Here is a 114,549-nt window from a genome sequence, read left to right on the forward strand (position 1 = left end):
CGGCGCTGGTCGAGACGATCGGCGGTGTGCCGCACGCCGTGTTCGAATCCGGCGCGATTCTCGTCTATCTCGCCGAGAAGACCGGCAAGTTCCTGCCGGCATCCGGCCCGGCGCGCTACGACACTCTGTCCTGGACCTTCTTCCAGGTGGGCGGGATCGGCCCGATGCTCGGCCAGTGGCATCACTTCGACGCTGCGGCGCCGGAGAAGATCCCCTATGCCATCGAGCGCTACCGGAAGGAATCGTTGCGGCTTCTCGGCGTCCTCGACGACCGGCTGAAGGGGCGCGATTTCCTCGCCGGCGACTATTCCATCGCCGACATCATCCATTTCGGCTGGGTGCGCGCCGGCCTCTCCGGCCTGAAGAACGACAGCGCGGCAGAGCTTACGTCGCTTGCCGCCTGGGTCGAGCGGGTGGGGTCGCGCCCCGCCGCCAAACGCGCTATCGAGAAGCTCGACCAAGCCAAGCGTGCCAAGACGGGCTGATGCGTTTTCTCTTCCTCGGTGACATGGTCGGCCGCTCCGGCCGAAATGCGGTGTTTTCCGCCCTCCCCGGCCTCGTTGCCGACTACCGCCTCGACTTCGTCGTGGTGAACGGAGAAAACTCCGCGGGCGGCTTCGGCATCACCGAGGACATTTTTCGGGAAACGCTTAGCTCGGGCGCCGATGTGGTGACCACCGGCAACCACGTGTGGGACCAGCGCGAGGCGCTGGAATTCTCGACCCGGCAGGAGCGCTTCCTGCGGCCGCTGAACTATCCGAAGGGGGCCCCCGGCAACGGCAGCGGCCTGTTCGAGGCGAAGAACGGCGCCCGGGTTCTGGTCGCCAACATCATGGGCCGGGTGTTCATGTCGCCGGATCTCGACGACCCCTTCGCCTGCGCCGACAATCTCGTCTCCGCCTGCCCGCTCGGCGAGCAGGCGGATGCCATCATCCTCGACTTCCACGCCGAGGCGACCAGCGAGAAGCAGTCGATGGGGCATTTCCTCGACGGCCGAGCCAGCGTCGTCGTCGGCACCCATACCCATGTCCCGACCGCCGACGACCAGATCCTCGTCGGTGGCACGGCCTATCAGTCCGACGCCGGCATGTGCGGCGACTACGACTCCTCCCTCGGCATGGAGAAGGAGGAGCCGCTGAACCGCTTCGTCACTAAGGTGCCGCGCGGCCGCTTCGAGGCAGCCCAGGGACCGGCAACCATTGCCGGGCTCGCCGTCGAGATCTCCGACCGCACCGGACTTGCCGAAAAGGTCTCGGCGGTGCGCATCGGCGCGAGGCTGAAGGAGCAGCGACCGGATTTCTGGTGAGGCGGCTCTTTCATTTCGTTCCGCGCCGACACATCTGATGGCGGCCCGTTCCGCCTGACGACGGGCATCCGAGACGTTTCCGTCAGGCGCATGATCCCTTCAAGGCCGCAGCCTTTCGGGATCGTGCCGACGCATTCGACCACCTCGCGCCCGTGGAGCCCCGATGGCCGACATGTTCGCCTTCCTCGCCGATCCTTCCGCCTATGTGGCGCTGATCACCCTCGTGGTGATGGAGATCGTCCTCGGCATCGACAATCTCGTCTTCATCTCGATCCTGTCGAACAAGCTGCCCGAGAACCGCCGGGCGACGGCGCGGCGGATCGGCATCGGCCTCGCTCTGATCCTGAGGCTCGGCCTGCTCTCCACCGTCGCCTTCATCGTCCAGCTGACCGAGCCGCTGTTCGAGTTCTTCGGCCACGGCTATTCCTGGCGGGATCTCATCCTGATCGCCGGCGGCCTGTTCCTGGTCTGGAAGGCGACCAAGGAGATCCACCACTCGGTCGATCCGGAAGACCATAAGGATTCTATCGTCTCCAAGGCGGCGACGGTGACCATGGGGGCAGTGATCGTCCAGATCCTCATTCTCGACCTGGTCTTCTCGATCGACTCGATCATCACCGCCGTCGGCATGACCAACGAGGTCGGCATCATGGTGATCGCCGTCGTCGTCGCGGTGGTGCTGATGCTGGTCGCCTCCGGTCCGTTGTCGCGCTTCATCGAGGCCAACCCGACCATCGTCATGCTGGCGCTCGGCTTCCTGTTGATGATCGGCATGACGCTGATCGCCGACGGCCTCGGCTTCCACGTGCCGAAAGGCTACATCTACGCCGCCATGGCCTTCTCGGCCCTGGTCGAGGGGCTCAACATCCTCGCCAAGCGCAAGCGACGGCTGGATCGCGAGCGCGCCGCAGCGGCGAAGGCGGGAACGGCTCCCGGTGAACCGGTGAAGGTGCCCGCGCAGGTGCATGGCAGCCCGCCGACGGTCACCTGAGGTCGCCCGGCCCCTTCTTCCGGCATTTGCCGCAAATGCCGGAAGGGATCGTTGGGGAGAATTCACCAGAGGATGCCGCTCGCCACATGAGCAGGTTGCACTCGGATTGATATGGTGTCCTTATCTCGTGCGAAAAAAACGCACGGTGGAGGTGCCCTATGTTGACCCGGCGGATGATCTGCGGCTGTCTCGCCGCTGCCCCTCTCGCAACGCTCGCGCGGCCGTCGATCGCAGCGGTGGACGACGCCTGCACCGTCTTCACGCCCGAACGCCAGAAGGCGCTTTCGCCCGCCGATGCCCTGGCGCTCCTCAAGGCCGGCAACGAGCGCTTCGTCTCCGGCAAGACGACCCAGTGCGATCTTCTCGCTCAGAGCAAGGCGGCAGCCGGCGGCCAGGCGCCATTCGCGGCGATCCTCGGCTGCATCGATTCGCGCGTGCCGCCCGAACTCGTCTTCGACCAGAAGATCGGCGACATCTTCGACGCCCGCGTCGCCGGCAATTTCGTCGACACCAACATCCTCGGCAGCCTCGAATATTCGACCAGGGTCGCGGGCGCGAAACTCATCTGCGTGCTGGGTCACGCGGACTGCGGGGCGGTCAAGGGGGCCATCGACGGTGTCGAACTCGGCAACATCACAGCGCTGCTCGCGAACATTCGCCCGGCCGTCGTGGCTGCCGCCGCGGGTGGGTCGGTCAAGAGCTCGAAGGATCGCGACTTCGTCCAGAAGGTCACCGAGACCAACGTGACGCTCGCCACCCGCGCGCTTGTCGACAGGAGTTCGACGATCAAGGCGATGGTCGAAGCGAAGGAGGTTCTGATCGTCGGCGCCGTGCACGAGATGGCGTCCGGCCGCGTCCGCTTCCTCGACAGCTAGCGCGACGGCGTCGGGATCTCGCCTGCCGCCCTCTCATACGCCCGGCAGGACGATCACCGTCGGCCGGTCCGGCAACGTCGTCACCGACACAGTGAAGCTGTCCTCGCTGCGCCATTCGACGGCGAAATCCGGAACCTTGGCGAGAAAGCGGTCGATCGGTCCGCGAAAGCGGTGCATGGGCAGGATGATCCGCGACTGCAACCGCTCAGCGATCTCGCCCATGCCTTCCTGGCTCATCGTCATGCCGCCGTCGACCGGCACCATGAGAATGTCCAGCCGGCCGATCTCGGCATAGTCCTCGTCGGTCAGCCGGTGATGCAGATGGCCGAGATGGCCGATGCACAAGCCCGCCACTTCGAAGATGAAGATCGAATTGCCGTCAGGCTCCAGCGCCCCGCCCCAGGAGCGGATGTCGGTGGTGACATTGCGGACATACATGTCGCCGAGGCTGAGCGCGTGGCGGGCCGGGCCGTCGCCGTCGGGGTTCCAGCCTCTGAGGACATGGGCGATCGCCGGGTCCGGATAGGGCGTGTTGTGGGAGGAATGCGCCTTGTTCATCGTCACGATGTCCGGCAGCACCGGCCCGGCATAGCCGGAAAAGTCGGTGGCGGCGCGGATCCCTGCCGGGCTTTCGATCAGGAAGGTGGCGTGGGTCACATAAGTGATCCTGACGTCGCGGTCGGCTGTCCGGCCCTGGAAGAGACCGCGGTCGTTCGGCGAGGCCTGGGCATAGGTGACCTCCGGCACGAGACTGGCGATCGCCCGGCACTGGCTCGGCCGCTCCCCCGGCCCGGCGCTCTGGGCGATGGCCAGTTGACCGGAGGCAAGCAGCAGCAGGAGGGCAAGCAGCCCCGCGAGACGATGGCGCAAGATGGCACCTCCTCTGCCTCAAGATCCTCGAGCGGCTAGTGACCAGCCGACTGGCCCGGCCACGGCCCCTTCCAGCCACGGCCCCTTCCAGCCACGGCCCCTACCAGCCGCTGCCAGAGCTGAGGCTAACCGCAACCGTGCCGTCGCCAAATCAACAAGCCGTCATCCTCCCTTGCTCCGGTCCATCGACGCGCCGGCCGCTCGCGGCAGCTCGATCGAGGATTCTCAAAGGTCGATGCCAGGCCTTGGCGCGTCCCGCTTCGGGTCCTCTGCAATGAGACCGCGTTCCTTCAGGAAGGGGTTGATGGCCACCGCCTCGCGCAGCTGCTTCTGGGCGAGGCGGTGACGGCCCTGGCGCATGAGGATCAGGGCGCGGCCTGCCATCGCCGCGAAATGTCGCGGCTCAAGGGCGATCGCCCGGTCGACGTCTTCCAGCGCGGCGTCGTAGTCGTCCTGCAGAAACAGAACGAAGCCGCGCTGGTTGTAGACCTCGGCATAGGCCGGCGCACCGGCCGCCGCCTCGTCGAGAAGCGCCTTCGCCCCGGCAAAGTCGTAGACGCGGCGCTTTTCCATGGCTCTTCTGACGAGATCTTCCGTCCGGCGGTCCGGCGCATGCATCCACAAACGCCAGATCCTGTCCTCGATCACCCTCGCACTCGCCTCGTCAGGCGCGGCCTTCAGCGCATCGAACAGCGGATCGAGGCCCCGCATCGCCGGGCCGGCCTCACCATCCCCTGCACTCGCAGCGAAGGCCTTCGCCGGAATCCATGCGACCGGGAGGGCGGCCGCGAAGAGCATGGCAGCGGCAAGAAGCCGGAATGCACGCATCCTTGCGAAGATCATTGCAACGCCTCCCCGCTTGCGCCGTTTGGGTCACCGAGTGGGAGCAGTTGGCGCCCCGGACGCAAAGTCATATTGTCGTTACAGGCCGGGCTGACGATCGCACCCGACGTCTTGCGGCCAATCAGGAGTGCGGCCATGACGATCTACCGCCTCGCCTTTGTCTCCCGCCCGGCGCCCGGCATCACCGCCGCCGAGATCTCGGCCATCGGCGAGAGCTCGGCGCGGCACAATCTGGAACTCGGCGTCACCGGCATGCTGATCCACGAGTTCAACCGCTTCATCGCGCTGCTGGAAGGCCCGCTCGCGGGAATCGAGCAGCTGATGGTCGCGATCATCGCCGACGGCCGCCATTCCGGCATCCGCATCTTCCTGCAGCAGAGCGCCGAGGCACGCAGCCTGTCCCGCTGGATCATGTGGTCGGATTTCGACCGCATGACGATGAGCGCCGGCGAGCTCGAAGTGCGTGAGGAGATCGTCAGGGCAGCACTCGCCAGCCTCGCGGAAATCGACGCCGAACGGCATGACGGCGCGGCGGCCTCCTGACCGCACGCGACGCCGTCAGCTTCGACAGATGCCTTCACGTCCGCTTGGAGCCGGCGGCGATCTCCCGAGACCGCACAATGCGGTAGATCTCGCCCGCTTCTTCGATGAGATCGCCATGGGCGGCGAGAGCCTCGTCGATCTCCTCCTGCGGCACGAGACTGTTGCGGTCCCTCGTGACGTTGTGCCGGGCGATCTCGTCCGGACCGATCCTCAGAAGCGCCCTGTTGCGGGCGAGAAAGCCGGGCATGCCGTCGACCGTCCCCGCCGCGACCCTGTCGAGGGCCGCGGCGAGACGCGAGGCCGGCGCCGGCCCGGAAATCCCTGCGACGAACCGGTTCTGCATGAACAGTGCGGACCGCCCGTAGGGCATCTCGATGAACTCTTTCAGCGTCTTTTCGCGCAAGAGGTTCATCCCGGGCGCCCGGCTCCGGGAGCCTACCCGGCGCGCGTGGCCCGCGGCCGAGGCCAGCCGGGAAAGCGGCTCGCGCAGCAGCGTCGCGAAATTCGCACCGGGCATCGCCTTCTTCGCGACATCGTAGGTGAAATGCCCGGCGACGAAATCGTAAGCCGGCAGATGCTCGGTGGCGGATTTCAGCTCGGCATGGGAGCCGAGCAGCAGCGAGCGATGGAAATGTCCCCGGGCAGCCTCGTAGATCGACGTGCCGGCGGTCTTCGGAATATGGATGAACACCGTGCGGCCGCCGGAGAAGCGCCCGGACGCGATGTCACCGAGATAGGTCTTCAGCGGCTGGAGGGCGCGCTGGTTTCCGAGCCAGGCCAGCGGCGACCTCAGCCCGCCAAGGCGGGGTGCCGGCTGCCACCGGTCGACGAGGAGAACGAAGACCGCGTTCTGGAAGACCGGCTCCCATTCGGCCAACTCCGTCAGGCGCGAAAGCGGAAATCCATGCATCATGCCCTTGTGCAGCAGCACAGCCTCGGCCGGTTCACCGTAGGGCACGCCGTGCCCGAGGGCGCGCCTCAGCTCTTGAGGCAGCGAGACGGACAGGCTACCGAACCGCTCGGTCAGTTCCTCCACCGCCTCGCGGGCCTCTTTCCACAGGGGATCGAACGTCGGAGAAGGATCCTGCGTCAAAGCCTGGTCATTTCATCGGTTGGTGAAGGCCCGTGGCCTGAGGTCGGGCGACGGCGCCGAACAGCCGCTGCCGGCTGGCCGGCAGCGGCTTGTGGCCCGGGGGTTCGGAGGCTCGTCGAGCAGTCATTGGGCAGATGAACGACATAATCGGGAACGGAACAATCACCGGTTCGACTTCGACTGAGGCCGAAGCCTCGATCCGCGGACGGCGCCATCTGGCATCGTTTCGCGAGGGAATCGAGACCCTGCGGCGCAAATTCGTGCGGCGTGAGCTCAATCTCACCTGGGCGAGTCTCGCCGAGGAACACCGCCATGTGAACTTCGGCGATGCGTTGAGCCCGATCATCGTCACCGCGATCTCGGGCAGGCGCATCCGCAAGATCCCGTTCGAAACGGCGGAACCGAGGCTTTCGGCGATCGGCACCATCGCCCAGAATTTTGCCGGCGGCACCGTGCAGCTGTGGGGATCCGGCATCGACCGCTACACGCCTGGTCGCAACGTCGATAAGGCCGGTTACCGGCTTCCGCCGGAGACGCGCTTCGAGATCGCCGCATGCCGGGGCCGGCACACCCAAGAGCTCTTTCGCAGCCTCGGCGTCGCCGCGCCGGAGGTATTCGGCGATCCCGGCTGGTTCGTGCGGAAGATCTGGCCGGAACATGCGAGCCAGGAAAAGCTCTACGACATCGGCGTGGTGCCCCATCTCAGCGAGTGGAACGGCCGGCGCACCGACGCGCTGCTGAAGCCCGGACTGCGACGCTACGAGATCCCCGAAGACCTCGCCGGGCGGGTCACCATCGTCAATCCCATCGCCGAGCGGTCGTTCGACGGGGTCGGAGAGGTGATCCGCAAGATCGGCCAATGCCGGCGCGTGCTGTCGAGTTCGCTGCACGGGATCGTCGTCGCCGAGGCGCTGGGCGTTCCCGCCTTTCCCTTCGGCGTGACGCGCCAGCATGGGCCGCAGGAGGTCGAGGTCACGGCGTCGATCCTCGTCGATCACCGGATGATGGACCTCTATTCCATTCTCGACCGCAAGACCGTGCCGGCCTATTGCTGGCCGCGCCTGCGACCGCTCGATTGGCACGCCGTCCTCGAATGGGCCGAAAGGCAGCAGTCGGTCTACCATTTCGACGCACGGCCGCTCTTCGACGCGTTTCCCTTCCGAAAGGCCGTGGCCTACGAGGCCGAGCGCTGGCCGGTTCGGGACGATCTTCTCGTCGACGGCGACTTCCTCTGAATGATGTCTGCGCCGCGCAGAGCGACGGCAGCTTGAGCGAGGACCGGCCGGCAATCGGCAGCGCCGGCATGATCTGCATCGACGCGATAGAACGCCCGGTGCGCCAAGGTTTGAACCGGTCCAGAGTTTCGGCATGATCGCAACAGTCGCAATCCCAGCAGGCCTTGCGGCGAAATTATGACTTTTATCATCAGGTATCGCGATGTAGACGGCCGGCGTGTGTTCCGCGTTGCAGGTCCCCCTGATGTCCCGCCCGATCTCTTCTCTGCCGATTTCCCGCTCTCTCTTCTCCCTCAACAGCCGCCTGGCGCTTACCGGGGCGTTCGTCCTCGCCGGCTGCCTCGGCCTGCTTTCGTCCAACGCCGCTTTCGCACAGACGGTCGTCAAGCTGGACGAAGTCGTCATCGGCAGCGAAACCGACGGTGACGCGACGCACCAGCCCCGCGGCCTCGCCGACCCGGCGCCGGTCGACGGCTATGTCGCCAGCGAGGCGACGGCCGGCGCGAAGGTGGCAACGCCGATCAACGAGATCCCCCAGTCGGTCTCGGTGATCGGACGCAAGGAGCTCGACGACCGCGGCGTCCAGAAGGTCGACGAGGCGCTGCGCTATACCCCCGGCGTCTACTCGCAGCCCTTCGGCGCCGACTCGGACACCGACTGGGTCTATATCCGCGGTTTCGACGCGACCCAGGCCGGCATGTTCCTCGACGGCCTGCAGCTCTACCAGTACGCCTTTGCCGGGATCACGGTTGATCCGTTCCTGCTCGACCGGGTCGAGGTGCTGCGCGGCCCGGCCTCGGTGCTCTATGGCGGATCGAACGCCGGCGGCATCGTCAACCAGATCTCCAAGCGCGCCGACGGCGCCCATCACGGCTACGTCGAAGCCGGCGTCACGGACGATCCGAACGGCTATGTCGGCTTCGACATCGGCGACAGCTTCGGCGAGGCAAATCCCTGGAGCTACCGCATCGTCGGCCGCGTGAAGGGCGGCGACACTGAGACCGACTATGCCGACAACTTCCGCGGCGCGGTGGCGCCGAGCCTCCTCTACGAACCGGATGCCGACACGCGGCTCGAACTCTATGCGACCTACCAGTATGACGACCAGCGCCACATGGGCGGCTTCTGGCCCTATGTCGGCACCGTGGAAGAAGCGTCTTACGGTTACATCCCGCGCGACCTCTTCTACAGCGAGCCCGATTCCGACTCGTTCCGTTCCAAGCAGGCGAGCGTCGGCTGGGATTTCCAGCAGGCCCTCGACGATCAGCTGACCTTCCGCTCCAACACCCGGCTGATCCACGTCGAGCGCAGCGAATACGGGCCCTATCCCTACGACTTCGACACCACCGACGACACGCTCTACCGGCTGAACTTCGCCCACGACACCAAGGCGGATCTCTTCGAGAGCGACAACCAGCTGGTCTTCGAGGACCAGATCGGCGCGGTGCACCACCAGTTGATCGCCGGCGTCGACTATAAATACTACCGGATCGACCAGTGGCAGGCGACCGGCCCGGCCGACGAGCTGGATCCCATCGATCCGGTCTATGACGACAATCTCGGCGCGCTCTACGATCCCTATGTCGACGAGATCATCGACATGAACCAGCTCGGCTTCTACGCCCAGGAGCAGGCGAAGTTCGGCGACGGCTGGATCCTCACCCTGAACGGGCGCTACGACAATGTCTGGATCGACCGCGACGACCAGACTGCCGCCGACAACGACTATGACCGCGAGGACGGCGCCGCCAGCGGCCGGGCCGCCATCGCCTATGAATTCGCCAATGGGCTGACCTCCTATGTCAGCGTCTCGCGGTTCTTCCAGCCGCAGATCGGCACAGACACCGCCGGCGATCCTGTCGGCCCGCAGACCGGCGAGCAGTATGAGGCGGGCGTGAAATATTCGCCGACCTTCCTCGATGCGAGCTTCACCGCATCGGTGTTCGACCTCACCCGCCGCAACACCCTGCAGAACCGCACGGTCAACGGCATGTACGTCACCGAGGCGCTCGGCGAGGTCCGCTCACGTGGTGTCGAGCTCGAGGCCAACGTCAATCTCGACGAGGCCTGGAACGTCACCGGCGCCTTCACCGCCTACGACCTCGAGATCACCGAGGACGCCGATACCAGCATCGTCGGCAAGCGCCCATGGCTGATCCCCGAGGTGCTCGCTTCGGCCTGGGTGAACTACACCGTGCCGAGCGGCGCATTGAAGGGCGTGACGGCCGGCGCCGGCATCCGCTATCAGGGCGACAGCTACGCCGACAACGAAAACACCCTGAAAGTGCCGGACGCGACGGTCTTCGATGCCAAGCTCGGCTACGAACAGGACGACTGGGGCATTTCGCTCAACGTGAACAACGTCTTCGACAAGAAATACGTCGCCGGCTGCCAGAGCGCTTCGAGCTGCGGCTATGGCGAGGGGCGCACCGCACTGCTGAAGACCCATTTCAGCTTCTGATGACGCCGACAGAGACAGACGAGACTGCGGGCGGCGCCACCATGGCGCCGCTCTTTCGCTTGCAAGGGATCGGTTTCGCGGTCGGTGGACGCCCGATCCTGCAGGGGCTCGACCTGACGCTTGGCGTCGGCTGCGTCACCGGGCTGATCGGCCCGAACGGCTCCGGCAAGTCGACCCTTGTCCGGCTGCTCGCCCGCCAGGCAGCGCCGCATCAGGGAGCGATCAGCTTTGGCGGCCGACCGATCGCCAGGTATGGCGACCGCGATTTTGCCAGGCGCCTCGCCTATCTGCCGCAGACGACGCCGGCGACCGACGGCATGACCGCCCGCGAGCTCGTCGCCCTCGGCCGCTACCCGCATCACGGCGCGCTCGGCCGGCTCGGCGACCGGGACGAGGCGGCGATCGCCGAGGCGATGGCCCGCACCGACACGATGACCTTCGCCGAAAGGTCGGTCGACGACCTGTCCGGCGGCGAGCGCCAGCGGGTCTGGCTCGCCATGATGATCGCGCAAGGGGCCGCCTGCCTCGTCCTCGACGAGCCGACCTCGGCCCTCGACGTCGCCCATCAGGCCGAGATGCTCGACCTGTTGCGCAGGCTTTGCGACGACCACGGCCATTCCGTCGTCGTCGTCCTTCACGACATCAACATGGCGGCGCGGATCTGCGACCGGCTGATCGCCCTGAAAGGCGGGGCGATCGTCGCGGATGGCGCCCCAGAGGCGATCATGCGGCCCGACCGGCTCGAGGCGATCTATTCCGTGCGCATGGGTGTCTTCTCGCCGCCCGGCACCGCGACGCCGATCGGCTACATCGCGTGACGGGCTTTCCCCTCTCCCGGCGCCGGTTGCTGCAGGCGCTCGCCGCCGCCTCGCTCGCTCCGGCCGCGGCGCGAGCCGCGGCAAAGCGCAGATTTGCCGTCGTCGACTGGGCGCTCCTTGAAACCGCCATCGCCCTCGGCCTCGTTCCGCTGGCAGCGCCGGAGTTGATCCTGTTCCGCCGTCTTGCCGTCGAGCCGGAAATTCCTGCCGGCGTCGCCGATCTCGGCCTGCGCGGAGCCCTGAGTTTCGAGAGGCTGGCGCTGCTCAGGCCTGATATTGTCTATGGTAGCAACTACAGCGCCTGGGCAGCGCCGCAGATCGAGCCGATCGCCCCGCTGAAGACATTCGAGCTTTTCGTTCCGGGCGAGCCGCCTCTTGAGAAGATCGAAGCAATGACGTTCGCCCTCGCCAGCGACTTCGACATCCCAGACAAGGGTAAGGCAGTCATCGACAGTGCGCGAGCGACCATCGCAGACCTTCGTCAGAGCCTTCGGACCGATGGAGGCCGCAAGGTCCTGCTCGTCGATGTCGGCGATGCCAACCACGTCCGCGTCTATGGCGGCGACTCGCTATTCGGCGAGACGCTCGTGCGGCTCGGCCTGACCAATGCCTGGCAGGGTGGTACGCGCTACAGCGCCACGGCGCCGGTCGGCATGGAGACGCTCGCCGCCTATCCCGACGCCTTCCTCATCGTCGTCGACCCGGTGCCGCCAGCTGCTGCGGCCACGATCCGCACCGGCGCCCTGTGGCAGGCGCTGCCTTCGGTCGCCGCGGGGCGTTTTGCGGTGATCGAGCCCTGCGACGCCTTCGGCGCCCTGCCGGCGTCGCTGCGCCTCGCCCGCCTCGTCACGGCCGCCGTCACCCACCGCCCAGCCCCGCGACCGGCATGACGGCAGTTCGGAGCGATCAGACCCGGCGGCCGCACCGGGCGGCGATTGCCGGCTGGGTACTGCTCTTCGTCGCAGCGCTCGCCGTCTTCGGCCTTGCCGCCCGCGCCTCGACACAAGGTCTCGCGCCGGGATTTGCCGAAATCTTCCTGGCCTTCGGCCTGTTGCCGCGGGGCGTCTTCGCGCTTCTCGGCGGCGCCGCCCTCGGCCTTGCCGGCGCGCTGCTGCAGCGCTCCCTGCGCAATCCCGCCGCCGATCCCTCGACCCTCGGCGTCAGCGCCGGCGCGCAGCTCGCGCTTGGCGCCGCGACGCTGTTCGCGCCCGTTCTGGTCGCCGAAGCCGCGAGCCTCGTCGCCTTCGTCGGCGGGGCGGGCGCGCTGATTATCGTGCTCATCCTCGCCCGCGCCCGCGACTGGGACCCGGTGACGATGATCCTCTGCGGTCTCGTCGTCTCGCTGGTCTGCGGCGCGCTTTCGGCGACGCTGATCCTTGCCGGCGGCGACTACATGATGTCGCTCTATCTCTGGGGCGGCGGCGCGCTCGCCCAGAGTGGCTGGCGCAACGACCTCGCTCTCGCCGGTCTTGTCGCCTTTGCAGGTCTCGCCGCCTCACTCCTCCGCCGGCCGCTCGGCCTCATCGGCCTTTCCGACGAGACGGCGCGCGGCCTCGGCGTCTCGACCGCAACGATCCGGCTCGCTGCGGTGGTCCTCGCGACGGTGCTCGCCACCACCGTCACCGCCTTCGTCGGCATCATCGGCTTCGTCGGGCTGATGGCCGCCAATCTCGCAAGGCTCTCCGGCGCCCGCACCGCCGGCGCGCAGCTCGTCGCCGCCCCCCTTGTTGGCGCCGTATTGCTGTTTGCCACCGAAGCCGTCGTCCTGGCGCTGGAGGCAGGTTTCGGCACCAGCATCGCGACCGGCGCGGTGACGGCACTGGTCGGCGCGCCGCTGCTCCTCTGGCTGCTGCCGCGCCTGCCGAAACGGGCGGTCTCGCCGATGGCAGTGCATTTCCGGCGGCTGGCGCAGCCGCAGGCATTGCTGGCCGGCCTCGCCTCACTGACACTGCTCGCCAGCCTCGCCTCGCTGCTGCTGGCGCCTGACGGCATCGGGTTCCTGCCGGATCTGAGATCGATCGAGGCGGTGCTGCCGCTTCGCTGGCCGCGGCTTCTCGCCGGCGTCTCGGCCGGTGCGATGCTCGCCGTCGCAGGCGTCATCCTGCAGCGCTTCACCGCCAATCCGATCGCCAGCCCGGAGGTCCTCGGCATCAGCTCCGGCGCCGGCCTAGGCCTGGCGCTGCTGCTCGTCGCCGTTCCCTTTGCCGGCCTCGGCGCAATGCTTCTCGCCACCGCTCTCGGCGCGCTTCTGGCACTCGCCGCGATCCTCGTCTTCGCCAGGGCCGCCGGGCTCGGGCCGGAGCGCCTGCTGCTCGGTGGCATCGCCGTCGCATCGCTTGCCGGCGCCGGCGTCACGCTGGTGATGGCCCGCGGCGGGCCGGAAGCATCGAGGCTGCTCGACTGGATGAGCGGTTCGACGCTGCGCGTCACGCCGCAACTGGCGCTCGGCGAGGCCGCCGCTGCCATCCTGCTGGCGCCACTGGCGCTTCTTGCCCATCGCTGGCTGTCGGTTCTCTCGCTCGGCCAGGTCACCGCCCGCGGCCTCGGCCTCTCGTCGGCACGGGCCGGCACGTTGCTCGTCACCCTTGCGGCGGTGCTGACGGCGGCCGCGACGCTGGCAGTCGGGCCGCTCTCCTTCGTCGGCCTGATGGCGCCGCATCTCGCCTGCAGCATCGGCTTTGCCCGACCGCGCGAGCAGGTCGTCGGGGCAGCGCTCCTCGGGGCGCTGCTGATGGCACTGACCGACACGGCGGCGCGCAGCCTCGCCTTCCCCTACCAATTGCCGACCGGGCTTTTCGCTGCCCTCCTCGGCGGCCCCTATCTCGTCGCCATGGTCATCCGGAAACCGCGCTGAGGATCGGCCGCGCGCTATTTGGCCCGCCCTCGCCGATTGGCCGCGACAGGTCCGACTGCGCGGCGACCAGCCGGGCATAGGCGCCGCCCTCGGCCATCAGCGCGACGTGGGAGCCGGTCTCGACGATCTCGCCGCCGGCGACGAAGCAGATCCTGTCGGCATGGCGGATGGTCGACAGGCGGTGGGCGATGACCAGCGTCGTGCGGCCCTTGGAAAGCTCGGCGAGCGAAGCCTGGATCGCCTGCTCGGTCTCGGTGTCGAGGGCCGAGGTCGCCTCGTCGAGAATGAGGATCGCCGGATCCTTCAGGAACATCCGGGCGATCGACAGCCGCTGCTTCTGGCCGCCGGAGAGCTTCACGCCGCGCTCGCCGACGATCGTGTCGAGGCCGTTCGGCAGCGCCGCGACGGTGGCTTCGAGGGAAGCCCGCCGCATCGCCGCGACGATCTCCTCGTCGCTGGCGTCGAGACGGCCATAGGCGATGTTCTCGCGCACCGTGCCGCCGAACAGGAAGACGTCTTGCTGGACCACGCCGACATGATTGCGCAGCGAGGCAAGCGTCATGTCGCGGATGTCGATGCCGTCGATGCGGATCGCTCCGCCGCTGACCTCGTAGAAGCGTGGCAGAAGCGCGCAGATCGTGGTCTTGCCGGCGCCGGAGGGGCCGACGAAGGCGATCGTCTCGCCGGGCTCGGCCCGGAAGCTGACATCCTTCAGCACCGCCCGGTCGCCGGAATAGCCGAAGCGGACGTGGTCGAACTCGACCGCGCCCTTTACGGTCTCGACTGCGACGGCGCCGGGGCGATCCTCGATCTCCGGCTCGGTGTCGAGGAATTCGAGGTAGCGGCGGAAGCCGGCGATGCCCTTCGGATAGGTCTCGATCACCGCGGCGATCTTCTCCACCGGCCGGAAGAACACCCCGACGAGAAGCAGGAAGCCGACGAAGCCGCCATTCGAAAGGTCGCCGGAAATGACGAACCAGGTGCCGGCGACCATGACGATGACCTGGGTCAGCCGCATCGAGAAATAGTTCAGCGACTGCGACCACGACATGATCTTGTAGGCATCGAGCTTGCGCCGCCGGTATTCGGCATTGTTGACCGAGAACAGCCGGCGCTCGTGATGCTCGTTGCCGAAGGCCTGGACCACCCGGATGCCGCCGACATTCTCCTCGATCCGGGCGTTGAAGTCGCCGATCGATGCATAGATCGACCGCCAGGTAGCGGTCATGCGGGCGCCGTAGCGGCTGGTCAGCCAGGCGCCGATCGGCACGACGATGCCGGTGATGACGGCGAGTTCGACATGCACGAACAGCATCAGCAAGAAGGCGCCGAAGAAGGTCATCACGGCGATGAAGAGGTCTTCCGGCCCGTGATGGGCGATCTCGCCGATCTCCTCCAGGTCCTTTGTGATGCGGCCGACCAGATGGCCGGTCTTGATGTTGTCGAAATAGCCGAAGGAGAGCTTCTGCAGGTGGTCGAAAGCCCTGCGCCGCATCTCCGTCTCGATGTTGATGCCGAGCATGTGGCCCCAATAGGTGACCACCGCCATCAGTCCGGTATTGACGAGGTAGATGAAGAGAAGCCCGGCGGTCGCCGCAACGATCAGCGGCCAGTCGCCGCTCGGCAGCAGCGTGTCGATGAACACCTTGACCGCGATCGGAAAGCCGAGTTCCAAGAGCCCGGCCAGGACGGCGCAGCCGAAATCGAGGACGAAAAGACCCTTATACGGCCGGTAATAGGCAAAGAAGCGCTTCAGCATGGCATTCCGATGGGAGGTCGGGCAGGCGGGAACGGCTGGCGACGGCCCGCAGGAAGCCGTGGCGATAGCGGTTGGGATAGCCGACCCGCGCGGCAAAAGCGAGGTGCAGCCTTATCAACCGTCGTCATCCGGCGGCGGCGGTGGTAGTGCTCCGCTCAGGATCCGGGTGGCCGTGCTGCCGCCGCCCCTTCATGCCGGGATTTCGCCCATGACCTCTCCAGTCGTCTTCGACGGCCACAACGACACCCTCCTGCGCCTCCACATGGATGGTCGGGACACGGCGTTCGACGCCTTTCTCGCCGGCGCTGCCCCCGGCCATATCGACCTCGCCAAGGCCAAGGCCGGCAATCTTCGCGGCGGGCTTTTCGCGATGTTCCCGCCCTCGCCGCGCGGCGGGCTCGATTTCTCCCGCATGCCGGCGGGCGGCTACGAGATGCCGCTGCCGGCGCCGCTGGAAAGGACGGTCGCCGAGGCCGCGACGATCTCCATGACCTCGATCCTGTTCCGGCTGGAGCGCGCCTCCGAGGGACGGCTGCAGGTCTGCCGGTCGGTCGCCGACATCCGCTCGGCCATGAATGCCGGAGCGATGGCCGCGGTGATGCACATCGAGGGCGCCGAGGCCATCGACGCGGACCTGAAGATGCTCGACGTGCTGTTTGCCGCCGGGCTGCGCTCGATCGGCATGGTCTGGAGCCGCAACAACATCTTCGCCCATGGCGTGCCGATGCGCTTTCCCTCATCCCCCGACATCGGCGAAGGTCTGACCGAGGCCGGCGAGCGCCTGGTGGCGCGCTGCAACGAACTCGGCATCCTCCTCGACCTGTCGCATCTCAACGAAAAGGGCTTCTGGGACGTCGCCAGGCTCTCCGACGCGCCGCTCGTCGCCACCCATTCCAACGTCCATGCCATCTGCCCGGTCAGCCGCAACCTGACCGACAGACAGATCGCCGCCATCGCCGAATCAAAGGGGCTCGTCGGGCTGAACTTCGCTACCGCCTTCCTGCGCGAGGACGGCGGCATGGATGCCGATACAGGGCTCGACGTGATGATCCGCCATCTCGACGGCCTCGTCGAACGGCTTGGCGAGGACGGCGTGGCGCTCGGCTCGGATTTCGACGGCGCGGTCATACCGGCGCCGATCGGCGATGCCAGCGGCCTGCCCAAGCTCTTTGAGGCGATGGAGCGCCACGGCTACGGCCAGGCGCTGATCGACAAGATCGCCCACGAGAACTGGCTGAACCTTCTCGAGAGGACGTGGAAGCTGTTGAAAGGCTAAGTGAGGGTCTATTTCAGCGGGCTCGCAACCGGTGGAGACCGGGTCCGCGGCGACGACCCGTAGATCGTCGCCGCAAGGCATTCTTATCCGTAGCTCGACACCGCCGAGCCCGCCAGCGCGGCGGTGTTGAGCAATCCGCGCACGGTGACGCCGGGCGTCACGATATGCGCCCGGTTGCCCATGCCCATCAGGATCGGGCCGACCTCGAGACCACCGGCGACCGACTTCAGGATGTTGCGCACCGCGCCTGCCGCGTCGGAATTGGCATAGACGAGGACGTTTGCATTGCCGGTCAGCCGGCCGCCCGGAAACAGCCGGTCGCGAAGCTCCGTGTCGAGGGCGGTATCGGTGGTCATCTCGCCTTCATATTCGAAGTCGAGATGCTTGGCCTCAAGGATCTTCATCGCCCCGCGCATCACCCGGCCGGACTCGTTGTCGAGATTGCCGAACTGCGAACTCGAGCAGAGCGCGACCCGAGGATTGACGCCGAAGCGGCGGACGTGCCGGGCCGCCGCGATCACCGCCTCGGCGATCTGCGTCGTGTCCGGCGTCATGTGGACATGGGTGTCGGCGATGAACAGCGGCCCCTTGTCGAGGACGATCAGCGACAGCGCGGCGATCGGATGGAGTTCCTCGGTCGAGAGGATCTGGCTGACATAGTTCAGATGCCAGCGATACTGGCCGAAGGTGCCGCAGATCATGCTGTCGGCCTCGCCGCGATGGACCATCACGGCGGCGATCGCCGTCGTGTTGGTGCGCATCACCGCGCGGGAAAGATCCGGCGAGACGCCGCGTCGGCGCATCAGCTCGTAATAGGTGCTCCAGTAGTCGCGATAGCGCGGGTCATCCTCCGGATTGACGATCTCGAAGTCCTCGCCGGCCTTGATCTTCAAGCCCTCGCGTTCGAGCCGCGCCGAAACGACCTCCGGCCGGCCGATGAGGATCGGCCGGTCCTGGGTCTCCTCGACCATCGCCTGGGCGGTTCTGAGCACCCGCTCGTCCTCGCCCTCGGCAAAGACGATGCTGCGGCGCGAGGCCCTGGCGGCGTCGAACACCCGCCGCATCACTGAATAGGAGCGGTAGACCTGGCCGTTGAGCCTGGCCGTATAGGCATCGAGATCGATCGGCCGGGTCGCGACGCCGGATTCCATCGCCGCCTTGGCGACGGCATGGGCGATGGTCGGCAAGAGCCGCGGATCGAAGGGTTTCGGGATCAGATAGTCCGGCCCGAAGGTCAGCCGCTCGCCGCGATAGGCATGGCCGACCTCGGCCGAGGCGGTCTCGCGGGCAAGGCCGGCGATCGCCTCGACGCAGGCGAGCTTCATCTCCTCGTTGATCTCCGTCGCGCCGACATCGAGCGCTCCGCGGAAGATGAAGGGGAAGCAGAGGACGTTGTTGACCTGGTTCGGATAGTCGGACCGCCCGGTGGCGATCAGCGCGCCGGGCGAGGCTTCCCGCGCCTCTTCGGGCATGATCTCGGGCACCGGATTGGCAAGCGCGAAGATGATCGGATTGTCCGCCATGCGGGCGACCATCTCGCGGGTCAGCAGCCCCGGTCCGGAAACGCCGAGGAAGAGGTCGGCCCCCTCCATCGCGTCCATGGTGGTGCGCATCTCGGTGTCGCGGGCGAACGCCGCCTTCTCGGGCGAAAGGTCGTTGCGCCGCTGATGCACCACGCCCTTGGAATCGAGCATAGTGATGTTTTCCTTCCGGGCGCCCATCGCCAGGAACATCTTCAGGCAGGCGATGCCCGCCGCGCCGGCGCCGAGGGCGACGATGCGGATATCCTCGATCTTCTTGCCGGCGACCTTCAGCGCGTTGACCGCGGCGGCCGAGGCGACGATCGCCGTCCCGTGCTGGTCGTCGTGGAACACCGGGATCTTCATCTTCTCGCGGCAGAGGCGCTCCACGAGAAAACAGTCCGGCGCCTTGATGTCCTCCAGATTAACCGCACCGAAGGTCGGCTCGAGCCGCGCGACGATCTCGGCGAGCTTCTCCGGATCGGTCTCGTTCACCTCGATGTCGAAGCAGTCGATGCCGGCGAACTTCTTGAACAGGACCGCCTTGCCCTCCATCACCGGCTTGGAGGCCTGGGCGCCGATATTGCCGAGGCCGAGCACCGCGGTGCCATTGGAGACGACGGCGACGAGATTGCCCTTGGCGGTGTAGCGCGCCGCATCGGCGGCGTTCTTCTCGATCTCCAGGCAGGCTTCGGCGACCCCCGGCGAATAGGCGTTGGAAAGGTCCCGCCCGGTGGTCATCGGTTTGGTGGCACGGATCTCCAGTTTTCCGGGCCGCGGAAACTCGTGATAGTCGAGCGCCTCCTGGCGTTTCGACAGGCGGTTCGCATCATCATTCGACATGGGTCGTTTCTCTTCCCTGTGTTCGCTGACCCATCATGCGTGCCATTTCCAGCATTCTGCATGAGAAGCCCCACTCGTTATCGTACCAACCGAACACCCTGAGAAGGCCGCCGGCAAGGGATGTTTCTGGACCGGCGACGACGATCGACTCCGGTCGCGCGCGAAGATCGGAGGAAACCAGCGGCTTTTCGGTCCAGCCGAAGACTGGCGAGTTCCGCGCCTTTTCGCTGAGAAGGGCGTTCGCCTCCTCGACGCTCGCCGGCCGTTTTGTGGCGACCGTCAGGTCGATCGCCGAGACGCTGGCGGTCGGCACGCGGATCGCCCGTGCCTCGACGCGGCCTGCAAGCTCCGGCAGCACCTCGCCGATCAGCCGGCCGGCGCTCGTCGTCGTCGGCACCATGGAGAGCGCCGCGGCCCGGCTGCGCGCCGCGTCGCCGCGCGGCTTGTCGACGGTCGGCTGGCTGCCGGTATAGCAGTGGACGGTGGTCATCTGGCCGGAGACGACGCCGAAGCCTTCGTGAAGCGCCTTGAGGAGCGGCGCCAGCGCATTCGTCGTGCAGGAGGCGTTGGAGACGATCCGCGCATTCCCGAGCCTTCCCTCGTTGGCGCCGATGACGACGGTGACGTCTGCGGCCTTCGACGGGCCTGAGACCAGCACCGCCCCTGCCCCGGCCGCCAGCCCGCGGCAGACGGTCCCGCGATCGTCGTTGTGGCCGGTGCATTCGAGGACGACGTCGATGCCGGAGAGATCGAGGGCGGAAATGTCGGGGACGGAATGGAAGGCGATCTCGCGACCGTCCAGGACAAGCCGCTCCGGCCGGGTCTCGACCGTCCCCTGATACGGCCCGAACACCGAATCATATTCGAAGAGATAGGCGCAGGATTCCAGCGGCTCGATGTCGTTGATGAGGACGAGCCGCAGGTCGTCGTTGCCGGCCTTCGAGAGAATCCGGGTGATCGTCCGGCCGATCCGGCCGAAGCCGTTGAGCGCCAAAGTGATGGGTCGTGATGACATGGTCTGGAATCGACGGGATGGGAGCCGGCGGTGATCCGCCTGCCATTTGCGAACCGGACTAGACCTTTTTCGCGCGGGTTGGAAAGCCGGGAAACGTCCCTGCGACACCTTTCGCGGAGGCTCTCGAAACCTGAAACGACGGTCGCCGCGTGTCGGCTTTCCCCGCGCCGAGGTCCAGCCGGTGGAAGCGCCCATGCGGTCATCGGGTGGGCGGCGGCGCCATGCTTTTGCCCCCGAGGCACCGCACCGCCGACACAAACCATTGTATGCAGTGGCTTTTTGCAGTGCGATGCCGGATTTTGCGGCACGGCAAAAAAATCGTCATCGATGTCGCTTTTGAAATGTTCCACTTCGTTTTTGAGTTAGTCAGAAAACCGTCATTCTGCGCATTCTCCGCCTCAGTTAGCGGGGTTCGAGACATGCGCCGTTTTTCCCTCAAGGGCCTTCTTCAGGAAGCCGCATCCGGCCATCAAGGCTGGGAGCGACAGTGGCGCGCGCCCGAGCCGAAGAAGGAATATGACGTCGTCATCGTCGGCGGCGGCGGCCATGGCCTGGCGACGGCCTATTACCTCGCCTCGGTGCATGGCGTGACCAATGTGGCGGTTATCGAGAAGGGCTGGATCGGCGGCGGCAACACCGGCCGCAACACCACCATCGTCCGCTCCAACTATCTCTTCGACGAATCGGCTGGCCTCTACGAACATGCGATGAAGCTCTGGGAGGGCCTGTCCCAGGAGCTGAACTACAACGTCATGTTCTCCCAGCGCGGCGTGCTGATGCTCGCGCACAACCATCACGACGTCATCTCCTTCAAGCGCCACGTCTACGCCAACCGGCTGAACGGCATCGACAACGAGTGGCTGTCGCCGGAAGAGTGCAAGGCCTTCTGTCCGCCGCTGACGATCTCGCCGGACATCCGCTACCCGGTCCTCGGAGGCGCGCTGCAGCGGCGCGGCGGCACGGCCCGCCACGACGCCGTTGCCTGGGGCTATGCCCGCGGCGCCGATGCGAGAGGCGTCGACATCATCCAGAACTGCGAGGTGCTCGGCCTGAAGCGCCATCCCGACGGCTCGGTCGCAGGGGTGGAGACGACCAGGGGCACGATCGGGGCCAAGCGCGTCGGCGTCGTCGCGGCAGGACATACCGGCGTCGTCATGAGCCGCTTCGGCCTGAGGATGCCGGTGGAAAGCGTGCCGCTGCAGGCGCTGGTGTCGGAGCCGGTGAAGCCGGTGTTCCCCTGCGTCGTCATGTCGAATGCCGTGCACGCCTACATCTCCCAGTCCGACAAGGGCGAGCTGGTGATCGGCGCCGGCACCGACCAGTATGTCTCCTATTCGCAGCAGGGCGGCATCCAGATCATCAATCATACCCTCGACGCGATCTGCGAACTGTTCCCGCAGTTCACCCGCATGCGGATGCTGCGCTCCTGGGGCGGCATCGTCGACGTGACGCCGGACCGCTCGCCAATCATCGGCAAGACGCCGATCGAGGGACTGTTCGTCAATTGCGGCTGGGGCACCGGCGGCTTCAAGGCGACCCCCGGCTCCGGCCACGTCTTCGCCCATACGCTGGCGACCGGCGAGCCGCACAAGATCAACGCGCCCTTCAGCCTCGACCGGTTCCGCACCGGCCGGCTGATCGACGAGGCCGCCGCCGCGGCCGTGGCGCATTGAGGTATTGGCGTGATGACTGCGCGCGTGGTTACCCCCCTCTGCCCTGCCGGGCATCTCCCCCACAAGGGGGGAGATCGGATCTCGTTTGGGCGCACCGCCCATTCATTGAATGATGACGCATCGACGCAGGCGCGGACCATCGCGATTATCGATCTCCCCCCTTGTGGGGGAGATGCCGGCAGGCAGAGGGGGGTGAGCCGAACCCGCCTTCGCCTGATCGAATCTGCTCAACGCCATTCGAGCCCATTCCCCCTAGCGAGGGCATCGTCATGCTGCTGATCGACTGTCCCTATTGCGGCAAGCGCCCCGAGGTGGAGTTCCACTGCGGCGGGGAGGCGCACATCGCCCGGCCCGAGAGCCCAATCGAGATGGCCGACGCCGACTGGGGCTCGTTCCTCTACTACCGCACCAATCCGAAAGGGCTCCACGCCGAGCGCTGGCTGCACGGCCATGGCTGCGGGCGCTGGTTCAACGCGCTGCGCGATACGGTGAGCGATGCCTTCGTCGCGACCTACGAGATGGGCAAGCCCCGTCCGGAGGTCTCTCCCGCAACCGCCAAAGCCTGAGGCGCGCCGATCATGAGCCAGCCCTTTCGCCTCGCCTCTGGCGGCCGGATCGACCGCACCCGCCCGCTCTCCGTCACCTTCAACGGCAAGCGGCTGGAAGGCTTTGCCGGCGACACGATCGCCTCGATGCTGATCGCCTCCGGCCAGCATCTCGCCGGCCGCTCCTTCAAGTATCATCGCCCGCGGGGCATCCTGTCCCACGGTTCGGACGAGCCGAGCGCCCTCCTCTCGGTCGACTGGCGGGCCGATCGCGGACCGGGCCGCCGAGATCCGAACAACCGCGCCTCGGTGGTCGAGGCGCGCGACGGGCTGGTGGTCGACACCCAGAACCACTGGCCCTCGCTCGAGACCGATATCGGCGCGGTCAATGACCTCCTGTCGCCAGTCTTCGTCGCCGGCTTCTACTACAAGACCTTCATGTGGCCCCGGAAGTTCTGGGACAAGGTCTACGAGCCGGTGATCCGCAGGGCCGCCGGCCTCGGTGAGGCGCCGAAGGTGCCGGACGCCGACCGCTATTCCAACCGCCACGCCCATTGCGACGTGCTCGTCGTCGGCGCCGGCCCGGCCGGCCTTGCCGCGGCGCTCGCCGCTTCGGCCGATGGCACGCGGCGGGTGATCCTCGCCGACGAAGGCTGCGAGCCCGGAGGCGCTCTGCTGAACGACGTGACCTCGTCGGTCGGCGGCACGCCGGCGATGGAGTGGGTCGCGGAGAGCCTCGCCACCCTCGACGCCCGCGAAAACGTCGTCGTCCTGCCGCGCACCACGGTCTTCGGCTACTACAATCACAACCATGTCTGCATGGTGGAGCGGGTATCCGACCACATCGCCGACGCGCCGGAGGGCATGGCCCGCGAGCGGCTCTGGCAGGTGCGCGCCGGCGAGGTAGTGCTCGCCACAGGCAGCCACGAGCGGCCGCTCGTGTTCGAGAACAACGACCGGCCGGGCATCATGCTGGCCGAGAGCGTCCGTTCCTTCGTCAATCGCTGGGCCGCGCTGCCCGGCAACGACCTCGTCGTCGCCACCTCCTCCGCCTCCGCCTATCGCACCGCCCTCGACGCCAAGGCGGCGGGCATGAAGGTGTCGATCGTCGACATCCGCCTTGAGACCGATTGCGGGCCGGAGTTCGCCGCCGCGCGCGAGGCCGGCATCGAGGTCCGCACCGGTCACACGGTGATCCGCGCCCTCGGCAAGAAGCGCGTTTCCGGCCTCGTCGTGGCGAAGATCGGCTCCGGCGGCGGCATCGGCGAGAAGACGACGCTCACCTGCGACTGCGTGGCGATGTCCGGCGGCTGGACGCCCTCGGTGCACCTGTTCTCGCAGTCCCGGGGCAAGCTCGCCTTCGACCCCGAACTCGACGCCTTCCTGCCCGGCACGTCCGTCCAGGCGGAGCGCTCCGCCGGCGCCTGCCGCGGCGTCTACGATCTTGCCGCGGTGGTCGCCGACGGCGCCAAAGCCGGCGGTGGTTCCGCGGCACCGGAAGCGACCGCCTCCTTCACCGGCTTCCAGCCGGTGCGGGTGCTGCCGACCGACGCCGACGCGTCCAGGGTCAAGGCCTTCGTCGATTTCCAGAACGACGTCACCGCCAAGGACATCAAGCTCGCCGTGCGCGAGGGCTTCGAGTCGATCGAGCACGTCAAGCGCTACACCACCACCGGCATGGCGACCGACCAGGGCAAGACGTCGAACATGAACGCCCTCGGCCTCGTCGCCGGCATTCTCGACCGGCCGCTGCCCGCCGTCGGCACCACCACCTTCCGCCCGCCCTATACGCCGGTGACCTTCGGCGCGCTCATCGGCCCGGCGCGGGACGAGCTCTTCGACCCCGTCCGCAAGACGCCGATCGACGGCTGGGCCGCGAAGAACGGCGCGGTGTTCGAGCCCGTCGCCCTGTGGCGCCGGGCCCGCTACTTCCCGAAAGCCGGCGAGGACATGGCGGCGGCCGTCGCCCGCGAGACCCGGGCGGTGCGGACCAATGTCGGCATCTTCGACGCCTCGACGCTGGGCAAGATCGAGGTGGTCGGGCCGGATGCCGCCGAGTTCATGAACCGCATCTACACCAATGCCTGGCTGAAGCTGAAGACCGGCGGCTGCCGCTACGGCCTGATGCTGCGCGAGGACGGCTTCGTCTACGACGACGGCGTGGTCGCCCGCCTCGCCGAGGACCGCTTCCACGTGACGACCACCACCGGCGGCGCGCCGCGGGTGCTGCGCCACATGGAGGACTATCTCCAGACCGAGTGGCCCGATCTCGACGTCTTCCTCACCTCGATCACCGAGCAATGGGCGGTGATCGCCCTGCAGGGGCCGAAGGCGCGGCAGGTTCTGGAGCCCTTCGTCTCGGAGATCGACCTTTCGGAAGCCGCCTTCCCGCACATGACGGTGAAGACCGGCTATGTCTGCGGCGTTCCCTGCCGGCTGTTCCGCGTCTCCTTCACCGGCGAGCTGGGTTTCGAGGTCAACGTTCCCGCCGACTACGGCGAGGCGGTCTGGAAGACGCTGTACGAGGAAGGTCAGAAGCACGGCATCACACCCTATGGCACCGAGGCGATGCACGTGCTGCGCGCCGAGGTCGGCTACATCGTCGTCGGCCAGGAGACGGACGGCACCGTGACGCCCGACGATCTCGGCCTTTCCGGCCTCGTCTCCAAGGTCAAGCCGGACTTCGTCGGCAAGCGCTCGCTCGCCCGGCCGGATATGGTGGCGGCGGATCGCCGGCAGCTCGTCGGGCTGCTGACGAGGAACCCCGGCGAAGTGCTCGACGAGGGCGCACAGGTGGTCGACGATCCGAGCCAGCCAATCCCGATGAAGATGGTCGGCCACGTCACCTCCAGCTACGCCTCGTCGAACTGCGGCCGGTCGATTGCCATGGCGATGATCGACGGCGGCCGGGAGCGGATCGGCGAGACGGTCTTCGTCACGACGCCGGCCGGCTTCACCGAAGCGACGATTTCGAATGCGGTATTCTACGAGGTGAAGGGAGAGACCGCCGATGCTTGAGCTCAATCTTGCTCGCCGCGCCCCGGCGCTGTCCCCCGTCGCCTCCGAGGCGGGGGTGAAGGTGGCGACGCTCGATGCCGTCGGACGCCTCGCCTTGCGCGTCAAGGCTGCCGCGCTCGCGGGCCGCGCATCGGTCGACGGCTTCGACCTTTCCGGCGCCATCAATTCGCGAAGCGCCAGCGGTGAGAGTGGCGGCGAGCGCGCGGCGCTCAGACTCGGCCCCGACGAATGGATGCTGCTTGTTCCCGCCGACGAGACCGACGAGCGGCTCGAAGCGGTGACCGCAGCACTCACCGGCGTCGCCCATTCGCTGGTCGACGTCTCGCATCGCGATGTGACGTTCTCGGTCGAAGGTCGCGGCGCCGACGCGGTGATCAACGCCGGCTGTCCAATCGACGTCTCGCCGAGTGCGTTTCCGGTCGGCTCGGCGACCCGCACCATTTTCGGCAAGGCCGAGATCGTGCTCGCCCGTCGCGCCGCGGACCGCTTCACCGTCACCTGCTGGCGCTCCTTCGCGCCTTACGTTCAGGGTTTCCTGATCGAGGCCGCGAAGGACACCCTCTAGGCCGCGACCGGCCCGTCAGGGCCGAGACAGCATTTCCGATCAACAGGGGCGAGGCCGGCGCCCGATTTCCCGGCCGAGATAGGGTGCAGCATGATGAACGACCTCGTTGCCCGCCTGACCCACCGCAAGAAGGGCTACACGCTCGAAGCGCCCTTCTACACGGATCCGGAGATCTTCGCCGCCGACATGGAGGTGATCTTCGGCCGCCACTGGCTGTTCGTCGGCGTCGAGCCGGACGTCCCGGAGCCGGGCGACGTCATGGTCGTCGACATCGGCAAGAACTCGGTCGCCGTGCTGCGCGACGACGACGGCGAGATCCGCGCCTTCCACAATGTCTGCCGCCACCGCGGCGCCCGCCTCGTTCACGAGGAAAAGTCGACCGTCGGCAATCTCGTCTGCCGCTATCACTCCTGGGTCTACGACACGACCGGCAAGCTCATCCATGCCGAGCACATGGGCGAGGATTTCGACAAGTCCTGCCACGGGCTGAAGCCGGTGCATGTGCGCTCGCTGGAGGGTCTGCTCTTCATCTGTCTCGCCGAAAACCCGCCGCAGGATTTCGACGAGCTGGAGCGGGTGATGGCCCCCTATCTCAAGCCCCACAATCTGCGCGAGACCAAAGTCGCCTACCAGCACGATCTGATCGAGCCGGGCAACTGGAAGCTGACGATGGAGAACAACCGCGAGTGCTATCACTGCGGGGCGAACCATCCCGAGCTGACCGTGCCGCTGTTTGCCTACGGCTTTGGCTTCGCGCCGGAGGAACTCGACGAGACCGAGCGGGAACATGCCGCGCAATATGCCTGCATGCTCAACGACAACCACCGGGACTGGGAGGCCGCGGGCCTGCCCTCGCGCGAGGTCGACCGGCTCGACGACATGGTGACGGGCTTCCGCACCGAGCGCCTGCCGTTGTCGGGCGATGGCGAGAGCCACACCATCGATACCAAGCGCGCCTGCAACAAGCTGATGGGCAACCTCACCAACGCCAAGGCGGGCGGCCTGCACTTCTGGACCCAGCCCAATTCCTGGCATCATTTCATGGGCGACCATGCGGTGGTCTTCTCGGTGCTGCCGCTCGGCCCCGACCGCTCGCTGCTGCGCACCAAGTGGCTGGTCCACAAGGACGCCGTCGAGGGCGTCGACTACGATCTCGACAATCTGATCGGCGTCTGGATGGCCACCAACCAGCAGGATTCCGATCTCGTCGGCTACTGCCAGAGCGGCGTCGAGATGGACGGCTACACGCCGGGCCCCTACTCGCCGCACACCGAGATGCTCGTCGAGAAATTCATCAACTGGTATGTCGGCCGGATGCTATCGCATCTGGCCGAGACACGCGCCGTCGCCTGAAGGGCCCGCCGCCATGGATGCACCCGTGCAGAACCCCGCCGGGCCGGTTCCCACCGGCTATTTCCGATGGGAGCCGGAGGAAGACGACGTCCTGATCTGCCGCGCCGTGCGCGAAGAGACCCATGACGTCAAGACCTTCGTCTTCGCGCCGCGGCACAAGCGCCAGTTCGAGTTCGTCTCCGGCCAGTTCCTGACCTTCGAATTCGACATCGACGGCGAGACGATCCACCGCTGCTACACCATCTCCTCGCCGCCGACCCGGCCGGACACGGTGTCAATCACGGTCAAGCGCGTGCCCGGCGGCCCGGTCTCGAACTGGCTGCACGACCAGTTCCAGCCGGGCATGATGCTGAAGGCGACGGTGCCGATGGGAGTCTTCTCCTGGGCCGGCATGCAGGCGACGAAATATCTCTTCATCTCCGGCGGCTCGGGCATCACGCCGATGATGTCGATGACCCGGGCTTCCTTCGACCTCGCGCTGATCTCCGATATCGCCTTCGTCCACGCCGCACGCTCGCCGGCCGACATCGTCTTCCACGACGAGCTCGACTATATGAGCCGGCGCAACCGCTCGATCCGGCCGACCTTCATCGTCGAGGACGACGCGCCGCGCGAGAGCTGGGGCGGCTATCGCGGCCGCTTTGACGGTGCCAAGCTGGCGATGATCTGCCCGGACTTCCGGGAGCGCGTGGTCTTCGTCTGCGGCCCTGCGCCCTTCATGAAGGCGGTGAAGACGACGCTCGAGGCAGCCGGCTTCGACATGGGCCGCTACCATCAGGAAAGCTTCAACTTCGACGACTTCACCGAGGAGGCGCAGGAACAGATCTCGGAGGCGACGGAGGAGATCGATTCCGGCGTGAAGGTGTTCCAGCTGGAATTCACCAAGACCGGCCGGACCATCGAATGCCCGGAAGGGCTGACGGTACTGGAGGCGGCCCGCCGCGCCGGCATGCGCCTGCCCTCCTCCTGTTCGAAGGGCCTCTGCGGCACCTGCAAGTCGAGGCTGACCTCCGGCTCCGTCGACATGAAGCATGGCGGCGGCATCCGCCAGCGCGAGATCGACGCCGGCATGGCGCTGCTCTGCTGCTCGCGGCCGAAGACGGATCTGGTGATCGAGCGGTGAGAGGGACGTTTTCATGATGGGCCTGGCTGGAACGGGAGGCGGGCGTCGTCGCTCCACGATCCCCTGGATTCTCGGGACGGGGCCCGAGAATGACGACCGGGATGGGAGGATCTGCGCCTTTTCCGGCACCGAGGCTGCCGCGGACGTTGCAGAATGGGCGCTGCCACCAAAGCTTCGTCATTCTCGGGCCCCGTCCCGAGAATCCAGGGCGGCCTCACCGACCTGTCAACGCGAGCATCGCCATCGCTGGCCAAAGGCGTAAGACACCATGGGCGGCTGGGTCTACATCATGGCATCGCAGCGCAACGGAACGCTCTATGTCGGCGTGACTTCCGACCTGCATCGCCGCGTCTTGGAACACCGCGAAGGCGACGTGAAAGGCTTCACCGCCCGCTACGGCTGCAGGACACTCGTCTGGCATGAACGCCACGACGACATAGAGATCGCCATCCAGCGCGAGACGTCGATCAAGCGCTATCGGCGGGCGTGGAAACTGAGGCTGATCGAGGATCTGAACCCGCAATGGCTGGACTTGTTCGAGCGGTTTTCGGACGAGGACAACCCTTACAGGCCGTCGTTCGACGGAGCGCTCGACGATCTTCCGCCGGAGCCCGACGCTCCCCTGGATTCTCGGGACGGGGCCCGAGAATGACGACCGGGATGGGAAGACGAGCGCCTTTTCCGGCAACGCCGAGACTGCCGCAGTTGCTTCAGGACGGGCGAAATCACCAACGCTTCGTCATTCTTGGGCTCCGTCCCGAGAATCCAGGGGCGGCCGCGCGCAATCGGTGCAACCGCGTCCCTTCGTGCACGACGCGCCATCCGTCCATGCCGGCACCGAACGCCAAAGCCGCGAGCCATCTCACCGCCATCACCCACGAGAGCCACCACCCATGATCGCCAATGCCGAAGCTCTCCTGAAGCCCCTCACCATCAAGGGCCTCACCATCCGCAACCGGGTGATGTCGACGAGCCATGCGCCGTCCTACGGCAAGGACGGCAAGCCGCAGCAGCGCTATCAGCTCTATCATGAGGAAAAGGCCAAGGGCGGCATCGGGCTGACGATGTTCGGCGGCTCGTCCTCGGTGTCGGTGGACAGTCCGGCCGCCCCGTGGAACCAGATCTCCGTCGCCGACGACAGCGTCGTGCCGTTCTTCACCGAATTCTCCGAGCGGATCCACAGGCACGGCGCAAAGCTGATGATCCAGCTGACCCATATGGGCCGGCGGACGAAGTGGGACACCGAGCACTGGATCCCGGTCAAATCCGCCTCCCCGACCCGCGAGCCGGCATCCCGGGCGATCGCCAAGGAACTGGAGCAGGAGGAGATCGACCGCATCGTCGCCGATTTCGCCGCGGCTGCGCGGCGTTGCAGGGAGGGCGGGCTCGACGGCTGCGAGATCTCCGCCGCCCACGGCCATCTCGTCGACCAGTTCTGGTCGCCGAACTCCAACCACCGCACCGACCAATATGGCGGCTCGCTGGAAAACCGCATGCGCTTCGGCATCGAGGTGCTCTCGGCGATGCGCGAGGCCGTCGGTGACGACTATATCATCGGCATGCGCATGTCGGGCGACGAGATGCTGAAGGGCGGGCTCAGCCACGAGGACTGCGTCTCGATCGCCGCCGAATACACCTCGCGCGGCCTCGTCGACTTCCTCAACATCATCGGCGGCCAGGCGCGCGACCACATTGCCCACGCGATCTCGCTGCCCAACATGTCCTTCCCCGTCGCGCCCTTCTTGTCCCTCCCCTCGGCGATCAAGCGCGAGGTGGACGTGCCGATCTTCCACGCCCAGCGGGTGACCGATCTCGCCACCGGCGCGCGGGCCGTCGCCGAAGGCCATGTCGACATGATCGCGATGACGCGGGCGCACATCGCCGATCCGCATCTCGTCAAGAAGCTCTCCGAAGGCCGCGCCGACGACATTCGCCAGTGTGTGGGCGCCGGCTACTGCATCGACCGCATCTATGTCGGCGGCGACGCGCTGTGCATCCAGAACGCTGCGACCGGCCGCGAGGCGACGATGCCCCACGTCATCGAAAAGGCGGCCGCGGCGAAGAAGGCCGTGGTGATCGGCGGCGGCGTCGGCGGGCTGGAGGCGGCCCGCGTGCTCGCCGAACGCGGCCATCAGGTGACGCTGTTCGAGAAGTCCGACCGTCTCGGCGGCCAGATCAATGTCGCTGCGAAGGCGACGTGGCGCGAGGCGCTGTCAGGGATCCCACGCTGGCTGGTCTCCCAGGTGCAGAAGCTCGGCGTCGACATCCGCCTCGGCACCGAGGCCGGGGAAGCCGAGATTGCGGCGCTTTCCCCTGACATCGTCATCGTCGCCACCGGCGGCCTTCCCTCCAGGGGCGAGGCGAAAGGCCACGAGCATGCGGTGACCACCTGGGATGTGCTGGAAGGCCGTTCGGAGCCTTCGGGAACGGTGCTCCTCTATGACGAGATTGGCGGACACAACGCCGCCTCGACCGCCGAGGTCCTCGCCAAGAAGGGCTGCCTCGTCGAGATCGTCACCCACGACCGGATGATCGGCGAGGAGATCGGCCCGACCAACCAGCCGGTTCACCTGCGCGAACTCTACAAGCTCGGCGTGCTGATGACGCCGAATTCCGAGCTGATCGAGATCTATCCGGAGGGCAACCGGATGATCGCCGCGATCCGCAACACCATGACCGACGCGGAAGAGGAGCGCGTCGTCGATTCGGTGGTGGTGGACTACGGCACGCTGCCGGTGGATGCGGTGCATTTCGCGCTGAAGGACGGGGCGAAGAACAAGGGGTTCACCGATCTTCAGGCGCTGATCGCCGGCGCGCCGCAACCGTTCGAGATCAACGGCGCCGCCTCGGACGGCGGCTACACTCTCTACCGCATCGGCGATGCCGTCGCCGGCCGCAACATCCACGCCGCCATCTACGACGCACTCCGCCTCTGCAAGGATCTTTGAGGATGGGCGGCGCGAAGACGTCGCTGATCTCCCCCCTTGAGGGGGAGATGCCGGCAGGCAGAGGGGGGGTCCCAGTCGCGACCCGTCCGGTGGTTGCGTCCGGCCCGACGCATGGCGGTCGTGACCGGGCGGCCCTGGACAGGACGGGGCCGAGCGTTGCCGTTACCCCCCCCCTCTGCCCTGCCGGGCATCTCCCCCTCAAGGGGGGAGATCGATCTCGCGCGAACACTCGCTCTCACCCTCCAAAGCTTCGTTCTGGCTCAGCCGCCGAAAGAAAAGCGGCAACGCCGAAACCGCCAATCTCCCCCCTTGCGGGGGAGATGCCGGCAGGCAGAGGGGGGTTCCCGGCCGCGCCCCGTCCGGTGATGTCTTCATGACCGCGGCGGCGTTCCTTCCCTGGCTGATCGTCGCGATGGTCGTCGTCGCGGCAGTCCAGATCGCCCGGCGGGTCATTCTGTGGCGCAGCGGCAGACCGGCACGCGTCGACTGGCTTGCCGGGCTGAAGGCGCTGCCGAGACGCTATCTCGTCGACGTCCATCACGTCGTCGACCGCGACCGATCCGCCTCGCGCATGCATGTTCCGACCGCCGGCGGTCTGGTCCTCGCCTGCGCGCTTCTCGTCGTCGGGCTCGTCCCGGCAATCGCCGCTTCGCGCCTTTATTTCGGTCTCGTCGCGCTCGCCTTCCTCGTCATGACGGCCGGCGTCGTGCTCGAAGTGCGTCGACGCTACCCGCGTCCCCTGCCCCGCCTCTCTCTCGGCCAGTGGCAGAAGCTGCCGATCCCTCTCGGCGTCTTCGCTTTAGGCGGCTTCGTCACCGCGTTTCTCGCAAGCCTCGGCGACCCGCTGCCGGCCGTCTCGATCCTCACGCTGCTTCTGACCACGGCCGCGGGTCTCGGCCTTGCCGGCATGGCCGGCCACGGGCCGATGCGCCACGCCCTTGCCGGCGCCGCCCACCTCGCCGCCCATCCCCGGCCCGAGCGTTTCGGCGGCGGTCGCTCGACGGAGCTGCGGCCGATCGATCTCGACGCACCCGGGACGGGCAAGCTCGGCGCGGAAACGCCGGCGGATTTTGCCTGGAACCGGCTGCTCGCCTTCGACGCCTGCGTCCAATGCGGGCGCTGCGAGGCGGCCTGCCCCGCTTTCGCGGCAGGCCAGCCGCTCTCCCCGAAGCATCTCATCGTCGATCTCGCCGCAGCGGCCGGCGGCGGCTACGCCCAGCCCTACGCCGGCAACGCCTACCCCAATGCGAGGCCGGTCGGCGGCGCGGCCGGGCTTCATGCGCCGATCGTCTCGCCGGAAGGCCTCGTCCATCCCGATACGCTGTGGTCCTGCACCACCTGCCGGGCTTGCGTCGAGGAATGCCCGATGATGATCGAGCATGTCGACGCGATCGTCGATCTCCGCCGTTTCCAGACGCTGGAGCGCGGCGCCGTGCCGCTCAAGGCCGAGGAGCCGCTCGCCAATTTCCGCGGCGCCGACGAGCCGAATGGCCGGGCGCTCGCCGAGCGCACCGATTTTGCCGCCGATCTGCGGCTGAAAGTGATGAAGGACGGAGCCACTGCTGAAATCCTGCTGTGGCTCGGTGGAGCGGCCTTCGACCTGCGCGGCCAGCGCACGCTCCGTGCGCTGATCCTGGCCCTCAACGCCGCCGGCGTGGAGTTCGCCGTGCTCGGCGAGGAAGAGCGCGACTGCGGCGACCTCGCCCGCCGGCTCGGCGACGAGGCAACCTTCCAGCGGCTCGCCAAAGCCAATGTCGCGACGCTCTCGCAATATCGCTTCTCCCGCATCCTCACCGCCGATCCCCATGCGCTGCACGTCCTGCGCAACGAATATCCGGCCTTCGGCGGCAGCTTCGATGTGGTTCATCACACCGCCTTCCTGGCGGAGATGGTCGCCGCCGGTCGCCTCGCGCCGGCTGCGCTCACGGGCAAGGCGGTGACCTATCACGACCCCTGCTATCTCGGCCGCTACAATGGCGAGATCGAAGCGCCGAGGGCGCTGATCGACGCTCTCGGCCTCGAGCGCCGCGAAATGGCGCGCTCGGGCAGGCGCTCGATGTGCTGCGGCGGTGGCGGCGGCGCGCCGGTGACCGACATTCCCGGCGACACCCGCATCCCCGACATCCGCATGGGCCAGGCAAGCGACACCGGCGCCAGGATCGTCGCCGTCGCCTGCCCGCAATGCACGGCGATGCTCGAAGGCGTCACCGGCGAGCGGCCCGAGGTCAGGGACGTCGCCGAGCTGCTCTGGGAGGCCGTGCAGGCCGGCGGCCGGAACGAGGCCGCAGCCGTCAAGGCAGGGGAGCCCGCATGAGCCGCCAGCGCAGGGACCCGCGCGCCGAGCGCGGCATCAGGACGGTGGAAAGCCGCGCCCGTCCACGCCTCGACGTCGCCCGCCGTGAAAGCCCCGCCGCCTCCGGCAGGCTGCGCCGCGACCCCTGGCGGGAATGGGCGGCGAGCCTCGTCGACGAGACTTATCGCAAGCGCTACGACCGCTCGCAGCGGCAGATGAGCCGGGAGGACGCCGCGCGTTTCCTCGCCGCCCGCTCCGACATCGAGGCGACAGCGATCAGCCCCGGCCAGCCGGCGCTGCATGTCGTCGAGGAACCGGCCTTTCTGATCTTTGCCGTGATCGAGGCGACCGGCGGACGGCTGTCGCGCTTCGACCGGCAGGTGTTCGGCGCGGCGCGCCTCCTGGCCGATGCCGATGCCGGTGGCGGCGCCGTCGTCGCGATTACTACAGGGGAGATCGACGGGCTCGGCGAGGCCGGGGCGGACCGGATGCTCGCCCTTCCGTCCGCAAACGGCGGGCAGGCCCGCGCCGCGGCACTGCGCCATGCGGTCGAGACCCTCCTTCCCCGTCACGTGATCTTCGCCGAGGACGGCGACAGCGCCGACCTCGCCCGGCGGCTCTCGGTGGCGCTCGGCGACGATCTGATGTCCGGCGTCGAACATCTGACCGCCCGCCAGGCGGTGCGGCCGATCCGCAATGGCGCCCGCGAGATCGGCCTCGCGCCGCCGCGGCTGATGACCATCGGCGAAGACCGGGTGAAGCCCTATGCCGCCGCGCCCTGCGAGGCGCGCCCGATTGACGCTTCTGACTTCGAGGCCGGCGCCGACCCGGCAATCCTGTCGTCCGAGATCATTCCGGGCGACCCGGCGAGCCTCGCTCTATCGGAAACGGATTTCGTCGTCTCGGCCGGCAACGGCGTCAGCGACATCGCCGCCTTCCGAGAACTCGCAGCGGCGATGAAAGGCACGCCCGGCGCCAGCCGAGTCGTCTGCGATGCCGGGCTGATGCCACGCTCGGCGCAGGTCGGCGCCTCGGGCACGGTGCTTGCCGCCGACTGCTATTTCGCCCTCGGCATCTCCGGCGCCCCGCAGCATCTGCAGGGGATCGCCGGCTGCGAACACGTCATCGCCGTCAACACCGACCTCCATGCCGCGATGATCGAGCGGGCGGGGCTCGCGATCGTCCAGGACGCCCAGCTGGTGATGCCGGCACTGCTGGCGTTGTTGAGGGAGCGCGGCGCATGAGGACGCTCGTTCTCCTCTCCGATGCCCGCCACCCGGTTTCCGGCCGGCCGCATCTGTCGCGGCTCGAGACCCAGGCGATCGGGCTTGCGGCCTCGCTAGATCCTGCAGCGCGCGGCCTCCATGCCGGGTCAGGCGAAGATGCAGTCAGGGCAGGCCTCGGCCATGGGCTGGCTGGTCTCGACGTGATCGAAACAACGGGTGAGGCAGATCCGCTGCCGGCCCTCGTCGGCTTTCTGGCCGATGCGCTGGGCGGCGCCGACGCGCCGGAGCTGATCCTGGCCGGGCGGCGCGGCGAAGGCGGGTTCGAGACCGGGCTCGTCCCCTATCTCGTCGCCGAGCGCCTCGGCCTGCCGATCGTCGCCGACGCCGTGGCGATCCGCGCGGGAGAGATGCCGGGAACCCTCGTCGTCGACCAGGCGATGGCGAAAGGCGCCCGGCGCCGCGTGACGGTCCGGCTGCCGGCGGTGGTCACAGTGCATCCGCTGAGCCCGCTGCCGCGGCCCTTCGCCTACGGGCCGATGCGGCGGGGCAGGATCAGGCGCCATTCGCCTGCCGCCGAACAGGCCGACCTGCCGGCGGTAGCCAAGATGGCGGGCCACGGGACGGTGGCGGGGAGAGCGGAGGATACGGGGGGGACGACCGTCGGGCCGGTAGACGTGGTTCCAGCCGACGAGCGGCCGCATCGCGCCCGGCCGAAACTGATGCGCACCAGCGGCACCGCCGCCGGCGGCGCCAACCTCCATGTCGGCCCGGACCCCACCGAGGCTGCCCGGCTGATCCTCGACTATCTCGAAGCCAACGGCATCCGCCGCTACGGCAAGGCTCCGGAGTGAGCGGCGGGCGTACGACCGGATCGGCTGGCGGTGCCTACCGAGTAGTGGTGATACGCCGTCGGCAGTGGGCCTTGCGAAGCGCCACGGACCCGTCAGTCCCGCGTCTGCTCCGATCCGCCTCGCGCCACGAAAGCCACGAGGCTCGTCTTGCCGCGAGTCGGCGCGGCGCGAAGCGTCTTCACCAGAAGCCCGCGGGGCCCCCTCGCCTCACACGCCATGGGCGGCGAAGTGGCCCTGCGGCTCGGCGCTGGCTGCCTGACGCCCGCGGCGGGACTGGGCGACCGCCACCTCGCCGGAGATCATCTCGGCGGTGATCGCCGAAAGCGTCCAGCCGAGATGACCGTGGCCGGTGTTGTAGAAAACGTTCTCCCGCCGCCCACGGCCGACCTTCGGCATCATGTTGGGCATCATCGGCCTCAGCCCCGCCCAGGGCACCACCGAGGCGGTGGAAGCGCCGGGGAAGCGGGTGCGGCACCACTCGACCAGCGGGCGGATGCGCGAATCCTTGATGTCGCGGTTCTCGCCGGAAAATTCCGCCGTCCCGGCGATACGCAGCCGGTCCTCGCCGAGCCGCGAGGTGACGATCTTGGCGTGATCGTCGAGAATGCTGACCCGCGGCGCGGCGTCCTGGCTCTCTGCGTCCGTGAGGTTGACCGTGATCGAGTATCCCTTGACCGGATAGACATTGACCCGGTCGCCGAGTTGGGCGGCGAAGCGGCGGCTGGCGACGCCCGCGCAGACGACGACGGCGTCGAAGTGCTCCGACCTAGGAGCTTCCTGCGACCCCGCGCTCCGCGAAAAGACGATGACGCCGTTGTCGCCTTCGGATTTCAGCCGTGTGACGTCGGCGGCGAAATTGAGCCTTGCCCCATGGCGCCGGCAGGCGTCTGCGAGGTTGCGGGTGTATTTGTGGATGTCGCCGGTAAAGTCGGATTCGGTGAAATAGCCGCCGACGAAATTGCCGCGGATGGCCGGCTCGATCGCGGCGATCTCCTCCGGGCTGACGGCGACGCGCTTCAGCCCGCCCTTTTCGAGCAGCCGGTTGACCTTCGTCGCATGGGCGAATTCGCGGTTCTCCTCATAGACATGCAGGATGCCGCGCTTTTCGGCGTCGAAGGAGAAGCCCTCGCGCTCGGCCATGCCGAGGAGATGCTCGCGGGCGGCGATGGCGAGCCGCGTCGTTGCGATGGTGTTCGCCTCGTAGCTGCGCGCCGCGAGCACAAATTCCGCCATCCAGGACAGCTTGTGCCAGGAGGGCTTCGGATTGACCAGAAGCGGCGCGTCCTTGGTGAGCATCCACTTGATGCCCTTCAGAAAGGTCGACGGCTGGTTCCAGACCTCGGCATTCGATGCGGAAAGCTGCCCGCCATTGGCAAAGGAGGTCTCCATCGCGGCATAGGGCTGACGGTCGAAGACGGTGACGTCGAAGCCGCGGGCGATGAGCTTGTAGGCGGTGGTGATGCCGGTGATGCCGGCGCCGATGACGGCGATGGAGGTCATGACGAGCCTTTCTTTCCGCTTCTCGCGGAGATCCGTGCTGCCCCTCCCGTCATGAGCCTGAGAGCTTCACCGCGGCGCGGGATCATTCCCGGCGCGGCTTTCTCCTTCGGCGGACGACCCCGTGCGGGCCGCCACTCTTCGGAATTTTCTGACGAAACGGTCCTTTTGCCTGAGAGTTTCCGGGGCGGTTGCTCCTTCGGCGCCGACCTTTCCGGCCGGTCTCTCCCGTATTCGTCGATCCCTGACTCTAACCCCATGAAGCTTGCCCGACAATGACGGCAAAACTTCGATTTTTCGCATGGCTGCCATGCAGGATCGCGGCACCCGGCACATGAGCTCCGCTCCGGCACGCCCTCCGGGCGGATGGCAAGCGTCAGTCCATCCTCCCGGCGTAAAGCTCACCGAAGGCTGCATGAGACGCGAGGCGCTCCAGGCGATCATCCGGCCGGCAGGACACGACAGCGCAAGTCGCGGGCATTCGCGACCCGAAAACAAGAGAACGTGGGACGCGTGGGCATCAGAGGCAGGATCTTCGTCGCATTCTTGCCGGTCGCCGTTCTGGCGGTCGCGCTGGGTCTCGTTGCCGAGCTGACGATGGAAACCGCGCCGCAGGGCGCCCTGCCGCAGCCTGCTCTCACACGGCATGCCCTGCCGAAGCCAGCCGAAACGCCGCGCGAGGCCGCGCCGCAGATAACCCGGCCGGCGATGCTGCTTCCCGATCCGAACGCCGATCTGCGCGCCTTCGCCGATCGCGCGGCCAGCGAGCTCGAAACGATCCGGCTCGCCGCGGTCGACTATATCGAGGACGGCACGAAGGACAGCTACGACCGGTTCCAGAGCGCTGCCGGCGACCTCGCCGATCTCTCGCCGCAGGACCGCGCGATCATCGACCAGAATCCGGCGACCGCCGCGGCCTGGCAACGGGTCGAGACCGGCATCGCCTCCTGGCAGAGCGCGGTGGACGAACTTTCCGGCCTGAAGAACGGCGAGGCCAAGGCCACCTCGGCGGTCGCCGAGGCCGGGCCCCTCGCCGTCTCGGCGATGTCCGACGTCATCAAGCTCGCCTGGCGCGCCTTCGACATCGAGGCGCTCTACCACGCGACGGCGACCTTCGAATCGCTGAACACCAGCCTCGTCTCGGCGGAGCGTTTTCTGCGGCTCGGCGAGCGCGCCGCCTTCGATGTCGCCCAGTCGAAGCTCAACGAGGCGATCGGCCGGCATGCCGCGATGGTCAAGCTGATGACCGACCCGGCGCAGCTGGAGCGGGCCCGCGAGGCGCTGTCGCGGATGAAGGATTACGGTGGCAAGCTGGAGGCGACGAAGGACTTCGCCGCCCGGCTCCACGATCTGCGGGCCGGCATGCTGCTCACCGCCCCCCGCGCGGTGGCTGAAAGCGTCGCAGCGCTGCGCCCGGCAGCCAACGCCGCGCCGGCGATGACGGTCGGCGCCGTTTCGGTGCCGACCGAGAGCGAAGCGGTTTCGGCCGGAAGCAGAGCTGAATCGGACGGCGAGGCAGGCGAGCCGGCATCGGCCGACGAGAGCGGCATCGCAGCCGAGGCCCCTGCAGCGACGTTCCTCACGCCCGGCCGTCAGGCGCTGGCCGGCGGCGTCCTGATCGCTGTCGTGGCGCTGTTGAGCGGCCTCGTCGCGGCCCGCAACACGGCGGCGCCCCTTGCCCGTTTCACCGAGCGCCTCAAGCTGCGCGGCGAGGCGGAGACCGACGAACCGCTCGAAGAGACGGGGCGCGGCGATGCGATCGGCGACCTCGCCAGAGCCGTCCTCGCCATCGAGAAGCGCAGCCGCAATGACGAGGCGGCGGCCGCTGCCGCCGACGAGATGCGGCTTTCCGAGGAGCGCCGGAAGATCGAGCGGGACGCCGCCGCGCTGAAGGCCGAGCGGGCAGAGATCGACGCCGACTTCGAGCGCATCGCCGCCGGTCTTGACTGCCTCGCCGACGGCGAACTGACCAAGCGGCTCGGCGACAGCCTCGAAACCGCCCATCACGTCGGCCAGCGTTTCGACCGGCTCGCCGTCAATCTCGAACAGACCTTCTCCTCGCTCCACATCGCCAATGCCTCGCTGTCCATCGGCCTTCGCGAGATCTTCGAGGCGACCGACGATCTCGCCCGCCGCACCGAGCAGCAGGCCGCCAATCTCGAGCAGACCGTCGCGGCGCTGGGCGACGTCTCCACCGCCGTCGCCGAGACCGCCGAAGGCGCCCGCCGCGCCGAACAGGCGGCCTCGACGGCGAGAGACACCGCCGGCGAAGGCGGCGATATCGTCGGCAAGGCGATCAACGCGATGTCGGCGATCGAGCAGTCGTCGCAGAAGATCGTCAAGATCATCGGGGTGATCGACGAGATTGCCTTCCAGACCAATCTCCTGGCGCTGAATGCCGGGGTCGAGGCGGCGCGGGCCGGTGAGGCTGGACGGGGCTTTGCCGTCGTCGCACAGGAGGTCCGCGGCCTTGCCCAGCGCTCGGCCGACGCCGCGAAGGAAATCAAGCAGCTGATCAACGCGTCGAACGGCCAGGTGAAGGAGGGCGTCGGCCTCGTCACCGCCTCCGGGCGTTCGCTCGACGAGATCGTCAGCAAGGTCGCCGAGGTCAGCCAGCTCGTCGCCGAAATCTCCAAGCGCGCCCAGGACCAGGCGGCGAATCTGAATGAAGTTTCGAGCGCCGCCGACCAGATGGACAAGGCGACCCAGCAGAATGCCGCCATGGTGGAGGAGACCACCGCCGCCGCCCAGGGCCTCAGGGCCGAGAACGAGACGCTGGCGGTGCTGATCGGCAGCTATGCCGGCTCGAAGCGCGGCCTCTCCCCCGAAGCCGCGAAGCCCGCCCAGCGGCGGGCCGAGAGCCGCGCCGCCGCACCCGAGGAGGAGGACGACGACGTCACCTTCTGGAACGCTCCGCCGCGCCGGCCCGCGGCGCGGCCCGCCGCCGCCCCCGCCGCCGCGGCGCAGGCTCTGGCGACACAGGAAATCGACGGGTGGGAGGAGTTCTGACCGTCCTGCCGAGCTGACCGGCTATGCGTCTTTGGCGATCCCGGTCCCGGCCTTGCGGGCATAGCCGCGCGGCGTATAGGCCCAGCTTCTGCCGTCGCCCGTGGTGACCACGCGACTGTTCGACGAGCCGACGATCACCACCGTCAGCATGTCCACCTCGTCGACATCGAGATCGGCGAGAGGCACGATGCGCACCGTCTCGCCGTCGCGGCCGAGATTGGTGGCGAGGATCACCGGCGTATCGGCCGGCCGGTGCCTCAGGAGTTCATCGCGGGCAAAGGCCAGCTGGGTGCGCCGCTTCTTCGACACCGGATTGTAGAAGGCGATGACGAAGTCGCCCTGCCCTGCCGCCTTCACCCGGCGCTGGATATCCTCCCAGGGCGTCAGGAGATCCGACAGCGAAATGGTGCAGAAGTCGTGGCCGAGCGGCGCGCCGGCGCGCGCTGCCGCACCCTGCAGCGCCGAGATGCCGGGCGAGTTGACAACCTCGATGCGGCGGGCGGCATCAGAGACGTCGCCCTTGTCGAGCAGCTCGAAGACCAGCGTCGCCATCGCATAGATGCCGGCATCGCCGGAACAGACGAGCGCCACGCGGCGCCCCTCGCCCGCCAATTCCATCGCATGGCGCACCCGCGCCTCTTCCCGGCCAAGGTCGAAATCGTGGCAGGCCTTGCCCTCGCTCAGCGGCCCAAGCAGGTCGAGATAGAGCGAATAGCCAACGAGATCGCTCGCCTGGCCGATCATTCGGCTGACCTCGGGAGAGCGCCAGGCCGGCTGCCCCGGCCCGATGCCGACGACGAACAGGCAGCCCCGCGCCCGGCCGATCGTTTCGGGATCGACGGGCCCCGGCGCCTCGCCGAGCGCCGCGGTCACCCGCCGCGACTTGCGCTTGGCGAGCCGCAGCGCGCCGCCCGGGCCGACAGCTGCCAGCGCCGCACCTTCGGCAACGCCGTGGCAGCCGACCTCGGCAAAGACGACGTCCGACGGGTTCTCGAGCCGCGGCGCCTCTTCCTCCAGCCGCGCGGCGGAGAAGAACCGCGCCGGTACGCCGAAGTGGCTAGCGACGGCATGGACGGCGGCCTCGTCGGCCTTGACGTCGAGGCTGGCGACGGCGGCGAGCGCCAGCGGGCTCACGCCGGCTTCCTCGAGCACGGCTTCGGCGAGGGCGATCGCCTCTTCGGCCGGCGCGCCGCGCTCGGCGCCGATGCCGAGGACAAGGGTCGCGGGGCGGTAGAGAAGCTCCTGCGGCTCCGGCCTGCGGCGTGCCACGGAGACTGTGAGGCGCACAGCGCCGTCTTCGGCGACAGGGACACGCGCGGCCTCGAGCCAGGGTGCCCGGCCGTCGAGCCGTGCCGTTGCGCCGTCGAGAAGCATGGCCATCAGCGCCTTGGCGGCTTCGGGGTTTTCGAGGCGATAGCCTTGCGGGGGAGCGTCGAGGGCGACGCCGAACTTCACGTCGCCAGCCGTCGTCACCGCCGCAAAGCCGCCGGTCGCAACGGCGATCGTCCGGGCAAGATCGTTGGCGCCGTGATGGCCGCCGATCAGCGGGACGACCGACGAGCCGTCCTCGGCGACGGCGATCACCGGCGGCTCGGCCATCTTGTCGGCAATCAGCGGCGCGAGAATGCGGATCAGCGCGCCGCTCGCCATGATCGCGACGATCGGCTGGCCTGCGACGAAGCACTCCCGCAACCTCTCGGCGATGGGAGCGCCGCCCGAGCGGGCGCCGATCGCCTCAGCCGTGCCGCCGATCGCGGCCGCGATCGTCTCGGCGAGTTCGCGGGTTCCCCCGGTGAGATGAAGGACGGCGGGTCTTTGCTCAGCGCTCACGCCGGGCCTTTCCTGTCTGTCGGTTCCGAGCGCCGGGCAGACGCCTGGCGGTACCGGCCGGCGATCGCCGGCTCGTCGCCGCGATAGCCGAGGATCATCGAGAAATACGGTGCCACGCCGGAGACCTCTGCCAGCGGCAGCACCCGCTCCTCGCCGAGGGTCACCCGCTCGCAATAGATGGCGCGGTCGAGAAGCCCGAGGCGCTCGATCAGCGCGCGGACGCGGTCGAAATGCCGGCCGAGCTTCATGATGACGAAGGCGCCTGTGAGTTTCGCCGCCAGCGCTTCGTCGTCGAGCGGGCCGGGAATGACGGTGAGGACGTCGTTGCGGCTGGCAAGCGGCGTCAGTGCCCTGGCGGCGGCGGCCATGGGCGAGGCGACGCCGGGGACGATCTCGCTCGGGTAGCGGTCCGCCAGACGCTCGAACAGATACATGAAGGAGCCGTAGAAGAACGGATCGCCCTCGCAGAGGACGGCGACGTCGCGGCCCTCGTCGAGCCGTGCGGCGATCGCCTCCGCCGCCCGGTCGTAGACCTCCGCCGCCGGAAAGCGCTCGACGCGCATCGGCACGACGATCGGGATCTCCTCCTGGCGGGGACTGAGAAAGCCGGCGACGATCGAGCGGGCGAAACTCGCGCCGTGATCGGGCGCCGGATAGGCGACGACCGGCGCGGATGTCAGAATACGATGGGCCTTCAGCGTCAGGAGTTCCGGATCGCCCGGACCGACGCCGAGGCCGTAGAGCGTGCCGGTCATCCGGCCTGCCCCGGCTTCGGATGCGGCTTGGTCAGATGCCAGTGGACCACGGGCATGGCCGGCTTGAAGCCCCGGAACGGGCCGACCGTCTCGGCCCGGTCGATGGCGATGCGCATCAGTTCGCCGCCGAGCCTGCCGTGGAGATCGATCAGGATCGCCTCGGATTCCAGCGTTACGGCATGGGCGACCATCCGCCCGCCGGGCTTCAGCGCCTGCCAGGCGGCGTCGAAGACGCCGTCGGAGAGGCCGCCGCCGATGAAGACCGCGTCGGGCCGGTCGAGCCCTGCCAGCGCTTCCGGCGCGCGCGCCTCGACGATCAGGAGTTCCGGCACGCCGAGGGTGGACGCGTTCTCGGCGATCATCGCGCAGCGCTCGGCCAGTGGCTCGATGGCGATGGCACGGCTGCGGGGCGCTCCGCGCAGCCACTCGACGGCAATCGAGCCGGCGCCGGCCCCGACGTCCCAGAGGAGCGCGCCCGGCATAGGTTCGAGCGCCGCGATTGCCAGCGCCCGAAGCGTCCGCTTGGTCATCTTGCCGTCGTGGACGAAGGCATCGTCGGGCAGGCCGGCAACGACCGGCCGCGGCGTCGCGGCGCGGCCGGCGACGCATTCGATGGCAACAAGGTTGAGATCGGCGCCGTCCTCGAGATCGTAACCCGCCGCACCGGCTGCGAGGATCCGCTCCTGCTCGCCACCGAGATGCTCCATGACGACGAGCCGGCTCTGGCCGAAGCCGCGGCTGGTCAAGAGCCGGGCGATCTCCCGCGGCGAGCCGGCGTCTTCGGAGAGCACGAGCAAGCGCTCGCCCGGGAAGAGATGTCGCGACAGCTGGTCGACGGGCCGGCCATGCACCGTCAGGCAGGCGGTATCCTGCAGCGGCCAGCCCAGCCTTGCGGCAGCCAGCGAGAAGGCCGAGGGCGCCGAAAACACCCGCATGTCTTCGGGCGGCACGTGCCGGGCGAGCGTCGCGCCGATGCCGAACCACATCGGATCGCCGGTGGCGAGGACGACGGTCGGCGTTCCGGCGCGGGCGAGCAGCGCTTCGAGGCCGTCGGAGAACGGCCTGCCCCAGAGGATCGTCTCGGCGTCACTGACGCCCAGCATCGCGAGGTGTCGCTCGCCGCCGAAGATCGTCGCGGCCCGGTCGAGTGCGTCGAGGGCCTCGCTGGTCAACGAGGCGAGGCCGGCATCGCCGATCCCGATGACTGTAAGCCATGGGCCGTCCGCATCGGCCTCGGGCCGGTCGTCGTCCAGCGTGGCAGCCTTGCCGGAAAGCCAGGGGCGGACGGGATCGCTCACTGCCCCTCCGTGCCGATGGCGAGGGCGTTGACGGCGCTGGCCGCGAGCGCCGAACCGCCGCGCCGGCCGGAAAGGGTGACGAAGGGTACGCCGCGGGAATCGGCAAGAAGCGCCGCCTTGGATTCGGCGGCACCGACGAAGCCGACCGGCATGCCGATGATCAGCGCCGGGCGCGGTGCGCCCTCGTCGAGCCGTTCGAGCAGCCGGAACAGCGCCGTCGGCGCATTGCCGATGGCGACGATGGCGCCTTCCAGGAGATCGTCGGTCCACAGATCGACCTGGGCGGCCGAGCGGGTGGTGGCGTTCTTCTCGGCGATGCGGCGGGTGCGCGGATCGGTGATCCGGCAGACGATCTTGTTCTGCTGCTTCAGCCTGGCGGAAATGATGCCGTGGGAGACCATCTCGCTATCGCAAAGGATCGGCGCCCCCGCCTCCAGCGCCGCAACGCCCGCAGCGACGGCACCTTCGGAGATCGCGAGGTCGGCGACGATGTCGGTCATGCCGCAGGCGTGGATCATCCTGACGGCCAGCGCCTCGGCTTCCGGCGGCACGGCGGAGAGATCGGCCTCCTCGCGGATGATCCGGAAGCTTTCGGCATAGATCGCCGCCGGATCCTTCAGATAGGCGTCTGCGGAGGCGCCGTTGGCGAAATCCTCGATGCCGCCGCTGTCGGCAGCTGCGAGATTGGCCTCCTTCAGCTGGTCGAGACCGACGATCCAGCCCTCCTCGGAGAGCACTGCAGCGAGTTCGTCCTCCGCAAGGTCGCGCGGAACGTCGAGCAGCGGACCGAACCGGTCGGCGGCATCGAGCCGGGCGAAGAGCTCGGCGAGCGTCTCGACCTGCGCCTCGTCGAGGCAGGACTTTTCGCCCTTCTCGATATCGACGAGGCCCGGATAGATCTCCGCCAGCACGACCGGTGCGGCGATCGCCTCGGCGAACCGCGTCTCGAACGGCCAGACGGCGATCTTGCCGGCAAATTCGGGATCGCTGCGCAGCTGCTGGAGGCGGGCGATGCCGGTGATCGCCTGGCTGCCGACCGAGCCGGTGAAATTCAGCTTCCAGACCGGCTGCGCCTTGCCGGTACGAGCTTCGCCGAGGCGCTTTTCCGGCAGCGCCGTCGGATAGGGATCGGGCTTGGTGACAGACAGGCCCGGCACTTCCTGGTGCATCGGCCGGCCCCAATACATCGGGGCGAAGGCGAGACGCTCGCGATTGAGCCGTCCGGTCACCTCGAAGCGGTTGGAGAAGTTGTCGTCGCGGTCCTGCAGCGCCTCGGCGAAATAGGCCCAGAGCGCCTGCCAGCCGCCTTCGCCGGAGACGGCGGCCGCACCGCCCTTCGGATAGCCGAAGGGGAAGTCGAAGCCGCAGAACACCGTCTTGTCCTCGGCGAGGGCGTCGCGCAGGAACTGGCGCAGCCGGGCCATGGCCGCCGAGCGGGTCGGCGGGTTCGACGTCTCGGTGAGACGAACTCCGCCGCCGTCGCGCTCGGCAAGGGCGATCCAGATCGAATCCTTGCCGGTGGTCGGCGTGTTGGCGGCCGACCAGTCGATGATCGCGTAGCGGTCGAAAAGAGGCATGCGGTCGTCTCGTCTCCTGGCGCCGGGGCGCCGCTGTCATCCTGTCGCGATGCAATCTAGCGCATCGACCGCGGGCCGAGAGGATGGTCGGCATGCGGATAGGGATGGTGGTGATGGGCATTTGCATGGCCATGAGCATGGGAATGCCCGTGATCATGGGCATGATCATGGCCGTTGCCGCCATCGCCGTGGTGGTGATGGCCGTGGTCGTGGTGATGACCATCATGGTCGTGATCGTGGTGATGATGGGCATGCCCGCCATCATGGCCATGCTCCGCCGGCCCGGTGCCGATCCCCTCGACATGGTGGTGATGACTCTCCTGGGCGAGCCCCACCTCGGCCTCGAAGCCCAGCACCTTCTCGCGATACTTGCAGAGCTGGCAGTTCATGTTGTTGGTGCCTTCGAGGATCTCGTTGAGGCGATCGACGAAGGTTTCCACCACGAGGTCGTGGTCGCCGAGATAGCCGGCCTTGAGGAACTTGATCTGAGGGTTGGCGGCGGCGACCTTGTCGGTCTCGTCGTAGATCCGGCGCACCAGGATGCCGGTGAAGAGGAAATAGGGAAAGACGACGATCCGCTTGTAGCCGAGCCGCGCGGCATGGCCGAGGCCCGGCCCGACGAGCGGAAAGGTGACGCCGGAATAGCAGGTCTCGCCCCAGCCGAAGCCGAGCCCTTCCCAGAGCATCCGCATGACCTTGGCCACATTGGAATTGGCGTCCGGGTCGGAGGCGCCGCGGCCGACGACCACCAGCATCGTGTCGTGCAGCGGCTCGCCCTCGCGCCAGCCATCGGCGATCAGGCATTCCTTGATCCGTTCGCCGGCGGCGCGCAGCATCTTCAGGTCGATGCCGAGCTCGCGGCCATAGGTGATCGTCACGCCATTGGCGGCGGCGTAGGTGTTCAGCACCGAGGGGATGTCGTTCTTGGCGTGGCCGGCGGCAAACAACATGCCCGGCAGCGCCATGATCTCGCGGGCGCCGCTCTCGCGAAGCCGGTCGAGGCCATCCCGGATGATCGGCGTTGCGAATTCCAGATAGCCGTAGTCGGTGTTCCAGTCCGGCAGCCGGCTCTTCAGCTTGTCGGCAAGCCCGGCAAATTCGCGCACCGCGCCCTCGTCACGGCTGCCATGGCCGCACAGCATCAAGGCTTTCATTCCGATCCTCCATCAGCACGATGCCGAAGGGCCGCCGGCCCTCCGCCAGACATCATGCGTCCAAACAAAGACGCGCGGCGGGTGCCCTGCGTCCGTTCACGACGCCGGAGGATCCGCTGCCCCGCCTCTGCGGGACCGGCGAATCGATCCGACAGCTCCGTCTAGGCCCCCTGCTTGGGTCGGCCGCACCGGAATTGCTTTCAGCCCCTTCGAGAGGGGCACCGTCGTCTTGACGACTATCGCGTAGAGGGGATTGGCGGCCGGGTCAAACGGCTCGTCGCCGACAGGGCCTTCCGCCATGTCGTGCGGCCCGGCGTGGGGTGATCTCGGGGATCATGCTTCGCTCTGGCGTTCCGTGGACCCGGCACAATCCGGCCAGGCGGCGGCAGTCTGAGCCCTGGTCGGCCCTGAGGCCAGACGTGTTTCGGCGGCCGCCTCCCGCGCGGCCAGCCATTCTTCCAGCGCTTCGAAAGGCATCGGCCTTGCGTAGTGGTAGCCCTGGAAGAACTCGTATCCGAGCTGGCGGAGGATCGAGACCTGGGAGTCGGTCTCCACCCCTTCCGCAATGCAGACGATCTCCATCGAGGTGCAGAGGGCGCGCACCGAGCGAAGCAGATTGCGCCCCGTCTCGCTGTTGCAGCCCGGCATGAAGCTGCGATCGATCTTCACCCGGTCGATCGGCAGGCGGTGAAGATGGCTGAGGCTCGAATAGCCGGTGCCGAAATCGTCAAGCGCGACATGGCAGCCCAGCGAGCGCAAGAGCCGGATCGAATGCTCGGCGGCGTTGAAGTCGCGGATCACTGCGGTCTCGGTCACCTCGAAGATCAGGCGCGTCGCGTCGACGCCGGAGCGCTGCACCATGGCGACGATGGCCAGCATCGTCGGCGGGCTGGTGATGTCGTGGGCCGAAAGATTGAAGGAGAGCTTGATCTCGCCGGGCAGCCGCGCGGCGATCCCCAGTGCCTTCTTCAACAGGACGAGGGTGAGATCGTGCATCAGGCCCGAGCGCTCGGCGACGGCGATGAAGCTGTCAGGCGGCACGTTGCCGAGGATCGGGCTCGTCCATCGCGCCAGCGCCTCGACCGCGGCGACGGTGCCGTGCCTGCCATTGACGATCGGCTGCAGGCTGAGATGCATCTCGGCGTCGAGATCGGCCGCGCGCAACGTCGCCTCCAGCGCCTTGGCGGACATGATCTTGGTCTCGTGGTCCGCCGAATAGACGGTGACGCCGCCGCGATTCGAGGCTTTCGACGTGTAGAGGACGTAGTCGGCCCGGTCGAACATCGCATGCGGATCGACCACGCCTTCGGTCAGGCTGGCGATACCGCAGGAGGCGCCGATCACCAGTGTCAGATTGTCGATCCGGAAGGGCTCGGCCATCAGCGCGCAGGTTCGCCTGGCAAGATCGAGGGCCTCGCCGGTGTCGCAGTCGACGAGGAAGGCGAATTCGTCGCCGCCGAGGCGCGCCATCAGGAGATTGGGACCGGAGACCTCGCGCAGCCGCTCGGCCACCGCCTCCAGCAACCGGTCGCCCACCACATGGCCGTAGGTGTCGTTGACCGGCTTGAAATGGTCGAGATCGATGACGCCGAGGGCAAGCGGCGAAGCGCTCTTCACGGCCTCGTCGAAGCGCTCGTTCAGCCCGTCGAAGAAGGAGCGCCGGTTCGGCAGGCCGGTCAGCGCGTCCGTATGGGCCATGCGCAGATTGTCCCGGCTGAGACGTTCGGTGATCCCCTTGGAGGTCACCAGCTGTCTGAAACCGGCGAAGTTGTTGAGCATCACCTGGATCATCACCGCGGTGACCAGCAGCATGTTCAGGCCGACGGCCTTGAACACCAGATTGCCGGTCCAGAGGTAGTAGATCAGATAGGGCGTGGTGACGACGACCGTGACCGAGAGCGCCGCCTGCGGAAGGTTGGTGAGGCAGAGAATGCAGCCGATGACGGTGATCGCGATGAAGATCGCCACATGGGCGTGTTCGTCCGGCCCGCCATAGGAATTGAGCGACAGCGCCCAGCTGACATAGCCGATCGAAAGCAGCGCGGCGAGGAGATGGGTCTTGCGCAGTTCGGCGCGCGCCGCAGTGGCGTCCCAGACCTTGTGCCGGCGGACGATCCAGACGCCGAGCCGCACCAGCGACGCGGCGACGAGTGCGGAGGGAACGAGGACCGTCATCCAGAACGGTGCGAAGCCGTGATGGGTATAGGCCACGGCGAGCGAGTTGACGGCAAGCAGAGCGTAAAGAAGCGGGACCTGTCGATGCAATTCCGCAAACTGGGCCAGTACGAGTTCCGGCGCGGCCTCGCGCAGCCCGAACCAGTCGACAAGTTCCCTGGGCTTCATCGCTCGCCTCGATACGTCGATCCTAGCCCCCAGCCATGACACGAAGGAATTAATTTCACGTAGCCGCATGAAAACCAGAAAATATATTCTTCACTTACCTTTAGCTGAGGGTGCAGCCGAAACACCGGCATCGCAACGGCCCCGCCGAAGGAGGCTGTTCCGCTCCGAACAAATCGCGTAGAGCGCCAGCGTTTCTCCTCTCGCAGACGGCCCATGACCCTCGACATCGTTCTCTTTCTCGTCGCCGCGGCCTTCGTCGCCGGCTATGTCGACGCCGTTGCGGGCGGCGGCGGGCTGATCACCATCCCTGCCTTGCTTCTTGCCGGCGTCGACCCGCTGACCGCGCTCGGCACCAACAAGGTGCAGTCGCTCTTCGGCTCCGGCTCGGCGACGATTGCCTATGCGGCCAAGGGACATATGAACCTGAAGGAGCAGGCGCCGGTGGCGGTCCTCTCCTTCCTCGGCGCCGCGCTCGGCGCGCTCGCCGCCCGCATCCTGCCGACGGCGATCCTCGAAAACGGCCTGCCCTTCCTTCTAATCGCCGTCGCGCTGTTCTTCGCCTTCAAGCCGGGCCTTTCCGACACCGATGCCGAACGGCGCATCTCGCCGGCGGTCTTCGCCTTCACCCTGGTGCCGCTGATCGGCGCCTATGACGGCCTGTTCGGCCCCGGAACCGGGTCGTTCTTCATGCTCGCCTTCGTGGCGCTGGCTGGATACGGCGTCCTCAAGGCGACGGCCCACACCAAGCTCCTCAATTTTGCCTCCAACCTCGGCGGCTTCGCGGTGTTCGCCCTTGCCGGCTCGGTGATCTGGAAGATCGGCCTCGCCATGGGCGTCGCGCAGTTTATCGGCGCGCGGCTCGGCGCGATGACGGCGATGCGCTTCGGCGCGAAGTTCATCCGCCCGCTGCTCGTCGTCGTCTGCCTCGCCCTCGCCATCAAGCTGCTCTGGCAGTAGACCGTACGGGTCGAGACGCGGGGACGGACGATGGCGCGAAAGCCGGCGATCATGCTGCAGGGCACCGGCTCGGACGTCGGCAAGTCGGTGCTTGCCGCCGGGCTCTGCCGGCTGATGGCCAATCGCGGCCTCAAGGTGCGGCCCTTCAAGCCGCAGAACATGTCGAACAATGCCGCCGTCGCGGCGATCCCCGGCACCGGCGAATACGGCGAGATCGGCAGGGCCCAGTGGCTGCAGGCGCTGGCCTGCCGCGTTGCCCCCACCACCGACATGAACCCGGTGCTCTTGAAGCCGCAGTCCGACACCGGCAGCCAGATCGTCCTGTCCGGCCGGGTGGCAGGGGCCGCCAAGGGGCGCGAATACCAGGCGCTGAAGGCGCGGTTTCTCGATACCGTACTTGAGAGCTTCGAGCGGCTGTCGAACGGGGCCGACATCATCGTCGTCGAAGGCGCCGGCTCGGCCGCCGAGATCAATCTGCGCCGCAACGACATCGCCAATATGGGCTTTGCGACGGCCGCCCACGTGCCGGTGATCCTCGTCGGCGACATCGATCGCGGCGGCGTCATCGCCTCGATCGTCGGCACCCATGCGATCCTGCCGGAGGGCGACCGGGCGATGGTCGCCGGCTATCTGATCAACCGCTTCCGCGGCGATGTCTCGCTGTTCGACGACGGGCTGGAGGCGATCACCCGCTTCACCGGCTGGGAAAGCCTCGGTGTCGTGCCGCATCTTGCGGCCGCGTCGCGACTGCCGGCGGAGGATTCCGTCGCGCTGGAGCGGCCCGTTTTGCCCGGGTCAAAGCCGGCGAAGCTCACGGTCGCGGTGCCGATCATCGGCCGGATCGCCAATTTCGACGATCTCGATCCGTTGAAGTCGGAGCCGGAGGTGGCGGTCGTCTTCGTCAGGCCGGGCGAGAGCATTCCCGCGGCCGCCGGATTGATCGTCCTTCCCGGTTCGAAGTCGACGATCGGCGATCTCGGCGTCCTGCGACAGAACGGCTGGGACCGCGACATCGCGGCCCATGTCGCCCGCGGCGGCCATGTCGTCGGGCTTTGCGGCGGCTACCAGATGCTCGGGCGCGTCGTCCGCGATCCGCTCGGCATCGAGGGCGAGGAGCGCGAGGCGGCGGGCCTCGGCCTGCTCGACGTCGAGACCGTCATGGCGCCGCAAAAGACCGTCCGGCCGAGCCGGGCCGAGACGCCGGCCGGGCTGCCTCTCGAAGGCTACGAGATCCATCTCGGCAGGACGGGCGGGCCGGACTGCGCGCGCCCGGTGGCGTTGCTAGACGGCGAGCCGGACGGAGCGACCTCGCCGGACGGGCGCGTGTCAGGCACCTATCTCCACGGCCTCTTCGGCGCCGACGTGTTTCGCCGGTCGTTCCTGGAGCGTTTCGGGATTTCAGGAGGGGGAACCGTCTATGCCCGGTCGGTCGATGCGGCGCTCGACGAGATCGCCGCTGCGCTGGAAGAGGTCGTCGACGTCGCGAGGCTTCTGGCGATCGCCAGGGGACGATGAGCCCGCCCCGGCGGTCTTCTCACGTCAGCCGTGGAAGGCGGTCTTCAACAGGTCGATCTGCTGGCCGACCGGGTTCTTGGTCTCGGTGGACTCCTCGGGGACGGTCGCCGAGCCGTAGATCTCGCGGTCGAGCATGGCGATGCGCCGCTCGAGCTTGATCGCCCGCTCGACGAGGTCGCGGAAACGCTCGGGCAGATCCAGATATTGCGGCGAGTCCTTGGCGGTGCCGAGGCCTTCGAGCCTCACCTTCACCTTCTCGGCCTCAACCTGGCTGCGCGACATGTCGCCCTGGTTGGCGGCGCGCTGCAACAGCAGCCACGAGGCGACCTGCATCAGCCGGGTGGTGAGGCGCATCGATTCGGCGGCATAGAGCGTCGCGCCCGAGCGGGTCAGCCGCTTGGCCTCTCCCCGCCCCTCGCCGTCGAGATAGGCCGCGGTCTCGTCGACCATCGCCATTCCCTCGTTGAACAGCGGCTGAAACGAACGGGAGAAAGCCAGGTGCTCGGCGAGCTTGACGGTCCGGTCCTCGTCACGGGAATCTGTCGTCTGGGTAACCATCGTCGAGCACCAACTCCTGACTGCCTGTCCGAAGAATCACAACGAACGCAAGCTCGTAGCGCCGTCGCCGATGGCAAAGTGCGGCGACTTCGCCGCCAAAGCAAGCCGGGCCGGTTGCTTTTTCTTAACCTCGGTTAATAGCGCGAAAGGCTGACTAGGGGCAAAAAAAAGAGCCGGTGTGAGCGGCTCTCAGGAGTTTCAACAGGGAGGCGTCAAACGGTACGGAGAGCCGCGCCGTCTATCCAGCGAACTGGACTGAATTCATTGATACACAAGAAACCTTACCCGGATCTTAACGGGAGGTTTCCATCGCAAGATTCCCTCTACCTTTGCCACGGTGGTCCCGGAACTGGACCAGATGATTCGTCAAGGACGGGGAGTGGCATGGTGGCGGAAACGGATATGCGCGTGGTGGAGATCGCATCGCCCGGCGGGCCGGAGGCGCTGCGGATCGCCTCGCGGCCGGTGCCGCAGCCGGGCCCGGCCGAGATCCTGATCGAGGTGGCCGCCGCCGGCGTGAACCGGCCTGACGTAATGCAGCGCCAGGGCCTCTATCCACCGCCGCCCGGCGCGCCGGAATGGCCGGGCCTCGAAGTCGCGGGCACGGTGGCGGCGCTCGGCGAAGGTGCGACGCAGTTCTCTGTCGGCGACCGGGTCATGGCGCTCGTCGCGGGCGGCGGCTACGCCGACTTCGTCACCGTCCACGAGGACAATGCCGTGATGGTGCCGCGGGCGCTGAGCCTCGTCGAGGCGGCGGGCTTTCCCGAGACCTTCTTTACCGTCTGGCACAACGTTTTCCAGCGCGGCGGCCTGACAGCCGGCGAGAACTTCCTCGTCCATGGCGGCACCTCGGGTATCGGCACCACGGCGATCCAGCTCGCCAGCGCTTTCGGCGCGCGGGCTTTCGCAACGGCCGGCAGCGACGACAAGTGCCGTGCCGCGGAAAAGCTCGGCGCCGACGCCTGCATCAACTACAAGGAGGCGGATTTCGTCGCGGCGCTGAAGGAGGCGACCGGCGGCCGCGGCATCGACCTGACGCTCGACATGATCGGCGGCGACTATGGGGCCCGCAATGTCGACGTCGCGGCAGAGGACGGGCGGATCGTCCAGATCGCCGTGCAGCGGGGCGCCAAGGCCGAATTCAACCTTTTCACCATCATGCGCAAGCGCCTGACGCTCACCGGCTCGACGCTGCGCAACCGGCCGGTCGCCTTCAAGAAGACGATCGCCGACGAGCTCTCCGCAAAAGTCCTGCCGCTGGTCGAGAACGGTAAGGTCAAGCCGCTGATCGACAGGACCTACCCGCTCGACCAGGCGGCCGACGCGCACCGGCACATGGACGATGACCATATCGGCAAGATCGTGCTGGTGACGGGCCGCGGCGAAGGCTGAGCCCCGGAGCCCGTTGCGTTTTGCACCGCGGCGCCGCATTCGGCGCTGCGGACCGGCCGACCTCCTCGGCAGAGGCTCCGCTCGCAACGGCGAGGAAACCACCGCGTTCGTCTCAGGGTAGAGCCGGCTTTTCCTTGCGCTCGCCGGCCGGACGATTTATATCGACCGCAATTCCCGGACATCCTGCGATGATCCACGGCCTCCCCGAGAGGGGCAGGCGAACAGGAGGATTTTATTCATGGCCCAGCAATTGTTGATGCCCAAGGCGACTGCCGTCTGGCTCGTCGACAACACCTCGCTTTCCTTCGAGCAGATCGCCGACTTCTGCACGCTGCATCCGCTCGAGGTGAAGGCGATCGCCGACGGCGAATCGGCGCAGGGCATCAAGGGCCTCGATCCGATCATGACCGGCCAGCTCTCCCGCGACGAGATCGAGCGCGGCGAGAAGGACGAGAAGCACCGGCTGAAGCTCGCGCCGCCGAAGGTCCGCGTGCCGGAATCAAAGCGCAAGGGCCCGCGCTACACGCCCGTCTCCAAGCGACAGGACCGGCCGAACGCCATCCTCTGGCTGGTGCGCAACCATCCGGAGATGAAGGACGCGCAGATCTCGCGCCTCGTCGGCACGACCAAGAACACCATCGAGCAGATCCGCGAGCGCACCCACTGGAACTCGGCCAATCTCCAGCCGATGGACCCGGTGACCCTCGGCCTCTGCTCGCAGATCGACCTCGACCTCGAGGTTGAGAAGGCGACGCGCGGCATGCCGAAGCCCGAGGAACTCGCCGAGGAAGAGCGCCTTCTGTCGGCCGCGCAGACCCAGAACTGGGCGCCGGCGTCCTCCTCCAGCGCCAGCGAAGAGGACGAGATCGACGAGGCTGCGGTCTTCGCCAAGCTCTCCTCGATGCGCCGCGAGGAGCCGGAAGAGGACGAAGACGACCGCGGCTGACGCCGGTCGCTACCCCCCGCAATGGTGCCGGACGCCTAAACATCGTCCGGGCCGGCGCCAGACCGGCTCAGCCGCCGAACATTCCGTCCCAGGCGGCGACGGCCTTTTCGGCCCGGGCTTTCACCGTCGCGGCATCGTCGCCCGGCCTGAACAGCGACGAGCCGAGGCCGAAGTGGCGGATCCCCGCCTCGCCATAGGCTGAAAAATCCCGCTCGGAGACGCCGCCCACCGCCCCGACGGGCAGGTCCGGCGGCAGCACGGCGCAGATCGCTTTGATCCCAGAGGGCCCGAGCACGCTCGCCGGAAAGAACTTCAGCGCCGTCGCGCCGAGGGCGGCCGCCTGCAGCGCCTCGGTGGCGGTGAAGACGCCGGGCATGGTGACGAGGCTCTGGGCATGGGCCCGGGCGAGCACCGCCGCATCGACATTCGGGCTCACCAGCAGTTCCCCGCCGACATCGGCAAGACGGTCCACCGAGGCGACATCGAGAACGGTGCCGGCGCCGATCAACACGTCGTCGGGTGACAGGAGCGCCGCGATCTCGATGGAGCGGAAGGCGTTGGGCGAATTCAGCGGGATCTCGATCGCCTCGAACCCCGCCTCGATCAGCGCCGAGACGATGGCCTCGCAGTCGTCCGGCACGAGGCCGCGCAGGATGGCGACGAGGTCGCGCTTCAGTTTCGGCCAGGGACGGCGCGAGAGTGCGTTTTGGCTCATCGTCAGGATTTCCGTGCTGCAGCTGATGCCTTCGTAGCCTCAAGACCAGGCGGGCGGAAGACTCACGCGCCAGCCGGCGGATCGAAGAAGAACGGCTCGGTGACCTGCCGCCTGCCGAGCAGGAAGGCATCGGCGACATGGCGGAGCGGCGCCAGATCGACCTCGGAGCCGCCTGCCGCGATCAGCGCGGCGAAGCGGGCATAGAGGCCGTCATATTCGGCTTCGGGCGGCATCGCCTGTTCCTCGCCGTCGATCCGGAGCACCGCGCCGCCCATCGACAGCTTGAGGACGCCCTGGTCGGTCTCGACGATGATGTCCCAGGTCTGCGGACCGATCTGGCGGAAGTCGAACGTCGCTTCGACCGAGACATCCTCGGGGCCGGCGAAAACGAGGTCGGCGGCGATCGGCGCCTGGCGGTTTTCCGGGAAGGTCAGCGAGGCGTCCGTCAGCCAGATCGGGAAAGGCAGGATCTTCGTGACGATCGACAGCGCGTTGATCCCCGGGTCGAAGACGCCGAGACCACCGGCCTCGAAGATCCAGTCCTGTCCCGGATGCCAGTGACGCACGTCCTCCTTCCAGGTCACCGTCATCTTGCGGATGCGCTTGCCGGCCAGCCAGTCCCGCGCCGGTTCGACACCCGGGGCATGGCGCGAATGCCAGGTGGCAAACAGCGAGACGCCGTTCGACGCTGCCAGTCCCGCCAGATGCTCGACCTCTGACAGCGTTGCGCCGGGCGGCTTTTCCAGCATCACGTGCCTGCCCCTGGCCAGCGCCTCGGCAGCCACCCGGTGCCGGGCCTGCGGCGGCATGCAGAGGGAGACGGCTTCGATCTCCGGCATCGCATCAAGCATCTCGCCCGTCGAAGCAAAGCTCGCGACGCCCTCCACCCCGGCATTGCGGCTCGCCGCCGCGACGAGGTCGAAGTCGGCCGAGCGGGACAGCGACGGCAGATGCTGGTCGCGGGCGATCTTGCCGATGCCGACGAGGCCGAGCTTGACGGGTGCCATGCCTTTGGTCCTCACGCCCGGTTCTTGTTGTAGACGTCGAAAATGACGGCGACGAGGAGGACGAGACCCTTGATCACCTGCTGGTAGTCGATGCCGATGCCGAGGATCGACATGCCGTTGTTCATCACGCCCATGATGAAAGCGCCGATCACCGCGCCGACGATCGTGCCGACGCCGCCGGCCATCGACGCGCCGCCGATGAAGACGGCGGCAATAACGTCGAGCTCGAAGCCGAGGCCGGCCTTCGGCGTCGCGGTATTGAGGCGGGCGGCGAAGACTAGGCCGGCGAGCGCCGCCAGCATGCCCATATTGGCGAAGGTCAGGAACACCAGCCGCTCGGTGTTGATGCCCGACAGCCGCGTCGCCTTTTCGTTGCCGCCGACGGCGTAGATGCGCCGGCCGATGGTCGTGCGTGTGGTGATGAAGGAATAGACGGCGATGAGCAGGGCCATCACCACGAGGACGTTCGGAAAGCCCCGGAAGGTTGACAGCGCCCAGGTGATGTAGACGATCGCCGCGGCGAGGATGAAGTTGCGGCCGAAGAAGAACAGCGCCGGCTCGTCGTCATGGCTGGAGGCGCGGTTGCGGAAGCGCGATCTGAGGCCGAAGAACAGCATCACCGCGACGACGGCGAGGCCGAGCAGCATCGACAGGAGGTTGAAGCCCTTGATGCCGAAGACGTCCGGCAGGAAGCCCGAGGCGATCAGCTGGAAGCCGCGCGGGAACGGGCCGACGGACTGGCCCTCCAGAACCCAGAGGGACAGCCCCTTGAAGACCAGCATGCCGGCGAGCGTCACGATGAAGGACGGGATCTTCCAGTAGGCGATCCAGTAGCCCTGGATCGCGCCGATCATCGCGCCAACGGCGAGGCAGATGACTCCCGCGAGAATGTAGTTCATGTCCCACTGGACGATCATCACCGCCGCCAGCGCGCCGACGAAGCCGAGCACCGAGCCGACCGACAGGTCGATATGGCCGGAGACGATGACCAGCAGCATCCCCAGCGCCATGATGATCACGTAGCTGTTCTGGAGGATGAGGTTGGTCAGGTTGATCGGCTTCAGAAGGATGCCGTTGGTGACGATCTGGAAGAACGCCATGATGACGATCAGCGCCAGCAGGATGCCGTATTCGCGCATGTGCTTGCGGATGAAGCCGCCGGAAGCGGCGGCCGCACCGCCGAGACCGGGCTTTGCCACCTGCGGCTGATGGATGGCCTCTTCAGACATCGTTTAATCCTCAGTTCCTGTGGCCGGAGCGGATGATCAGCGACATGATCTTCTCCTGTGAAGCTTCGCCGGTCGGCATTTCGCCGACGAAGCGGCCTTCGTTCATCACGTAGATTCGGTCGGTGACGCCGAGCAGCTCGGGCATCTCCGACGAGATCACGACGATCGCCTTGCCGCTCCGAGCGAGCTCGGCGATGATCGCGTAGATCTCGTATTTCGCGCCGACATCGATGCCCCGGGTGGGCTCGTCGAGGATCAGCACCTCGGGGCCGGCGAACAGCCATTTCGCCAGCACCACCTTCTGCTGGTTGCCGCCGGAAAGGTTGACCACCTCCTGCGCTGTCGAGGAGCACTTGATGCGGATCTTCTCGCGATAGTCCCGGGCGACGTCGAGTTCGCGGTGCTCGTCGACGACGATGCCGTTGGCGATGCCGTCGAGATGAGCGAGCGGGATGTTGCGGCGGATGGTGTCGTCGAGGACGAGGCCGTAGGTCTTGCGGTCCTCGGTGGCGTAGCAGATGCCGGCCGAGATCGCCCGCTGCACGGTCGAGACATCAACCTTGCGCCCGTGCATCTTCACCTCGCCGGAGATGCCGACGCCGTAGGACTTGCCGAACAGGCTCATGGCGAGCTCGGTGCGCCCGGCGCCCATCAGCCCGGCGATGCCGACCACCTCCCCTGCCCTGACATGGAAGCTGACGTCGTCGACGATCTTGCGCTCGGCGTGCTGAGGATGGTGGGCGGTCCAGTGCGACACCTCGAAGATCGTCTCGCCGATCTTCGGTTCGCGTGGCGGGAAGCGGTCGGTGAGGCTGCGGCCGACCATGTCGCGGATGATGTCCGCCTCGCTCACATGGCTGCCGCCGGCGTCGAGGGTCGAGACGGCCGCGCCGTCGCGCAGCACGGTGATGGTGTCGGCGACCTTGGAGATCTCGTTCAGCTTGTGGGAGATCAGGATTGACGAGATGCCTGCCGCCTTGAATTCGAGGAGCAGCTTCAGCAGCGCTTCGGAATCGGTCTCGTTGAGGCTCGATGTCGGCTCGTCGAGGATCAGCAGCTTGACCTCCTTCGACAGCGCCTTGGCGATCTCGACGAGCTGCTGCTTGCCGAGGCCGAGATCGGTGACGCGCGTCTGCGGCGATTCCTTCAAGCCCACCTTGGCGAGCAGCGCGCGGGTGCGCGAAAACGTCTCGTGCCAGTCGATGATGCCGCCATTGGCCCGCTCGTTGCCGAGGAAGATGTTCTCGGCGATCGACAGAAGCGGCACCAGCGCCAGCTCCTGGTGGATGATGATGATGCCGCGCTTCTCGCTGTCGGCGATGCCGGAAAAGCGGCATTCCTCGCCCCGAAATTCGATGATCCCCTCGTAGGAGCCGTGCGGATAGACCCCGGAGAGGACCTTCATCAGGGTCGACTTGCCGGCGCCGTTCTCGCCGACGAGGGCGTGGATCTCGCCCTCCTCGACCTTCAGATTGACGCTGTCGAGCGCCATCACCCCCGGAAAGGTCTTGGTGATGCCCTGCATTTCGAGAATGGTGGTCATGACGGATCGTCTCGGAGCGTCGAAGCGGCCGCGGGGCGGCGCCGGAACGGAAAGATTGCCATCTCCGACGGGGCCTGCCCCGTCGGTACGGCGCGCCGGCGGATAGCCGGCACGCCGCGCGGGTCGGTTTCTCCCACCGCCGGCGGGAGGGCGCAGATCACTTGATCTGGTCTTCCTTGTAGTAGCCGCTCTCGACCAGGACCTTCTCCCAGTTGTCCTTGGTGACCAGAACCGGCTTGAGCAGATAGGACGGCACGACCTTGACGCCGTTGTCGTAGGTCTTGGTGTCGTTGACCTCCGGTTCCTTCTCCTGCAGCACCGCGTCGACCATCTGGACGGTCACCTTGGCGAGTTCGCGGGTGTCCTTGAAGATCGTCGAATACTGGTCGCCGCGCAGGATCGCCTTGACCGAGGGGACCTCGGCGTCCTGGCCGGTGATGATCGGCATGTCGAGGTCGCCGGAGCCGTAGCCGACGCCCTTCAGCGAGGAGATGATGCCGATCGACAGGCCGTCATAGGGCGACAGGACGCCATTGACCTTCTGGTCGCCGGTGTAGTTGGCGGACAGAAGGTTATCCATGCGGGCCTGGGCGACCGAGCCGTCCCAGCGCAGCGTGCCGACCTTGTCCATGCCCATCTGGCCAGAGGGGATCTTGATCTTGCCCTCGTCGATCAGCGGCTGCAGCACGCTCATCGCTCCATTGTAGAAGAAGTAGGCGTTGTTGTCGTCCGGAGAGCCGCCGAACAGTTCGACGTTCCAGCTGTCCTGGTCGGGGAAGCGTTCCTTCAGCCCGTCGACCAGCGACTCCGCCTGCTGCACGCCGACCTGGAAGTTGTCGAAGGTCGCGTAGTAGTCGACATCGCCGCTGTCGCGGATCAGCCGGTCATAGGCGATGACCGGAATGCCGGCGGCGGCGGCGTTGGCGAGGGTGTTCGACAGGGTCGTGCCGTCGATCGCGGCGATCACCAGCGCCTTGACGCCTGTGGTGATCATGTTCTCGACCTGGTTGACCTGGTTCGGGATGTCGTCCTCGGCATATTGCAGATTGGCGCCGTAGCCGGCCGCCTCGAACTGCTTGACCATGTTGTCGCCGTCGGCAATCCAGCGGGCCGACGACTTGGTCGGCATGGCGATGCCGATGGTGCCCTTGTCCTGGGCGCTCGCCGCGAGCGGGCTCGAAAGCGCCACGACCGTGGCGGCAAGCCCGGCCAGTATTGTCCTCATCTTCATGGTCACGTCTCCTCCCTGACCGTTCGGGCGCTTACCGGCGCCCCTCGAATGTCAAGCCTCGCCCGACGGGCGCGGCTCGCTACTCCCCCGACCGGCCCCAATGCCGGCGGATCGCGTTTCGCCCTCGCCATTGGCGTAGAGGGCGTGAATGACGTCGTCGAAGGCGCTCTCGATGAGCCTTCGCATGAACAGTTCGGCCGCCTCGCCGTCGCCGCCGAGGATCGCCTGCATCACCCGCTCATGCTGGCGCACGGTCTCGTCCTGGGGGTTCTGCCGCCAGGACAGCGAGAAGGAGATCGACAGGCTGCGCTCGATCAGCGAACCGAGCGAGATCAGAAGCGGATTGCCGGTCGCCTCGAGGACGATGCGATGGAAGTCGAGATCGGCGACGATCAGCTCCGGCGAGCCGCGGGGATTGTCCCGCATGCCGGCGAGCGCGGCGGTCAGCCGCCGACCCTGCGCCTCGTCGATCCGCTGCGAGGCGAGCTTCGCAGCGCTCGGCTCGTTGATCAGCCGCATCTCGTAGAGCGCCTCGATGAAGGGCCGGCGGACCGGCGCCATCAGGTGCCAGGCCATGACGTCGACGTCGAGCATGTTCCAGGCGATGCGCGGGCGCACCCTTGTACCGACCTTCGGGCCGACGCTGACCAGCCCCTTGGCGGCGAGGTGACGGACCGCCTCGCGCACGACGGTGCGCGACACGCCGTGCCGGGACTGGATTTCCTTTTCGGTGGGGAGGGTCTCGCCGCTCGGCAGTTCGCCCGAGGTGATCATCCGGCCGAACGTGGCGGCGAGCGCGACGGTCCTGTTCGACCTATCACCGTCGATTGACGAACGCTCGTACCCCATGGAACCCGCCGGACCTCCCAATCCGCAATGATCGTACCATTGCGCCGGAAAACGCCGTCATGCAAGCCCCCGATAGCCGTAGATCAGACGAAGGTCGTATCATTGGCCTGCAACTGGCCGGAAAAAAGCGGTCGCGCGAAACCGATCCGCAGGCGACCGCTTGGATTTTGCAGGTAGCGGCAATCAGGCCGGCGCCGGCTTGCCGTCGGCTCCGCCGCTCTCCTTCGTCGAGGGACCTTTGCTTTCGGGCTCGGTCGCCGATCCCCCCGCCCCGTGGCCGGCTGGCACGTGGTCGTTCGGCGGAAGATCTTCCTCCTTCGGCGGGCGGACGCGGAAGACGACGAGATAGAGCGCCGGGATGAACAGGAGGGTGATCAGCGTGCCGGCGATGATGCCACCCATCATCGCATAGGCCATCGGCCCCCAGAACACCTCCCGCGAGATCGGGATCAGCGCCAGGCTGGCGGCGGCCGCGGTGAGCAGGATCGGCCGCGCCCGCATCTCGCTCGCCTCGAACACCGCCATCCAGGGATGCACCCCCTCGTCCCTGAGGACGTCGATCTGGTGGACGAGGATGATCGAGTTGCGGATCAGGATGCCGACAAGGGCGAGCACGCCGAGGATCGCCACGAAGCCAAGCGGCGCACCGGACGGCACCAGCGCCGCGACGACGCCAATGAGGCCGAGGGGCGCGGCGCAGAGCACCACGAACAACGCCCGGAAGCTCTGCATCTGAACCATGATGAGCGTCAGCATGGTCATCAGCATGATCGGCACGACGGCGGCGATCGGCCCCTGGCTTTCCTCGCTTGATTCCACCGCGCCGCCCACCTCGACACGATAGTCCGGCGACAGCGTCTGCTGGAACTTGGCGACCTTCTGCTCGAGCTGCTTGACGATGGTCGCCGGCTGCGTCGCGCCGAGCACGGCGCCCTTGATGGTCACTGTCGGGACCCGTGAGCGCGAATAGAGGATCGGATCCTCATAGGTGTAGTGGTAGCTGACGAGGCTGGCAAGCGGGATCGCGTCGCCGTTGGAGTTGGTCAGCTGCAGATTCTCGATCGCCTCGATGGAGTCGCGGTCGGATTTCGAGCCGCGGGCGATCACCGGCACCAGATAGATGCTGTCGCGAATGTCGGTGATCGTCGTGCCGTCGAGCACCGAGTTCAGCCGCGAGGCGATTTCCTGTGAGGTGATCCCGAGCTGCCGGGCCTTGTCCTGCAGGATATCCACCTTGAGGACGCGGGCCGGCTCGTTCCAGTCCATGACGATCGATGTCAGCCGATTGTCCGTCGCCATCAGCCCGGCGAGCTCGCGCGCCTTGTCGCGCACCACCTCGATGTTCGGGCCGCCCAGCCGGTACTGCACCGGCCGCCCGACCGGCGGGCCGAGCTCGAGATATTTCACGTAGACGTCGGTGCCGACGAAGTTTTCGCGGGCGAACTTCTGCAGCCCCGCCTTCACCCTTTCGCGGGCTTCGAGGCTCTTGTTGAGGATCACCACCTGGCCGAAGAACGGATTGTTGGGCTGGACGTCATAGGCGAGGATGAAGCGTTCCGCCGAGCGGCCGACATAGGAGCTCCAGTGATCGATGTCGTCGTCGCCGGCGAGCGTCGTCTCCAGCTTGTCCATCTGGGCGCGGGTTTCCTCGATCGTCGCATTGTGCCGCAGGGTGAAGTCGACGACGAGTTCCGGCCGATCGGAGGTCGGGAAGAACTGCTGCTGGACGAACTTCATCCCATAGATCGAAGCGGCGAACAAAAGCACCGTGACGATGATGGTGATCCAGCGAAGGCGCATTGCGCCCCTGAGCACGGTCGAGAAGGCCCGCCGCACGAAGCCCGGCTTGGCATCGTGGCGGTGCATCGACTTCGGCAAAATCAGGACGCCGATCAGCGGGGTGAACAGGACGGCGACGATCCAGGACAACGACAGCGACATCGCGATGACGACGAAGAGCGAGAAGGTGTATTCGCCGGCATTGGAGTTGTTGAAGCCGATCGGCAGGAAGCCTGCGACCGTCACCAGCGTGCCGGAGAGCATCGGAAAGGCGATCGACGTCCAGGCGAAGCTCGCGGCCTTTTCGCGCGTCTCACCCATTTCGAGCCGCGAGACCATCGTCTCGATGGCGATCATGGCGTCGTCGACCAGCAGGCCGAGCGCGATGATCAGCGCGCCGAGCGAGATGCGCTGCAGCGTCAGCCCGGCATATTCCATGCCGATGAAGGTCATGGCGAGAACCAGCGGGATCGACAGCGTCACCACGAAGCCGGCCCTGAAGCCGAGGCTGACGAAGCTGACGACAAGCACAATCGCGACCGCCTCGAACAGCGCCTGGGTGAAGCCGCCGACGGATTCCTCGACGACGGCGCCCTGATCGGCAACCTGATAGACCCCGACACCGATCGGAAGCTCGGTGATGATCCGCGCCATCTCCGACTTCAGGGCATCGCTGAAGTCGACGATGTTGCCGCCAGTGCGCATGCCGATGGCAAGGCCGATCGCCTCCTGGCCCTTGTAGCGGAACAGCGTCGAGGGCGGATCCTCGTAGGAGCGATGGATGGTGGCGACGTCGCTCAGCCGGAAGAACCGGTCGTTGACCCGAAGATTGACCGCCTGGAGGCTGTCCTCGGAGGTGTACTGGCCGGAGACGCGGACGATGATGCGCTCCGGGCCGGACTGGATGACGCCCGAGGGCGCGATGGCGTTCTGCGCCTGCAGCGTGTCGATGATGGTCTGCTGGTCGAGGCCGAGGCCGGCGATCTTGCGCAGCGAGAACTCCAGATAGATCGCCTCGTCCTGCTCGCCGACGAGCTCGATCTTGCCGGCGTCCGGCAGCTGCAGGATCTGCGTGCGGACGCTCTCGACATAGTCACGCAGCTGCCGCTTGGTGATGCCGTCGGCGGTGAAGGCATAGATGTTGCCGAAGACGTCGCCGAACTCGTCGTTGAAGGAATAGCCCTTAAACTCGTCGGGAAAATCGGCCCGGATGTCCGACATCTTGTCCCGGACCTTCTTCCAGATGTCCGGAACCGCCCTGGCCTTGGTCGTCGGCAGAAGGTTGACGAAAACCGTGGTCTGGCCGGGCGTGGTGATCGAGCGGGTATAGTCGAGGCTGTCGAGCTCCTGCAGCTTCTTCTCGATCCGGTCGGTGACCTGCTCGGACATCTCCTTGACCGTGGCGCCGGGCATCGAGGCCGCGACGACCATCGTCTTGATGGTGAAGTTCGGGTCTTCCTCGCGTCCGAGGCTGAGATAGGACAACGTGCCGGCGAAACAGGCCACCAGCATGAAGAACCAGATCATCGAGCGGTGATGCAGCGCCCAGTCTGACAGATTGAAGGACTTCACGACGAGATACCCTGGGAAACCGACACTTTCTGGCCTTCCTTCAGGTCGTGCACGCCGGCGGTCACGAGGATCGCCCCCGGCTCGATCCCGGAGACCAGCATGATACGCCCACTGCCGTCCTTCTCGACCTTCACCTCCTGCCGGTGAACGACCGCCTCGTCGGCGTCGACCGTCCAGACATAGGACTTGCCGTCCTCCTCGAAGACCGACGTCGGCGGCAGGAGCAGGATCTGCTTGTCGGCCCGCTCGGCCTGGATCGCGGTGACCAGTGCGCCGAGCCTGAAGGGTTCGGGCGGATTGTCGAGAAGGATGCGGACCCGGACGGTGCGGGTCAGAGCGTCGGCCTGCGGGGCGATCTCGCGCACCTTGCCCTTGGCCTCGATCGAGGGAGCGATCTGCAGCACCACCTCGAAGGGCGAGCCGACCTTCAGGCCGCCCATCTCGGCGCCGGGAATGTCGACGACGGCCTCGCGCAGATCGGTGCGGGCGAGCTTCATCACCGTCTCGCCGGCCGAGACCACCTGCCCGACATCGGCGTCGCGCTCGGTGATCACGCCGTCATAGGGGGCGGTGAGGTTGGCGTAGGACAATGCGTTCTCGGCCTTGGCGAGCTGCGCCCTGGCGCTGATCAGATCGGCCTCGGCGGCGCTGCGGCTCTGCCTGGCATTGTCGAGATCGGACTGCGACACGGTCTTCTGCTTGAACAGCGCCTCGAGCCGCTGGGCGCTGTCGCTGGTGGTGCGGGCCTGCATCTCGGCATTGGCGACCTGCGCCTTTGCCGAGCGCACGTCGGCATTCAGCGTCTCGGCGTCGATCGTCGCCAGCGTCTCGCCGGCCTTGACGCTGTTGCCGACATCGACCTGGCGCGAGACGATCCGCCCGAGAGTCCGGAAGGCGAGCGTCGTCTCGAAGCGCGGCTCGATGGTGCCGCTGTAGCCGAGCACCTTCGGATCGGTCGGCCTCAGCACCGTGTGCAGCACCGGCCGCGGCGCCACCGGCTGGGGATCGCCTTCGCCCTCTTCGGTGTCGCTGCAGCCGGCAAGAAGGGCGGCGGCAAGGAGCCCCGCCACGAGCATTCGCGGCGCGGTCATCGGCGTTCTCCACCCTCGCTGGATGCCTGAACGAGGTCCAGCGCGGCGCCCGGGAGCACCAGCTGCGAGCCGGCGGTGACCACACGCTCCCCCGCCTCGACGCCGCCGGCGACGAGGATCGTCCCGGTCTGGTAGGCGGCGACCTCGATGGGCGTCAGCTTGGCGCTGCCGGCCTCGTCGACCACCCACACCGCGGGCTTGCCGCCCTTCACCATCAGCGCCTCCCACGGCAGGCTGACCGCCTGGCGGCTGGTCTCGCCGGTCTCGTGGCCGACCACCGCCGAGCCGAGCGTCATTTCCGGCGGCGGATTGTCGATGCCGATCTTCACTTCGACGGTTCCGGTCGAGCTGTCGATCAGCGGCGAGACCTCGCGGATGTAGCCCCTCGCCTTCACCGACGGGTCGCTGACCAGCGACACCTCGATCGAGTCCGGCTTCTTGTTGCCGATGAGAAGCTGTTCCTGGATCTGGAAGATTGCGTCCTCGGCGCCGCTGCGGGCAAAGCCGAAAGCCGCCTGGGCGGCGCTCACCACCTGGCCGGGATCGACCTCGCGGCTGGTGATCACCCCGGCGGCATCGGCCCTGAGGACGGTGTTCGAAAGGTCCTTTTCGGCATTGGTCAGATCCGCCTTGGCGCTGTCGAGGGTGCTCTGCGCCGAGGTCTGCTGCGCTGCGGCGGAATCATAGTCGCTGCGGGTGGTGAAGCCGCTGGACAGCAGCTGCTTTTGCCGGTTGAACGAGGCGGTGGCGTTTTCGAGCTGCGCCTCGGCCGACTGGACCGCCGCCTTGGCGGCGGCAACGCCCGCCTGCTGGTCGGTCGGATCGATCTTGGCGAGCACGGTGCCGGACGCGACCTGATCGCCGACGTCGACGAAGACATCGGTGACCCGGCCACCGGTCTCGAAGGAGTAGGTGGAGGAATTGCGCGCCGCGATCTCGCCGGTGAGCGAGACCGTCTGGGAGATCGCCCTGGTCTCGGCCGTCACATAGGCGACGGGCTGGGGCTCCGCCGTGGCGGTCTCCTTCTCGCCGCAGCCGGAGAGCGCCAGGCACACCGGCACCCCCGCCAGCAGCCAGCTGCGATGCAATGCCCGTCGGCACGGACGCCAAGCCGGCAACAAAAATCTCATCTTGCTTACCGATCGAGTTACTTTATGATCGAGATATACTGATATGGAGAAACCGTCAATGTGCGGCGAGCCCGCCCCTGCCAGGAACCCATGCGGCGACGCCGATTTTCAGGCTTTCGCGAAGCTCTTCAAGCAGGTGATCCACGGGGCTGTCGCCGTCGACCGGGAGTTCGCCGCCAGCCACGGCCTCGCCCTCACCGACATCATGTGCCTCGCCTTCTTGACCGAGCACGACGGCCCGGTCAGCGCCAAGATGCTGGCCGAGCACGTCAACCTTTCGACGGGAGCGACCACCGCGCTGATCGACCGGCTGGAGCGGGACGGCTTCGTCGAGCGCCGGCCAAACCCGTCCGACCGCCGCGGCGTGATAATCGTTCCGGTGGAGGAGCGGGCAAAGCCCGTGCTCGCCACCGGCGAGCGGCTGCGCCACAGGTTGAGATGGGCCTATGGCTGCCTGTCGAAGGAGGAGGTGGGCGCCGTCGCGCGGTTCTTCAACGCCCTTCTCGCCGGCACCGGCCCGACGGAGTAAGGTCCGTCAGATCGAGCCGGCCTCGACCATATAGTTGTTGGCGGTGCACATGGCGGCATCGTCGGAGGCGAGGAACAGCACCATCCGGGCGACATAGACCGGGTCGATCAGGTCCTTCAGGCATTGGCGGTCGCGATGCTTCTCGATCGCTTCCTCGCTGACCCAAAGCTCCTTCTGGCGTTCGGTCATGATCCAGCCGGGCACCACGGTGTTCACACGGATGCGGTGCGGCCCGAGATCGCGGGCGAAGGACCGGGTCATGCCGTGCACCGCCGCCTTCGCCGTGGTGTAGGCGGGCATGCCGCCGCCGGCCTCCCACCAGGAATTGGAGCCCATGTTGACGATCGACCCACCACCGCTGGCGATCATGCCGGGTGCCACCGCCTGGGTGACGAAGAACATGTGCTTCAGATTGGTGGCGATGCGTTCATCGAAATAGTCGGGCGTCACGCTTTCCCAGCCGTGCCGGTCGTCGCGCGCGGCGTTGTTCACGAGGACCGTGGCCGGGCCGTTGCGGCCGGCGAGCTTGCCGAGGGCGACCGTCGTCGCGGCGATGTCGCGCAGGTCGCAATGTTCGAACGCCACCTCGGCGCCGTCTGCCAGAAGCTCGTCGCAAAGCGCCTGCGAGGCCTTCGCGTCGAGATCGAGGAAGCCGACCTTCGCCCCTTGAGCGGCGAAGGCGCGGACGATCTCGGCGCCGATGCCTGAGCCGCCGCCGGTGACGACGACGCTCTTGCCCGCAAGGCTCGGATAGATGGCGAAGTCTGGCATCGGTGCGGTTCCCCCAAAGGCTGCCGGCCCGTGTCGGCCGCCGCGTGTGTGCGCCGGACCGGGGCTCCGGGTCAACCACTGGGCAGCCGCGGGTCAGGCGCCTCTCAGCCGCCCACAGTCGCCGGACGGAACGCGCCGGGATTGCGCCGCCAGACCGAGAAGTTGAGGCAGGCGGCCGCGGTGACCCAGAGGAGATAGGGGATCAAAAGCAGCCCCGCGACGGCATCGATCGGGTAGAACACCAGCGCGTTGACCGCGACGGCGACCCACAGTGCCAGGACGTCGGCAAAAGCGAGACCCGGCCGCCGCATTCCGAAGAACAGCGCCGACCAGGCGGCGTTCAGGACGAGCTGCAGGCCGTAGGCGGCAAAGGGCAGCGGGACGAGGCCCGCGCTCTCGTAGACCCGCCAGCCGGAGACTGCGATCATCACGTAGAGCGCCGACCAGACCACCGGGAACGCCCATTTTGGCGGGTTCCAGCTCGGCTTGTCGAGAGTGTCGTACCAGGGCCCCGGCTTGAACACGGCGCCGCTCGACGCGACCGTGAGGACGAGGGCGAAAAACACCACGAAACTCAAAATCGAAGACATCGCCGCCTTTCGGGAAATTTCGATTGCCGCCGGGAAAATTCCATTCACTATCAACGCAGTCGAACGCCAAAAGAGACCGCCCTGATGAGAAAATTCGTCTCGATCCTAGTCCCTCTGCTCGTCCTTGCCCAGCCGGCGGGCGCCGCCGGCCCTGCCGTCGCCGCCGATGTCGACGCACTGAAAGCCTGCATCACCACGGCGGGAGACAACCCGGAAGACTGCATCGAGACGGTCGTCGACCCTTGCATCGACGGGCTCTCCGCGGAGAGCGAAGAGGGCGTCAACGGCTGCTACGACCGCGAGGCGGAGGCCTGGGACGCGATCCTCAATGAGACCTACAAGATGGCTCTGAAGGATGCGGCGTCCTTCGACGAGGAAATCTCGGCCAATGGCGGCGAGGCGGAGGCGGCGGGCAGCCTGAAGAAGGCGCAGCGCGCCTGGATCGCCTTTCGCGACGCCGAATGCGACCGGCTCTACAACCGCAACATCGACGGCACGATCCGATTCACCGCCTACGCCTCCTGCCAGAACCGGCTGACCGCCGAGCGCGCTATCGCCCTTGGCAAGTCCGACGAGCCGATGTGACGAGACCATCCGCCGGGAAATATCGGCGCGGGATCAACCGCAGCATCGCGGCTCAGCCGAACAGCGGGCTCTGCCAGACATAGGCACCGAGGGCGACCAGCGCCGCGATCGGGATCGCCATCTGGATGGGGCGGAGCGAGGCAAAGAACAACGGCGCCTCGCCATTCCGCGCGGCAATCGGATCGAGAACCGCGAGGCTGAGGAAACCGACGATCTCCAGCGCCGTCGCCGTCAGCGTATAGGCCCAGACCGTCTCGACGATCGCCGCAAAGCCGAGGCCGAAGAGCCAGAGCATGGCGACCAGCTGGGACAGCGTCGGCCCGCCGGGCTGGCGGAAGCTCACCCCGCGCCTGACGCCGGCAAGGAAGGCGAGGATCGCCGCGCCCCAGAGCAGCGTCAGATTGACCGAGAGAAACGCCTGTGCCTCGCCGCCGAGCCAGAGATAGATCGCCCCGGCGGCGATCGGCAGCATCGCCGCGAAAGCGAGAAGCGCGCCGACCGGCGGCGGCTCGGCGGGCTCGGCGGCGGTGATCGTCCGGCTGTGATCCTGGCTTGCCATGCTTTTTCCGGTCTCTCGCAGTTCTCGTCGAGCGGCTCGCGCTTCGGCGCCGGCCCTCCCTGCCGTTTCGCCGGAAAGGCCGAAAACGTTCCGTCCCCAAAAGCGGCTGCGGCGCCAGTCGCTGATATGGCGGTTTCTACGGCTTCGAATAGGGGCGCATGATCGCCCTGGTTTGCCGCTCGGTCTGCTGCAGCAGCCGGTAGGCTTCATATTTCGCGGCGTGAAAATCGGCGACCGCGCCGGTCTGCGGCGCGAGGACATCGCCGGCCCGGCACATGTTTGCCGCCGCGCCCCGGAGATCCGCAAAGGCTTTTCCGGCGACGGCGCCGACCATGGCGCTGCCGAGAAGCACCGGCTCCGGCGTTTCGGGCAGCGCGACCGAGAGGCCCGTCGCATCGGCGAGGAGGCGCCTCAGCAGCGCCGAATGGGCGGCCCCGCCGGAAGCGACGATCGTCCCGAGCCTCAGGCCCTTCGCCCGGTTGGCCTCGACGATCTGCCGGGTGCCGTAGCAAAGCCCGCAGAGCGTCGCGACGAAGAGGCGCACGAGACTCTCCTCGCTTGAGGCTAGCGTCAGCCCGGCGATGGCACCGCGGGCATGGGGATCGGCCTCCGGCGAACGGTTGCCGAGAAACTCCGGCACGACGGTGAGATCGGCACCGAGAAACGCCGCTGCCTCCAGCGAACCGGCCATCTCCAGCGCCCGCTGCTCGAGATGATCGAGGACCGAGCGTCCCGCCATCTCCGCTGCGCGCTCGGCCGCAGGATAGGCCGGATGCAGCGCGATCAGATAGTCGAGCGCAGCCCCATAGGCCGACTGGCCGCCTTCGAGCAGCCAGTAGCCGGGGATCATCGCGCCGAGATAGGGGCCCCAGACGCCGTCGACGAAGGTCGGCTCGCGGGTCAGCGTCATCGTGCAGGAAGAGGTGCCCATGATGAAGGCGAGTTCCGCCGTCGGATCGGCGGTCTCGCCGCTCGCCGAAGCGCCCCCCGCCGTGCCGACGCCGCCGGCATGGGCGTCGATCAGCGAGGCGCCGACAGGCGTCCCCGGCGCAAGGCCGAGTTCGTCGGCCGCCTGGCTCGTCAGGCCGTGCCCCAGTGGCGTCGCGATGTCGACGACCTCGGTGCCGATCCGTGCGAAACCTTCCTCGGCGAGATCATCGAGGCCGACGGCGCGAAAATAGTCGGCGTCGAAACGCCGCTCATGGGCGAGATAGGTCCATTTGCAGGTGAGCGTGCAGACCGAGCGCGAGACGCTTCCGGTCGCCCGGAACGACAGGAAATCGGCAAGGTCGAAGAAATGGCCCGCCCGGCGATAGGTTTCGGGCAGTTTCTCCTTCAGCCAGAGAAGTTTCGGCGTCTCCATCTCCGGCGAGATCCGCCCGCCGACATAGCGCAGCACCTTGTGGCCGGTGGCGTTGATCCGCGCCGTCTGGTCGAGGGCCCGGTGGTCCATCCAGACAATGACGTTGCGGGTGTGGTCGCCGGACCGGCTGACGGTCAGCGGCCGGGCGTTAGCGTCGAGGACGACCATCGAGCAGGTCGCGTCGAAACCGAGGCCCTTCACCTCGTCGAGCCTCAGCCCGGCCTTCGCGACCACCTCGCGGACGCTTTCGCAGATCGCCCGCCAGATGTCGTCGGAGGACTGCTCGAAGATGTTGGGATCTTCGCGCCACAGCCTGATCGGGCGCTTGGCGGCGGCGAGCAGCTGGCCGGCGCGGTCGAACAGCCCGGCCCGGGCACTGCCGGTGCCGACGTCGATGCCGAGATACGCCTCAGCCATGCCGCCTCCCATATTGTCTTTGGAAGCGACCTAGCCGGATTTTGGCCGGATTGAAAAGAGGCCGCGGCGGCCGTCCTGATCCGGGGACGGACCGGCGAGACGGAAAGCGCGGGGCAGGTCCTGCCAGCGTGCGGGGCAGGGGCGCCGTCAGAGGCGCCGGATCGATATCGTCGCGACGGTCGAATCCGCCGGCGTGTAGCTGTCGCACTCGACCCTGCTGCCGCCGGCATCGATGGCCACCGCGCCTTTGACGAGACAGGCATCGGCGAAGGACGCCGGTACGCCGAAGGCCGCCAGCGCGTCGTAGAGCCTTTGGCGATAGGCTTCATGATCGCCGTCGCGATGGGCGATCTCGGCGCGGATCGCGAATTCCTGGTTGCGGCGGTCGTAGCGCGCGAGGATCGAATTGAGATCGGAGCCCTGCCGCTCGCCGAGACGGCAGGAGACGTCGCCCTCGCCGCGCCGGCACTCGGCCTCGCCCGGCATGATGTATTTCAGGAAAGCCGCCTGCCTGTCGGCATCGCCCGCCGCATCCCGTGGCGAGTTGCCAGCAGCCCTCTGCACCTCGCGGAGGGCAACCGTCGTGAACGGGCAGGCTTCGACCGTGCGCTCGACCAGCCGCTCGTCGTCGCGAAGATCCATCCGCGGGTCGCCCCAGCCTTCGATCGCCATTGTCCGGCCGTCCCGGACGTTTGCCAAAAGCTGCCGGTCCATCGGCCAGAAGATGACGCGCTTGTCGGAGAGATATTCGCCGGCTTCGACTGGCAATGACGAGGCTGCGCCGTCGATGTCGATGTCGAAGCGGACCTCGCGCTGCATCTCGCTCGGGCTCACCGCCTGGAACTGCGTCGACCAGATGCCGAATTTTGGCTTCTGTCCGGCCTTGCAGGAGACCGCGACGCAGGTCGCTTCGCCGGCGTCGCAGGCATAGGCAGCACGCCAGTCCCCCGCCCTGCTCTCCTTCCATCCGGCAAAGGCGGAGCCGAGCGGGAGCAGCAGAAAGGCCAGCCCGAAGACCGCAAATGTCCAAAACCGCATCGCCGTTACCTCCCGCCGTGGTCTGGCGAAGATGTAGCAGGATAGCGTTGCGACAGGCTTAAAGCGCAGTGCCTGGGATGGTGCGGGTGACGACGCGCCAAGCTGCTGGCGAGAGGCGGATCGTGCCCAGCAGCGCTCGGCGTGGTCAGCACGCAATGACGTCGAGATAGCCGGGAGACGCAAGACCCAACAGGACCGCGTCTCGGGTGACGATCGAGAGCCTTCGCACTCGCGCGGTGGCGACCAGGTAGCAGTCGCCGGGATCCTTGTGTCCGGTCTCTTCGACGACCATCGCGGCTTCGCAGGCGATCCGCTGCCTGATCGGAATCACCTTCGCGGCTGTGGCGGCCAAGGCGTGCGAGAACCAAATCGCCGGTGCCTTCCCGCCAAGGTCTACTGGGTTCTTGTGAGCCGGCTTCTGCGCTGCAAGCGCAAGTTCCCATGCCGAAATGGGTGAAACGTAGAGCGTCCCGCCCGCCTTGTGTTCGGAAATCAGAAGGATTGCTTCGTCAGAGAGCGGCTCGCTCGCCGCCGTCAACCAGTAGAGCGCATGCGTGTCGAGCAGCGCTCCTGCCAACTCTCAGCCTTTCCGAATACGCTTTCGGCTGGTCTTACGACTTTGCCGCATCTCGAGCTCCAAAACCTGCTCGAAGATCGGCTTCGTCAGGTCGATCTCTTCATTCAAAAGAAGCGGCGTCGATTTCATCGCTCCATAGCCAGGCACTTCCAGCCACCGACCCGTCTTCGGATCATGGACCATCCATTTGCCGTCCGGTTGCTGTTTCATCTGCGCTTTGGCCATGGAGGCAATATAGCGCGATTTGAGAGGTCCGGCGAGGCCCTCACCCCTCGCCGAGATAGGTCTTCAGCGTTTCGGCCGTGCCCTTCTGCGCCAGCATCGTCAGCCAGTCGGCAAAGGGCGTGGCGAAGCGCGGCTCGTCCTTCAGCGATCCATAGACCTCGGTCATCGAGAGCCAGGCCGACGGATCGGTCTCGGCGGCCTTCGCCCGCTCGGTCAGCTTGTCCCAGTTGGGATCGTTCGGCTCGATCACCGCTCCCGAATCCGTCACGCCGCGGCAATAGCGGCACCAGAGCGCGCTCTCGAGAGCGAGACCGACGGGATCGCGGCCGGCCTTCAGATTGTCGAGGATCGACAGGACGATGAATTTCGGCTGGCGGTTCGAGCCGTCGAGGCAGAGCCGGCGCACCGTGTCGCCGATCTTCGGATTGGCGAAGCGGCGCTTGATCAGGGCGTAGTAGTCGGCAAGGTCGGTGTCCGGTACCGGCGGCACCACGGGAATGATCTCGTCGGTCTCGACCTTTTCGAGGAACTTCGCGACGAGGTCGTTCTCCATCGCCTCGTGAACGAAATGGACGTCCATCAGCCCGGCCGGATAGGCGATGATTGCGTGGCCGCCGTTGAGGATGCGGATCTTCATCGTCTCATAGGGGGAAACGTCCGGCACGAACTGGACGCCGACCTTTTCCAGCGCCGGGCGGCCGGAGGGAAAATCGTCCTCCAGCACCCACTGCTTGAATTCCTCGCAATAGACCGGCCAGGCGTCCTCGATGCCAAAAGTCTCGCGGCAATGATCGATCTCGCGCTGGCTGGTCGCCGGGGTGATGCGGTCGACCATGCCGTTCGGAAAGGCGACGCTCGCGTCGATCCAGTCGGCAAAGGCCGGGTCGGACAGGCGCATGGTGCCGACGACCGCGGCGCGGCAGACCTTGCCGTTGTGGGGAATGTTGTCGCAGGACATCACGGTGAAGGGGGCAATGCCGCGCTCGCCCCTGAGCTTCAGCCCGGCACCGATGAGGCCGAAGACGGTCTTCGGCTCGTCGGGATTTTTCCCGTCGGCGGCGATCGCCGGGTGGGAGGGGTCGAAGACGCCGTCGGAATCGATGAAATAGCCGCCCTCGGTCACGGTGAGGGAAACGATGCGGATCGCCGCATCGGCGAGCTTCTCGATGATCGCCGGAGTGTCGCCGACGGGCAGCATTTCCACCATCGGCCCGGTGACGCGGGCGCTGGTGCGGGCGTTGTCCTGCTCGACGACGGTGGTGAGATAGTCCTGCGAGGCGAGCTTCTCGCGCATCGCCGCATCGGAGGGCATGACGCCGGCGCCGACGATGGCGAAGTCGTGGCCCTCGCCGGTCTCGAACAGCTCGTCGAGATAGACCGCCTGATGGGCGCGATGAAAGTTGCCGACGCCGAAATGCAGGATGCCGGGGGTCAGCGCCGAGCGGTCGTAGCCGGGGACGGCGGCCTTGGCGGCGATGTCCGAGAGGGTTTTTGCGGAAAGCCTTACGCTCATGGCAGGTCTCCTGGAGGTGTCCGTTGCCTGGCGGCGGCGCCAGCCGCCAGATGATTGACGAGAATGCCGCGGACCCGGGTCGCCGGTCGTCCGCAGCGGCAGGACGGTTCGCCGCCGGCCCCTCCCGAGCCGGTGGCAGCCGCCGTTACCTGATGGCGAGGCCCTTGGCGTCGAAGCGGTGGATCTTGTCCTCCTCCGGCGTCAGATAGACGACGTCGCCGGCATGGACCGGAAATTCGCCGTCGGCCCTGACGGTGAGCGGCTCGTCGTGAACCGGCGATTCGACATGCAGGAACGTGTCCGAGCCGAGATGCTCGGAGACCTTCACCGTACCCTTCCACGTCCCTTCCGTGGTCGAGAGCCGCAGATGCTCCGGCCGGATGCCGATGGTCTCGGCATTGTACCTGGCCGCCTCGGCGCCGCCGAGCTGGTTCATCTTCGGCGAGCCGATGAAGCCGGCGACGAAGGTATTGCGCGGTGCGGAATAGAGCTCCAGCGGCGAGCCGACCTGCTCGATGTGGCCGGCCCTCAAGACGACGATCTTGTCGGCCATGGTCATCGCCTCGACCTGGTCGTGGGTGACGTATACCATCGTCGTCTTCAAGCGCTGGTGCAGCTCGGAGATTTCCAGCCGCATGCCGACCCTCAACGCCGCATCGAGGTTCGACAGCGGCTCGTCGAACAGGAAGGCCGCCGGCTCGCGGACGATCGCCCGGCCGATGGCGACGCGCTGGCGCTGGCCGCCGGAAAGCTGCGCCGGCCGACGGTCGATGTAGTTGTCGAGGTTCAGCGTCTTTGCCGCATAGTCGACCCGGCGGTTGATCTCGGCCTGGTCCATGCCGGCCATCTTCAGCGGAAAGGCGATGTTCTTGCGCACGCTCATATGCGGATAGAGCGCGTAGGACTGGAACACCATGGCGAGGCCGCGCTTGGCCGGCGGCAGCTCGGTGGCGTCCTGGCCGTCGATGACGATCTGGCCGCCGGTGACGTCCTCCAGCCCGGCGATCAGCCTGAGCAAGGTCGACTTGCCGCAACCCGACGGGCCGACGAAGACCACGAACTCGCCGTCCTCGATTTGAAGATCGAGCTCGGGAATGATGACGGCTTCGCCGAAGGCCTTGCGAACCTTTTCGAGGTGGATCTGTCCCATGACGATTTCCTTACTTGACGGCGCCGAAGGTCAGGCCGCGCACGAGCTGCTTCTGCGAGAACCATCCGACGATCAGGATCGGGGCGATGGCGAGCATCGATGCGGCCGAGAGCTTGGCGTAGAAATTGCCCTGGGGGCTCGAGAAGGACGCGATGAAGGCGGTGAGCGGAGCGGCGTTGGAGGTCGTCAGATTGAGCGTCCAGAACGCCTCGTTCCACGACAGGATGACATTGAGGAGGATCGTCGAGGCGATGCCCGGCACGGCCATCGGCGCCAGCACCTGAGTGATCTCCTTGGCGAGCCCCGCCCCGTCCATGCGCGCCGCCTCGAGGATCTCGCCGGGTATCTCCTTGAAGTAGGTGTAGAGCATCCAGACGATGATCGGCAGGTTGATCAGGAACAGGACGACGATCAGGCCGAGCCGGGAATCGAGGAGGCCGAAGCGCACGAACAGGAGGTAGATCGGGATCAGCACGCCGACGGCCGGCAGCATCTTGGTCGAGAGCATCCAGAGCAGGACGTCCTTCGTGCGCTTGGTCGGCGAGAAGGCCATCGCCCAGGCGGCGGGAATGGCGAAGATCAGCCCGAGCGCCGTCGAACCCAGCGACAGATAGACCGAGTTCAGCATGAAATGCAGGTAGTTCGACTGGCTCTGGATGGTCCGATAGTTCTCCAGCGTCCAGTCGAAGGCGACGAAGACCGGCGGGATCGAGATCGCCTGCAGCTCGGTCTTGAACGAGGTGAGGAAGGTCCAGAGGATCGGGAAGAAAATCACCAGCCCGACGAACCAGGCGAGGACGGTGGTGACGATCTTGCGGCCCTTGGTGACGCGGCGTGCCATGGTCTGTGCTCCCTCACGCGTCCAGGTTCTTGCCGATGAGGCGAACGAGGAAGATCGCGACGATATTGGCGAGGATCACCGCGACGATGCCGCCGGCCGAAGCCGCGCCGATATCGCCATAGGAGGTCGCCTGCTGCGCCACGAGATAGGTGATGTTGGTCGACTGCGAGCCCGGCCCGCCCTGGGTGGTCACCAGGATCTCGGCATAGATCGACAGAAGGAAGATGGTCTGAATCAGGATCACTACGGTGATCGCCCGGCTCATATGCGGCAGGGTGATGTACCAGAAGATCGACAGCGCCCCTGCCCCGTCCATCTCGGCAGCTTCCTTCTGGTCCTCAGACAGCGACTGCAGCGCCGTGAGCAGGATCAGCGTTGCGAAGGGCAGCCACTGCCAGGCGACGATGATGATGATCGAAAGGAGCGGCAGTTCGGTCATCCAGTCGATCGGGGCGAGGCCGATCGCCTGGAGGAACTGGCCGATGACGCCGTAGACCGGGTTCATCATCATGTTCTTCCAGACCAGAGCCGCCACGGTCGGCATGACGAAGAACGGCGCGATGACGAGGAGCCGGACGATGTTGACGCCGTAAAACTCCTGGTCGAGCAAAAGCGCGATCAGGATGCCGCCGATCACCGTGATCGCGAGGACGCCGAGAACCAGAATCAGCGTGTTGGCGAGCGCCGCCAGAAAGGTCGGGTCCTGGAGAAAGTAGGTGTAGTTCTCGAAGCCGATGAAGGGCGTCGAGAACGGGTTGTAGAGCGTGTAGTTCAGCGTCGAGAAATACAGCGTCATCGCCAGCGGCACGATCATCCAGATCAGGAGGACGATCACCGCCGGCGCCATCATCGCGCGCGCTGCGCTCTTGGTGTGCAAGGTGGCCATGGCATTTGCCCGTGTTGCCGCCGCGCGATTGGCGTGATGGCGCTGAAACTCGAACCGACCGCCGCGTCGTTGCGGCGCCGCTCATCCGTCTGCGTCCGGAGCGCGGGCACGGCGGCTAAGACGCTGCTGCCCGGGGGACGCCATTCATTCGGGAAAAAAGACGGTAACGAGCCCGGCAGCCGCCCTTTGAGGGCAGCGGTTCGAAACTCGGACTTCCTCCCGAGGGGTCGGGCCGGGCGGCTCGTTCGTCGGCCGCCCGTATCCCTGATCAGCCGAGCTTACTTGATGTAGCCGCCGCGTGTCATCTCGCGGGTGGCGATCGCCTGGCTCTGCTTCAGCGCCTGGTCGACCGTCGCCGAACCGGAGAGCGCCGCAGCCATCTGCTGGCCGACCGCCGTGCCGAGCCCCTGAAACTCGGGGATCGCCGCGAACTGCAGGCCGTAATAGGGCTTGTCGTCGGTCGGCGAAGGATCGGCATGCTTGATGGCGTTCAGCGTCGCCTCGGCGAAGGGTGCCGCCTCGGTGTATTTCGAATTCTCATACAGCGAGGTGCGGGTGCCCGGAGGAACGTTCGCCCAGCCTTCCTTCTCGGCGACGAGGTCGAGATATTCCTTCGACGTCGCCCAGGAGATGAAGGTCTGCGCCGCTTCGGCGTTCTTCGAGGAGTTCGGGATCGCCAGCGACCACGCCCACAGCCAGTTGAAGCCGTCGTTCGGGCAATTGTCGGTGCCGCAGGGCGCCGCCGCGAAGCCGACCTGATCCGGCACCTGGCTCTGCTTGGGGTCGGTCACGAAGGAGGCCGCGACCGAGGCGTCCATCCACATGCCGCACTTGCCCTGGCCGAACAGCGAGAGGTTCTCGTTGAAACCGTTGGAAGCAGCGCCCGGAGGGCCGTATTTGGTCATCAGGTCGACATAGAGGCTAACCGCCTTCTTCCAGCCGTCCGACTCGAACTGCGGCTTCCAGTCGGCGTCGAAGTAGTTGGCACCGAACTCGCGGGCCATGTTGCCGAGGAAGGCCATGTTCTCGCCCCAGCCCGGCTTGCCGCGGAGGCAGATGCCGTAGACGCCGGCGTCCTTGTCGGTGATCTTCTCGGCCGCCTCGGCGATGAAGTCCCAGGTCGGCTTTTCGGGCATTTCCAGCCCGGCCTTCTCGAACAGGTCCTTGCGGTAGAGCGTCAGCACGCTCTCGGCATAGAACGGCGCGGCATAGAGCTTGTCGTCGTTGGACAGGGCACTGCGGATCGCCGGGATGAGGTCGTCGACGTCATAGTCGTCGCTGAGGCCGTCGAGCGGCTTCAGCCATTCCTGCTTGGCCCAGATCGGCACCTCGTAGGTGCCGATGGTCATGATGTCGAACTGGCCGCCGCCGGTGGCGATGTCGGTGGTGACGCGCTGGCGAAGGATGTTCTCCTCCAGCGTGACCCAGTTCACCTTGATGTCCGGATGGGCCTTCTCGAACTCCGGCGTCAGACCCTGCATGCGGATCATGTCGGAGTTGTTGACGGTGCCGATGGTCAGCGTCGTCTGCGCGGACGCGGCCGTCGTCGCGACGGCGAGGAGCGCGGCAGCGCTCACCGTCATCATCGAAAATCTCATTGAAGCCTCCCAGCTCGCATGTGAGCAATTGTTCAATAGCGGGGCAAAACTTCACTGCCGGCGCGGCAATGTCAACCGAATTCCATGCGGCAGTGCAGCAGCAAGCCCCGGATTTCCTTGGCCGGTGGAGGGAAGCAAAAGCCGCGGTCACATGCAATCCTGCAGCGTGGATTCGCCGCACACCCATCGAACCGGGCAGACGCCGGTCTGCCGCAATCGGGCTGCGGTGACCTTGCGGCCCGAATGAAAGGCGAGACGCCCCGCCGCCGGCGCTACGAGCCGGCTAACCCAGCAGCCGATCGGCGGTCGCCTCGTCGGTGATCAGGCCGCTGATCAGCCCGCCGGTCGCCGCCGCCTTGATTGCCGGCGTCTTGGCCGGCCCCATCGCCGCGGCGATCACCTCGCCCCGCGCGGTCGAGGGGATCGGCGCGCTCGCGACGCGCTCGTTGAAGCGGCAGTCGATCAGCCTGCCTTCGCTGTCGAACACCCAGCCGACGATCTCGCCGGCCGCCCCCTGACGGATCAGATCCTCCTGCTCACTGGCGGTGATGAAGCCGTCGACCACCAGCGGCGCGGTGGCGGAGATCTCGCCGACGCCGACGAAGGTCACTTCGGCTTTGGCCGCCAGCTGCAGCGTCATCTCGACGACCTTCTGCTGGTGCAGCAGATGGCGCTCCTGCGGTGTCGAGACGACCACCGGCAGCGGCATCGGATAATGCGGCGCCTTCACCTGGTCGGCCATCGAATAGATCACGTTGTAGACCGAGGCGGAGCCGTCCGGCGCGATGTTGCCCGTCAGCGAGACGATCCGGTGCTGGGTGCAGCTCATCGGCGGCAGATGCTCCACCGCCGCCCTGAGGGTGCGCCCGGTGCCGACGGCGAGGATCGTCGGCGCCTCTCGCCGCAGATGGCGCTCCATCTCCACCGCGCAGGCCTCGGCGACGCCAAGGGTCGTCGACGCGGAGGCCGGATCGGACGGGACCACTTCGCAGTAGCTGAGGCCGAAGCGCGACTTCAGGCTCTCGGCCCGCTCGAGGCAGCCGGCGATCGGATGGTCGATCCGCACCCGCACAAGCCCGGCAGAGACCGAGTGGGAGACGAGGCGCTGGGCGGCCTGACGGGAGATTCCAAGCTTTGCCGCGATCTGGTCCTGGGTATTGCCGGCGACGTAGTAAAGCCAGCCGGCCCGGGCAGCGTCATCCAGTCGTGTCGTCTCGTCGTCGCGCGTTTTCGCCATCGTCAGCCCGTCGCCCGGTGGCCCGCAGCGCCGCCATCCGCACCCCGCCCGAGCTGGCGAAAGCGAAGGCGACCCAAAGGCCCACCGGCACACTCCTCCCTGCGGCAGACGCATCGGCCCGCCCGCGACCCCGGCATCTTGCCGGTGCGGGCCGACCGATCCGCTCCGCCGGTACCCCGCCAATGTTTAATGGCGGATGCCGCCGGCTTGCAAACGACGCATGGGGTCGGGGCCGTGCCGGCCCGGCGCGGCGGGCCTGCCTTCGCCGGGAGCAACGCTAGGTCAATCGGCGTGACAAACTGCACAAATTCCGGGCAATATCATTCAAAATCGCTAGCTGACTTGATTTTCTTGCCGGCGGCTTTCTCTTTAATTGCGAGCGTGACGGAGAGTGCCGGTGAAACCATTTGACGAGATGCTGATATCGGGCGACGAGGTCCGCGAACCCTATGCCCGGTTCCACGAGTGGTTCCGAGAGCAGGACGCGGAGGCGCTGGGCGAGAAGGCGAGCGAGGCCGAGGCCTTCTTCCGGCGCACAGGCATCACCTTCAACGTCTACGGGCAGGAGGAAGCCGCCGAGCGGCTGATCCCCTTCGATCTCGTCCCGCGCATCATGGCGAAGTCGGAATGGGACAATCTCGCCGACGGCATCGAGCAGCGGGTGACGGCGCTCAACGCCTTTCTCGACGACCTCTACCACGATCAGGAAATCATCAAGGCCGGCATCGTGCCGGAGCGGCTGATCGCCGGCAACGAGGCATTCCTCGAAGAGATGCGCGGCTTCCGCCCGCCCGGCGGGGTCTATACCCACATCATCGGCACCGACATCGTCCGCTGCGGCGAGAACGAGTTCTACGTCCTCGAGGACAACGCCCGCACCCCCTCCGGCGTCTCCTACATGATAGAGAACCGCGAGACGATGATGCAGATGTTCCCGGAGCTGTTCGCGCAGAACCGGGTGCGCCCTGTCGAGACCTACCCGCATCATCTGCGCCGCTCGCTCGCCGCCGTCGCGCCGCCGGCCTGCGAGGGCACGCCGACCATCGCGGTTCTCACCCCCGGCATCTACAACTCGGCCTTCTTCGAACACGCCTTCCTCGCCGACCAGATGGGCGTCGAGCTGATCGAGGGCTCCGACGTCGCCGAGATCGACGGGCGCATCCAGATGCGCACCACCGAGGGCTACAAACCGATCGACGTGATCTATCGCCGGGTCGACGACGCTTTCCTCGATCCGAAGGTGTTCAACCCGACCTCGATGCTCGGCATTCCCGGCATCATGGACGTCTACCGCAACGGCGGCATCACCATCGCCAACGCACCGGGAACCGGCATCTCGGACGACAAGGCGATCTATTCCTACATGCCGGAGATCGTCGAATTCTATACGGGCGCGAAGGCCAAGCTGCAGAACGTGCCGACCTGGCGCTGCGCCGAGGAGGATAGCCTCAAATACGTCCTCGAGCATCTGGACGAGCTGGTGGTCAAGGAAGTCCACGGCTCCGGCGGCTACGGCATGCTGGTTGGCCCGACCTCGACGAAGGAGGAGCAGGAGATCTTCGCCGACAAGCTGAAGAAGAAGCCGACCAACTACATCGCCCAGCCGACGCTGGCGCTCTCGACCGTGCCGATCCTCGTCGATGGCGGTCTCGCCCCGCGCCACGTCGACCTCAGACCCTTCGTCCTCGTTTCCGACAAGGTCCGCATCATTCCCGGTGGCCTGACCCGCGTCGCCCTCAAGGAGGGCTCCCTGGTGGTCAATTCCAGCCAGGGCGGCGGCACCAAGGACACCTGGGTTTTGAGGGACTGATCGATGGCACTTCTCGGACGCACCGCAAACGGCCTGTTCTGGATGTTCCGCTACATCGAGCGGGCCGAAAACACCGCAAGACTGCTCGATGCCGGCCAGCGCATCTCATTGACCAACCTCTCCTCGGAGCCCGACGAGTGGCAGTCGGTGCTCGTCTCGGCCGGGGTCGAGGCGGCCTACAACGCCAAATACGATAATCACGACCCCGACAATGTCGTCCATTTCATGCTCTGCGACCGGGACAACCCCTCCTCCGTCCGCGCGTCGCTGGAGACCGCCCGCACCAACGGGCGGATGGTGCGCACGGCGCTGACCCGCGAATTATGGGAGGCCGTCAACGAGAGCTGGCTGGTGGTGCAGCGGCGCCTCGCCGGCAAGGTCAGCGCCCATGAACTGCCGGCCGTCATCGATCTCGTGAAACGTCAGGGTGCGCTGATCCGCGGCACCTTCCAGACGACGATGCTGCGCAACGAAATCTTCGACTTCGCCAATCTCGGCGCCTTCATCGAGCGGGCCGACAACACGGCCCGCATTCTCGACGTCAAATACTGGCTGCTGTTGCCCGAGCACAGCCAGGTCGGCTCGGCGCTCGACAATTTCCAGTGGCGCTCGATCCTCAGGTCGGTCTCGGCCCACCGCTCCTATGCCTGGGAATATGACGGCGAGTACCGGGCGGTGAACATCATCGACTTCCTGATGCTCAACAAGCGCATGCCGCGCTCGCTCGCCTATTGCTACACGGTGATCGAGGACAGCCTGAAATTCCTCGACCGCAACTACGAGGTCCGCCATCCCTGCTTCGAGACGGCGGCCTCGCTGAGCGAACGTCTTTCCGGCTCGAGCGTCAGGCAGATCATCGACAACGGTCTACACGAGTTCCTCGAGGCCTTCATCCGCGACAACAACCGCCTCGCCCAGGAAATCGGCCAGAACTACCGGTTCTACCCCGAGGTGTAACCGCTCCCTGCCCTCCCCGATACGGCGCATTCTCGCCGGTCGGGGCGGCGCTTCGGGGATGAGGCGGAACGTCGCACATAGCTCACTTACATGCAGCAATGATCTCCGCATGGAGCCGCATCTGCGCGGCTGCGCCAGCTCAAACCAGAAATTGTACGTAGGTATTTGTACGAGGTTTCGATGGTCCCCGTGACCGTCGCAAAAGCAATTGTTTTTCTTGCCATTTTTTCTTTACGCCTCATCAACCAAGGGACGTAAGGCTCTCTGGCGAGGGTGAGATTGTGCAGCCAGACTGCCGGTCACTCGCGGATACGGGAGAGCAAGAAAATGCATAACAATCAACGCAAAACGCCGAACCCGGGTTGGCATGACCTCACACTCCCGAATCTCCTTCGGTCCCCACGTCATCTCGCCAAGAATACCTGCGGCAGCAACGCCGTCGAATTCGCCCTGATCCTTCCGGTCTTTCTCGTCCTGCTCTTCGCCTCGATCGCCGTCGGCTGGTATCTCGGGATCGCCCATTCCCTCGAGCAGATCTCGGCCGATGTCGGGCGCTATGCCATGGTCGGTCTGACGGCGGAGGAGCGGCAGGCGCTGATCGAGCGCCGCATCGAGGCGGACGCCGGCTCCTACGTCCTGATCCGCCCCGAAAAGCTGGTGGCGGCGGGCCGTGAGGACGCCGGTTCGCTGACCGTCACCGTCAGATACGACGCGTCCTACATCCCCGTCCCGCTGCTTCTCGCGGACATGGTCGGTTCGATGTCCTCGATCGAGCGCTCGGCGACGGTGATGCTGCCATGAGCGCTCCCCTCGCCTCCCTTCGTCGCCTCCGCCGCGCCGAGGCCGGCTCGATCGTCGTCACCTTCGCCCTCAGCCTCCCGATCGTTCTCGGCTGTGCCGCCTTCGCGCTGGATCTCGGCGCCGCCTATCTGGAAAGGCGATCGCTGCAGGCGGCAACCGACGCTGCGGCCCTTGCCGCCGCCAGCCGCCCGGCCGATGCGGACAACGTCATCGACGCCGTTCTCGCAGCCAACGGCTTTGCCGAGGCGCGGCACACGCTCGTCTACGGCATCTATCGTGACGATCCGAATATCGACAGGGACGCGCGTTTCCTGCCCGCCGGCAGCGGAAACGCCATCCGCGTCAGGGCGGAGACGACATGGCCGTTCGTCTTCGGCCGCGTTCTCGGCTTGCAGGACCTTGCGATCTCCTCGCGCTCCGAGGCGGCGTTGCTTCCCTCCGTAAGTCTCTCGGCCGGCAGCCGGCTCGCCTCCCTCGATCCGAAACTCATCAATGCCTTCCTCGATCCTCTGCTGGGCCTCAACGTCAATCTCACCGCCGCCGACTATCAGTGGCTCGCCCGTGCGCAGATCGGGCTCGGCGCGTTGGGCCGGCGCCTCGCCGACACGCTGTCTGAAATACCCGACGCGTCTGCCGCCGTCGTCCTGCAGCACGACTTCCCGCTCTCCACGGTGACCACCGCAATGTCGCAAGAACTGACGGTGACGGGCAACTATCTCGGCGCCTCGATCCTGCAGAAGGCGAGCTACTCGCCGCTCGCGGTCGCCACCACCGTCAGGCTCGCCGACATCGTCGATCTCGACGAGCGGCAGGAGCGGCTCGCGGCGAACTATCCGGCCTCGGCGCTGACCGCGCGGCTGAACGTCCTCGATATCGCCGGCGCCGCCATCCGCCCGAACGGCATCGGCAATGCGGTCTCCGCCGAGATCGACCTTGCGCCCGCCGGCTCGGTGCAGGCGGACGTCCTCCTCGCCGAAGCCATGCAGTCGGCGCGTTCGATTGCAGCCGGGGGCGTCGGGACTCGGGTGACCACCGACCAGCTCCGCATGCGGCTCGTCGCCTCCACCTTTGTCGATCTTGCCGGAGCGAAGGCGCTCCAACTGCCGGTAGAGGTGGTGGCCGCGGGCGGAACGGCTGAGGTGATCGCCGCGACCTGCGGTGCGAGCCTTGCCGACCGCGAAGTGCGCGTCGCCGTCACCCCGGGGCTGGTGCGGGCCTCGATCGGACAATTCGCCAAGCCGCTCGCCGCTGCCGCCGTCGGCGACAGCCTCGCCGAAGCGACGATCGTCGACGTCCTGCTGGCCCGGATCTCGGCCCGCGCCAACGTCGCCGTCGAGCAGACGACGCCGATCGTCCTGACCTTCCGCGGCAGCGAGATCGGCAACGGCACCGTCAAGACCGCGCGCACGCAGACGCTGGCATCGAGCCTGATCAGGCGCCTGATCGAGGAGACCGACGTCTCGGTCGACTTTCTCGGGCTCGGCCTTTCGGGACCGATCGTGCGCGGCACCGTCAGGGACGTTCTCACGGCTCTCGCAGCGCCGCTCGACGAGGTCGCCAACGGCATCCTGGCGATCACCGGTGCCGGCCTCGGGGAGCTCGACGTCAGGGTCGACGGTCTCGACTGTTCGCGGGCGCGGCTCGTCGGATGACGCAGCGCGCCGGCGCCGCGACATAGCACCGCAACACCGTCGCAAAAAGTTTAGGACAAGCGGCGCATGATAGTTGCCTCGGGTGAAGAGTTGGCGGATTGATCAGATCGGGAGTCGCGGCAGCGATACTGCCGATCCTTTGAGAGGCATCTGACTTCGATGACCTATTGCGTCGGGCTTCTGGTGGAGCGTGGCCTGGTGTTCATGTCCGACACCCGGACGAACGCCGGTCTCGACAACATTTCGGTCGTCTCCAAGATGAAGACCTGGGAGGTGCCGGGCGAGCGGTTCCTCTGCCTGCTCTCGGCCGGCAATCTCGCCACCACCCAGGCCACCGTCTCGCTGCTCGACGAGCGCATGGTCGCTCCCGCCGAGCGCCAGCCGAGCATCCTGACCCAGCCCTCGATGTTCCAGACCGCCCGGCTGATCGGCGAAACCGTCAAGGAGGTCATCTCCGGCAATGCCCAGGGCGGGCAGACGGCCGAATCGGTCTTCTCGGCCTCCTTCATCTTCGGCGGCCAGATCAAGGGCGGCCGCCCGCGCCTCTTCATGATCTATCCCGAAGGCAACTTCATCGAGGCCGGCCGCGACAATCCCTTCTTCCAGATCGGCGAACACAAATACGGCCGCCCGATCATCATCCGGACCTACGATCCGACCATGTCACTGGAAGATTGCGCCAAGCTGCTCCTGGTGTCGTTCGATTCCACCATCAAGTCGAACCTCTCCGTCGGCCTGCCGATCGACATGCAGTTCTACGAGGGAGACAGCTTCGTCAGAGGCTACCGGCGGCGCTTCGACGCCAAGGACGAGTATTACCGGACGATCTCCGACGGCTGGTCGGACGCCCTGAAGCAGGCCTTCGACGCCCTCCCCGCCTTCGAGCGCTGACGAAACCCGTCGGCCTGCCGCACTCGCGGCATAACCCGCGCGCACCACAGGTCACTTCGTCGTCAGGCCACACGGAGGCGGAGCAAGCCGCCTCGAGCCTCTGCGGCTTACGGCCATATCACCGAAGGCAAATTGTCGCCGCTGACAAGAAAGCGCCCACGGTGTCCCGCAGGCGCTTCGGAAGGTCGTCGGCAAGCGCCGGAACCTGCTTCCGTCCCTCAGCGATAGGCCTCGTCACCTTGCGCGTAGGGGTTCTGCTGGCCGCCCTGATAGGGCTGCGCCTGAAGCTCGCTCATCGCCAGCTGCTCGGAGCCGTCGCGGTGATAGATGTCGTCGCGGAACTGCACGACGTTCGGATCGGTCGCCCAGGCGGTGATGTAGGTGAAGAACACCGGCACCGGATTGATGAGGTCGATGTCCTGGCGCTCGCGCGCCGCGATCACCTGCTCGATGTGCTGGCGATCCCAGCTCGGCTCGTCGCGGGCGAGCCAGACGATCAGGTCGCGGACGTTCTGGACGCGCACGCAGCCCGAGGAATCGAAGCGCATCAGATTGGAGAACAGCCCCTGCTGCGGGGTGTCGTGCATATACACCGAATAAGGGTTCGGGAAGTTGATCTTCACCGAAGCCATCGCGTTGTTCTTGCCCGGATCCTGACGGAACAGGTATTTCACCGCCTCGTCGGTGTTCCAGTCGATCGACTGCGGCGGGATCTCGTTGCCCTGGCCGTCATAGATGTGGATGTTCGACTTTTCGAGATAGGTCGGATCCTTGCGCATCAGCGGGATTATGTCCTTGCGGACGATCGACGCCGGGGCATGCCAGTAGGGATTGAGGTTCAGATTGGTGATCTTCGATTCGAGGATCGGCGACTGGCGATCGATCTTGCCGACGATGGCGGTGTGGCGCTGCACCACCTGGCCGTTCTCCACCGCCTCGACGGAGGCGGCGGGAATGTTGACCATCACGAAGCGCGGGGCATCGACCTTGGCGACCATCTCCTGCAGCCGGCTGACATTGGTGATCAGCTGGTTGAGGCGAAGCTGCGCCGGCACGTTCATCGCCTTGTAGGTATATTCGGCGACGACGCCGTCGGCCGGTAAACCATGACGCGCCTGGAAGCGCTTCACCGCCGCGTCCACATAGGAATCGAAGACGCTGGAAGCGCCGGCCGAGGCGGCAAGGTCGCCGGCAATGGCGAGACGCCGACGCAGGACCGGAACCGCAGGCGATTCCGAACCGATCCTGAGCTTCTCGTTTTCCGGCACCTGCGGCCAGCCGCCAGAAGCTACGATGCCCTGATAGGCGTTGACGGCGCTTTCGGTCGAGACCAGCGTGTAGTTCGAGAAGATCGGCGTGTTCGACGCCACCTGCCGCACGTTCGAGCCGCGGGTGTCGAACTGGTCGTCCCAGTTGCCCCGGGACGGCGCGTTGAGGATGTCGGATAGGGCGTTCTGGGCAAAGGCGGCACCGGGCATCAGGCCGAGGCCCGACGCCGCGGCCCCCAGGAGAAACCGCCTGCGCGTTGCCTGAAGGCCCTTCGTCTCGGTCGCTCTCGTCATTACCTGCCCCCGTTTTCAAACAAGATCGCCGCCGGAGCCTGCGCGAACCCTGCGCAGGCCTTGCGGCCCATCGCCCCGCGGGTTTCCACGAGGTCCGGCGTCGGCCGCCATCGGGAAAGCGGAGCGCCGCATGGGCTCCGATGTGGGGCCGGACGATGGTCGCGGCGCGTCTTGGCTGCCACGACCCTTGACCGCCGCGGCTACCGCCGCCCGAGCGGCGCGACCCGCAAAAGCTGCGGATCGAACGTCCCCGATGTTTCGTAAATCGCCGCAATATGGCCAAAGCGTGAAGAGAGCCCGCCACACTGTCGCAGTTGCGAACAAGCCCGCGTGAGGATGGCCGCCGCCTCGTTCCGGCAGGTCGGCCCGATCGAGGCGCTCAGTCGAAGCGTCGGCTCAGGCTGCCCCGCAAATGCACAGGGCCTGCCGCCTTTGCATACATAATGCCGCGATGCGTGTGCAGCCGTCCCCCGAAACAGCTGGTCTTCCGGCTTGGCATGCAGGTTGCCTTTGCAACTCTCGAACGACGGATGCCGCGTTCGAACCATCCAGAGCTCAAGGAGTATCGGCTTGCAACGACGTCAATTCCTCTCCGGTGCCGCGATCGCCGCTTCGGCCTCGCTCGCCGCCCCCGCCGTTGCCCGGGCGCAGGAAAGCTTTTCCTGGAAGATGACCAACGCCTACGGACCGGGATCGCCTTTCTACGTCGAGGGACCGGGCAGCCCGACGGACTTCTGTAAAAAGGTCGAGGCGATGTCCGACGGCCGGCTGAAGATCCAGCACTTCGCCGCCGGCGAGCTGATCCCGGCGCTGCAGGGCTTCGATGCCGTGCAGGGCGGCATGGTCGAGATGAACGCCGCCAACGCCTATTACTGGGCCGGCAAGATCCCCGCCGCGCAGTATTTCACCACGGTCCCCTTCGGCATGGACGTCAAGGGCACCAATGCCTGGCTCTATAATGGCGGCGGTATCGACCTGTGGCACGAGCTCTACGAGCCGCTCGGCATGGTCGCGTTCCCGATGGGCAATACCGGTGTCCAGATGACCGGCTGGTTCCGCAAGGAGATCAACTCGGTCGAGGATTTCAACGGCCTGAAGATGCGCATCCCCGGCCTTGCCGGTAAGGTCTATGCCAAGCTCGGCGTCAATGTGCAGCTCTTGCCCGGCGGTGAGATCTTCCCGGCGCTGGAGCGCGGCGTCATCGACGCTGCCGAGTTCGTCGGCCCTTATCAGGACCGCCGGCTGGGCCTGCAGAAGGCAGCGAAGTACTACTACACCACCGGCTGGCACGAGCCGAACAACGTCACCGAGCTCCTGATCAACAAGGCTGCCTGGGAAACCCTGCCGGCCGATCTGCAGGCGATCGTCAAGACCGCCGCCATGGCCTGCAACGTCGAGAGCAACGCCTGGTGCGACGCGACCAATGCCGAGGCGATGGACGATCTCGTCAAGAACTTCGGCGTCATCGCCAAGCCGCTGCCCGACGAGGTGGTCGAGAAGCTGCGCGAGGTGACCACCGCGACGCTGCAGGAAGGCGCCGACGCCGATCCGAAGACCAAGAAGGTCCACGAGGCCTATTTCGCCTTCAAGAAGCAGTATGGCGACTGGGCCGGCGTTTCGGCCGAGCCGCTGCTGCCGGTCCTCTACAAGTCGTAGCAGCCGGTGCGTTTCGTTCTCCAGCTCGCGGACGGGGCCGATCGCCTCGTCCGCATCGTCGGCGAGGTCATGGCCTGGACCGGCCTCGCCATGGTGCTACTCATCGCCTTCAACGTCATCGCCCGCTACCTGTTCTCCTACGGCGTCGTCGGCCTGCAGGAGATGGAGTGGCATCTGATGGCGGTCGGCGCGCTGTTCGGCATGCCCTATGCGCTGAATCGCGGCGAAGAAGTCCGGGTCGACGTCCTCTATGGCTCGTTCCCGCCGAAGGTGAAGCTCGTCGTCGACGCCGTCGGCGTCCTCTGCCTCGGCCTCATCTCCCTGATGATCGCCAAGCTCGCTCTCGGCTTCGTCGCCCAGTCCTACGCGCTCGGCGAAGGCTCGGCTGATCCCGGCGGACTGCCCTATCGCTGGATCCTCAAGGCCGCGATTCCCGCCGCCTTCCTCCTCCTGGCGATCCAGTCCTTCGCCCGCTTCGTCTTCGACCTCGCCAGACTGACCGGCCACCGCCCGATCTCCCCCACCGAAAGCTGACGTCATGCCGGTCAACGAAATGCTCGCGCTGGCGATGATCGGCGCATTCTTCCTGTTGCTGCTTGGCGGCCTGCCGGTGCCGATCTGCCTGGCGGTCACCGGCTTCGTCTTCGGCTATGCGGGCTTCGGCGGCATGCTGTTCGGCCTGTTGCCGGCACGGATCTTCGGCGTCGTCACCAACTACACGCTGCTTGCCCTGCCGCTGTTCATCTTCATGGGCATCATGCTCGAGCGCTCGAAGATGGCGGAGGATCTGCTCGACGTGATCGGCCTCGCCATGGGCGGCCTCAGGGGCGGCATGGCGCTCGCGATCATCCTCGTCGGCGTCCTGATGGGTGCCGCCTCGGGGGTCGTCGGCGCAACGGTCGTCACCGTCGGGCTGATCGCCCTCAACCCGCTGATCCGCCGGGGCTACGACAAGGGCGTCGCGGCCGGCGTCATCTGCGCCTCGGGCACGCTCGGCCAGATCATCCCGCCGAGCCTCGTCCTGATCCTCCTGGCCGACATCATGGGCGAGAGCGTCGGTACGCTGTTTGCCGCGGCGCTGATCCCCGGACTGCTGCTTGCCGGGTTGTTCATCGTCTATATTCTCGCACTCGGCGTCTTCCTCCCCGATCGCGTCCCGGCCATCCCCATCGAGGAGCGGCGGGCGGTCTCCGGCGGCGATCTGGCGAAGCGCCTGCTGACGGTGGTGCTACCGCCGCTGGCGCTGATCTTCCTGGTACTCGGCTCGATCATCGGCGGTGTCGCCGCCCCCACCGAGGCGGCGGCCATGGGCGCCTTCGGCTCAGTGCTGCTTGCCCTCTTCTCCGGCCGGCTGACGCTGAAGGTGATGGTCGAGGTCGTCCGCGGCTCCTTCGTCACCTCGGCGATGGTGTTCTTCATCCTGATCTTCTCGCAGGTCTTCTCGCTGGCCTTCCGCGGCCTCGGCGGCGACCGGCTGGTGCAGGACGCCTTCGCCTATGTGCCGGGCGGCATCGACGGGCAGCTGTTCTTCCTGATGGCGCTGCTCTTCATCCTCGGCTTTTTCCTCGAATGGATCGAGATCTCCTACATCGCCCTGCCGCTGTTCCTGCCGGTCCTGCACCAGTCGGGCGTCGACCTCGCCTGGGTGGCGATCCTCGTCGGCGTCAATCTCCAGACCTCGTTCCTGACGCCGCCCTTCGGCTGGGCGCTGTTCTTCCTGAAGGGCGTCGCGCCGCCGGAGCTGCGCACCAGCGACATCTATCGCGGCGTCGTCCCGTTCATCGCCATCCAGCTGGTCGGCCTTTTGCTGGTGTACCTCTTCCCGCAATTGGCGCTATGGCTTCCCGACGCGATCGGCTGGTGAGGGAGAAGTTTCATGCTGCATAGCGCCAAGGGTCTGAACGGCTGCGTCAGCGCTCCGCACACGGCGGCGGCGCTCGCCGGACAGGCGATCCTCGCCAGAGGCGGAACGGCGATCGAGGCATTGGTCGCGGCGGCCGCCACCATCGCGGTGGTCTATCCGCACATGAACGGCATCGGCGGCGACGGCTTCTGGATCATCCACCGGCCGGGCGAGGCGCCGGTCGGGATCTCGGGCTGCGGCCGCGCCGCCGAACTTGCGACGCCCGAGTGGTATGCCGAGCACGGTCACACCGACGCCATGCCGACCCGCGGCGCCCATGCGGCGCTCACCGTGCCCGGCACGATCTCCGGCTGGGACGAGGCGCTGCGCCTCATCGAGCCGCATCGCCGCATGCCGCTCTCCGATCTCCTGGCAGCCGCCATCGGCCATGCCGAACAGGGCATCGTCGTCACCGGCAACCAGGCCGACTGCACCGCGGCCAAGCTCGACGGTCTGAAGGACGTGCCGGGTTTTGCCGAGACCTTCCTGATCGATGGAAAGCCGCCCCGCGAGGGCGACATCCTCAGGCAGCCGGCGCTGGCGGCAACCCTGAGGACCCTGGCCGACGAAGGGCTCGACGGCTTCTATCGCGGCGGCATCGCCAAGGCGAACGCCGCCTTCCTGGAGGCGGCGGGCTCGCCGCTGCGGCTCGAGGACTTCTACCACTTCGAGGCCGAGACGGTCGAACCGCTCTCCGTCGAGATCTCGGCGGGCAAACTGTTCAACATGGTGCCGCCGACGCAAGGCGTCTCGTCGCTGATGATCCTGGCCCTGTTCGATCGGCTGGGCGTGTCGGCAGGCGAGGGCTTCGACCATCTGCACGGGCTGATCGAGGCGACCAAGCAGGCCTTCATCCTCAGGAATGCCGAGCTCGGCGATCCGGATTTCATGGCTCGGCCGGCGAGCGAATGGCTGACGGAAAAGACCCTGGCGGAGATCTCCGGCAGGATCGACCGCGAGCGCGCGTTTCCCTGGCCGCATTTGGCAAAGCCCGGCGATACGATCTGGATGGGCGCCGCCGACAGGCACGGCACCGTGGTGAGCTTCATCCAGAGCGTCTTCTGGGAGTTCGGCTCGGGCCTGACCTGCCCCGAGACCGGCGTCTTCTTCCAGAATCGCGGGGCGGGCTTCTCGCTCTCTCCCGGCCCCAACCAGGTCGGTCCGCGGCGACGGCCGTTCCACACGCTGAACCCGGCGCTGGCGCAGCTGAAGGACGGGCGCGTCATGGCCTATGGCACGATGGGCGGCGAGGGCCAGCCGCAGACGCAAAGCGCGGTCTTCTCGCGCTATGCGATGTTCGGTGAAGGCCTGCAGGAGGCGGTGACGGCGCCGCGCTGGCTGCTCGGCAAGACCTGGGGCGACGCGACCACGACGCTGAAGCTGGAAGAGAGGTTTTCGCCGGAACTCGTCGAGGCCTTGGTGGCTGCCGGCCACGACGTCGAGATCATCCCGGCCTTTTCCGACATGGCCGGCCATGCCGGAGCGGTCGTCCGTCATCCCACCGGCGTCATCGAGGGGGCGAGCGATCCGCGGGCCGACGGCGCGGCCCTCGCCTTCTGAGGCTGGCCGAGGTCATCCCGTCACGAAATAGTAGGCGGCGAGCGACAGGCCGATGGCGATGACGAACAGGCGGATGGCGATCTGCGGCACTCGCTTGGCAACCCAGACGCCTGAATAGCCGCCGAGCGCGACGCCCGGGATCATCGCCAGCGCGCCGGCCCAGTCGACGACGCCGCCCGAGACGAAGACGACGATGGCGACGATCGCGATGACATTGGCGAGGACGTTCTTCACCGCGTTCAGCCGGTGATAGTCGCCGCTCTCGGTCAGCCCCAGCGTCGCCAGCATCATGATGCCCATGCCGGCGCCGAAGAAGCCGCCATAGATGGCGGTGACGAACTGCATTGCAGGGCCGGAGCGACTGCGGCCTGCGGCGGCGGCGTCCTCCTGATGCCTCTGCTTCGGCCGCAGCCAGGGGCCCGCAGCAAAGAGCGCCGTTGCGCCGAGCAGCAGCCAGGGCACCGCCGCGGAGAACTCGGCATTGTCGAGCCACAGAAGCAGCATCGCCCCGAGGACGGAGCCGACCACCGAGACGAGCGCCAGGAGGATGATTCCCCGCCATATCGACCGGAGGTCCTTCAGATAGGGCAGCGTCGAGGTGAAATAGCCGGGGAGCTGGGCGATCGACGACGTGGCGTTGGCCGAGATCGGCGGCACGCCCGCCAAGGACAGCGCCCCGAAGGTCAGGAACGTGCCGCCGCCGGCAACGGCGTTGATCGCACTGGCGGCAAAACCGGCGACGAAGAGGAGCGCAATGGTGAGGAAGGACATGGGCGAGAATCGGTTGATCGGGACGGATCGCCCCGTGTTGCGCAATCTGCCCCCGACCTCACCATGGACGGCCTGCTCCCGCGCCGCTCCATTTCAGCGAAGCCAACATGTCAGGCATTCCCCACGGCACGCGGCGTTCGGGATCATCAACAACAACGGTCAGGCGGTCGGTAGGCCCCTGAGAATCACTCAGACGCCCTCGGCTTTCAGGGCCCTGTCGATGAGCTGCCGAACAAGCTTGTCATAGGAGACGTCTTGCTTCTTTGCCAGCAGCTTCAGGGCCTCGATCTGCCTTTTCGGCAGAGAGAGAAGCAGGCGCTCCTCTTCATCTGGAAATTCGAACGTCATCGGCCGGAATCCGGAGAGATCATACTCCGTCAGGTCCGCATGAGCGACAAACTCTTCAGCCTCCTCATCGGTCAGGAGAACCGGCATCTTTTTCAGCGTCTTTGAGTCGGGCATAGGCGGACACCTCTTTGCGATGCATGTAGCGGGCACTGACAGGACGGACGAAGGTCTTGCCGTCCCGCTGGCGCAACGTGAATGCCACGAAGAGCCAGCGTCCGCCCGCTGTCCGACCGATCGCCCGCAGTCTCTGCTCGTCGCGGAAATGCGTGGGATCAGCATAGACCGATGGGCTGCTGCGAAAAAGCCTTTCGATTTCCACCTGCGAGACGCCATGGCCGCCGCATTTCGGCCAGTTGCCCTCGTCCCAATCGATGTCCGCAACCTTCATGCGCCCACGGTGCATCCTCGGTTTCGTCGGGACAAGCGCCGGATCAGTCTAAAGACGGACGAGAAGGCAATTCGTGGTCCCCGCCCGTCGATCAAGCACGGCTCTCAGTCGACGAAGGCCCGCTCGACGACATAGGTGCCGGGCTTGTTGTTGGCGCCTTCCTCGAAGCCCCGCGCTTGGAGGAGCCCCTCGATCTCCCGCAGCATCGCCATCGATCCGCAGATCATCGCCCGGTCGGTTTCCGGGTTTAGCGGCTCGATGCCGAGGTCGGTGAACAGCTTGCCACTCTCGATCAGCTTGGTGACGCGTTCGCCGCGCGGCTCGCCCTCTCGGGTGGAGCTTGCGTGGAACAACAGCTTGTCGCCGACGAATTCGCTCATCAGCTCGTCGTTGCGTGTGTTCTCGACGAGCTCGCGGCCGTAGTTAAGCTCGGCGCTCTCACGGCAGGTCTGGGTGAGGATGACCTGGTCGAACTTCTCGTAGGTCTCCGGGTCGCGGATGACCGAAGCAAACGGCGCAATGCCGGTGCCTGTCGAAAACAGGAAGAGCCGCTTTCCCGGGATCAGGGCGTCATGCACCAGCGTGCCCGTCGGCTTCTTGCGCATCAGCACCGTGTCGCCGACCTTGATCTTCTGCAGGTGCTCGGTGAGAGGACCTTCCGGCACCTTGATCGAGAAGAATTCGAGCTCTTCGTCCCAGGCCGGGCTGGCGATGGAATAGGCGCGGAACACCGGCTTTGCCGCATTCGGCAGACCGATCATGACGAACTCGCCGGAGCGGAAGCGGAAGCTCTGCGGCCGGGTCATGCGGAAGGAGAACAGCCGGTCGGTATAGTGCTTCACCGCCGTCACATTTTCAGCGAAGACGCCTGCCGGGATCGGGAATTCGGTCGCTTCGGCAGCGTCGTCGGTGGCGGCAACAGAACTCATCGATCGTCCTTCCATGCTTTAAGGCGAGCCGGGCTCCCGTCCGGGCGCCCGGCTCGCCAGCAATTCATCACGGGTCCCGGCCAGCTGCAGGGACTGCTCTGCGGCGCAACATAGTTGCGGAGAGGCCGGAGCGCAGCGTCCGGTGTTCCAATTCGCCGCGAAGTTTGGAAAAAAATTCGCCGCGATCAGTCGCCGAACAGTCCCGAGCTCTTCGGCGGATGGCCGTCGCCCGTCTTGGCGTCGTAGTCGATATGCACTTCGGCGCCGTCATTCATGTAGTAGACGACGTGATAGTCACCGTCGGAATAGTCGATGCTCTTGATCGCGTAGAAGCCGGGGCGCTCTTCAGCCGTGGCGACCACCTTCGACAGCTTGACGCTGCCCTGCGGCGGCAGACCCTTCAGCGGGTCGTTGTCGTCGCCGTTCTGGTTGGTCGCTGCGATCGCCGTGCCCATCAGCAGGCCGGAAAGAAGGATGCCGGCGGCAATTTGACGATGGATCTGCATTGTCGGGAAAATTCCATGGGAGGGAGGGATGATGTCGATGGCGACAGAACCGCTCCGCATCCCGCCGAGTTCCGTATTCGTCAATTACCGTCCATTCATCCGGGCAGTGACCGGCGGCGGCCTCAGGCCGCCGCGTCGATCTCCTCGTTCGCCCGCGGCTTCGGCACGTAGTTCAGAACCGGTGCCAGCCAGCGCTCGACCTCCTCGACGCTCATGCCCTTGCGCCTGGCATAGTCCTCGACCTGGTCGCGCTCGACCTTGGCGACGCCGAAATAATGCGAATCCGGATGACCGATATAGAGCCCGGAGACCGACGATCCCGGCCACATGGCAAGGCTCTCCGTGAGCTTTACGCCGATCTCCTTTTCCGCATCGAGCAGCTCGAAGAGGGTGAGCTTCTCGGTGTGGTCCGGCTGGGCCGGATAGCCCGGCGCCGGCCGGATGCCGGCATAGGGCTCGGCGATCAGTTCGTCCGGCGCGTAGTTCTCGTCCGGCGCATAGCCCCAGAGCTCCTTGCGGACGATCTCGTGCATCCGCTCGGCGAAGGCCTCGGCGAAGCGGTCGGCGAGCGCCTTGACCATGATCGAGGCGTAGTCGTCATTGGCCTTGGCGAAGCGGTTGGCGATCGCCTCCTCCTCGATGCCGGCCGTCACCACGAAGCCGCCGACATAGTCGGCCTTGCCCGAATCCTTCGGCGCCACGAAGTCGGCGAGCGCGAGGTTCGGCCGGTCGCCGCGCTTGGTCAGTTGCTGGCGCAGGGTGAAGAACGTCGCGAGATCGTCCTTGCGGGTCTCGTCGGTGAAGAGCTGGATGTCGTCACCCACCGCATTGGCAGGCCAGAAGCCGACGACCGCCTGGGGCTTGAACCACTTTTCCTCGACGATCTGTTTCAGCATCGCCTGCGCGTCGGCAAACAGCGACCGCGCCGCCTCGCCCTGGCGCTCGTCCTCGAGGATCGCCGGATAGCGGCCCTTCATCTCCCAGGTCTGGAAGAACGGCGTCCAGTCGATATGGGCGGCGAGATCGGCAAGATCGAAGTCGTTGTAGACCTTGGTGCCGAGGAAGGACGGCGCCTTCGCCTCATAACCGGCCCAGTCGGCCTTGAAGGCATTGGCGCGCGCATCCGCCAGCATCAGCCGCTTCTTGTCGCGCTCGGACTTCTCATGCGCCTCGGCGACCTTGCGGTATTCGTCGCGAATGCCCGCGATGGTCTTGTCACGGGTCTCTCCCGAAAGCAGGCTCGACACCACGCCGACGGCTCTGGAGGCGTCGGTGACGTAGACGCTCTGCCCGCGTTCATACTGCGGATGGATCTTCACCGCGGTATGGACGCGGCTCGTCGTCGCCCCGCCGATCAAGAGCGGGATGTCGAAGCCCTCGCGCTCCATCTCCGCGGCGACATGCACCATCTCGTCGAGGGACGGCGTGATCAGGCCGGAAAGACCGATGATGTCGACCTCTTCCTTCCTCGCCGTCTCGAGGATCTTCGCGGCCGGCACCATGACGCCGAGATCGACGACCTCGTAGTTGTTGCAGGCAAGAACGACGCCGACGATGTTCTTGCCGATGTCGTGGACATCGCCCTTCACCGTCGCCATTAGCACCTTGCCGGCATTCTTGCGGCCCTCACCGCCGGCCAGCCGCTTCTCCTCCTCCATGAAAGGCAGGAGATGGGCGACAGCCTGCTTCATCACCCGGGCGGACTTCACCACCTGCGGCAGGAACATCTTGCCGGAGCCGAACAGGTCGCCGACGATGTTCATGCCGTCCATCAGCGGCCCCTCGATGACATGCAGCGGGCGCTCCGCGGCAGCGCGAGCCTCCTCGGTGTCGCCCTCGATATATTCGGTGATGCCGTTGACCAGCGCATGGGCGAGACGCTCGTTCACCGGCTTCTCGCGCCAGGAGAGGTCCTTCTCCTTGGCCTTGCCGCCGCCCTGGCCCTTGTAGCGCTCGGCAAGCTCCAGCATCCGCTCGGTCGGATCGCCGCCATCCTTCGGCGTGCGGTTGAGGATGACGTCCTCGCAGGCCTCGCGCAGCTCCGGATCGATCGTGTCGTAGACCGCCAGCTGGCCGGCATTGACGATGCCCATGTCCATGCCCGCCTGGATGGCGTGGTAGAGGAACACGGCGTGCATCGCCTCGCGCACGGCCTCATTGCCGCGGAAGGAGAAGGAGAGGTTCGAGACGCCGCCGGAGATATGGGCGTGCGGCAGCGTCTCGCGGATCGTCCGCGCCGCGTCGATGAAGGCGACGCCGTAGGGATTGTGTTCCTCGATGCCGGTCGCGACCGCGAAGATGTTCGGATCGAAGACGATGTCCTCCGGCGCGAGGCCGGCCTTCTCGGTCAGGAGCTTGTAGGCCTTGGTGCAGATCTCGACCTTGCGCTCGTAGCTGTCAGCCTGGCCCTTCTCGTCGAAGGCCATGACGACGACCGCCGCGCCGTAGCGCTTGACGAGCTTCGCCTGGGCGAGGAACGCCTCCTCGCCTTCCTTCATCGAGATCGAATTGACCAGCGGCTTGCCCTGGACGCATTTCAGGCCCGCCTCGATCACCTCGAACTTCGAGGAGTCGATCATGATCGGCACCTTGGCGATGTCCGGCTCGGCGGCAACGAGGTTGAGGTAGTCGACCATCGCCTGCTTCGAATCGATCAGGCCCTCGTCCATGTTGATGTCGATGACCTGGGCGCCGTTCTCCACCTGCTGGCGAGCAACCTCGAGGGCGGCTGGATAGTCGTTCTCCTTGATCAGCTTGCGGAATCTTGCCGAGCCGGTGACGTTGGTCCGCTCGCCGACATTGACGAAGGGGATGTCCTTGGTCAGCGTGAAGGGCTCGAGGCCCGACAGCTTCATCCGCGGCTCGACGGTCGGGATCCGGCGCGGCTTGTGGGCCTTCAGCATCTCGGCGACGGCCTTGATGTGATCGGGCGTCGAGCCGCAGCAGCCGCCGACGATGTTGACGAGGCCGTCTTTCGCAAAGACCTCGACTTCCTTCGCCATCGCCGCCGGGCTCTGGTCGTATTCGCCGAACTCGTTGGGAAGGCCGGCATTCGGATAGGCGCAGACGAAGGTGTCGGCTGCCGCCGAGATCTCGGCAAGGTGGTCGCGCATCGCCGCTGCGCCAAGGGCGCAGTTCAGCCCGATGGTGAAGGGCTTGGCATGCCGCACCGAATGCCAGAAGGCGGTCGGCGTCTGGCCGGAAAGCGTGCGGCCGGAAAGGTCGGTGATCGTGCCGGAGATCATCACCGGCAGGCGGACGCCCTTTTCCTCGAAGATCTCTTCGCAGGCGAAGATCGCCGCTTTCGCATTCAGGGTATCGAAGATCGTCTCGATGAGGACGATATCGGCGCCGCCGTCGATTAGCCCGCGCAGCTGCTCGCCATAGGCAATGCGCAGGTCGTCGAAGGTGACGGCCCGGTAGCCCGGATTGTTGACGTCCGGCGAGATCGAGGCGGTGCGGTTGGTCGGCCCGAGCGCGCCGGCGACGAAGCGACGTTTTCCATCGCTCTGTTCGGCGCGGATCGCGGCACGGCGGGCGAGCCGCGCGCCGTCGCGGTTCAGCTCGTAGACCTGATCTTCCATCTGGTAGTCGGCCTGGGCGATGGTCGTCGAGGAGAAGGTGTTGGTCTCCAGGATGTCCGCGCCGGCGATCGCATAGGCGTAATGGATATCCTCGATCGCCTTCGGCTGGGTCAGGTTGAGGAGATCGTTGTTGCCCTGCAGATGACACTCGCAGGCGCCGAAGCGATGGCCGCGGAAGTCCTCTTCGCCGAGCCCGAGCAGCTGGATCTCGGTGCCCATCGCGCCGTCGAGGATGAGGATGCGTTCCGACGCGGCTTGCTTGAGCGCCTCGGCTGCCTCGGCCGGATTGCGGCCGTCGGTCATCGGCCCGAAAAGCTGTTCGGTCGTGGAAGTCATGAGCGTCGCATATCCTTTTGGGTCGGCGTCCAGATCACATAAAGATATTCTTATGTCAACAAATGGACTGGCGGGGCCGTTGTTTCAATTCCCGTCATGCTGGTTGGGAGAGCGTCTCGACCGGTGGCGTCACTATGCCCGCAGGCTGCCCAACCAGCTCCTCATCCTGAGATGCGACGCCGGGCGCCCCGATAGCCCCTCATCCTGAGGTGCGAGCGCAGCGAGCCTCGAAGGGCGAGGGGCGCCGGGCGCAAAGGCTTCCGCTCAAGTCGATTGCCAGCGTCATCGTCGAGCCACGCCCTCGCCCTTCGAGGCTCTCCCGCTTTGCAAGCGGGCTCGCGCCTCAGGATGAGGGCGACTTCAACGGCCCTTCTCCAAGGCGACTGAGAGGCCAGAGCAAGACCGCCCGGAGGGCGACTGGGGCGGTGGCGCTCAAATCCGGGCAATGGTTGCACCGTCCTCGTCGTCATCGAAGAACGTTACGAGCGCCCGCTTGAACGTCTCGTCGGCAGGATCGGCGCGATGAAACAGCGTCATCGAGGAATGAAACTTCATGTCGTCCGGCGAGCCGAAGATCCCATGGACACTCTTGTCAGGGTGCGAGAGCACGGCTTCGGTACAATCGCGAACCCGTGGCCCGAGTAGCGGATGGGCGAGATAGTCCCGGGCTTCGTCGAGCGAGACGATGGCGTAGCGCTGGGCCATCGGCGAGGAGCCGAGGCCTTCGATCTGCGGAAAGACGAACCACATCCAGTGGCTCTGCTTGCGGCCGGCCCGAAGCTCGGCGAGCGCCCGCTGATAGACCGGCGACTGGGCCTCGACGAAACGGTCGAGCGACATCGTGGTGCCTCCTTCTCCGCCTTGGTCGGAGTTCCGGCGCGTGCCGGCCATGGGGTCGGCTCCGGCCGTCGGCTGAGACATAGGTCTCAGAGCGGCTTTTCGAAGAAGAAATCCGGATAGGGATCGTCGTTGAAGCGCTCGATCTCGGTCCAGCCGGACTTGCGATACATGGCGATCGCTTCGGGGAGCGCCTTGTTGGTGTCGAGCCGCAGCAAGGAGACGCCGAGTTCGCGGGCGATCGCCTCGAGCCGCTCCATCAGCCTTCTTGCAAGCCCCAGTCCGCGCGCCGACGGCGCGATCCACAGCCGCTTCACCTCGGAATAGTCCGCAGAGGTTCCCTTCAGCCCGACGCAACCGACGGGCATTTCGTCGGAAAAGGCGACGAGGAAGGCGCCGCGAGGGCGGATCATCGCCGTAGCGTCCGGGTCCTTCGACAGTTTGACGTCGAAGCCCCCTTCGAAGCGCTGGGCGAGCTCGTCATAGTATTCGCCGAGGCAGTAGCGAGCGTCGTCTGACCGCGGGTCCATTTCGCGGAGTTCGATCCGCTCCCTGAGGAGGGCCGAGGCGACGAGATCCATCGCCGCCAGCAGTCGTTCGCCGTCGCCGTGCTGCGACAACAGCTTCTCGGCGCGCGCATTCGACAGCGCCTCATAGGCGGCGAATTCGGCCTCCCCCGCTGCGGTCAGCCGAGCAGTCCGCCGGCGCGCATCGTCCGGATGCGGCTCGGTGGCGATGAGGCCTTCGTCTTCGAGGGATCGGAGCAACCGGCTCATCAGCCCGGAATCAAGATCGAGCCTGGCGCGGATCTCGGCGACATCCTGGATCCCGCGGCCGACCGCATTGATGACGCGAGCGGCACCGAGCGGTCTGCCACGACCGAGGAAGGATTGGTCGAGCGCGCCCACCTCGACGGTGACAGCGCGCGCAAACCGGCGAAAGCGGGAAACGGGATCGAGCGACATGATATCTGACTTTAGTCAGATATTCTCTCCGGTCAATTGCCGTGGCGGGTCGTCGGAAATCCGGCGGGGTTCAAAGATCGTCGATCAGATCGAGGGTCTCGGCCGGCATCGATGCTTCGGAGAGTTTGAAGCGGTGCACGGCGCCGCTGTCGTCGGTCACCGTCACGCGATAGTCGTGCATGTCGGCTGCGCCTGGATGCGGCGTCGCCTGCTCCAGCCTGCGAAGGACGGCCGGATCGAAGGCGGCCTGCAGCTTCGCCTGCATCGCGGCCGGCAGGCGGCCGCCATCAATCGTCTTGTCGATGCCCATCCCCGGCAGGCCGCCGCTCGATGTAATCTTCACGATCATCGCTCAATCCCCCCGCCGAAGCGCTGCCCGCCATACCGAGACGTCACCGGATATAGTCCGCGCTCTTCCCCGGACCGGCGGCATGCCTCACAAAACGGCCGTGACAGCAGGATGGCAGGTGGCGCCGCAATCGCCACAAGGTGGCGGAAGTGCCTAAACGGCGATCCCGACCAGCTTCCAGGCCCGGCGCAGCATCACCATTTCGAGGCTCCCCATGCCGTGCAGCTCGATGGCGGCATCGACGGTCTCGGCCGCCCATTCGGCGAAGGTCGCCATTGGATTGTTCAGCTTCTGCAGCGCCCGGTACCAGATCTGCCCCGGCCGCTCCCAGGCATTGCCGCCGAGATAGACGCAATAGAGGAAGAAGGCGTGGTTCGGGATGCCGGAATTGATGTGGACGCCGCCATTGTCGTCCGTCGTCGTGACGAACAGGTCCATGTGATAGGGCTGCGGGTCCTTGCCGAGCAGAACGTCGGAATAGGCGGTGCCCGGCGCCTTGAGGCTGCGCAGCGCGACGCCGTTGATCGTCGGCCCGAGAATGCCCTTGCCGACCAGCCAGTCCGCGTCCCCGACGTCCTGGCCATGCTTGCGCTGCAGGACGAGGGAGCCGAAGACGTCGGCGATGCTCTCGTTCAGCGCGCCCGACTGGCCCTGATAGTCGAGCCCGCCCGAGAACTGCACGACGCCGTGGGTCATCTCGTGGCCGATGACGGAGAGCTCGGTGAAGGTCTGGAAGATCCGCCCGTCGCCGTCGCCATAGGCCATCTGGCGGCCGTCCCAGAAGGCGTTGTTGTAGTTGCGGCGGTGATGCACCGTGGCGGTCAGCGTCAGCCCGTTGCCGTCGAGGGAATTGCGGGAGAACTCCGCGCTGTAGAGGTCGAAGACGTCGCCGGCCCCGTCATAGGCGGCATCCGCCGAGGCGTCGCCGCTCGGCGGATCGCCTTCGCCGCGAAGCCGCGTTCCCGGCAGCGTCGCCCGCTGGCCACCGTCGAAGATCTCGCGCTTCAGGGTCGCCGGCTGCGGCGCTGCCGCCAGAGCATTGGAGACGAAGACGCCCGGCGCCGACTGCACGGCGACCATGCCGCCGACGGGCTGCTCGGCGCGCTCCTCGCGCAGCTTCTCGTTCTGCTGGAGCAGCGCCTTCGCCATCTTGGCGGTGGCGTCATCGCCCCGCAGAGCAAGAACCTTCAGCATATGCGGCGGGACGATGCACTGGATGGAATGTCGATGGCCGAAATGCCGACAGTCGGATGACATGCACATGGGCGCCTCCCGGTTCAGACAGCCGGGACGGACGGGCCGGTCGCACCTTGCGATCGGGACGGGTCCCGAAGAATGCCGAGAGCGATCAGGCGCCTAATTTTACAAAGAAGCGAGTAACGTCTGCGTTTATATCGCATGACGCAGCGACAGAGGGCGCCTGCGTTACAATCAGAAGAACCTCACGCAACTGCAAAAGAGGATCACCAATACCATCGAATCAAGTCTGCACGGGAGGCAGAGCGATCGCCGGTGGCGGTCGGTCAGCGGATCGGCTCGTGCACCGTCACCAGCTTGGTTCCGTCCGGAAAGGTCGCTTCCACCTGCACGTCGTGGATCATCTCGGCGACGCCTTCCATCACCTGGTCGCGGGTGATCACCCTCGCCCCCGCTTCCATCAGATCGGCGACGCTGGTTCCGTCACGGGCGCCCTCGACGACGAAATCGGTGATCAGCGCGATCGCCTCTGGGTGGTTGAGCTTCACGCCGCGCTCCAGCCTGCGTCTCGCGACGACGGCCGCCATGGAGACGAGAAGCTTGTCCTTTTCGCGGGGGGTGAGCTGCATCGGGCTTCCTCGGATCTTCGTTCGGGTCAGAGCGACCATATCCGCGGCACGGCGCCTTCCGCCAGTGCCGCGATGGCAGGAACCAGCCGCTTCCTCAGAAGATAGCCCGATGGCGCGACGATCCTGGCGACGATCAGACCGTCGACAAGGCTGGCGCCGCCCGCCTCGCCGATGGCGGCCCGCACCGCGTCGAGATGAACCTCCGGCGTCTTCTGGCGGGCGACGAGAGTGGCAAAAGCACGGTTGCCGCCGAGCGAGGCCGCGGCCGTGGTCTCATCCGCGACGGGGCCCTCAAGCCGCGTCTCCTCGGCAAAGGCCAGCCGGCTGCCGATGCGGATGCGCCAGCTCTCCCGGAACGAGCCCGTCCTGACAGTCTCGCCCATCATCTCGCGGCCGAGAATGACGCTTTCTGAGACGACGAAGCGCGCCCCCGCCGCCGCGTCGAGATCGAGCCGTCGGGTCAGGGCGCTCTCGTCGAAGAGGATCGTCTCCTGCGGCAGCCAGGCAAGGAATCCGTCTTCTGCGATGCGGATGGTCGTCGCGACCTCGGCGCGGCCGGAGCTTGCCCGGTAGATCCGTTCGCAGGCCTGGGTGGTGACACAGAGGCGGGCGACGGCACCGACCGCAAAACTCTGGTCCAGCCTGTCGCCGCCGGTGAGCCCACCGGAGGTGTTGACCATCACCGCTTCGCTGGTGTCGCCGGGAAGCTTCGGAAATCGCAGCTTCAGGCAGCCCGCCTGGTGGAGATCTTCGAGCCGCGTCCGCCCGCCGGAGCGCCTGACGGTCAATACGAGGCGGCCGCGGGCGCGCTGGAGCGCCGGCGGGGATGCGGACGCCTCGTCCGCGAGGGGGTCTGCGAAGGCAAGGCCGTCAGTCGTCGGTTCGTCCAAGGCGCAGGCGCTCGCAAAGGGTGTTCGGCCCCCCGGTCGAGCGGCTCTCTACCGGCACCCTATCGCAGCGCAGCAGCGGATGTGAACCCGCTAGCGAAGCAGCGCGTCGCCTATCGGCGTCCCTGGCCGCTCATCCGGGCGATGGCGTCGTCGACGAGGCGGTTGGCGATCTGCATGCGGATCGTCGCCTGCGGGCGGTAGAGGATCGGCATCCTGTCCGGGTGGTTGGCGCGAGCAAAGTTGCGCCTTGCGTCGAGGAGATCCTTGACGCTCGTCGCCGTGAGGATGTTCAGATCCCTCTGGACGTCCAGCGGATCGATGCTCGGTGCTCCAGGGGTCGGCGGAGGCGGCGCTTCGTCGCCGGCTTTGGCGTAGGCGGCGCGGACCTCGTTGGCAGAGCCGCTCGCGGACCTCCCGGACTGCGCAGTACCTGACGGATCGGGTGAGCGACGTGTGTCGGGTCGAGCCTGAGATTTGGGCACGTCCCGCGGGCGCGGCGGCTCCGGCTGGCGGGGTCGCTCGGCAGTCCGTGCCGCTTTCGGCTGCGGCACATCCGCTGCCTGCCCGCTCGGCGCGTCGAAATCGGAAAAGTCGTCTTCGTCTTCGTCTTTGAGATCGAGGCCTTCGTCATAGGCCGCCCGCGCCGCGGCGCTCCCGGCGACGCTCTCGGCGATCTTCGGGCCGCGGCGCAGACCGACGGCCGACATCACGCCGCCCGACGCCCGGCTCAGCACCGAACGCCAGCTCTTGTCCTGATGTCTTGCGACGACCCCATCGAGGATCGTCTCGAACGACTGGTCCGCCATGATACGCGGGGCCTTCCCCATAAGCGGGACACGAAAACTCGACCCATCTTGCGGCCGATCTCCTGAAGCTTTCGTAAAACTGGATTTTTAAGGGCGACGGATGGATGACAGGCGATCCGGCATGGTAAAGCGCCGCAAAGCCGCCGGCCCGCGGGGATGACTGTTTCCGGCCGCCCGCGGATGGTCGAGAAACGGGGGGCGTCGATGCGGACGGTCTATGTGAACGGCGTCTTCTGTCCCGAGGACGAAGGCAAGGTGTCGATCTTCGATCGCGGCTTCCTCTTCGCCGACGCGGTCTACGAGGTCGTCAGCGTCCTCGACGGCAAGCTGGTCGACTTTGCCGGCCACATGGCTCGGCTGGCGCGATCGCTCGGCGAGCTCGCCATGGCGGCGCCGACAAGCGACGACGAGCTTCTCGCGATCCACCGCCGGCTGATCGCCGAGAACGCACTCGAAGAAGGCGCGGTCTATCTGCAGGTGACGCGCGGCCCCGCCGACCGCGATTTCCTGTTCCCGCCGCAGGACACCAAACCCTCGCTGGTGCTCTTCACCCAGGCCGCGGCGCTGCGCGACAAGCCGGCCGCAAGGACCGGCATCCGCGTCGTCACCCTGCCGGATCTTCGCTGGCAGCGCCGCGACATCAAGACCGTGCAGCTGCTCTACCCGTCAATGGCGAAGACCGAGGCCAAGCGGCGCGGCGCCGACGACGCCTGGATGGTCGAAGATGGCTGCGTCACCGAGGGCAGTTCCAACAACGCCTATATCGTCGATGCGGGCGGCAAACTCGTCACCCGGCCGCTGTCCCATGCGATCCTGCCGGGCATAACCCGCATCGCCGTCCTGCGGCTCGCCGCCGAAAGCGGCATCGCCATCAAGGAGCGGCCGTTCACGGTCGACGAGGCGCTCGCCGCAAAGGAGGCCTTCATCAGCTCGGCCTCGAGCTTCGTCATGCCGGTGGTCGAGATCGACGGCCAGCCGATCGCCGACGGGCGGCCGGGTGAGATCACCCGGCGGCTGCGCGCCATCTATATCGAGGAAGCGCTGAAGACCGCGATCTAGGCGCGGCTATTTTGCGCCAGCCCCGGACCCATCGTCCCCCCGCGACGGGATCGCCTTGAGATAGGCGGCGATCGCCTCTCGGTCCGCCTCGGGAAGTTTGGCGATGTTCTCCTGCACCTCGACCATCGCGCCCCCGACGGAATCGAAGTCCGGCGTGAAACCGCTTTCGAGATAATAGGCGATGTCGCTCGCCGACCAGCCGCCGATGCCCGCCTTGGACGGGGTGATGTTCGGAACGTTGCCCTTGCCTTCCGGGTTCGGCGCGCCGGCGAGCCATTCGCCCGTCTCCAGGCCCCCGGCACCGCCGAGGCTGCGGGGCGTGTGGCACTCGCCGCAGTGGCCGGGACCCTCGACCAGATACTGTCCCGAATGCGCGGCCTCGCCGGCGTCATCTGGAAGCGTGACGGCCGGCGAGCCGTCACCGAGGAAGACAAGCTTCCACAGGCCGACGCCGCGGCGGATGTTGAAGGGAAAGCCGAGTTCGTTGTCAGGCGCCTTGCCGACGACCGGCGGCAGCGTCTTCATGAAGGCGTAGAGGTCGGCGACGTCCGCCTTCTTCATCCGCACATAGGAGGTGTAGGGGAAGGCCGGATAGAGATGCCGGCCCGCGGGATCGACGCCACGCTGAAGGGCATTAGCGAAGTCGGCCAGAGACCACCTGCCGATGCCGTCGTCTGGATCGGGGGAAATGTTCGGCGCGTGAAAGGTGCCGAAGTTGGTCTTCAGAGGATCGCCGCCGCCGAGCTTCAGCTTGTCGTCGCCCTTCGCTTTCGACGGCGCATGGCAGGAGACGCAGCCGCCGGCCCAGAAGATCCGCTCGCCGCGGGACGCCTCACCGCTGTTCTCGGCAGCGATCTGGCTCGCTTCGAGACGGCTCGGCAGGGTCAGGACGAAGAATGCGCCCACCCCCGCGAGCACCAGGAGAAGTCCGCCGATCAGGACGTTTCTGCGCATCGCCGGCCCCTCTGCCGCGCCGGGTCGTTCCGGCGCGGCGAGGTTTGCCGTGCGATCAGGAGAGCGTCAAGCCGGCGGCGAAGGGGTCCGCAGCCGCCTCAGATCCGGCCGAGCAGAAGAAGGATCAGGACGACGACGAGGACGAGGCCGAGAATTCCGGAAGGACCGTAGCCCCAGCCGCCGGAATAGCCCCAGGTCGGCAGGGCACCGACGAGAAGCAGGATGACGATGATGAGGAGGATCGTACCGAGGCCCATGATGCGTTTCCTTCGCTGGGTTCATTAGATGCCTCACAAACCTTTGAACCGAGATTGCGTTCCCGCGACTCGATCGACCTTGGTTAACCGTTCCCGGCGGCAAAGCGTCATGGCGGCCCGAAGCCGCCGATCGCCACGAACACCGCGATCATCATGAAAACCAGGCCGAGCACCAGGGTCGGGCGATAGCCCCATCGCCGCGAATGCGACCAGATCGGCACCGCTGCAATCAGCAGCAGAAACACGATGACGACGACGATCGGTCCGTATCCGACGTCCATATCCCTCTCCTTCCAGACACTCATCTCGCGGCCATCGATCGGCGCGAGCCGGCGAAGCTGATACAATCCTCGGTCGGCCTCGAACGGCTCGTCAACGATCCGCGTGATACAGCGTTCATCGAAATCGTTCCGTCCAACGATTGCATCCTATTAGATAGGACGCTACCTAAATTGTCATGAGCACTGACGCCGCCCTGCATTTCGCCTTGACCACCAAGCTCCACCGGATCGGCCGCATCTGGCGCAAGCTGGTGCGCGAGAAGGTGGAGTCCCACGGCATCTCGGAAGCCTGCGCCCATCCGCTGGTGACGATCGGTCGCCTCGGCGACGGGGTGCGCCAGGGTGCGGTTGCCGAGGAGGTGGGGATGGAGGGCCCCTCCCTCGTCCGGCTGCTCGACCAGCTCTGCGATACCGGCCATGTCGAGCGGCGGGAGGATCCGGCCGACCGGAGGGCGAAGACGCTCTGGCTGACGAAGCTCGGCCGCGCCGTCATGGAAAGCATCGAGTCCGATCTCGTCGATCTGCGTGCCCGCGTCCTGAAGGATGTCTCGGGCGAGGACATCGAAGCGGCGCTCAGGGTGTTTTCGGCCTTCGACCCTCCCCATCCCGAACCGGCTGGAGAGGGCGAGGTCCCGGCCAGAAAGCTCGAAGAGACCTCGTGATGTTCGACTTCGCCCTGCCGACCCGGCGGGAGTGGATCTTCGCGGTGAAGACCTTCGCCGCCTCCATGCTCGCCCTCTATATCGCACTTGCTGCCGGCATGCCGCGCCCCTATTGGGCGATGGCGACCGTCTTCATCGTCGCCAACCCGCTGTCCGGCTCGACCCGCTCCAAGGCCGTCTACCGCGCCCTCGGCACGGTGTTCGGCGCCTCGGCGGCGGTGTTCTTCACGCCGCTCTTCGTCGGCGAGCCGCTGCTTCTGAGCGCCATCGTCGCCGCATGGACGGGCGGGCTTCTGTTCATCTCCTTCCTGGATCGCACGCCGCGTTCCTACATGTTCATGCTGTCCGGCTACACGATGCCTCTGATCGCGCTGCCGGTGGTCGGCGATCCGTCGACCGTCTTCGACATCGCGCTCGCCCGCTCGCAGGAAATCATCCTCGGCATCACCTGCACCAGCCTCGTCAGCGCCCTCGTCCTGCCCCAGAGCCTCGGCCCGGTCATCGCCGGGCGGGTCGACGGCTGGCTGAAGGATGCCAGCTCGTGGATCCGCGACGTGCTCGCCGGCAAGGGCGATGCCCGCCTCGGCGAGACGATGACGCTCGCCCCGGACGTCAGGGCCGTCGACCAGCTGATCGCCCAGCTCCGCTACGATCCGGAGATGACCGCCGTGGTGGTCAATGCGCGCCAGCTGCGTGGCCGGCTGGTGATGCTGCCGGCGCTGCTGTCGTCGCTCGCCGATCGCCTCGGCGCCATCCGGGATGAGAGCGGCAAGTTGCCGGCCGACATCGGCGTTCTCGCCTGGGAGATCGACGCCTGGATCGAGAGCAGCCAATCGCGCAGCGACGGCGGCCGGCGGCTCGCCGCCAGGATCGCCGGACTGCGGGACAGCGAAGGCGACAATGACGACTGGGATTCGCTGCTGCGCGAAAGCGCCCTTGCCCGGCTTGCCGATCTCGTCGACCTGTGGAGCGACTGCGTCAGCCTCAAGGCGGAGATCCTCGCCGGGCGCAAGGCCCGCCGCAACCCGGCGCTCAGGCTGAAGAACGTCGCCGCCGAGGCCGCCCATTACGATTTCGGCATGATGGCCTTCGCCGCACTCTCGGCGATCGTCGGCCTCTTTGCCGCGTGTTTCATCTGGATCGTGTCCGGCTGGGACTCCGGCGCCGGCTTCGTGCTCATCGCCGGCGTTTCCTGCGCCTTCTTCGCCACGGCGGACAATCCGCGGCCGCTCCTCAAACAGATGGCCGAACTCGTCGCCGTCGGCAGCATCATCGCCGGCATCTACGTCTTCGCCGTCCTGCCGCAGGTGACGACCTTCGTCGGGCTCGTCGCGGTCTTCGCCCCGGTCTATCTGCTCCTGCCGATCCTGATTGCCCGGCCGAAGACGATGTTCATCGGGCTTCTCCTGGCGGTCAACAGCGCGACGCTGATGACCCTCCAGGAGGTCTATGCGGCCGACTTCACGCAGTTCGTCAACGGCGCCGTCGCCAGCGTTCTCGGCGCGGTCTTCGCCCTCGTCTGGATGATCCTCACCCGACCCTTCGGGTCGGCGCTTGCCGCAAGCAGGCTGGTGAGCCAGGGCCGTAGGGAGATCGCCGCGCTCGCGGCCGGCCGGCGCGAGGACGACGCGGCGGTGTTTGCCGGCCGCTTCTTCGACCGGCTCGGCCAACTGGTGCCGCGCCTTGGCCCAAATGCCGGGGAACGGAGCGCCGAAGCCTTCGCCGAAATGCGCGTCGGGCTCAACATCCTCGACCTCAGGGACGTCGCCAAGCGGCTGGCGAAGCCGCAGCGCCGACCGATCGAGGCTGTCCTCGCCGGTATCGCCCGGCACTACCGCGAGGCGGCGGAGACCGGCGCGAAAAGTGAGCCCGCTCTCGAGCTTCGCGACAGCATCGACGCCTCGATCGAGGCCTGCCGCGGCACTGCGGCCGAAAGCGGCGGCGACACGAGGCGGGCGCTGCAGGCGCTGGTCGGCCTGAGGCGCGCCCTCTATGCCGACGCGCCGCCGCCTTCGCCCGCCCCGCGGCGGCCTCTCGCCGCCCCGCCGGCGGACGTATCCAGCTTCGCCATCGCGGCGGAATAGGAGCCCCTCATGACCGGTGACCTCTCGATCTTCGGCGTCTTCGTTCCGAAGCTCCTCGTCCTCGCGCTGGCTGCCTATGTGGCGCTGGTTCTCCTCAAGAAACTGCTCGCCCGCCTCGGCGTCTACCGCGTCGTCTGGCATCCGGCGCTGTTCGACCTTTCGATCTTCATATTCCTCGTCGCAGCCGCGGCGAACCTTGCTCAGTGGTATTCGACATGACCGCGCGTCTCTCCCGCATCCTCAAGATGGCAACGACCCTCGTCATCTTTGCCATCGCCCTCGCTGTCGGCTGGAATCTCTGGACCGGCTACATGGAAACGCCCTGGACCCGCGACGGCCACGTGCGCGCCGACGTCGTCTCGATCGCGCCGGACGTCTCGGGCCCCGTCGCCGCCGTCCTCGTCTCGGACAACGAAACGGTCGCCAAGGGCGACGTTCTCGTCCGGATCGACCCCGCGCGGTTCCAGATAGCCCTCGACCTCGCCGACGCCTCCTTGAAGGACAAGCAGGCGGCGCTCACCCAGGCACAGCGGGACGCCAAGCGCTATCACCAGCTGAAGAACGGCCCGGCTGTCTCGATCCAGACGATCGAGCAGGCCGATCTCGCCGTCGAACAGGCGGCCGCAGCGCTTCAGGAGGCACAGTCCAACCGCGACCTCGCCACACTCAATCTCGAGCGCACGCAGGTTCGCGCGCCTGCCAACGGCATCATCAGCAATCTGTCGCTCAATCCCGGCGACTACGTCTCCGCCGGCTCCGGCATGATGGCGCTGGTCGATACCGACACGCTGCGGATCGAGGGCTATTTCGAGGAGAATCAGCTGCCGCGCATCGCCGTCGGCGACCCCGTCGAGGTCGAACTGATGGGGCACAGCGGCAAGCTGCGCGGCCATGTCCAGAGCATCGCCGCCGGCATCGTCGATCGCGAGCGCACCGACGGCAGCGACCTTCTTGCCGATGTCACGCCGACCTTCTCCTGGGTACGGCTGGCCCAGCGCGTGCCGGTGCGCGTCGCGCTCGACGAGGTGCCGGGCGGCACCCGCCTCGTCGCCGGGCTGACCGCGACTGTCACCGTTCATCCCGGCGACCGTGTCGCCGTCTCGGCGGCCGATGCCGCGCCGGCAACTCCGACGACTCCGGCAGGCGAAAGCGGCAGCTGATCGCCGCCGTCACGGTTCCGTCACCCCGTCGGGCGAGAATTGACAAGCAGCGGCCAACGCGCCACCTCCAAGCCAGTCATACGATTCATCCGTCGACGAGACCCCCATGACCATCCAGACGCCGATCGAGACCATCGAGGCAGACCCCGCACCGCGTCGCGCCACGGTCGGCGTCGACGTCGGCGGGGTGATGGTCGGCGGCGGCGCGCCGGTGGTGGTGCAGTCGATGACCAATACCGACACGGCCGACATCGATTCGACCGTCGCGCAGGTGGCGGCGCTATCGCGGGCCGGCTCGGAGATCGTCCGCATCACCGTCGACCGCGACGAGTCGGCAGCCGCCGTGCCGAAGGTGCGCGAGCGGCTGGAGCGGCTCGGCATGAACGTGCCGCTGGTCGGCGACTTCCACTATATCGGCCACAAGCTCCTCGCCGATCACCCGGCCTGCGCCGAGGCGCTGGCCAAATATCGCATCAATCCCGGCAATGTCGGTTTTCGCGACAAGCGCGACAAACAGTTCGCGGCGATCGTCGAGATGGCGATCCGCTACGACAAGCCGGTGCGCATCGGCGTCAACTGGGGCTCCCTCGACCAGGAACTCCTGACTCGGCTGATGGACGCCAACAACGAGCAGCCGGTGCCGCGGTCCGCCCGCGCGGTCACCCGCGAGGCGATCATCCAGTCGGCGCTGATCTCGGCGGAGCTTGCCGAGGAGATTGGCCTGCCGAAGAACCGCATCATCCTGTCGGCCAAGGTCAGCCAGGTCCAGGACCTGATTGCCGTCTATCGCGACCTGTCCCGCCGCACCGACCATGCGCTGCATCTCGGCCTCACCGAGGCTGGCATGGGGTCCAAGGGCATCGTCGCCTCTGCGGCCTCGATGGGCATCCTGCTTCAGGACGGCATCGGCGACACCATTCGCGTCTCGCTGACGCCGGAGCCGGGCGGCGACCGCACCCGGGAGGTGCAGGTCGCGCAGGAACTCCTGCAGACCATGGGGTTCCGCCAGTTCCTGCCGGTGGTCGCGGCCTGCCCCGGCTGCGGCCGCACCACCTCGACGGTGTTCCAGGAACTTGCCGAAAAGATCCAGCGCGACATCCGCGTCAACATGCCGGTCTGGCGGGAGAAATATCCCGGCGTCGAGGCGCTGAACGTCGCGGTGATGGGCTGCATCGTCAACGGCCCGGGGGAATCCAAACATGCCGACATCGGCATCTCGCTGCCCGGCACCGGCGAGACGCCGGCCGCCCCGGTCTTCGTCGACGGCAAGAAGACGGTGACGCTGCGCGGACCGTCGATCGCCGAGGATTTTCAGGCGATGGTCGCCGAATACATAGAGAACCGCTTCGGCAGGACCCGCGCCGCCGCCGAATGAAAAGAGCCGGGGGCCCGCGGATGAACGGTGCCTGCTGCTGCCCGGACTACGCGTTGCTCAGACCCGCAAGGGTCTTTGCAGGCCTGCTTCTCCTCCTCGCATTCTGCTTTGGCGCGATGTTACCCGCCGGTGCCGATCCGCTCCGGCTCGGCGACGACAAGGCGGTCACCCTGCCGGCGATCGCCTTTCCACCCTCCCCGCCGCGCTTCGGCAAGCCTGACGGGGGCGAGGAGCCGGGGCCATCGGGATCGGAGGAGAGCGAGGTCGGGCGCATTTGCCGGCTGATCGCGGAAAACGCCGATGCGGTCGGCATGCCGAGGGACTTCTTCGCCCGGCTGATCTGGAAGGAGAGCCGCTTCGACGCAAAGGCGCTGTCGCCGGTCGGCGCCCAGGGCATCGCCCAGTTCATGCCCTATACGGCCGCCGAGCGCGGCCTCGACGATCCGTTCGACAGCGCCGAGGCGATCCGCCATTCGGCGCTCTATCTTGCCGATCTGCGATCCGAACTCGGCAATTGGGGCCTTGCGGCCGCAGCCTACAATGGCGGCATCAACCGTGTTAAGCGCTGGATCGCCAGTGGCGGCAGGCTACCCTACGAGACCGAGAGCTACGTCCTCTCCATCGCCTTCCACCCGGC

98 protein-coding genes and 2 riboswitches (2 of these 100 cut by a window edge) are annotated in these 114,549 nt (G+C 66.8%); of the genes, 45 read left to right on the top strand and 53 right to left on the bottom strand.

The features are described from left to right. From E3C22_RS06200 to E3C22_RS06215, 4 genes are all read left to right on the top strand, one after another. Positions 1-485: the 3' portion of a glutathione S-transferase family protein gene (locus tag E3C22_RS06200; protein ID WP_134761144.1), read on the top strand. It extends 157 nt beyond the left edge of the window; only the last 485 of its 642 coding nucleotides appear in the window; the start codon falls outside the window, past its left edge; the stop codon is at positions 483-485. After that, the gene (locus E3C22_RS06205; RefSeq protein ID WP_134761145.1) at positions 485-1,306 is read left to right on the top strand and encodes a TIGR00282 family metallophosphoesterase; all 822 of its coding nucleotides are present in this window, start codon (positions 485-487) and stop codon (positions 1,304-1,306) included. Before E3C22_RS06200 ends, E3C22_RS06205 begins: the two co-directional genes overlap by 1 nt. Positions 1,307-1,469: 163 nt before the next feature. Next, positions 1,470-2,297 carry a TerC family protein gene (locus E3C22_RS06210; protein ID WP_134761146.1) on the top strand — a complete coding sequence of 276 codons (828 nt, stop codon included), beginning with the start codon at positions 1,470-1,472 and terminating at the stop codon, positions 2,295-2,297. 158 nt (positions 2,298-2,455) lie between these two features. Beyond that, a complete protein-coding gene (locus E3C22_RS06215; RefSeq protein ID WP_134761147.1) occupies positions 2,456-3,172 on the top strand; it encodes a carbonic anhydrase family protein in 717 nt (238 codons plus the stop codon). A 33-nt stretch (positions 3,173-3,205) separates the two neighbouring features. On the opposite strand, the gene E3C22_RS06220 is transcribed toward E3C22_RS06215, so the two are convergent. Next, positions 3,206-4,042, bottom strand: coding sequence for an MBL fold metallo-hydrolase (locus E3C22_RS06220; RefSeq protein ID WP_134761148.1), 837 nt, complete (start codon positions 4,040-4,042; stop codon positions 3,206-3,208). 225 nt (positions 4,043-4,267) lie between these two features. Next, positions 4,268-4,885 (bottom strand): tetratricopeptide repeat protein, encoded by a 618-nt coding sequence (locus E3C22_RS24420; protein ID WP_167591663.1) that lies wholly within the window; start codon positions 4,883-4,885, stop codon positions 4,268-4,270. Between the two features lie 135 nt (positions 4,886-5,020). On the opposite strand from E3C22_RS24420, the gene E3C22_RS24425 reads away from it, so the two are divergent. Beyond that, positions 5,021-5,428 (top strand): BLUF domain-containing protein, encoded by a 408-nt coding sequence (locus tag E3C22_RS24425; protein ID WP_167591664.1) that lies wholly within the window; start codon positions 5,021-5,023, stop codon positions 5,426-5,428. A gap of 34 nt (positions 5,429-5,462) precedes the next feature. On the opposite strand, the gene E3C22_RS06235 is transcribed toward E3C22_RS24425, so the two are convergent. After that, positions 5,463-6,464, bottom strand: a complete 1,002-nt coding sequence (locus E3C22_RS06235) for a hypothetical protein (protein ID WP_134761150.1) — start codon at positions 6,462-6,464, stop codon at positions 5,463-5,465. Between the two features lie 191 nt (positions 6,465-6,655). On the opposite strand from E3C22_RS06235, the gene E3C22_RS06240 reads away from it, so the two are divergent. The 5 genes from E3C22_RS06240 to fhuB all read left to right on the top strand — a co-directional run bounded on the left by E3C22_RS06240 (position 6,656) and on the right by fhuB (position 13,889). Further along, entirely contained in the window at positions 6,656-7,756 is a 1,101-nt protein-coding gene (locus E3C22_RS06240) for a polysaccharide pyruvyl transferase family protein (RefSeq protein ID WP_134761151.1), read from the top strand. Positions 7,757-8,000: 244 nt separating this feature from the next. Beyond that, positions 8,001-10,217 (top strand): TonB-dependent siderophore receptor, encoded by a 2,217-nt coding sequence (locus E3C22_RS06245; RefSeq protein WP_134761152.1) that lies wholly within the window; start codon positions 8,001-8,003, stop codon positions 10,215-10,217. A 41-nt stretch (positions 10,218-10,258) separates the two neighbouring features. Then, entirely contained in the window at positions 10,259-11,035 is a 777-nt protein-coding gene (locus tag E3C22_RS06250; RefSeq protein WP_134761153.1) for an ABC transporter ATP-binding protein, read from the top strand. Then, a complete protein-coding gene (locus E3C22_RS06255) occupies positions 11,032-11,925 on the top strand; it encodes an ABC transporter substrate-binding protein (protein ID WP_134761154.1) in 894 nt (297 codons plus the stop codon). The genes E3C22_RS06250 and E3C22_RS06255 overlap by 4 nt, the downstream gene beginning before the upstream one ends. Beyond that, positions 11,922-13,889, top strand: coding sequence for a Fe(3+)-hydroxamate ABC transporter permease FhuB (gene fhuB, locus E3C22_RS06260; protein WP_134761155.1), 1,968 nt, complete (start codon positions 11,922-11,924; stop codon positions 13,887-13,889). The genes E3C22_RS06255 and fhuB overlap by 4 nt, the downstream gene beginning before the upstream one ends. Here fhuB and E3C22_RS06265 read toward each other — a convergent pair. Continuing rightward, positions 13,870-15,648: an ABC transporter ATP-binding protein gene (locus E3C22_RS06265; RefSeq protein WP_134761156.1), complete on the bottom strand. Its 1,779-nt coding sequence runs from the start codon at positions 15,646-15,648 to the stop codon at positions 13,870-13,872. The two genes, fhuB and E3C22_RS06265, sit on opposite strands and share 20 nt — an antisense overlap. A 208-nt stretch (positions 15,649-15,856) precedes the next feature. Here E3C22_RS06265 and E3C22_RS06270 point away from each other — a divergent pair, with 208 nt between their 5' ends. Continuing rightward, positions 15,857-16,924, top strand: coding sequence for a dipeptidase (locus E3C22_RS06270; RefSeq protein ID WP_134761157.1), 1,068 nt, complete (start codon positions 15,857-15,859; stop codon positions 16,922-16,924). Between the two features lie 83 nt (positions 16,925-17,007). On the opposite strand, the gene E3C22_RS06275 is transcribed toward E3C22_RS06270, so the two are convergent. Further along, entirely contained in the window at positions 17,008-19,287 is a 2,280-nt protein-coding gene (locus tag E3C22_RS06275; RefSeq protein ID WP_134761158.1) for an NADP-dependent malic enzyme, read from the bottom strand. Beyond that, positions 19,277-20,302, bottom strand: coding sequence for a type I glyceraldehyde-3-phosphate dehydrogenase (locus E3C22_RS06280; RefSeq protein ID WP_134761159.1), 1,026 nt, complete (start codon positions 20,300-20,302; stop codon positions 19,277-19,279). The genes E3C22_RS06275 and E3C22_RS06280 overlap by 11 nt, the downstream gene beginning before the upstream one ends. A gap of 419 nt (positions 20,303-20,721) precedes the next feature. On the opposite strand from E3C22_RS06280, the gene E3C22_RS06285 reads away from it, so the two are divergent. The 11 genes from E3C22_RS06285 (at position 20,722) to E3C22_RS06345 (ending at position 35,897) form a co-directional block, all read left to right on the top strand. Then, positions 20,722-21,975 carry a sarcosine oxidase subunit beta family protein gene (locus E3C22_RS06285; protein WP_134761160.1) on the top strand — a complete coding sequence of 418 codons (1,254 nt, stop codon included), beginning with the start codon at positions 20,722-20,724 and terminating at the stop codon, positions 21,973-21,975. 269 nt (positions 21,976-22,244) lie between these two features. Then, positions 22,245-22,541 carry a sarcosine oxidase subunit delta gene (locus E3C22_RS06295; protein WP_134761161.1) on the top strand — a complete coding sequence of 99 codons (297 nt, stop codon included), beginning with the start codon at positions 22,245-22,247 and terminating at the stop codon, positions 22,539-22,541. Positions 22,542-22,553: 12 nt separating this feature from the next. Further along, complete coding sequence (locus E3C22_RS06300) at positions 22,554-25,538, top strand: sarcosine oxidase subunit alpha family protein (RefSeq protein ID WP_134761162.1); 2,985 nt, start codon at positions 22,554-22,556, stop codon at positions 25,536-25,538. After that, on the top strand, positions 25,531-26,103 hold the full coding sequence (locus E3C22_RS06305) for a sarcosine oxidase subunit gamma (protein WP_134761163.1): 573 nt from the start codon (positions 25,531-25,533) through the stop codon (positions 26,101-26,103). The genes E3C22_RS06300 and E3C22_RS06305 overlap by 8 nt, the downstream gene beginning before the upstream one ends. A 93-nt stretch (positions 26,104-26,196) precedes the next feature. Continuing rightward, positions 26,197-27,456: an aromatic ring-hydroxylating oxygenase subunit alpha gene (locus E3C22_RS06310; RefSeq protein WP_134761832.1), complete on the top strand. Its 1,260-nt coding sequence runs from the start codon at positions 26,197-26,199 to the stop codon at positions 27,454-27,456. Between the two features lie 13 nt (positions 27,457-27,469). After that, positions 27,470-28,579 carry an FAD-binding oxidoreductase gene (locus tag E3C22_RS06315; protein ID WP_134761164.1) on the top strand — a complete coding sequence of 370 codons (1,110 nt, stop codon included), beginning with the start codon at positions 27,470-27,472 and terminating at the stop codon, positions 28,577-28,579. A 268-nt stretch (positions 28,580-28,847) separates the two neighbouring features. Further along, positions 28,848-29,231, top strand: coding sequence for a GIY-YIG nuclease family protein (locus E3C22_RS06320; protein ID WP_134761165.1), 384 nt, complete (start codon positions 28,848-28,850; stop codon positions 29,229-29,231). A 241-nt stretch (positions 29,232-29,472) separates the two neighbouring features. After that, positions 29,473-31,527 carry an FAD-dependent oxidoreductase gene (locus tag E3C22_RS06325; protein WP_134761166.1) on the top strand — a complete coding sequence of 685 codons (2,055 nt, stop codon included), beginning with the start codon at positions 29,473-29,475 and terminating at the stop codon, positions 31,525-31,527. Between the two features lie 373 nt (positions 31,528-31,900). Next, the gene (locus E3C22_RS06335; RefSeq protein ID WP_134761167.1) at positions 31,901-33,841 is read left to right on the top strand and encodes a DUF3483 domain-containing protein; all 1,941 of its coding nucleotides are present in this window, start codon (positions 31,901-31,903) and stop codon (positions 33,839-33,841) included. Continuing rightward, a complete protein-coding gene (locus E3C22_RS06340; RefSeq protein WP_134761168.1) occupies positions 33,838-35,064 on the top strand; it encodes an electron transfer flavoprotein subunit alpha/FixB family protein in 1,227 nt (408 codons plus the stop codon). The genes E3C22_RS06335 and E3C22_RS06340 overlap by 4 nt, the downstream gene beginning before the upstream one ends. After that, positions 35,061-35,897 carry an electron transfer flavoprotein subunit beta gene (locus tag E3C22_RS06345; RefSeq protein ID WP_134761169.1) on the top strand — a complete coding sequence of 279 codons (837 nt, stop codon included), beginning with the start codon at positions 35,061-35,063 and terminating at the stop codon, positions 35,895-35,897. The genes E3C22_RS06340 and E3C22_RS06345 overlap by 4 nt, the downstream gene beginning before the upstream one ends. A gap of 207 nt (positions 35,898-36,104) precedes the next feature. Here E3C22_RS06345 and E3C22_RS06350 read toward each other — a convergent pair whose 3' ends face one another. Next, complete coding sequence (locus tag E3C22_RS06350; RefSeq protein ID WP_134761170.1) at positions 36,105-37,397, bottom strand: D-amino acid dehydrogenase; 1,293 nt, start codon at positions 37,395-37,397, stop codon at positions 36,105-36,107. Positions 37,398-37,441: 44 nt separating this feature from the next. Continuing rightward, positions 37,442-37,541, bottom strand: a riboswitch (glycine riboswitch). 3 nt (positions 37,542-37,544) lie between these two features. Then, a riboswitch (glycine riboswitch) is annotated at positions 37,545-37,635 on the bottom strand. A 272-nt stretch (positions 37,636-37,907) separates the two neighbouring features. Here E3C22_RS06350 and E3C22_RS06355 point away from each other — a divergent pair. Continuing rightward, positions 37,908-40,403: a methyl-accepting chemotaxis protein gene (locus E3C22_RS06355; protein ID WP_167591666.1), complete on the top strand. Its 2,496-nt coding sequence runs from the start codon at positions 37,908-37,910 to the stop codon at positions 40,401-40,403. A 21-nt stretch (positions 40,404-40,424) separates the two neighbouring features. Here the strand turns inward: E3C22_RS06355 and cobJ are convergent, their stop codons facing one another. From cobJ to E3C22_RS06385, 6 genes are all read right to left on the bottom strand, one after another. After that, a complete protein-coding gene (gene cobJ, locus E3C22_RS06360; RefSeq protein ID WP_134761172.1) occupies positions 40,425-42,233 on the bottom strand; it encodes a precorrin-3B C(17)-methyltransferase in 1,809 nt (602 codons plus the stop codon). Then, positions 42,230-42,988 (bottom strand): precorrin-2 C(20)-methyltransferase, encoded by a 759-nt coding sequence (gene cobI / locus E3C22_RS06365; protein ID WP_134761173.1) that lies wholly within the window; start codon positions 42,986-42,988, stop codon positions 42,230-42,232. Before cobI ends, cobJ begins: the two co-directional genes overlap by 4 nt. Then, the gene (cbiE, locus tag E3C22_RS06370) at positions 42,985-44,241 is read right to left on the bottom strand and encodes a precorrin-6y C5,15-methyltransferase (decarboxylating) subunit CbiE (protein WP_134761833.1); all 1,257 of its coding nucleotides are present in this window, start codon (positions 44,239-44,241) and stop codon (positions 42,985-42,987) included. The genes cobI and cbiE overlap by 4 nt, the downstream gene beginning before the upstream one ends. Before the next feature lie 41 nt (positions 44,242-44,282). Continuing rightward, a complete protein-coding gene (locus E3C22_RS24740; protein WP_245514873.1) occupies positions 44,283-44,945 on the bottom strand; it encodes a precorrin-8X methylmutase in 663 nt (220 codons plus the stop codon). A 974-nt stretch (positions 44,946-45,919) separates the two neighbouring features. Then, the gene (locus E3C22_RS06380; protein ID WP_134761175.1) at positions 45,920-47,017 is read right to left on the bottom strand and encodes a sirohydrochlorin chelatase; all 1,098 of its coding nucleotides are present in this window, start codon (positions 47,015-47,017) and stop codon (positions 45,920-45,922) included. A 333-nt stretch (positions 47,018-47,350) separates the two neighbouring features. Beyond that, on the bottom strand, positions 47,351-49,360 hold the full coding sequence (locus E3C22_RS06385; protein ID WP_167591667.1) for a putative bifunctional diguanylate cyclase/phosphodiesterase: 2,010 nt from the start codon (positions 49,358-49,360) through the stop codon (positions 47,351-47,353). Positions 49,361-49,573: 213 nt separating this feature from the next. On the opposite strand from E3C22_RS06385, the gene E3C22_RS06390 reads away from it, so the two are divergent. Beyond that, positions 49,574-50,317 carry a TSUP family transporter gene (locus E3C22_RS06390; RefSeq protein WP_134761177.1) on the top strand — a complete coding sequence of 248 codons (744 nt, stop codon included), beginning with the start codon at positions 49,574-49,576 and terminating at the stop codon, positions 50,315-50,317. A 30-nt stretch (positions 50,318-50,347) separates the two neighbouring features. Further along, entirely contained in the window at positions 50,348-51,832 is a 1,485-nt protein-coding gene (locus E3C22_RS06395; RefSeq protein WP_134761178.1) for a cobyric acid synthase, read from the top strand. A 24-nt stretch (positions 51,833-51,856) separates the two neighbouring features. Here E3C22_RS06395 and rcdA read toward each other — a convergent pair whose 3' ends face one another. Then, the gene (gene rcdA / locus E3C22_RS06400) at positions 51,857-52,390 is read right to left on the bottom strand and encodes a protease adaptor protein RcdA (protein WP_134761179.1); all 534 of its coding nucleotides are present in this window, start codon (positions 52,388-52,390) and stop codon (positions 51,857-51,859) included. Positions 52,391-52,774: 384 nt separating this feature from the next. On the opposite strand from rcdA, the gene E3C22_RS06405 reads away from it, so the two are divergent. Continuing rightward, positions 52,775-53,782, top strand: coding sequence for an NAD(P)H-quinone oxidoreductase (locus E3C22_RS06405; RefSeq protein ID WP_134761180.1), 1,008 nt, complete (start codon positions 52,775-52,777; stop codon positions 53,780-53,782). Between the two features lie 238 nt (positions 53,783-54,020). After that, entirely contained in the window at positions 54,021-54,728 is a 708-nt protein-coding gene (locus E3C22_RS06410) for a DUF1013 domain-containing protein (protein ID WP_134761181.1), read from the top strand. 67 nt (positions 54,729-54,795) lie between these two features. On the opposite strand, the gene E3C22_RS06415 is transcribed toward E3C22_RS06410, so the two are convergent. The 9 genes from E3C22_RS06415 to E3C22_RS06455 form a co-directional block, all read right to left on the bottom strand. Next, on the bottom strand, positions 54,796-55,443 hold the full coding sequence (locus E3C22_RS06415; RefSeq protein ID WP_134761182.1) for a 2-dehydro-3-deoxy-6-phosphogalactonate aldolase: 648 nt from the start codon (positions 55,441-55,443) through the stop codon (positions 54,796-54,798). 62 nt (positions 55,444-55,505) lie between these two features. Then, positions 55,506-56,450: a Gfo/Idh/MocA family protein gene (locus E3C22_RS06420; RefSeq protein WP_134761183.1), complete on the bottom strand. Its 945-nt coding sequence runs from the start codon at positions 56,448-56,450 to the stop codon at positions 55,506-55,508. A gap of 11 nt (positions 56,451-56,461) precedes the next feature. After that, a complete protein-coding gene (gene mmsB / locus E3C22_RS06425; protein ID WP_134761184.1) occupies positions 56,462-57,679 on the bottom strand; it encodes a multiple monosaccharide ABC transporter permease in 1,218 nt (405 codons plus the stop codon). Positions 57,680-57,689: 10 nt separating this feature from the next. Continuing rightward, positions 57,690-59,222: a multiple monosaccharide ABC transporter ATP-binding protein gene (mmsA, locus tag E3C22_RS06430; protein WP_134761185.1), complete on the bottom strand. Its 1,533-nt coding sequence runs from the start codon at positions 59,220-59,222 to the stop codon at positions 57,690-57,692. Between the two features lie 157 nt (positions 59,223-59,379). Further along, positions 59,380-60,447, bottom strand: a complete 1,068-nt coding sequence (chvE, locus tag E3C22_RS06435; protein ID WP_206026927.1) for a multiple monosaccharide ABC transporter substrate-binding protein — start codon at positions 60,445-60,447, stop codon at positions 59,380-59,382. Between the two features lie 57 nt (positions 60,448-60,504). Then, a complete protein-coding gene (locus tag E3C22_RS06440; protein ID WP_134761186.1) occupies positions 60,505-61,302 on the bottom strand; it encodes a FadR/GntR family transcriptional regulator in 798 nt (265 codons plus the stop codon). A gap of 183 nt (positions 61,303-61,485) precedes the next feature. After that, positions 61,486-64,653: an efflux RND transporter permease subunit gene (locus E3C22_RS06445; RefSeq protein ID WP_134761187.1), complete on the bottom strand. Its 3,168-nt coding sequence runs from the start codon at positions 64,651-64,653 to the stop codon at positions 61,486-61,488. After that, positions 64,650-65,744 (bottom strand): efflux RND transporter periplasmic adaptor subunit, encoded by a 1,095-nt coding sequence (locus tag E3C22_RS06450; protein WP_134761188.1) that lies wholly within the window; start codon positions 65,742-65,744, stop codon positions 64,650-64,652. The genes E3C22_RS06445 and E3C22_RS06450 overlap by 4 nt, the downstream gene beginning before the upstream one ends. After that, on the bottom strand, positions 65,741-66,832 hold the full coding sequence (locus tag E3C22_RS06455) for an efflux RND transporter periplasmic adaptor subunit (RefSeq protein WP_167591668.1): 1,092 nt from the start codon (positions 66,830-66,832) through the stop codon (positions 65,741-65,743). Before E3C22_RS06455 ends, E3C22_RS06450 begins: the two co-directional genes overlap by 4 nt. Positions 66,833-66,932: 100 nt before the next feature. Here E3C22_RS06455 and E3C22_RS06460 point away from each other — a divergent pair, with 100 nt between their 5' ends. Next, positions 66,933-67,403: a MarR family winged helix-turn-helix transcriptional regulator gene (locus tag E3C22_RS06460; RefSeq protein ID WP_167591669.1), complete on the top strand. Its 471-nt coding sequence runs from the start codon at positions 66,933-66,935 to the stop codon at positions 67,401-67,403. Between the two features lie 6 nt (positions 67,404-67,409). Here the strand turns inward: E3C22_RS06460 and E3C22_RS06465 are convergent, their stop codons facing one another. Further along, positions 67,410-68,174 (bottom strand): SDR family NAD(P)-dependent oxidoreductase, encoded by a 765-nt coding sequence (locus E3C22_RS06465; protein WP_134761191.1) that lies wholly within the window; start codon positions 68,172-68,174, stop codon positions 67,410-67,412. A 104-nt stretch (positions 68,175-68,278) separates the two neighbouring features. Beyond that, positions 68,279-68,764, bottom strand: coding sequence for a TspO/MBR family protein (locus E3C22_RS06470; protein WP_134761192.1), 486 nt, complete (start codon positions 68,762-68,764; stop codon positions 68,279-68,281). Positions 68,765-68,848: 84 nt separating this feature from the next. On the opposite strand from E3C22_RS06470, the gene E3C22_RS06475 reads away from it, so the two are divergent. Then, a complete protein-coding gene (locus E3C22_RS06475; protein WP_134761193.1) occupies positions 68,849-69,349 on the top strand; it encodes a lysozyme inhibitor LprI family protein in 501 nt (166 codons plus the stop codon). A gap of 52 nt (positions 69,350-69,401) precedes the next feature. Here E3C22_RS06475 and E3C22_RS06480 read toward each other — a convergent pair whose 3' ends face one another. The 11 genes from E3C22_RS06480 to E3C22_RS06530 form a co-directional block, all read right to left on the bottom strand. After that, entirely contained in the window at positions 69,402-69,908 is a 507-nt protein-coding gene (locus E3C22_RS06480) for a DUF3429 domain-containing protein (protein WP_134761194.1), read from the bottom strand. 136 nt (positions 69,909-70,044) lie between these two features. Beyond that, entirely contained in the window at positions 70,045-71,688 is a 1,644-nt protein-coding gene (locus tag E3C22_RS06485) for an FGGY-family carbohydrate kinase (RefSeq protein WP_134761195.1), read from the bottom strand. 147 nt (positions 71,689-71,835) lie between these two features. Continuing rightward, positions 71,836-72,726: a hypothetical protein gene (locus E3C22_RS06490; protein WP_134761196.1), complete on the bottom strand. Its 891-nt coding sequence runs from the start codon at positions 72,724-72,726 to the stop codon at positions 71,836-71,838. Positions 72,727-72,871: 145 nt separating this feature from the next. After that, positions 72,872-73,303 carry a type II toxin-antitoxin system VapC family toxin gene (locus tag E3C22_RS06495; RefSeq protein WP_134761197.1) on the bottom strand — a complete coding sequence of 144 codons (432 nt, stop codon included), beginning with the start codon at positions 73,301-73,303 and terminating at the stop codon, positions 72,872-72,874. Between the two features lie 3 nt (positions 73,304-73,306). Beyond that, a complete protein-coding gene (locus E3C22_RS06500) occupies positions 73,307-73,528 on the bottom strand; it encodes a hypothetical protein (protein ID WP_167591670.1) in 222 nt (73 codons plus the stop codon). A gap of 40 nt (positions 73,529-73,568) precedes the next feature. Beyond that, positions 73,569-75,041, bottom strand: coding sequence for a mannitol dehydrogenase family protein (locus E3C22_RS06505; protein WP_134761199.1), 1,473 nt, complete (start codon positions 75,039-75,041; stop codon positions 73,569-73,571). Between the two features lie 145 nt (positions 75,042-75,186). Continuing rightward, complete coding sequence (locus E3C22_RS06510) at positions 75,187-76,191, bottom strand: ABC transporter ATP-binding protein (RefSeq protein ID WP_134761200.1); 1,005 nt, start codon at positions 76,189-76,191, stop codon at positions 75,187-75,189. 10 nt (positions 76,192-76,201) lie between these two features. Beyond that, positions 76,202-77,032 (bottom strand): carbohydrate ABC transporter permease, encoded by an 831-nt coding sequence (locus E3C22_RS06515; protein WP_134761201.1) that lies wholly within the window; start codon positions 77,030-77,032, stop codon positions 76,202-76,204. A 13-nt stretch (positions 77,033-77,045) separates the two neighbouring features. Further along, entirely contained in the window at positions 77,046-77,918 is an 873-nt protein-coding gene (locus tag E3C22_RS06520; RefSeq protein ID WP_134761202.1) for a carbohydrate ABC transporter permease, read from the bottom strand. Positions 77,919-78,196: 278 nt separating this feature from the next. Further along, positions 78,197-79,504, bottom strand: coding sequence for an ABC transporter substrate-binding protein (locus E3C22_RS06525; RefSeq protein WP_483466315.1), 1,308 nt, complete (start codon positions 79,502-79,504; stop codon positions 78,197-78,199). 295 nt (positions 79,505-79,799) lie between these two features. Next, on the bottom strand, positions 79,800-80,753 hold the full coding sequence (locus E3C22_RS06530; RefSeq protein ID WP_134761204.1) for a sugar-binding transcriptional regulator: 954 nt from the start codon (positions 80,751-80,753) through the stop codon (positions 79,800-79,802). A 415-nt stretch (positions 80,754-81,168) separates the two neighbouring features. Here E3C22_RS06530 and E3C22_RS06535 point away from each other — a divergent pair, with 415 nt between their 5' ends. From E3C22_RS06535 to E3C22_RS06555, 5 genes are all read left to right on the top strand, one after another. Further along, complete coding sequence (locus E3C22_RS06535; protein ID WP_206026928.1) at positions 81,169-82,563, top strand: circularly permuted type 2 ATP-grasp protein; 1,395 nt, start codon at positions 81,169-81,171, stop codon at positions 82,561-82,563. Positions 82,564-82,566: 3 nt separating this feature from the next. Continuing rightward, positions 82,567-83,520, top strand: a complete 954-nt coding sequence (locus tag E3C22_RS06540; protein ID WP_134761206.1) for an alpha-E domain-containing protein — start codon at positions 82,567-82,569, stop codon at positions 83,518-83,520. Between the two features lie 327 nt (positions 83,521-83,847). Beyond that, complete coding sequence (locus E3C22_RS06545) at positions 83,848-84,321, top strand: TadE/TadG family type IV pilus assembly protein (protein ID WP_134761207.1); 474 nt, start codon at positions 83,848-83,850, stop codon at positions 84,319-84,321. Next, the gene (locus E3C22_RS06550; RefSeq protein WP_134761208.1) at positions 84,318-85,973 is read left to right on the top strand and encodes a pilus assembly protein TadG-related protein; all 1,656 of its coding nucleotides are present in this window, start codon (positions 84,318-84,320) and stop codon (positions 85,971-85,973) included. Before E3C22_RS06545 ends, E3C22_RS06550 begins: the two co-directional genes overlap by 4 nt. Positions 85,974-86,132: 159 nt before the next feature. Continuing rightward, positions 86,133-86,864 carry a proteasome-type protease gene (locus E3C22_RS06555; RefSeq protein ID WP_134761209.1) on the top strand — a complete coding sequence of 244 codons (732 nt, stop codon included), beginning with the start codon at positions 86,133-86,135 and terminating at the stop codon, positions 86,862-86,864. Positions 86,865-87,082: 218 nt separating this feature from the next. Here the strand turns inward: E3C22_RS06555 and E3C22_RS06560 are convergent, their stop codons facing one another. Beyond that, positions 87,083-88,426: a L,D-transpeptidase family protein gene (locus E3C22_RS06560; RefSeq protein ID WP_134761210.1), complete on the bottom strand. Its 1,344-nt coding sequence runs from the start codon at positions 88,424-88,426 to the stop codon at positions 87,083-87,085. A 570-nt stretch (positions 88,427-88,996) separates the two neighbouring features. On the opposite strand from E3C22_RS06560, the gene E3C22_RS06565 reads away from it, so the two are divergent. Genes E3C22_RS06565 through E3C22_RS06580 form a run of 4 tightly spaced genes read left to right on the top strand, consistent with a single transcriptional unit; the run spans position 88,997 to position 93,545 of the window. Then, positions 88,997-90,082, top strand: a complete 1,086-nt coding sequence (locus E3C22_RS06565; RefSeq protein ID WP_134761211.1) for a TRAP transporter substrate-binding protein — start codon at positions 88,997-88,999, stop codon at positions 90,080-90,082. Between the two features lie 6 nt (positions 90,083-90,088). Then, entirely contained in the window at positions 90,089-90,616 is a 528-nt protein-coding gene (locus E3C22_RS06570) for a TRAP transporter small permease subunit (RefSeq protein ID WP_206026914.1), read from the top strand. 4 nt (positions 90,617-90,620) lie between these two features. Further along, on the top strand, positions 90,621-91,946 hold the full coding sequence (locus tag E3C22_RS06575) for a TRAP transporter large permease (protein WP_134761212.1): 1,326 nt from the start codon (positions 90,621-90,623) through the stop codon (positions 91,944-91,946). A 12-nt stretch (positions 91,947-91,958) separates the two neighbouring features. Continuing rightward, complete coding sequence (locus E3C22_RS06580) at positions 91,959-93,545, top strand: gamma-glutamyltransferase family protein (RefSeq protein WP_134761213.1); 1,587 nt, start codon at positions 91,959-91,961, stop codon at positions 93,543-93,545. Positions 93,546-93,557: 12 nt separating this feature from the next. On the opposite strand, the gene E3C22_RS06585 is transcribed toward E3C22_RS06580, so the two are convergent. The 13 genes from E3C22_RS06585 to E3C22_RS06645 all read right to left on the bottom strand — a co-directional run bounded on the left by E3C22_RS06585 (position 93,558) and on the right by E3C22_RS06645 (position 106,080). Further along, positions 93,558-94,316 (bottom strand): sulfite exporter TauE/SafE family protein, encoded by a 759-nt coding sequence (locus E3C22_RS06585; protein ID WP_134761214.1) that lies wholly within the window; start codon positions 94,314-94,316, stop codon positions 93,558-93,560. A 189-nt stretch (positions 94,317-94,505) separates the two neighbouring features. Then, on the bottom strand, positions 94,506-94,751 hold the full coding sequence (locus E3C22_RS06590) for a CopG family antitoxin (protein WP_245514815.1): 246 nt from the start codon (positions 94,749-94,751) through the stop codon (positions 94,506-94,508). After that, complete coding sequence (locus E3C22_RS06595) at positions 94,729-95,052, bottom strand: BrnT family toxin (protein WP_134761216.1); 324 nt, start codon at positions 95,050-95,052, stop codon at positions 94,729-94,731. The genes E3C22_RS06590 and E3C22_RS06595 overlap by 23 nt, the downstream gene beginning before the upstream one ends. A gap of 104 nt (positions 95,053-95,156) precedes the next feature. Beyond that, positions 95,157-95,981, bottom strand: coding sequence for a ferredoxin--NADP reductase (locus E3C22_RS06600; RefSeq protein ID WP_134761217.1), 825 nt, complete (start codon positions 95,979-95,981; stop codon positions 95,157-95,159). Positions 95,982-96,166: 185 nt separating this feature from the next. Beyond that, a complete protein-coding gene (locus tag E3C22_RS06605) occupies positions 96,167-96,487 on the bottom strand; it encodes a PepSY domain-containing protein (protein WP_134761218.1) in 321 nt (106 codons plus the stop codon). A 122-nt stretch (positions 96,488-96,609) separates the two neighbouring features. After that, on the bottom strand, positions 96,610-100,374 hold the full coding sequence (gene metH, locus E3C22_RS06610; RefSeq protein ID WP_425364962.1) for a methionine synthase: 3,765 nt from the start codon (positions 100,372-100,374) through the stop codon (positions 96,610-96,612). Between the two features lie 465 nt (positions 100,375-100,839). Then, on the bottom strand, positions 100,840-101,247 hold the full coding sequence (locus tag E3C22_RS06615) for a DUF1810 domain-containing protein (protein ID WP_134761220.1): 408 nt from the start codon (positions 101,245-101,247) through the stop codon (positions 100,840-100,842). An 86-nt stretch (positions 101,248-101,333) separates the two neighbouring features. Beyond that, complete coding sequence (locus E3C22_RS06620; RefSeq protein ID WP_134761221.1) at positions 101,334-102,209, bottom strand: bifunctional helix-turn-helix transcriptional regulator/GNAT family N-acetyltransferase; 876 nt, start codon at positions 102,207-102,209, stop codon at positions 101,334-101,336. 70 nt (positions 102,210-102,279) lie between these two features. Continuing rightward, positions 102,280-102,558 (bottom strand): protealysin inhibitor emfourin, encoded by a 279-nt coding sequence (locus tag E3C22_RS06625; protein ID WP_134761222.1) that lies wholly within the window; start codon positions 102,556-102,558, stop codon positions 102,280-102,282. 153 nt (positions 102,559-102,711) lie between these two features. Continuing rightward, entirely contained in the window at positions 102,712-103,815 is a 1,104-nt protein-coding gene (locus E3C22_RS06630; RefSeq protein WP_134761223.1) for a M4 family metallopeptidase, read from the bottom strand. Positions 103,816-104,081: 266 nt separating this feature from the next. Continuing rightward, positions 104,082-104,384 (bottom strand): urease subunit gamma, encoded by a 303-nt coding sequence (locus E3C22_RS06635; RefSeq protein ID WP_134761224.1) that lies wholly within the window; start codon positions 104,382-104,384, stop codon positions 104,082-104,084. 26 nt (positions 104,385-104,410) lie between these two features. After that, a complete protein-coding gene (locus tag E3C22_RS06640; protein WP_425364963.1) occupies positions 104,411-105,172 on the bottom strand; it encodes an urease accessory protein UreD in 762 nt (253 codons plus the stop codon). 212 nt (positions 105,173-105,384) lie between these two features. Next, positions 105,385-106,080, bottom strand: a complete 696-nt coding sequence (locus E3C22_RS06645; RefSeq protein ID WP_134761226.1) for a hypothetical protein — start codon at positions 106,078-106,080, stop codon at positions 105,385-105,387. A gap of 180 nt (positions 106,081-106,260) precedes the next feature. Between E3C22_RS06645 and E3C22_RS06650 the strand changes: the two genes are divergently transcribed. Continuing rightward, entirely contained in the window at positions 106,261-107,139 is an 879-nt protein-coding gene (locus tag E3C22_RS06650; protein ID WP_245514817.1) for a D-amino-acid transaminase, read from the top strand. A gap of 6 nt (positions 107,140-107,145) precedes the next feature. On the opposite strand, the gene E3C22_RS06655 is transcribed toward E3C22_RS06650, so the two are convergent. From E3C22_RS06655 to E3C22_RS06665, 3 genes are all read right to left on the bottom strand, one after another. Further along, a complete protein-coding gene (locus E3C22_RS06655; protein WP_134761227.1) occupies positions 107,146-108,093 on the bottom strand; it encodes a cytochrome c in 948 nt (315 codons plus the stop codon). A gap of 98 nt (positions 108,094-108,191) precedes the next feature. Continuing rightward, entirely contained in the window at positions 108,192-108,350 is a 159-nt protein-coding gene (locus E3C22_RS06660) for a DUF3309 family protein (protein ID WP_134761228.1), read from the bottom strand. Positions 108,351-108,457: 107 nt separating this feature from the next. Then, positions 108,458-108,631, bottom strand: a complete 174-nt coding sequence (locus tag E3C22_RS06665) for a DUF3309 family protein (RefSeq protein ID WP_134761229.1) — start codon at positions 108,629-108,631, stop codon at positions 108,458-108,460. Between the two features lie 176 nt (positions 108,632-108,807). Here E3C22_RS06665 and E3C22_RS06670 point away from each other — a divergent pair, with 176 nt between their 5' ends. The 6 genes from E3C22_RS06670 to E3C22_RS06695 all read left to right on the top strand — a co-directional run. After that, complete coding sequence (locus E3C22_RS06670) at positions 108,808-109,293, top strand: MarR family winged helix-turn-helix transcriptional regulator (protein WP_134761230.1); 486 nt, start codon at positions 108,808-108,810, stop codon at positions 109,291-109,293. Then, the gene (locus E3C22_RS06675) at positions 109,293-111,377 is read left to right on the top strand and encodes an FUSC family protein (protein ID WP_134761231.1); all 2,085 of its coding nucleotides are present in this window, start codon (positions 109,293-109,295) and stop codon (positions 111,375-111,377) included. The genes E3C22_RS06670 and E3C22_RS06675 overlap by 1 nt, the downstream gene beginning before the upstream one ends. Before the next feature lie 9 nt (positions 111,378-111,386). Next, entirely contained in the window at positions 111,387-111,596 is a 210-nt protein-coding gene (locus tag E3C22_RS06680; protein ID WP_134761232.1) for a DUF1656 domain-containing protein, read from the top strand. After that, positions 111,593-112,537, top strand: a complete 945-nt coding sequence (locus E3C22_RS06685) for an efflux RND transporter periplasmic adaptor subunit (RefSeq protein ID WP_134761233.1) — start codon at positions 111,593-111,595, stop codon at positions 112,535-112,537. Before E3C22_RS06680 ends, E3C22_RS06685 begins: the two co-directional genes overlap by 4 nt. Positions 112,538-112,643: 106 nt before the next feature. Continuing rightward, the gene (gene ispG, locus E3C22_RS06690) at positions 112,644-113,912 is read left to right on the top strand and encodes a flavodoxin-dependent (E)-4-hydroxy-3-methylbut-2-enyl-diphosphate synthase (RefSeq protein WP_134761234.1); all 1,269 of its coding nucleotides are present in this window, start codon (positions 112,644-112,646) and stop codon (positions 113,910-113,912) included. 116 nt (positions 113,913-114,028) lie between these two features. Beyond that, on the top strand, positions 114,029-114,549 hold the 5' portion of the coding sequence (locus E3C22_RS06695) for a lytic transglycosylase domain-containing protein (protein WP_134761235.1). Its footprint extends 388 nt past the window's final position; the window shows 521 of its 909 coding nt (coding positions 1-521); it begins with the start codon at positions 114,029-114,031; its stop codon lies beyond the right edge, outside the window.

Source organism: Jiella endophytica (genome assembly GCF_004519335.1).
Classification (GTDB): Bacteria; Pseudomonadota; Alphaproteobacteria; order Rhizobiales; family Rhizobiaceae; genus Jiella; species Jiella endophytica.

Coding starts and splice junctions, on each gene's coding strand:
- E3C22_RS06205 (WP_134761145.1), top strand. CDS start 485: ATGCGTTTTCTCTTCCTCGGTGACATGGTCGGCCGCTCCGGCCGAAAT.
- E3C22_RS06210 (WP_134761146.1), top strand. CDS start 1,470: ATGGCCGACATGTTCGCCTTCCTCGCCGATCCTTCCGCCTATGTGGCG.
- E3C22_RS06215 (WP_134761147.1), top strand. CDS start 2,456: ATGTTGACCCGGCGGATGATCTGCGGCTGTCTCGCCGCTGCCCCTCTC.
- E3C22_RS24420 (WP_167591663.1), bottom strand. CDS start 4,885: ATGATCTTCGCAAGGATGCGTGCATTCCGGCTTCTTGCCGCTGCCATG.
- E3C22_RS24425 (WP_167591664.1), top strand. CDS start 5,021: ATGACGATCTACCGCCTCGCCTTTGTCTCCCGCCCGGCGCCCGGCATC.
- E3C22_RS06240 (WP_134761151.1), top strand. CDS start 6,656: ATGAACGACATAATCGGGAACGGAACAATCACCGGTTCGACTTCGACT.
- E3C22_RS06245 (WP_134761152.1), top strand. CDS start 8,001: ATGTCCCGCCCGATCTCTTCTCTGCCGATTTCCCGCTCTCTCTTCTCC.
- E3C22_RS06250 (WP_134761153.1), top strand. CDS start 10,259: ATGGCGCCGCTCTTTCGCTTGCAAGGGATCGGTTTCGCGGTCGGTGGA.
- fhuB (WP_134761155.1), top strand. CDS start 11,922: ATGACGGCAGTTCGGAGCGATCAGACCCGGCGGCCGCACCGGGCGGCG.
- E3C22_RS06265 (WP_134761156.1), bottom strand. CDS start 15,648: ATGCTGAAGCGCTTCTTTGCCTATTACCGGCCGTATAAGGGTCTTTTC.
- E3C22_RS06270 (WP_134761157.1), top strand. CDS start 15,857: ATGACCTCTCCAGTCGTCTTCGACGGCCACAACGACACCCTCCTGCGC.
- E3C22_RS06275 (WP_134761158.1), bottom strand. CDS start 19,287: ATGTCGAATGATGATGCGAACCGCCTGTCGAAACGCCAGGAGGCGCTC.
- E3C22_RS06280 (WP_134761159.1), bottom strand. CDS start 20,302: ATGTCATCACGACCCATCACTTTGGCGCTCAACGGCTTCGGCCGGATC.
- E3C22_RS06285 (WP_134761160.1), top strand. CDS start 20,722: ATGCGCCGTTTTTCCCTCAAGGGCCTTCTTCAGGAAGCCGCATCCGGC.
- E3C22_RS06295 (WP_134761161.1), top strand. CDS start 22,245: ATGCTGCTGATCGACTGTCCCTATTGCGGCAAGCGCCCCGAGGTGGAG.
- E3C22_RS06300 (WP_134761162.1), top strand. CDS start 22,554: ATGAGCCAGCCCTTTCGCCTCGCCTCTGGCGGCCGGATCGACCGCACC.
- E3C22_RS06305 (WP_134761163.1), top strand. CDS start 25,531: ATGCTTGAGCTCAATCTTGCTCGCCGCGCCCCGGCGCTGTCCCCCGTC.
- E3C22_RS06310 (WP_134761832.1), top strand. CDS start 26,197: ATGAACGACCTCGTTGCCCGCCTGACCCACCGCAAGAAGGGCTACACG.
- E3C22_RS06315 (WP_134761164.1), top strand. CDS start 27,470: ATGGATGCACCCGTGCAGAACCCCGCCGGGCCGGTTCCCACCGGCTAT.
- E3C22_RS06320 (WP_134761165.1), top strand. CDS start 28,848: ATGGGCGGCTGGGTCTACATCATGGCATCGCAGCGCAACGGAACGCTC.
- E3C22_RS06325 (WP_134761166.1), top strand. CDS start 29,473: ATGATCGCCAATGCCGAAGCTCTCCTGAAGCCCCTCACCATCAAGGGC.
- E3C22_RS06335 (WP_134761167.1), top strand. CDS start 31,901: ATGACCGCGGCGGCGTTCCTTCCCTGGCTGATCGTCGCGATGGTCGTC.
- E3C22_RS06340 (WP_134761168.1), top strand. CDS start 33,838: ATGAGCCGCCAGCGCAGGGACCCGCGCGCCGAGCGCGGCATCAGGACG.
- E3C22_RS06345 (WP_134761169.1), top strand. CDS start 35,061: ATGAGGACGCTCGTTCTCCTCTCCGATGCCCGCCACCCGGTTTCCGGC.
- E3C22_RS06350 (WP_134761170.1), bottom strand. CDS start 37,397: ATGACCTCCATCGCCGTCATCGGCGCCGGCATCACCGGCATCACCACC.
- cobI (WP_134761173.1), bottom strand. CDS start 42,988: ATGACCGGCACGCTCTACGGCCTCGGCGTCGGTCCGGGCGATCCGGAA.
- E3C22_RS06380 (WP_134761175.1), bottom strand. CDS start 47,017: ATGAAAGCCTTGATGCTGTGCGGCCATGGCAGCCGTGACGAGGGCGCG.
- E3C22_RS06385 (WP_167591667.1), bottom strand. CDS start 49,360: ATGAAGCCCAGGGAACTTGTCGACTGGTTCGGGCTGCGCGAGGCCGCG.
- E3C22_RS06390 (WP_134761177.1), top strand. CDS start 49,574: ATGACCCTCGACATCGTTCTCTTTCTCGTCGCCGCGGCCTTCGTCGCC.
- E3C22_RS06395 (WP_134761178.1), top strand. CDS start 50,348: ATGGCGCGAAAGCCGGCGATCATGCTGCAGGGCACCGGCTCGGACGTC.
- rcdA (WP_134761179.1), bottom strand. CDS start 52,390: ATGGTTACCCAGACGACAGATTCCCGTGACGAGGACCGGACCGTCAAG.
- E3C22_RS06405 (WP_134761180.1), top strand. CDS start 52,775: ATGGTGGCGGAAACGGATATGCGCGTGGTGGAGATCGCATCGCCCGGC.
- E3C22_RS06410 (WP_134761181.1), top strand. CDS start 54,021: ATGGCCCAGCAATTGTTGATGCCCAAGGCGACTGCCGTCTGGCTCGTC.
- E3C22_RS06415 (WP_134761182.1), bottom strand. CDS start 55,443: ATGAGCCAAAACGCACTCTCGCGCCGTCCCTGGCCGAAACTGAAGCGC.
- E3C22_RS06420 (WP_134761183.1), bottom strand. CDS start 56,450: ATGGCACCCGTCAAGCTCGGCCTCGTCGGCATCGGCAAGATCGCCCGC.
- mmsB (WP_134761184.1), bottom strand. CDS start 57,679: ATGTCTGAAGAGGCCATCCATCAGCCGCAGGTGGCAAAGCCCGGTCTC.
- mmsA (WP_134761185.1), bottom strand. CDS start 59,222: ATGACCACCATTCTCGAAATGCAGGGCATCACCAAGACCTTTCCGGGG.
- chvE (WP_206026927.1), bottom strand. CDS start 60,447: ATGAGGACAATACTGGCCGGGCTTGCCGCCACGGTCGTGGCGCTTTCG.
- E3C22_RS06440 (WP_134761186.1), bottom strand. CDS start 61,302: ATGGGGTACGAGCGTTCGTCAATCGACGGTGATAGGTCGAACAGGACC.
- E3C22_RS06450 (WP_134761188.1), bottom strand. CDS start 65,744: ATGACCGCGCCGCGAATGCTCGTGGCGGGGCTCCTTGCCGCCGCCCTT.
- E3C22_RS06460 (WP_167591669.1), top strand. CDS start 66,933: ATGTGCGGCGAGCCCGCCCCTGCCAGGAACCCATGCGGCGACGCCGAT.
- E3C22_RS06465 (WP_134761191.1), bottom strand. CDS start 68,174: ATGCCAGACTTCGCCATCTATCCGAGCCTTGCGGGCAAGAGCGTCGTC.
- E3C22_RS06470 (WP_134761192.1), bottom strand. CDS start 68,764: ATGTCTTCGATTTTGAGTTTCGTGGTGTTTTTCGCCCTCGTCCTCACG.
- E3C22_RS06475 (WP_134761193.1), top strand. CDS start 68,849: ATGAGAAAATTCGTCTCGATCCTAGTCCCTCTGCTCGTCCTTGCCCAG.
- E3C22_RS06480 (WP_134761194.1), bottom strand. CDS start 69,908: ATGGCAAGCCAGGATCACAGCCGGACGATCACCGCCGCCGAGCCCGCC.
- E3C22_RS06485 (WP_134761195.1), bottom strand. CDS start 71,688: ATGGCTGAGGCGTATCTCGGCATCGACGTCGGCACCGGCAGTGCCCGG.
- E3C22_RS06490 (WP_134761196.1), bottom strand. CDS start 72,726: ATGCGGTTTTGGACATTTGCGGTCTTCGGGCTGGCCTTTCTGCTGCTC.
- E3C22_RS06500 (WP_167591670.1), bottom strand. CDS start 73,528: ATGGCCAAAGCGCAGATGAAACAGCAACCGGACGGCAAATGGATGGTC.
- E3C22_RS06505 (WP_134761199.1), bottom strand. CDS start 75,041: ATGAGCGTAAGGCTTTCCGCAAAAACCCTCTCGGACATCGCCGCCAAG.
- E3C22_RS06510 (WP_134761200.1), bottom strand. CDS start 76,191: ATGGGACAGATCCACCTCGAAAAGGTTCGCAAGGCCTTCGGCGAAGCC.
- E3C22_RS06515 (WP_134761201.1), bottom strand. CDS start 77,032: ATGGCACGCCGCGTCACCAAGGGCCGCAAGATCGTCACCACCGTCCTC.
- E3C22_RS06520 (WP_134761202.1), bottom strand. CDS start 77,918: ATGGCCACCTTGCACACCAAGAGCGCAGCGCGCGCGATGATGGCGCCG.
- E3C22_RS06525 (WP_483466315.1), bottom strand. CDS start 79,504: ATGATGACGGTGAGCGCTGCCGCGCTCCTCGCCGTCGCGACGACGGCC.
- E3C22_RS06530 (WP_134761204.1), bottom strand. CDS start 80,753: ATGGCGAAAACGCGCGACGACGAGACGACACGACTGGATGACGCTGCC.
- E3C22_RS06535 (WP_206026928.1), top strand. CDS start 81,169: ATGCTGATATCGGGCGACGAGGTCCGCGAACCCTATGCCCGGTTCCAC.
- E3C22_RS06540 (WP_134761206.1), top strand. CDS start 82,567: ATGGCACTTCTCGGACGCACCGCAAACGGCCTGTTCTGGATGTTCCGC.
- E3C22_RS06545 (WP_134761207.1), top strand. CDS start 83,848: ATGCATAACAATCAACGCAAAACGCCGAACCCGGGTTGGCATGACCTC.
- E3C22_RS06550 (WP_134761208.1), top strand. CDS start 84,318: ATGAGCGCTCCCCTCGCCTCCCTTCGTCGCCTCCGCCGCGCCGAGGCC.
- E3C22_RS06555 (WP_134761209.1), top strand. CDS start 86,133: ATGACCTATTGCGTCGGGCTTCTGGTGGAGCGTGGCCTGGTGTTCATG.
- E3C22_RS06560 (WP_134761210.1), bottom strand. CDS start 88,426: ATGACGAGAGCGACCGAGACGAAGGGCCTTCAGGCAACGCGCAGGCGG.
- E3C22_RS06575 (WP_134761212.1), top strand. CDS start 90,621: ATGCCGGTCAACGAAATGCTCGCGCTGGCGATGATCGGCGCATTCTTC.
- E3C22_RS06580 (WP_134761213.1), top strand. CDS start 91,959: ATGCTGCATAGCGCCAAGGGTCTGAACGGCTGCGTCAGCGCTCCGCAC.
- E3C22_RS06585 (WP_134761214.1), bottom strand. CDS start 94,316: ATGTCCTTCCTCACCATTGCGCTCCTCTTCGTCGCCGGTTTTGCCGCC.
- E3C22_RS06590 (WP_245514815.1), bottom strand. CDS start 94,751: ATGCCGGTTCTCCTGACCGATGAGGAGGCTGAAGAGTTTGTCGCTCAT.
- E3C22_RS06595 (WP_134761216.1), bottom strand. CDS start 95,052: ATGAAGGTTGCGGACATCGATTGGGACGAGGGCAACTGGCCGAAATGC.
- E3C22_RS06600 (WP_134761217.1), bottom strand. CDS start 95,981: ATGAGTTCTGTTGCCGCCACCGACGACGCTGCCGAAGCGACCGAATTC.
- E3C22_RS06605 (WP_134761218.1), bottom strand. CDS start 96,487: ATGCAGATCCATCGTCAAATTGCCGCCGGCATCCTTCTTTCCGGCCTG.
- metH (WP_425364962.1), bottom strand. CDS start 100,374: ATGACCGACGGCCGCAATCCGGCCGAGGCAGCCGAGGCGCTCAAGCAA.
- E3C22_RS06615 (WP_134761220.1), bottom strand. CDS start 101,247: ATGTCGCTCGACCGTTTCGTCGAGGCCCAGTCGCCGGTCTATCAGCGG.
- E3C22_RS06620 (WP_134761221.1), bottom strand. CDS start 102,209: ATGTCGCTCGATCCCGTTTCCCGCTTTCGCCGGTTTGCGCGCGCTGTC.
- E3C22_RS06625 (WP_134761222.1), bottom strand. CDS start 102,558: ATGATCGTGAAGATTACATCGAGCGGCGGCCTGCCGGGGATGGGCATC.
- E3C22_RS06630 (WP_134761223.1), bottom strand. CDS start 103,815: ATGTCATCCGACTGTCGGCATTTCGGCCATCGACATTCCATCCAGTGC.
- E3C22_RS06635 (WP_134761224.1), bottom strand. CDS start 104,384: ATGCAGCTCACCCCCCGCGAAAAGGACAAGCTTCTCGTCTCCATGGCG.
- E3C22_RS06645 (WP_134761226.1), bottom strand. CDS start 106,080: ATGGCGGACCAGTCGTTCGAGACGATCCTCGATGGGGTCGTCGCAAGA.
- E3C22_RS06650 (WP_245514817.1), top strand. CDS start 106,261: ATGGTCGAGAAACGGGGGGCGTCGATGCGGACGGTCTATGTGAACGGC.
- E3C22_RS06655 (WP_134761227.1), bottom strand. CDS start 108,093: ATGCGCAGAAACGTCCTGATCGGCGGACTTCTCCTGGTGCTCGCGGGG.
- E3C22_RS06660 (WP_134761228.1), bottom strand. CDS start 108,350: ATGGGCCTCGGTACGATCCTCCTCATCATCGTCATCCTGCTTCTCGTC.
- E3C22_RS06665 (WP_134761229.1), bottom strand. CDS start 108,631: ATGGACGTCGGATACGGACCGATCGTCGTCGTCATCGTGTTTCTGCTG.
- E3C22_RS06670 (WP_134761230.1), top strand. CDS start 108,808: ATGAGCACTGACGCCGCCCTGCATTTCGCCTTGACCACCAAGCTCCAC.
- E3C22_RS06675 (WP_134761231.1), top strand. CDS start 109,293: ATGTTCGACTTCGCCCTGCCGACCCGGCGGGAGTGGATCTTCGCGGTG.
- E3C22_RS06680 (WP_134761232.1), top strand. CDS start 111,387: ATGACCGGTGACCTCTCGATCTTCGGCGTCTTCGTTCCGAAGCTCCTC.
- E3C22_RS06685 (WP_134761233.1), top strand. CDS start 111,593: ATGACCGCGCGTCTCTCCCGCATCCTCAAGATGGCAACGACCCTCGTC.
- ispG (WP_134761234.1), top strand. CDS start 112,644: ATGACCATCCAGACGCCGATCGAGACCATCGAGGCAGACCCCGCACCG.